The 111,271-nt window shown below is 73.7% G+C and carries 110 protein-coding genes and 3 pseudogenes (1 of these 113 cut by a window edge); 46 read left to right on the forward strand and 67 right to left on the reverse strand.

Going from position 1 to position 111,271, the window contains the following annotated elements; all coding sequences use genetic code 11:
• On the forward strand, positions 1–200 hold a 200-nt coding region (locus Q5694_RS00005), incomplete at its 5' end, for an integrase core domain-containing protein (RefSeq protein ID WP_333929830.1).
• Between the two features lie 49 nt (positions 201–249).
• Here Q5694_RS00005 and Q5694_RS00010 read toward each other — a convergent pair.
• Complete coding sequence (locus Q5694_RS00010; protein ID WP_333929831.1) at positions 250–777, reverse strand: gamma carbonic anhydrase family protein; 528 nt, start codon at positions 775–777, stop codon at positions 250–252.
• Positions 778–888: 111 nt separating this feature from the next.
• On the opposite strand from Q5694_RS00010, the gene Q5694_RS00015 reads away from it, so the two are divergent.
• Positions 889–1,686 carry an acyltransferase gene (locus Q5694_RS00015; protein WP_333929832.1) on the forward strand — a complete coding sequence of 266 codons (798 nt, stop codon included), beginning with the start codon at positions 889–891 and terminating at the stop codon, positions 1,684–1,686.
• 27 nt (positions 1,687–1,713) lie between these two features.
• Here Q5694_RS00015 and Q5694_RS00020 read toward each other — a convergent pair whose 3' ends face one another.
• A complete protein-coding gene (locus Q5694_RS00020) occupies positions 1,714–2,571 on the reverse strand; it encodes a DMT family transporter (protein WP_333929833.1) in 858 nt (285 codons plus the stop codon).
• Between the two features lie 97 nt (positions 2,572–2,668).
• Here Q5694_RS00020 and Q5694_RS00025 point away from each other — a divergent pair, with 97 nt between their 5' ends.
• Both Q5694_RS00025 and Q5694_RS00030 read left to right on the forward strand, forming a co-directional pair.
• Entirely contained in the window at positions 2,669–3,241 is a 573-nt protein-coding gene (locus Q5694_RS00025; RefSeq protein ID WP_333929834.1) for an XRE family transcriptional regulator, read from the forward strand.
• A 43-nt stretch (positions 3,242–3,284) separates the two neighbouring features.
• On the forward strand, positions 3,285–3,842 hold the full coding sequence (locus Q5694_RS00030) for a YbaK/EbsC family protein (RefSeq protein WP_333929835.1): 558 nt from the start codon (positions 3,285–3,287) through the stop codon (positions 3,840–3,842).
• 82 nt (positions 3,843–3,924) lie between these two features.
• On the opposite strand, the gene Q5694_RS00035 is transcribed toward Q5694_RS00030, so the two are convergent.
• Together Q5694_RS00035 and Q5694_RS00040 are read right to left on the reverse strand one after the other, a co-directional pair.
• Positions 3,925–5,148 carry a 4-hydroxybenzoate 3-monooxygenase gene (locus Q5694_RS00035; protein WP_333929836.1) on the reverse strand — a complete coding sequence of 408 codons (1,224 nt, stop codon included), beginning with the start codon at positions 5,146–5,148 and terminating at the stop codon, positions 3,925–3,927.
• A 78-nt stretch (positions 5,149–5,226) separates the two neighbouring features.
• Positions 5,227–5,637: a CoA-binding protein gene (locus Q5694_RS00040; RefSeq protein WP_333929837.1), complete on the reverse strand. Its 411-nt coding sequence runs from the start codon at positions 5,635–5,637 to the stop codon at positions 5,227–5,229.
• A gap of 139 nt (positions 5,638–5,776) precedes the next feature.
• Here Q5694_RS00040 and Q5694_RS00045 point away from each other — a divergent pair.
• From Q5694_RS00045 to Q5694_RS00070, 6 genes and pseudogenes are all read left to right on the forward strand, one after another.
• Positions 5,777–6,270, forward strand: a pseudogene (locus Q5694_RS00045) (ABC transporter ATP-binding protein); the annotation flags it as partial.
• A gap of 59 nt (positions 6,271–6,329) precedes the next feature.
• Positions 6,330–7,043, forward strand: coding sequence for a hypothetical protein (locus tag Q5694_RS00050; protein WP_333929838.1), 714 nt, complete (start codon positions 6,330–6,332; stop codon positions 7,041–7,043).
• Complete coding sequence (locus Q5694_RS00055; RefSeq protein ID WP_333929839.1) at positions 7,040–7,600, forward strand: SixA phosphatase family protein; 561 nt, start codon at positions 7,040–7,042, stop codon at positions 7,598–7,600. Before Q5694_RS00050 ends, Q5694_RS00055 begins: the two co-directional genes overlap by 4 nt.
• A gap of 9 nt (positions 7,601–7,609) precedes the next feature.
• Positions 7,610–8,236: a YigZ family protein gene (locus Q5694_RS00060; protein WP_333929840.1), complete on the forward strand. Its 627-nt coding sequence runs from the start codon at positions 7,610–7,612 to the stop codon at positions 8,234–8,236.
• 109 nt (positions 8,237–8,345) lie between these two features.
• Entirely contained in the window at positions 8,346–9,509 is a 1,164-nt protein-coding gene (locus Q5694_RS00065) for an exonuclease SbcCD subunit D (protein ID WP_333929841.1), read from the forward strand.
• Positions 9,506–12,502: an SMC family ATPase gene (locus tag Q5694_RS00070; RefSeq protein ID WP_333929842.1), complete on the forward strand. Its 2,997-nt coding sequence runs from the start codon at positions 9,506–9,508 to the stop codon at positions 12,500–12,502. Before Q5694_RS00065 ends, Q5694_RS00070 begins: the two co-directional genes overlap by 4 nt.
• Before the next feature lie 2 nt (positions 12,503–12,504).
• On the opposite strand, the gene Q5694_RS00075 is transcribed toward Q5694_RS00070, so the two are convergent.
• A complete protein-coding gene (locus Q5694_RS00075) occupies positions 12,505–12,951 on the reverse strand; it encodes an Lrp/AsnC family transcriptional regulator (RefSeq protein ID WP_333929843.1) in 447 nt (148 codons plus the stop codon).
• Positions 12,952–13,045: 94 nt separating this feature from the next.
• Here Q5694_RS00075 and Q5694_RS00080 point away from each other — a divergent pair, with 94 nt between their 5' ends.
• Positions 13,046–13,519, forward strand: coding sequence for a rhodanese-like domain-containing protein (locus Q5694_RS00080; protein ID WP_333929844.1), 474 nt, complete (start codon positions 13,046–13,048; stop codon positions 13,517–13,519).
• A 45-nt stretch (positions 13,520–13,564) separates the two neighbouring features.
• Positions 13,565–14,083 (forward strand): immunity 21 family protein, encoded by a 519-nt coding sequence (locus Q5694_RS00085; RefSeq protein WP_333929845.1) that lies wholly within the window; start codon positions 13,565–13,567, stop codon positions 14,081–14,083.
• A 69-nt stretch (positions 14,084–14,152) separates the two neighbouring features.
• Here Q5694_RS00085 and Q5694_RS00090 read toward each other — a convergent pair whose 3' ends face one another.
• The gene (locus tag Q5694_RS00090) at positions 14,153–15,844 is read right to left on the reverse strand and encodes a DUF885 domain-containing protein (RefSeq protein WP_333929846.1); all 1,692 of its coding nucleotides are present in this window, start codon (positions 15,842–15,844) and stop codon (positions 14,153–14,155) included.
• Positions 15,845–15,876: 32 nt separating this feature from the next.
• A complete protein-coding gene (locus Q5694_RS00095; protein ID WP_333929847.1) occupies positions 15,877–16,368 on the reverse strand; it encodes an Lrp/AsnC family transcriptional regulator in 492 nt (163 codons plus the stop codon).
• 59 nt (positions 16,369–16,427) lie between these two features.
• On the opposite strand from Q5694_RS00095, the gene Q5694_RS00100 reads away from it, so the two are divergent.
• Complete coding sequence (locus Q5694_RS00100) at positions 16,428–17,651, forward strand: trans-sulfuration enzyme family protein (protein ID WP_333929848.1); 1,224 nt, start codon at positions 16,428–16,430, stop codon at positions 17,649–17,651.
• Positions 17,652–17,660: 9 nt separating this feature from the next.
• On the opposite strand, the gene Q5694_RS00105 is transcribed toward Q5694_RS00100, so the two are convergent.
• The 3 genes from Q5694_RS00105 to pdxR all read right to left on the reverse strand — a co-directional run bounded on the left by Q5694_RS00105 (position 17,661) and on the right by pdxR (position 22,178).
• Positions 17,661–18,917 (reverse strand): GNAT family N-acetyltransferase, encoded by a 1,257-nt coding sequence (locus Q5694_RS00105; RefSeq protein ID WP_333929849.1) that lies wholly within the window; start codon positions 18,915–18,917, stop codon positions 17,661–17,663.
• A gap of 109 nt (positions 18,918–19,026) precedes the next feature.
• Complete coding sequence (locus Q5694_RS00110) at positions 19,027–20,592, reverse strand: alkaline phosphatase D family protein (RefSeq protein ID WP_333929850.1); 1,566 nt, start codon at positions 20,590–20,592, stop codon at positions 19,027–19,029.
• Positions 20,593–20,741: 149 nt separating this feature from the next.
• A complete protein-coding gene (gene pdxR, locus Q5694_RS00115) occupies positions 20,742–22,178 on the reverse strand; it encodes a MocR-like pyridoxine biosynthesis transcription factor PdxR (RefSeq protein WP_333929851.1) in 1,437 nt (478 codons plus the stop codon).
• Between the two features lie 671 nt (positions 22,179–22,849).
• Between pdxR and Q5694_RS00120 the strand changes: the two genes are divergently transcribed.
• Both Q5694_RS00120 and Q5694_RS00125 read left to right on the forward strand, forming a co-directional pair.
• A complete protein-coding gene (locus tag Q5694_RS00120; RefSeq protein WP_333929852.1) occupies positions 22,850–23,734 on the forward strand; it encodes an RNA polymerase sigma-70 factor in 885 nt (294 codons plus the stop codon).
• A gap of 166 nt (positions 23,735–23,900) precedes the next feature.
• Complete coding sequence (locus Q5694_RS00125) at positions 23,901–24,662, forward strand: GntR family transcriptional regulator (RefSeq protein WP_333929853.1); 762 nt, start codon at positions 23,901–23,903, stop codon at positions 24,660–24,662.
• A gap of 39 nt (positions 24,663–24,701) precedes the next feature.
• Here Q5694_RS00125 and Q5694_RS00130 read toward each other — a convergent pair whose 3' ends face one another.
• The 3 genes from Q5694_RS00130 to Q5694_RS00140 all read right to left on the reverse strand — a co-directional run bounded on the left by Q5694_RS00130 (position 24,702) and on the right by Q5694_RS00140 (position 27,790).
• Positions 24,702–25,859, reverse strand: coding sequence for an ROK family transcriptional regulator (locus tag Q5694_RS00130; protein ID WP_333929854.1), 1,158 nt, complete (start codon positions 25,857–25,859; stop codon positions 24,702–24,704).
• 88 nt (positions 25,860–25,947) lie between these two features.
• Positions 25,948–26,607 carry a response regulator transcription factor gene (locus tag Q5694_RS00135; RefSeq protein WP_333929855.1) on the reverse strand — a complete coding sequence of 220 codons (660 nt, stop codon included), beginning with the start codon at positions 26,605–26,607 and terminating at the stop codon, positions 25,948–25,950.
• Between the two features lie 4 nt (positions 26,608–26,611).
• Positions 26,612–27,790 carry a sensor histidine kinase gene (locus Q5694_RS00140; RefSeq protein ID WP_333929856.1) on the reverse strand — a complete coding sequence of 393 codons (1,179 nt, stop codon included), beginning with the start codon at positions 27,788–27,790 and terminating at the stop codon, positions 26,612–26,614.
• Positions 27,791–27,952: 162 nt separating this feature from the next.
• Between Q5694_RS00140 and Q5694_RS00145 the strand changes: the two genes are divergently transcribed.
• Positions 27,953–28,384 carry a hypothetical protein gene (locus Q5694_RS00145; RefSeq protein WP_333929857.1) on the forward strand — a complete coding sequence of 144 codons (432 nt, stop codon included), beginning with the start codon at positions 27,953–27,955 and terminating at the stop codon, positions 28,382–28,384.
• 42 nt (positions 28,385–28,426) lie between these two features.
• Here the strand turns inward: Q5694_RS00145 and mug are convergent, their stop codons facing one another.
• From mug to bioB, 13 genes are all read right to left on the reverse strand, one after another.
• Entirely contained in the window at positions 28,427–28,999 is a 573-nt protein-coding gene (gene mug, locus Q5694_RS00150) for a G/U mismatch-specific DNA glycosylase (protein WP_333929858.1), read from the reverse strand.
• Positions 29,000–29,012: 13 nt separating this feature from the next.
• On the reverse strand, positions 29,013–30,455 hold the full coding sequence (gene purB, locus Q5694_RS00155) for an adenylosuccinate lyase (protein WP_333929859.1): 1,443 nt from the start codon (positions 30,453–30,455) through the stop codon (positions 29,013–29,015).
• 120 nt (positions 30,456–30,575) lie between these two features.
• Entirely contained in the window at positions 30,576–31,355 is a 780-nt protein-coding gene (locus tag Q5694_RS00160) for an SGNH/GDSL hydrolase family protein (protein ID WP_333929860.1), read from the reverse strand.
• Between the two features lie 161 nt (positions 31,356–31,516).
• Positions 31,517–32,530 (reverse strand): hemolysin family protein, encoded by a 1,014-nt coding sequence (locus Q5694_RS00165; protein ID WP_333929861.1) that lies wholly within the window; start codon positions 32,528–32,530, stop codon positions 31,517–31,519.
• On the reverse strand, positions 32,527–33,867 hold the full coding sequence (locus Q5694_RS00170) for a hemolysin family protein (RefSeq protein WP_333929862.1): 1,341 nt from the start codon (positions 33,865–33,867) through the stop codon (positions 32,527–32,529). Before Q5694_RS00170 ends, Q5694_RS00165 begins: the two co-directional genes overlap by 4 nt.
• Before the next feature lie 142 nt (positions 33,868–34,009).
• The gene (locus tag Q5694_RS00175) at positions 34,010–34,444 is read right to left on the reverse strand and encodes a GNAT family N-acetyltransferase (protein WP_333929863.1); all 435 of its coding nucleotides are present in this window, start codon (positions 34,442–34,444) and stop codon (positions 34,010–34,012) included.
• Positions 34,445–34,522: 78 nt separating this feature from the next.
• A complete protein-coding gene (locus tag Q5694_RS00180) occupies positions 34,523–37,090 on the reverse strand; it encodes an ABC transporter permease (protein ID WP_333929864.1) in 2,568 nt (855 codons plus the stop codon).
• Between the two features lie 4 nt (positions 37,091–37,094).
• A complete protein-coding gene (locus tag Q5694_RS00185) occupies positions 37,095–37,910 on the reverse strand; it encodes an ABC transporter ATP-binding protein (RefSeq protein WP_333929865.1) in 816 nt (271 codons plus the stop codon).
• Between the two features lie 257 nt (positions 37,911–38,167).
• Entirely contained in the window at positions 38,168–38,842 is a 675-nt protein-coding gene (locus tag Q5694_RS00190; protein WP_333929866.1) for a class I SAM-dependent methyltransferase, read from the reverse strand.
• Positions 38,843–38,976: 134 nt separating this feature from the next.
• Positions 38,977–39,876: a class A beta-lactamase gene (gene bla, locus Q5694_RS00195; RefSeq protein ID WP_333929867.1), complete on the reverse strand. Its 900-nt coding sequence runs from the start codon at positions 39,874–39,876 to the stop codon at positions 38,977–38,979.
• 135 nt (positions 39,877–40,011) lie between these two features.
• Complete coding sequence (bioD, locus tag Q5694_RS00200) at positions 40,012–40,737, reverse strand: dethiobiotin synthase (RefSeq protein ID WP_333929868.1); 726 nt, start codon at positions 40,735–40,737, stop codon at positions 40,012–40,014.
• 1 nt (position 40,738) lies between these two features.
• The gene (locus Q5694_RS00205) at positions 40,739–42,019 is read right to left on the reverse strand and encodes an adenosylmethionine--8-amino-7-oxononanoate transaminase (RefSeq protein WP_333929869.1); all 1,281 of its coding nucleotides are present in this window, start codon (positions 42,017–42,019) and stop codon (positions 40,739–40,741) included.
• Positions 42,012–43,253, reverse strand: coding sequence for a biotin synthase BioB (gene bioB, locus Q5694_RS00210; protein WP_333929870.1), 1,242 nt, complete (start codon positions 43,251–43,253; stop codon positions 42,012–42,014). Before bioB ends, Q5694_RS00205 begins: the two co-directional genes overlap by 8 nt.
• 150 nt (positions 43,254–43,403) lie before the next feature.
• On the opposite strand from bioB, the gene Q5694_RS00215 reads away from it, so the two are divergent.
• Positions 43,404–44,531 carry an 8-amino-7-oxononanoate synthase gene (locus Q5694_RS00215; RefSeq protein ID WP_333929871.1) on the forward strand — a complete coding sequence of 376 codons (1,128 nt, stop codon included), beginning with the start codon at positions 43,404–43,406 and terminating at the stop codon, positions 44,529–44,531.
• 93 nt (positions 44,532–44,624) lie between these two features.
• On the opposite strand, the gene Q5694_RS00220 is transcribed toward Q5694_RS00215, so the two are convergent.
• Both Q5694_RS00220 and Q5694_RS00225 read right to left on the reverse strand, forming a co-directional pair.
• Positions 44,625–44,855: a DUF397 domain-containing protein gene (locus Q5694_RS00220; RefSeq protein ID WP_333929872.1), complete on the reverse strand. Its 231-nt coding sequence runs from the start codon at positions 44,853–44,855 to the stop codon at positions 44,625–44,627.
• A 9-nt stretch (positions 44,856–44,864) separates the two neighbouring features.
• Complete coding sequence (locus Q5694_RS00225) at positions 44,865–45,725, reverse strand: helix-turn-helix domain-containing protein (RefSeq protein WP_333929873.1); 861 nt, start codon at positions 45,723–45,725, stop codon at positions 44,865–44,867.
• A gap of 213 nt (positions 45,726–45,938) precedes the next feature.
• Here Q5694_RS00225 and Q5694_RS00230 point away from each other — a divergent pair, with 213 nt between their 5' ends.
• Positions 45,939–46,397 (forward strand): ATP-binding protein, encoded by a 459-nt coding sequence (locus tag Q5694_RS00230; protein WP_333929874.1) that lies wholly within the window; start codon positions 45,939–45,941, stop codon positions 46,395–46,397.
• Positions 46,398–46,569: 172 nt separating this feature from the next.
• On the opposite strand, the gene Q5694_RS00235 is transcribed toward Q5694_RS00230, so the two are convergent.
• The 5 genes and pseudogenes from Q5694_RS00235 to Q5694_RS00255 form a co-directional block, all read right to left on the reverse strand.
• Entirely contained in the window at positions 46,570–47,199 is a 630-nt protein-coding gene (locus Q5694_RS00235; protein WP_333929875.1) for a DUF6328 family protein, read from the reverse strand.
• An 80-nt stretch (positions 47,200–47,279) separates the two neighbouring features.
• The gene (locus Q5694_RS00240; RefSeq protein ID WP_333929876.1) at positions 47,280–47,753 is read right to left on the reverse strand and encodes a C40 family peptidase; all 474 of its coding nucleotides are present in this window, start codon (positions 47,751–47,753) and stop codon (positions 47,280–47,282) included.
• Positions 47,754–48,302: 549 nt separating this feature from the next.
• Positions 48,303–48,612: pseudogene (locus tag Q5694_RS00245) on the reverse strand (hypothetical protein).
• Between the two features lie 7 nt (positions 48,613–48,619).
• Entirely contained in the window at positions 48,620–49,018 is a 399-nt protein-coding gene (locus Q5694_RS00250; protein ID WP_333929877.1) for an ATP-dependent Clp protease proteolytic subunit, read from the reverse strand.
• A gap of 243 nt (positions 49,019–49,261) precedes the next feature.
• Positions 49,262–50,254, reverse strand: a complete 993-nt coding sequence (locus Q5694_RS00255) for an ABC transporter permease (RefSeq protein WP_333929878.1) — start codon at positions 50,252–50,254, stop codon at positions 49,262–49,264.
• Between the two features lie 137 nt (positions 50,255–50,391).
• Here Q5694_RS00255 and Q5694_RS00260 point away from each other — a divergent pair, with 137 nt between their 5' ends.
• The 8 genes from Q5694_RS00260 to Q5694_RS00295 all read left to right on the forward strand — a co-directional run bounded on the left by Q5694_RS00260 (position 50,392) and on the right by Q5694_RS00295 (position 57,493).
• Complete coding sequence (locus Q5694_RS00260) at positions 50,392–51,039, forward strand: TetR/AcrR family transcriptional regulator (protein ID WP_333929879.1); 648 nt, start codon at positions 50,392–50,394, stop codon at positions 51,037–51,039.
• A gap of 112 nt (positions 51,040–51,151) precedes the next feature.
• Entirely contained in the window at positions 51,152–51,454 is a 303-nt protein-coding gene (locus tag Q5694_RS00265) for an urease subunit gamma (RefSeq protein WP_333929880.1), read from the forward strand.
• Between the two features lie 12 nt (positions 51,455–51,466).
• A complete protein-coding gene (locus Q5694_RS00270; protein ID WP_333929881.1) occupies positions 51,467–51,778 on the forward strand; it encodes an urease subunit beta in 312 nt (103 codons plus the stop codon).
• The gene (locus tag Q5694_RS00275) at positions 51,771–53,492 is read left to right on the forward strand and encodes an urease subunit alpha (protein WP_333929882.1); all 1,722 of its coding nucleotides are present in this window, start codon (positions 51,771–51,773) and stop codon (positions 53,490–53,492) included. The genes Q5694_RS00270 and Q5694_RS00275 overlap by 8 nt, the downstream gene beginning before the upstream one ends.
• 17 nt (positions 53,493–53,509) lie before the next feature.
• The gene (locus Q5694_RS00280; RefSeq protein WP_333929883.1) at positions 53,510–54,184 is read left to right on the forward strand and encodes an urease accessory protein UreF; all 675 of its coding nucleotides are present in this window, start codon (positions 53,510–53,512) and stop codon (positions 54,182–54,184) included.
• A gap of 131 nt (positions 54,185–54,315) precedes the next feature.
• Positions 54,316–54,993, forward strand: a complete 678-nt coding sequence (gene ureG / locus Q5694_RS00285) for an urease accessory protein UreG (RefSeq protein WP_333929884.1) — start codon at positions 54,316–54,318, stop codon at positions 54,991–54,993.
• Positions 54,990–55,754, forward strand: coding sequence for an urease accessory protein UreD (locus Q5694_RS00290; protein ID WP_333929885.1), 765 nt, complete (start codon positions 54,990–54,992; stop codon positions 55,752–55,754). The genes ureG and Q5694_RS00290 overlap by 4 nt, the downstream gene beginning before the upstream one ends.
• A gap of 146 nt (positions 55,755–55,900) precedes the next feature.
• Positions 55,901–57,493, forward strand: a complete 1,593-nt coding sequence (locus Q5694_RS00295) for an alpha/beta hydrolase (RefSeq protein ID WP_333929886.1) — start codon at positions 55,901–55,903, stop codon at positions 57,491–57,493.
• 99 nt (positions 57,494–57,592) lie between these two features.
• Here Q5694_RS00295 and Q5694_RS00300 read toward each other — a convergent pair whose 3' ends face one another.
• Positions 57,593–58,309: a lysophospholipid acyltransferase family protein gene (locus Q5694_RS00300; RefSeq protein WP_333929887.1), complete on the reverse strand. Its 717-nt coding sequence runs from the start codon at positions 58,307–58,309 to the stop codon at positions 57,593–57,595.
• 312 nt (positions 58,310–58,621) lie between these two features.
• Here Q5694_RS00300 and Q5694_RS00305 point away from each other — a divergent pair, with 312 nt between their 5' ends.
• The gene (locus Q5694_RS00305) at positions 58,622–59,077 is read left to right on the forward strand and encodes an RpiB/LacA/LacB family sugar-phosphate isomerase (protein ID WP_333929888.1); all 456 of its coding nucleotides are present in this window, start codon (positions 58,622–58,624) and stop codon (positions 59,075–59,077) included.
• Here Q5694_RS00305 and Q5694_RS00310 read toward each other — a convergent pair whose 3' ends face one another.
• The 5 genes from Q5694_RS00310 to Q5694_RS00330 all read right to left on the reverse strand — a co-directional run bounded on the left by Q5694_RS00310 (position 59,078) and on the right by Q5694_RS00330 (position 65,982).
• A complete protein-coding gene (locus tag Q5694_RS00310) occupies positions 59,078–60,319 on the reverse strand; it encodes a PP2C family protein-serine/threonine phosphatase (RefSeq protein WP_333929889.1) in 1,242 nt (413 codons plus the stop codon).
• 67 nt (positions 60,320–60,386) lie between these two features.
• Positions 60,387–62,846 carry a SpoIIE family protein phosphatase gene (locus Q5694_RS00315; RefSeq protein WP_333929890.1) on the reverse strand — a complete coding sequence of 820 codons (2,460 nt, stop codon included), beginning with the start codon at positions 62,844–62,846 and terminating at the stop codon, positions 60,387–60,389.
• 439 nt (positions 62,847–63,285) lie between these two features.
• Positions 63,286–64,521 carry an ornithine--oxo-acid transaminase gene (gene rocD / locus Q5694_RS00320; protein ID WP_333929891.1) on the reverse strand — a complete coding sequence of 412 codons (1,236 nt, stop codon included), beginning with the start codon at positions 64,519–64,521 and terminating at the stop codon, positions 63,286–63,288.
• Complete coding sequence (gene ddaH / locus Q5694_RS00325) at positions 64,518–65,339, reverse strand: dimethylargininase (RefSeq protein WP_333929892.1); 822 nt, start codon at positions 65,337–65,339, stop codon at positions 64,518–64,520. The genes rocD and ddaH overlap by 4 nt, the downstream gene beginning before the upstream one ends.
• A gap of 157 nt (positions 65,340–65,496) precedes the next feature.
• The gene (locus tag Q5694_RS00330; RefSeq protein ID WP_333929893.1) at positions 65,497–65,982 is read right to left on the reverse strand and encodes an Lrp/AsnC family transcriptional regulator; all 486 of its coding nucleotides are present in this window, start codon (positions 65,980–65,982) and stop codon (positions 65,497–65,499) included.
• A gap of 98 nt (positions 65,983–66,080) precedes the next feature.
• Between Q5694_RS00330 and Q5694_RS00335 the strand changes: the two genes are divergently transcribed.
• From Q5694_RS00335 to Q5694_RS00350, 4 genes are read left to right on the forward strand one after another with little or no spacing between them, the layout of a single operon-like run.
• Positions 66,081–66,830: a LytR/AlgR family response regulator transcription factor gene (locus Q5694_RS00335; RefSeq protein WP_333929894.1), complete on the forward strand. Its 750-nt coding sequence runs from the start codon at positions 66,081–66,083 to the stop codon at positions 66,828–66,830.
• 2 nt (positions 66,831–66,832) lie between these two features.
• Positions 66,833–67,228, forward strand: a complete 396-nt coding sequence (locus Q5694_RS00340; protein ID WP_333930536.1) for a hypothetical protein — start codon at positions 66,833–66,835, stop codon at positions 67,226–67,228.
• A 9-nt stretch (positions 67,229–67,237) separates the two neighbouring features.
• The gene (locus Q5694_RS00345; RefSeq protein WP_333929895.1) at positions 67,238–68,950 is read left to right on the forward strand and encodes a sodium/solute symporter; all 1,713 of its coding nucleotides are present in this window, start codon (positions 67,238–67,240) and stop codon (positions 68,948–68,950) included.
• A complete protein-coding gene (locus tag Q5694_RS00350; RefSeq protein ID WP_333929896.1) occupies positions 68,947–70,161 on the forward strand; it encodes a sensor histidine kinase in 1,215 nt (404 codons plus the stop codon). Before Q5694_RS00345 ends, Q5694_RS00350 begins: the two co-directional genes overlap by 4 nt.
• Before the next feature lie 22 nt (positions 70,162–70,183).
• Here the strand turns inward: Q5694_RS00350 and Q5694_RS00355 are convergent, their stop codons facing one another.
• The 5 genes from Q5694_RS00355 to Q5694_RS00375 all read right to left on the reverse strand — a co-directional run bounded on the left by Q5694_RS00355 (position 70,184) and on the right by Q5694_RS00375 (position 74,732).
• Positions 70,184–70,363: a hypothetical protein gene (locus Q5694_RS00355; protein ID WP_031137100.1), complete on the reverse strand. Its 180-nt coding sequence runs from the start codon at positions 70,361–70,363 to the stop codon at positions 70,184–70,186.
• 80 nt (positions 70,364–70,443) lie between these two features.
• Positions 70,444–71,394 (reverse strand): cytochrome c oxidase assembly protein, encoded by a 951-nt coding sequence (locus Q5694_RS00360; protein ID WP_333929897.1) that lies wholly within the window; start codon positions 71,392–71,394, stop codon positions 70,444–70,446.
• Positions 71,395–71,512: 118 nt separating this feature from the next.
• Complete coding sequence (locus Q5694_RS00365; protein ID WP_333929898.1) at positions 71,513–72,538, reverse strand: 6-phosphofructokinase; 1,026 nt, start codon at positions 72,536–72,538, stop codon at positions 71,513–71,515.
• A gap of 203 nt (positions 72,539–72,741) precedes the next feature.
• The gene (locus Q5694_RS00370; protein WP_333929899.1) at positions 72,742–73,470 is read right to left on the reverse strand and encodes a type 1 glutamine amidotransferase; all 729 of its coding nucleotides are present in this window, start codon (positions 73,468–73,470) and stop codon (positions 72,742–72,744) included.
• A 23-nt stretch (positions 73,471–73,493) separates the two neighbouring features.
• Positions 73,494–74,732, reverse strand: a complete 1,239-nt coding sequence (locus Q5694_RS00375) for a MurT ligase domain-containing protein (protein WP_333929900.1) — start codon at positions 74,730–74,732, stop codon at positions 73,494–73,496.
• A 158-nt stretch (positions 74,733–74,890) separates the two neighbouring features.
• Here Q5694_RS00375 and def point away from each other — a divergent pair, with 158 nt between their 5' ends.
• The gene (gene def / locus Q5694_RS00380; protein ID WP_333929901.1) at positions 74,891–75,430 is read left to right on the forward strand and encodes a peptide deformylase; all 540 of its coding nucleotides are present in this window, start codon (positions 74,891–74,893) and stop codon (positions 75,428–75,430) included.
• 9 nt (positions 75,431–75,439) lie between these two features.
• Here def and Q5694_RS00385 read toward each other — a convergent pair whose 3' ends face one another.
• Positions 75,440–76,084, reverse strand: a complete 645-nt coding sequence (locus Q5694_RS00385; protein WP_333929902.1) for a TetR family transcriptional regulator — start codon at positions 76,082–76,084, stop codon at positions 75,440–75,442.
• 172 nt (positions 76,085–76,256) lie between these two features.
• Here Q5694_RS00385 and Q5694_RS00390 point away from each other — a divergent pair, with 172 nt between their 5' ends.
• Positions 76,257–77,483 carry an acyl-CoA dehydrogenase family protein gene (locus tag Q5694_RS00390; protein WP_333929903.1) on the forward strand — a complete coding sequence of 409 codons (1,227 nt, stop codon included), beginning with the start codon at positions 76,257–76,259 and terminating at the stop codon, positions 77,481–77,483.
• On the opposite strand, the gene Q5694_RS00395 is transcribed toward Q5694_RS00390, so the two are convergent.
• Positions 77,480–78,055 carry a cupin domain-containing protein gene (locus Q5694_RS00395; RefSeq protein WP_333929904.1) on the reverse strand — a complete coding sequence of 192 codons (576 nt, stop codon included), beginning with the start codon at positions 78,053–78,055 and terminating at the stop codon, positions 77,480–77,482. The genes Q5694_RS00390 and Q5694_RS00395 overlap by 4 nt on opposite strands.
• A complete protein-coding gene (locus Q5694_RS00400) occupies positions 78,052–79,113 on the reverse strand; it encodes a type III polyketide synthase (RefSeq protein ID WP_333929905.1) in 1,062 nt (353 codons plus the stop codon). Before Q5694_RS00400 ends, Q5694_RS00395 begins: the two co-directional genes overlap by 4 nt.
• A 173-nt stretch (positions 79,114–79,286) precedes the next feature.
• Between Q5694_RS00400 and Q5694_RS00405 the strand changes: the two genes are divergently transcribed.
• Positions 79,287–79,967, forward strand: a complete 681-nt coding sequence (locus tag Q5694_RS00405; RefSeq protein ID WP_333929906.1) for a transcriptional regulator — start codon at positions 79,287–79,289, stop codon at positions 79,965–79,967.
• Positions 79,968–80,016: 49 nt separating this feature from the next.
• On the opposite strand, the gene Q5694_RS00410 is transcribed toward Q5694_RS00405, so the two are convergent.
• The 5 genes from Q5694_RS00410 to Q5694_RS00430 form a co-directional block, all read right to left on the reverse strand.
• On the reverse strand, positions 80,017–80,253 hold the full coding sequence (locus Q5694_RS00410; RefSeq protein ID WP_333929907.1) for a DUF6213 family protein: 237 nt from the start codon (positions 80,251–80,253) through the stop codon (positions 80,017–80,019).
• Between the two features lie 25 nt (positions 80,254–80,278).
• A complete protein-coding gene (locus Q5694_RS00415; protein WP_333929908.1) occupies positions 80,279–81,664 on the reverse strand; it encodes an NADP-dependent succinic semialdehyde dehydrogenase in 1,386 nt (461 codons plus the stop codon).
• Between the two features lie 76 nt (positions 81,665–81,740).
• Positions 81,741–82,199, reverse strand: coding sequence for an NUDIX domain-containing protein (locus tag Q5694_RS00420; protein ID WP_333929909.1), 459 nt, complete (start codon positions 82,197–82,199; stop codon positions 81,741–81,743).
• Complete coding sequence (locus Q5694_RS00425) at positions 82,196–83,734, reverse strand: ATP-dependent DNA ligase (RefSeq protein ID WP_333929910.1); 1,539 nt, start codon at positions 83,732–83,734, stop codon at positions 82,196–82,198. Before Q5694_RS00425 ends, Q5694_RS00420 begins: the two co-directional genes overlap by 4 nt.
• Positions 83,735–83,992: 258 nt before the next feature.
• Positions 83,993–84,922, reverse strand: coding sequence for an NAD(P)/FAD-dependent oxidoreductase (locus Q5694_RS00430; RefSeq protein WP_333929911.1), 930 nt, complete (start codon positions 84,920–84,922; stop codon positions 83,993–83,995).
• Positions 84,923–85,000: 78 nt separating this feature from the next.
• On the opposite strand from Q5694_RS00430, the gene Q5694_RS00435 reads away from it, so the two are divergent.
• From Q5694_RS00435 to Q5694_RS00460, 6 genes are all read left to right on the forward strand, one after another.
• Positions 85,001–85,573 carry a helix-turn-helix domain-containing protein gene (locus tag Q5694_RS00435; protein WP_333929912.1) on the forward strand — a complete coding sequence of 191 codons (573 nt, stop codon included), beginning with the start codon at positions 85,001–85,003 and terminating at the stop codon, positions 85,571–85,573.
• Positions 85,574–85,692: 119 nt separating this feature from the next.
• Positions 85,693–86,658 carry an NADPH:quinone oxidoreductase family protein gene (locus tag Q5694_RS00440; protein ID WP_333929913.1) on the forward strand — a complete coding sequence of 322 codons (966 nt, stop codon included), beginning with the start codon at positions 85,693–85,695 and terminating at the stop codon, positions 86,656–86,658.
• On the forward strand, positions 86,655–87,833 hold the full coding sequence (locus Q5694_RS00445) for an acyl-CoA dehydrogenase family protein (protein WP_333929914.1): 1,179 nt from the start codon (positions 86,655–86,657) through the stop codon (positions 87,831–87,833). Before Q5694_RS00440 ends, Q5694_RS00445 begins: the two co-directional genes overlap by 4 nt.
• Positions 87,830–88,903 (forward strand): acyl-CoA dehydrogenase family protein, encoded by a 1,074-nt coding sequence (locus tag Q5694_RS00450; protein ID WP_333929915.1) that lies wholly within the window; start codon positions 87,830–87,832, stop codon positions 88,901–88,903. The genes Q5694_RS00445 and Q5694_RS00450 overlap by 4 nt, the downstream gene beginning before the upstream one ends.
• 204 nt (positions 88,904–89,107) lie before the next feature.
• On the forward strand, positions 89,108–89,971 hold the full coding sequence (locus Q5694_RS00455; protein WP_333929916.1) for a phosphatidylinositol-specific phospholipase C/glycerophosphodiester phosphodiesterase family protein: 864 nt from the start codon (positions 89,108–89,110) through the stop codon (positions 89,969–89,971).
• Positions 89,972–90,100: 129 nt separating this feature from the next.
• The gene (locus tag Q5694_RS00460; RefSeq protein WP_333929917.1) at positions 90,101–90,295 is read left to right on the forward strand and encodes a hypothetical protein; all 195 of its coding nucleotides are present in this window, start codon (positions 90,101–90,103) and stop codon (positions 90,293–90,295) included.
• Between the two features lie 2 nt (positions 90,296–90,297).
• Here Q5694_RS00460 and Q5694_RS00465 read toward each other — a convergent pair whose 3' ends face one another.
• The 6 genes from Q5694_RS00465 to xylB all read right to left on the reverse strand — a co-directional run bounded on the left by Q5694_RS00465 (position 90,298) and on the right by xylB (position 96,877).
• Positions 90,298–91,533: a phosphodiester glycosidase family protein gene (locus Q5694_RS00465; RefSeq protein WP_333929918.1), complete on the reverse strand. Its 1,236-nt coding sequence runs from the start codon at positions 91,531–91,533 to the stop codon at positions 90,298–90,300.
• 128 nt (positions 91,534–91,661) lie between these two features.
• The gene (locus Q5694_RS00470) at positions 91,662–92,759 is read right to left on the reverse strand and encodes a bifunctional class I SAM-dependent methyltransferase/NUDIX hydrolase (protein ID WP_333930537.1); all 1,098 of its coding nucleotides are present in this window, start codon (positions 92,757–92,759) and stop codon (positions 91,662–91,664) included.
• A gap of 105 nt (positions 92,760–92,864) precedes the next feature.
• On the reverse strand, positions 92,865–93,260 hold the full coding sequence (locus Q5694_RS00475) for a luciferase domain-containing protein (protein WP_333929919.1): 396 nt from the start codon (positions 93,258–93,260) through the stop codon (positions 92,865–92,867).
• A gap of 92 nt (positions 93,261–93,352) precedes the next feature.
• Complete coding sequence (locus tag Q5694_RS00480) at positions 93,353–93,955, reverse strand: N-acetylmuramoyl-L-alanine amidase (RefSeq protein ID WP_333929920.1); 603 nt, start codon at positions 93,953–93,955, stop codon at positions 93,353–93,355.
• Between the two features lie 253 nt (positions 93,956–94,208).
• On the reverse strand, positions 94,209–95,417 hold the full coding sequence (locus Q5694_RS00485; RefSeq protein ID WP_333929921.1) for an ROK family transcriptional regulator: 1,209 nt from the start codon (positions 95,415–95,417) through the stop codon (positions 94,209–94,211).
• A 14-nt stretch (positions 95,418–95,431) separates the two neighbouring features.
• Entirely contained in the window at positions 95,432–96,877 is a 1,446-nt protein-coding gene (xylB, locus tag Q5694_RS00490; RefSeq protein ID WP_333929922.1) for a xylulokinase, read from the reverse strand.
• 127 nt (positions 96,878–97,004) lie between these two features.
• On the opposite strand from xylB, the gene xylA reads away from it, so the two are divergent.
• On the forward strand, positions 97,005–98,171 hold the full coding sequence (gene xylA, locus Q5694_RS00495; protein WP_333929923.1) for a xylose isomerase: 1,167 nt from the start codon (positions 97,005–97,007) through the stop codon (positions 98,169–98,171).
• 368 nt (positions 98,172–98,539) lie between these two features.
• On the opposite strand, the gene Q5694_RS00500 is transcribed toward xylA, so the two are convergent.
• Together Q5694_RS00500 and Q5694_RS00505 are read right to left on the reverse strand one after the other, a co-directional pair.
• On the reverse strand, positions 98,540–99,799 hold the full coding sequence (locus Q5694_RS00500) for an SWF or SNF family helicase (protein ID WP_333929924.1): 1,260 nt from the start codon (positions 99,797–99,799) through the stop codon (positions 98,540–98,542).
• Complete coding sequence (locus Q5694_RS00505; protein ID WP_333930538.1) at positions 99,796–102,768, reverse strand: DEAD/DEAH box helicase; 2,973 nt, start codon at positions 102,766–102,768, stop codon at positions 99,796–99,798. Before Q5694_RS00505 ends, Q5694_RS00500 begins: the two co-directional genes overlap by 4 nt.
• A gap of 223 nt (positions 102,769–102,991) precedes the next feature.
• On the opposite strand from Q5694_RS00505, the gene Q5694_RS00510 reads away from it, so the two are divergent.
• Positions 102,992–103,174 (forward strand): hypothetical protein, encoded by a 183-nt coding sequence (locus tag Q5694_RS00510; RefSeq protein ID WP_333929925.1) that lies wholly within the window; start codon positions 102,992–102,994, stop codon positions 103,172–103,174.
• Between the two features lie 70 nt (positions 103,175–103,244).
• Here the strand turns inward: Q5694_RS00510 and Q5694_RS00515 are convergent, their stop codons facing one another.
• The gene (locus Q5694_RS00515; protein ID WP_333929926.1) at positions 103,245–104,111 is read right to left on the reverse strand and encodes a hypothetical protein; all 867 of its coding nucleotides are present in this window, start codon (positions 104,109–104,111) and stop codon (positions 103,245–103,247) included.
• Positions 104,112–104,246: 135 nt separating this feature from the next.
• A complete protein-coding gene (locus Q5694_RS00520; RefSeq protein ID WP_333929927.1) occupies positions 104,247–104,543 on the reverse strand; it encodes a hypothetical protein in 297 nt (98 codons plus the stop codon).
• Positions 104,544–104,641: 98 nt separating this feature from the next.
• Here Q5694_RS00520 and Q5694_RS00525 point away from each other — a divergent pair, with 98 nt between their 5' ends.
• Positions 104,642–105,544, forward strand: a complete 903-nt coding sequence (locus Q5694_RS00525; protein WP_333929928.1) for an oxygenase MpaB family protein — start codon at positions 104,642–104,644, stop codon at positions 105,542–105,544.
• 92 nt (positions 105,545–105,636) lie between these two features.
• Here the strand turns inward: Q5694_RS00525 and Q5694_RS00530 are convergent, their stop codons facing one another.
• Complete coding sequence (locus tag Q5694_RS00530; RefSeq protein ID WP_333929929.1) at positions 105,637–106,239, reverse strand: class I SAM-dependent methyltransferase; 603 nt, start codon at positions 106,237–106,239, stop codon at positions 105,637–105,639.
• A gap of 48 nt (positions 106,240–106,287) precedes the next feature.
• Here Q5694_RS00530 and Q5694_RS00535 point away from each other — a divergent pair.
• Positions 106,288–106,709: pseudogene (locus tag Q5694_RS00535) on the forward strand (MHYT domain-containing protein); the annotation flags it as partial.
• A 158-nt stretch (positions 106,710–106,867) separates the two neighbouring features.
• On the opposite strand, the gene Q5694_RS00540 reads toward Q5694_RS00535, so the two are convergent.
• On the reverse strand, positions 106,868–107,296 hold the full coding sequence (locus Q5694_RS00540; RefSeq protein ID WP_333929930.1) for a PPOX class F420-dependent oxidoreductase: 429 nt from the start codon (positions 107,294–107,296) through the stop codon (positions 106,868–106,870).
• Between the two features lie 104 nt (positions 107,297–107,400).
• On the opposite strand from Q5694_RS00540, the gene Q5694_RS00545 reads away from it, so the two are divergent.
• Together Q5694_RS00545 and Q5694_RS00550 are read left to right on the forward strand one after the other, a co-directional pair.
• Positions 107,401–107,814, forward strand: coding sequence for a roadblock/LC7 domain-containing protein (locus tag Q5694_RS00545; RefSeq protein ID WP_333929931.1), 414 nt, complete (start codon positions 107,401–107,403; stop codon positions 107,812–107,814).
• Positions 107,815–107,940: 126 nt separating this feature from the next.
• Positions 107,941–108,957, forward strand: a complete 1,017-nt coding sequence (locus tag Q5694_RS00550) for a DUF6397 family protein (protein ID WP_333929932.1) — start codon at positions 107,941–107,943, stop codon at positions 108,955–108,957.
• Here Q5694_RS00550 and Q5694_RS00555 read toward each other — a convergent pair.
• The 3 genes from Q5694_RS00555 to Q5694_RS00565 form a co-directional block, all read right to left on the reverse strand.
• Entirely contained in the window at positions 108,902–109,798 is an 897-nt protein-coding gene (locus tag Q5694_RS00555; protein ID WP_333930539.1) for a DMT family transporter, read from the reverse strand. The genes Q5694_RS00550 and Q5694_RS00555 overlap by 56 nt on opposite strands.
• A 127-nt stretch (positions 109,799–109,925) precedes the next feature.
• On the reverse strand, positions 109,926–110,798 hold the full coding sequence (locus tag Q5694_RS00560) for an acyl-CoA thioesterase (protein ID WP_333929933.1): 873 nt from the start codon (positions 110,796–110,798) through the stop codon (positions 109,926–109,928).
• A gap of 38 nt (positions 110,799–110,836) precedes the next feature.
• Positions 110,837–111,271, reverse strand: partial view of a DEAD/DEAH box helicase gene (locus Q5694_RS00565; RefSeq protein ID WP_333929934.1) — the 3' end only. Its footprint extends 2,079 nt past the window's final position; 435 of the gene's 2,514 nt are visible here — the last part of the coding sequence; the start codon falls outside the window, past its right edge; the stop codon is at positions 110,837–110,839.

Raw genomic sequence — 111,271 nt, forward strand, 5'->3', positions numbered from 1 at the left:
AGACCAACGGCAAGGTCGAACGCTTCAACCGCACCCTGCTCGACGAATGGGCCTACCTGCGGCCCTACACCAGCAACACCGAACGCACCGCGGCCCTGGCAGACTTCCTGCACACCTACAACCACCACCGCTGCCACACCGCACTCGGCGGCCAGCCACCGATCAGCCGCGTGAACAACCCTGCGGGTCAATACACCTAGGCTCGGGAAGCGGCGCGATCAGCCCCGGCGCCCGCACCCGCCCGACGGCCTACGCGTGCGCGTCGCGGTGCGCCTTGGCCAGCTCGGCGTACATCGTGCCGTTGAGGGTGACGCCCTGCCGCTCCTCCTCGGACAGCTCCCGCCGGACCTTGGCGGGCACCCCGGCCACGAGCGAGCCGGGCGGCACGACCATCCCCTGCGGCACCAGCGCCTGCGCGGCGACGAGGGAACCCGCCCCGATCACCGCGCCGTTCAGGACCGTCGCCCCCATGCCGATCAGGCAGTCGTCTCCGACGGCAGCGCCGTGCACCACCGCGTTGTGGCCGATGCTCACCCGCTCACCGATCCGCACGGGGAACCCCGGGTCGGCGTGCAGGGTGCAGTTGTCCTGGACGTTGCTGCTCGCCCCGACGGAGATCGCCTCCACGTCGCCGCGCACCACGGCCCCGTACCAGACACTCGCCCCGGCGCCCAGGGTGACACCGCCGACGACGGAAGCCGTCGGCGCCACGAACGCCGTTTCGTCGATCTCCGGCTCCCGGCCGCCGATCCCCGTGATCATCGCCCGCTGTCCCATGCCCGCCTCCACTGACGTCGTTGCCGACCCGCACCGTACGCCACGCCGTGGGGTGAAGATCACAGGCCCTCGCCCTCATGGGCGCTCGCCCGGCTGAGTACGGTGACTTCCGTGCCGAAGCGCAAGAACACGTTCTCATCCTGGCGGCGGGGCCTGACGCAGCGTGCCGTCCACGCGGGCTGGGCCTGGTTGCAGCGGACGGCCTCCGTCACCGCCGAGCACCCCGGCCGGTACCGCTTCGGCGCCATGGGAACAGGTACCAGACTGGCCTTCCCGCTCGGCACCGTCTTCGGCGAGCCGTGGATCCGCCTCGGCTCCCACTGCATCATCGGCGAGCAGGTCACCCTCACCGCGGGCCTCATGCCCGACCTCGACCTCGGCCCCGAGGCGATCCTGCGGATCGGCGACGGGGTGGTCCTGGGCCGCGGCAGTCACGTCATCGCCGACACGACGGTCACCATCGGCAGCGACTGCTACTTCGGCCCGTACGTCTACGTAACCTCGACGAACCACTCCTACGACGACCCGCACCAGCCGATCGGGAAGCAGTGGCCGCGGATGGAGCCGGTGGAGATCGGGCCCGGCTGCTGGATCGGCACCGGCGCGGTGATCCTGCCCGGTGCCCGGATCGGGCGGAACGTGGTGGTGGCGGCGGGCGCGGTCGTCCGGGGCGCGGTGCCGGACCACTCGGTCGTGGCGGGCGCGCCGGCCCGCGTCGTGCGCCGCTGGACGCCCGCCGACGGCTGGCAGCCGCCGCTGCGCACCCCTCCGCCGGTGCCCATCCCGGAGGGGGTCACGCCCGAGCAGTTGCGGGCACTGTCGGAGCTGGACGAGGAGACGGCGGCGCGGCTGTCCCGGCTGGACGAGGAGGCCGCGGCCGGACTGGCGGAGCTGGAACCGGGCTCCTGAGGCCCGGGGCGCCCGCGGGTGCGGTGCTCAGCCCGAGGCCAGCAGGACCGTGCCCACCAGAGCCAGCCCGGCGCCCGCGGCCTGGACCGCCCGCAGCCGCTCACGCAGCACGCCGCGCGCGGCCACCGCCGTCACCACCGGGTAGAGCGAGGCCAGCACGGCCGCCACCGTGACCGGGCCCTGCTGGGCGGCGATCGAGTAGGTGCCGTTCGCGGCCACGTCCGCCAGTCCCACGAAGGCGAGGGCGGGCAGGGAGCGCCAGGGGAAGCCCTCCACGGGGAGTGCGGGGGCGCCGCGCCGCACCGAGACGTACAGGGCCGCCCCGCCCGCGGCCACGTTGGTCACCCGCTGCACGAACAGGGCCAGGAACAGCCCGGTCAGGGTGCTCGACGCCTCGGCGATGAGGGCCATCACCGCGCCGAAGCCGAACGCCGCGAGGAGGGTCAGGACGATCGCCTGCCGCTGCACGGGCGCGCCGCGGAACTGCGGTCCGCCGGCCAGACAGATGCCGGCCACGGCGACGAGGATGCCGACGAACTGCAGCAGGCCGGGACGCTCTCCCAGGACCAGGCCCACGCCCACCGGCACGGCCACGCCGATCGACCCCAGCGGTGAGACCACGCCCATCGGCCCCAGTGCCAGGGCCTTGTAGAAGGCCAGCATCGCCACCGGCCCGACCAGCCCGGCGGCCACGGCGAACCACAGCTGCGGCCCGGCCTCGCTCCAGCCACCCGTCGCGACGACGACCGCGCCGAGGATGGCGACCGCGATCGACTGCGAGACCACGACCACGGTGAGCGCGGGGGTGCGGCGGGTCAGCAGTCCACCGCCGAAGTCGGCCAGGCCCCAGAGCAGGCTGGTGGCCAGGGCGAAGAGCGCTGTCATGGGACGGATGCCTCGCAGTACAGTTCAGTGAACGATCAGGTCAACCACACCATAGTGCAGCTCACTGTACTGTGTCATACAGAATATTGGACGGAATGTGTCGGACCTCGACCTGCTGACCCAGTCCCTGGCGCGCAGCGTCAAGCACTGGCGCGCGGTGCGCGGCTTCACGCTGGACGTGCTCGCCGCCCGCGCGGGAGTCAGCCGCGGCATGCTCATCCAGATCGAGCAGGCCCGCACCAACCCCAGCCTGGGCACCGTCGTGAAGATCGGTGACGCGCTCGGCGTCAGCATCACCACCCTGCTCGACCACGAGCAGGGGCCGAACGTCCGCGTCGTCCCGGCCGAGCAGGCCGTCCGGCTGTGGCACACCGACGCCGGCAGCTACAACCGGCTGCTCGCCGGCACCGAGGCGCCGGGACCGCTGGAGATGTGGGACTGGCGGCTGATGCCCGGAGAGAGCAGCCCCTCCGACCCGCACCCCGCCGGCACGACCGAACTGCTGCACGTCACGGCGGGGGAGCTGACCCTCACCGTCGACGGGGCCGAGCACCGGGTGCCGGCCGGCGCCAGCGTCCACTTCGAGGCCGGCGTCCCGCACACCTACGGCAACACCGGGGACGTGCCGATGGAGATGGTCATGGCCGTCTCGGTGCCGCCCGTCTCCTGAGACGCCCGGGCGGCCAACCGTCCGGCGTTGTTAGCGTGCGGCCATGCGCGCACCCCTCGGACACTTCGACGACGCCCGACCCGCCCCCGCCTGCCTCGACGAGCTGACCACGCCGGTCGCCGACGCCGTCCGCCACTGGCGGGCGGGCGTCCCCGCCGATCAGATCGTCTACGTCGACACCGACCCCGCGTGGGCCGACACGGCCACCTTCGTCGAGCACTACGGGCAGGACCTGCTGGAGCGCTCGGCGAACTGCGTGGTCGTCGCGGGCAAGCGGGGCGGCGACACCACGCTCGCCGCGTGCGTCGTGCTGTCCACCACCCGGGTCGACGTCAACGGCGTGGTGCGCCGCCGGCTGGGTGCCCGCAAGGCGTCGTTCGCCGCGACGGACACGGCGACCGGCGAGACCGGCATGGAGTACGGCGGCATCACCCCGATCGGACTGCCCGAAGGCTGGCCCGTCCTGGTGGACGCGGCCGTGGTCGACCTGCCCTACGTCCTGGTCGGCAGCGGCCGGCGGCGCGGCAAGCTCCTGGTCCCCGGCAAGGCCTTCGCGGAACTGCCGGGCGCCGTGGTCCTGGAGGGCCTCGGCCTGGCCTGACCGGCCGGAACGCGAACCGGGGCCCGGCCCGCGGCGCGGCGGCCGCGCGGCCGCCGCGCCGCGCGGCCAGGGGGAACCGCCGCTAGTAGCGGGCGGCCGTGCCCAGGTACTGCTCGGCGAACGCGGCGGCCGCCGCGGGCGAGGTGAACAGCCGGCGCAGCCGGGCGAGCGTGGTGCCCGCACGGAAGGGGTCGCCCGCCGCCGTGCCGTGGAACACCTCGGACAGCCACTGCGAGAACTCCTGGTAGTCCCACACCCGCCGCGCACTCGCCTCCCCGTAGCCCGCCAGGCCGCCGTCGTCGCCCGTGGTGAGCCGGGCGACCAGTGCGTCGCCGAGCAGGAAGGCGTCGTGCAGGGCGAGGTTCATGCCCTTGGCCGCGATGGGGGCGACGAGGTGGGCGGCGTCCCCGGCCAGGTGGAGCCGTCCGTGCGTCACCGGCTGGACCACGTGGTCGTGCATCTCCAGCACGCGCTTCTCGACCAGCCGCCCCTCGGTGAGCGGCGGGGCGCCGGACGCCGCGAGCCGCTCCCGCAGTTCCGCCCAGACACGCTCGTGCGGCCAGTTCTCCGGGTCGTCGCCGGGCGGGCACTGGAGGTAGTAGCGCGTCATCCGAGGGCTGCGGGGCATCTGCCCGGCGAAGCCGCGCTCATGGCAGCCGAACAGCACGCAGTCGGCGGACGGCGGTGCCTCGGCGAGCAGGGCCAGCCAGCCGATGCCGTAGGAGTGCCGGGCGACACGCACCCGGTCCGGGGGCAGCGCGGCCCGGGTCGCGCCGCGTGCCCCGTCGCACCCGGCGATGAAGTCGCAGTGCACGACCCGCCGTTCACCGGTGCCGGGACAGACGTACGACACCGCGGGGTGGTCGGTGTCGACGTCGTGGAGGCGGACGTCCCGGACGCCGAAGAGGATCCGGCCGGCGCGCACGTCGGCGTACTCGTGCACCAGGTCCCTCACCAGCAACGGCTGCGGGTAGACGAAGTGGTGGGAGCCCGTCAGCTCACCGTAGGCGAACCGGTAGCGCTCCCCGCCGAAGCGGAACTCGCAGGCGGTGTGCAACTCGGCGCGGTCCAGCAGGTTCCGCGCCAGACCCCGCTTCTCCAGGCCCCGCACGGCCCATTCCTCGATGACCCCGGCCCGGGGCCGCTGTTCGATGAACTCGCGGGTCTCCGCCTCCAGCACCAGGCAGTCCACCGAGGCCGCCCGCAGGATGTTCCCGACGGTCAGCCCGGCCGGGCCGGCGCCCACGACGACGACCGGAAAGCGTTGCGGGGAAAGGGAGTCGTAGCCGGGGGAGACGTCGGTCATGCGGCTCATTATGAGGGCCGTCCCCGGCCGCAGGAACGGCCGGAGCACCGGCCGGCCATCGCTTCCGAACGGCCGGGGTCACCGCCCCAGCCGCGGGATCTCGATGGCCGGGCAGCGGTCCATCACCATCTCCAGACCCGCCGCACGGGTCCGGTCGTACGCCGCCTCGTCGACCACGCCGAGCTGGAACCAGACGGCCTTCGCGCCCTCGGCGACGGCCTCGTCCGCGACCGCGCCGGCCAGGGCGCTGTTCACGAAGACGTCCACGACGTCGACCTCGAACGGGATGTCCGCCAGGCTCGCGTACCCCCGCTCGCCGTGTACCGTCTCCGCCTTCGGGTGCACCGGCACGACGCGCTTGCCGAAGCGCTGCAGCGTCGCGGCCACGCCGTACGCCGCGCGCTGCCGGTTCGACGACAGGCCCACCACGGCCCAGGTGTCGCCGAGCCCGGTGAGGATCCTGCGGACCGTTGCCTCGTCGCCGTACACCGGTGACCTCCTCGGGGAGTCGCGGAAGAACTGTGCCCTGGTCAACGACCCCGGCCGCCCGGTGATTCCCCGCCCGCCCCGTGACAGCTCGCCGAAGCCAGTCGAACCCATGTACGTGGGTCAGGGAATCCGGTGGGACGTCCCGCACCGCCGGGCCCGGACGCCCGCCTGGCGGACGACGAGCGAGCCGTACGGGACGCCCTGGAGCACACCGGCCTCGCCGACCGGGCCGGACAGCCCTGGCACACCCTGTCGGGCGGTGAACGGCAGGGTGTGCAGATCGCCCGCGCGCTCGCCCAGGAGCCCCGCGAACTCCTCCTGGACGAGCCGACCAACCACCTGGACATCCACCACCGGCTCGCCCTGCTCGATCTCGTCACCGCCCTGCCGGTCACGACCGTCGTCGCCCTGCACGACCTCGACCTCGCGGCGATGTACTGCGACCGGGTCGTGGTGCTGCGCGGTGGCCGGATGGTGGCGGCCGGCACCCCGGCCGAGGGGCTCACGGCGGACCTGATCGCCGAGGTGCACGGAGTGCGGGCGGACGTCCGCCGCGACGGACCGGGGGGACGGCCCCACGTGCGCTTCCTCGGCACCCTGGAGCCGGCCCGGCGCAGCCCGCCGGGGCGATGACGCCGCCACGCCGACCGGAACACGCCGCGCCGGCCCGCCCACCGGCCTACGCTCGCCCTGTGCTGCGCATCATCGACGCCCGTACCGGGGAACCCGCCGACGCCGCCCCGGCCCGCCGCGGACCGGCCCGTGTCCTGGTGCACGCCGCCGGCTCCGGTCTGACGGGCCTGCGCGTGCTGCTCGTGGCCGATCTGCTCGTCCGGGCCCTGGAGATCGGCGGTACTCCGGTGTGGGCGTCCCTGAGCGGCGGGCAGCCGCAGCCGGAACTGCGGGCGGACGCCTCGGCGCTCGGCGTGCGGCCCTTCGAGGACGGCCCCGTCACGGGCCCCGGTGGAACCCGGGTCGTTCATGTCACCGCCGAGGGCGGCGACGCACCGGACGGGCCCCGCATCGCCGTGGCGCCCGCGAGCGGCCCCGGCCCGTCGGACCTGCCCGACTCCGCCCCCCTGCGCCTGGCCCTGATGGCCCGGCACCACGCGACGCCCGCCCGGCTGGAACCGGCCGGTATCGACGAGGCGGGCACCACCCTCGCGCGCTGGCGCGACGCGGTCGCCCGCTGGGCCCGCAGCCCCTCGCGCCCGGTCCCCGAGGACGTGCGCCGGGCGCTGCGCGACGCCTGGGAGCACGACCTGGACCTCCCGGGCGTGCTGGACGTCCTGCGCCAGGTGGAGACCGGACCCGGGGTGCCGGACGGTGCCCGCTTCGAGACCTACGCCTTCGCCGACCGGCTCCTCGGCCTCGACCTCACCGCCGGCCTGGGATCCGCCGCGTGATCGCCCGTGCGGGAGGAGGCCCGCTGCGCCGCCTGGTCCTGCTGCGGCACGCCAAGTCCGCCTGGCCCCTGGACGTCGCCGACCACGAACGTCCCCTCGCACCCCGCGGCCGCCGGGACGCCCCCGCCGCCGGGCGGGCCCTGGCCGAGGCGGACTGCCTGCCGGACCTCGCGCTGTGCTCCACCGCCGTCCGCGCCCGCGCGACGTGGGACCTGGCCGCCGCCGAGTGGGGCTCACCACCGCCCGTCCGGCACGACAGGCGCCTGTACGCCGCCGGGCCGCAGGGCCTGCTGAACGTGGTGCACGAGGTGCCCGCCGAGGTGGAGACGCTGCTGCTGGTCGGGCACAACCCCGGGCTGGAGGAACTGGTCCTGGCGCTCGCCGGGGACGGGCTGGACGACACCCTGGAGCGGGTGCGCACGAAGTTCCCGACCGCGGCGATCGCCGTCCTGTCCTGGCACGGCACGGCCTGGCACGCCCTCACCCCCGGCAGCGCGCTGCTCACCTCCGTGACCGTGGCCCGGGGCGCGAGGAAACACCACGGGCCCCACGCATAGGCTGGCCGGATGCAGGACGAATACCGCACGGTCGCCCGGGCGGGCGTGCACGAGACCGAGGTCAACCGCTCCCGCTTCCTGTGCGCCCTCGCCCCGGCGGCCACCGAGCAGGAGGCCCAGGAGTTCATCGCCGCGGTCCGCAGGGAGCACGCCGACGCCAACCACAACTGCTGGGCCTACGTCATCGGCGCCGACGCCTCGGTGCAGAAGGCGAGCGACGACGGAGAACCCGGCGGAACCGCCGGCGTCCCCATGCTCCAGATGCTCCTGCGCCGCGACATGCGCTACGTCGTCGCCGTCGTCACCCGCTACTTCGGCGGCGTCAAGCTCGGCGCGGGCGGCCTCATCCGGGCCTACGGCGGAGCGGTCGGCGAGGCCCTGGACGCCGTCGGCACCCGCACCCGCCGCCGGTACCGCCTGGCCACGGTCACCGTCGACCACCAGCGGGCCGGGAAGCTGGAGAACGACCTGCGCACCACCGGACGCGAGGTGCGCGACGTCCGGTACGGGGAGGACGTCGCCCTCGACCTCGCCCTCCCGGACGCCGACCTGGAGACCTTCCGGGCCTGGCTCGCCGACGTGACCTCCGGCACGGCCCGCCTCGACGAGGGCGGTGAGGCGTACGGCGACGCCTGAGGATCCCGGACGAAGCGGGCGTTAACGGGCCGGAACGCGCCGGCTGTCGACGGGCGATACGGGAGTAACCACCCGTGATGTCAGGCCCGGCGGTTAGTCTCGGGGGATCATGAGACTGCTGCACACCTCCGACTGGCACCTGGGCCGCTCCTTCCACCGGGTCAACATGCTCGGCGCCCAGGCCGAGTTCGTCGGGCACCTCGTCGCGACCGTGCGGGAACGGGCCGTGGACGCGGTGGTCGTGTCGGGGGACGTGTACGACCGTGCGGTGCCGCCGCTCGCCGCGGTCGAGCTGTTCGACGACGCCCTGCACAGGCTCGCCGCCCTCGGTGTGCCCACCGTCATGATCTCCGGCAACCACGACTCGGCCCGCCGGCTGGGCGTCGGTGCCGGGCTGATCGACCGGGCCGGCATCCACCTGCGCACCGAGCCGTCGGCGGCCGGCACCCCGGTGGTGCTGGCCGACGCCCACGGGGACGTCGCCTTCTACGGCCTTCCCTACCTCGAACCGGCCCTCGTCAAGGACGAGTTCGGCGTGGAGAAGGCCGGGCACGAGAGCGTGCTCGCCGCCGCCATGGACCGGGTCCGCGCCGACCTGGCCGGCCGCGCACCCGGCACCCGCTCCGTCGTCCTCGCGCACGCCTTCGTCACCGGCGGCGAACCCAGCGACAGCGAGCGCGACATCACCGTCGGCGGAGTGGCCGCCGTGCCCGCCGGGGTCTTCGACGGCGTCGACTACGTGGCCCTCGGGCACCTGCACGGCTGCCAGACCCTCACCGGCCGGATCCGCTACTCCGGCTCCCCGCTGCCGTACTCCTTCTCCGAGGCGGACCACCGCAAGAGCATGTGGCTGATCGACCTGGCCGCCGACGGCACGGTCGGCGCCGAGCGCGTCAACTGCCCCGTCCCGCGCCCCCTGGCCCGCATCCGGGGCACGCTCGACGACCTGCTCGCCGACCCGGGCCTCACCCGCCACGAGGAGGCGTGGGTCGAGGCGACGCTCACCGACCCCGTCCGCCCGGCCGACCCGATGGCCCGGCTCACCGAGCGCTTCCCGCACACCCTCAGCCTCGTCTTCGACCCCGACCGCGACCGCGAGGAGACCGAGGTGTCCTACGCCCGCCGCCTGGCCGGACGCAGCGACCAGCAGATCGCCGAGGACTTCGTCGCCCACGTGCGCGGCACCGGACCCGACCCGCACGAACAGCGCGTGCTGCGCGACGCGTTCGACGCGGTGCGCGCCGACGACACCGTGCGGGAGGTGGCCCGGTGAGGCTGCACCGGCTTACGGTCACCGCGTTCGGGCCGTTCGGCGGCACCCAGACCGTCGACTTCGACGACCTGTCGGCCGCCGGGCTGTTCCTGCTGCACGGACCGACCGGCGCCGGCAAGACCTCCGTCCTGGACGCGGTCTGCTACGCCCTGTACGGCTCGGTCCCCGGCGCCCGGCAGGCGAGCGGACAGGGCACCGGCCTGCGCAGCGACCACGCCGCCCCCGCGATCCGCACCGAGGTGGGCCTGGAACTCACCGTGGCCGGACGCCGCCTGGAGGTCACCCGCCAGCCGCCCTGGGAACGCCCCAAGAAACGGGGCACCGGCACCACCGTCGACAAGGCCCAGACCTGGCTGCGCGAGTACGACACGCCCGCCGGGGCCTGGAAGGACCTCAGCCGCTCCCACCAGGAGATCGGCGAGGAGATCACCCAGCTGCTCGGCATGAGCCGGGAGCAGTTCTGCCAGGTCGTCCTGTTGCCGCAGGGCGACTTCGCGCGGTTCCTGCGCGCCGACGCCGAGGCCCGCGGGAAACTGCTGGGCCGCCTCTTCGACACCCGCCGCTTCGCCGACGTCGAAAAGCGCCTGTCCGAGCGCCGCCGCGTCACCGAGACACAGGTGCGCGAGGGCGACGCCGAGCTGCTGGCCGACGCCCACCGGATGCAGCAGGCCGCCGGCGGCGCCATGCAACTGCCGGAGCTGGCCCCCGGTGATCCCGGTCTCGCCGAAGCCGTGCTGGGCGCCGCCGCCGTGGCCCGCAGCACCGCCCGCGAACAGCTCACCGCCGCCGAGTGCACCCTCGCCGCCGCGGAGTCCGCGCAGCGGGCCGCAGCCCACGCCCTGGAGACCGTACGCGAACTCGCCCGGCTGCAGCGCAGGTTCACCGAGGCCCGGGAGCGGGCGGCGCGGCTGGAGGAGGGCGCCGGGGCCTTCCGGGAGGCACAGTCGCTCATGGAGCGGGCCCGCAAGGCCGAAGCGGTCGCCCCCGCCCTGGACCTGCGGGAGACCGCCGAGGCCGAGCACCGCCGGTCGGCCGCCGCCGAAGCGCGCGCCCGTGCCCTGCTGCCCGACGGCTTCGCCGACGCGGGAGCGGCCGGACTCGCCACCGCGGCCCGCCGCGCAGCCGAGGAACTGGGCGGACTGGACGCGGCCCGCCGGGCGGAGCGCCGGCTGGCCGAACTCCTCGACGAACGCGGCGTCCTGGACCGCCAGGAGCGCGCCGACGCCGACCTCCTCCAGGAGGCCGAAGCCTGGCTCGCCGGCTGGGAGGAGGCCCGCACGGCCCTCGAGACCCGCGTGGACCGTGCCCGGCAGGCCGCGGCCCTCGCCGAGCAGCTCGCCGTACGGCGTGATCCCGCCCGGCAGCGGCTGGCTGCCGCCCGGCTGCGCGACCAGCTCGCCGGAGACACGGAGGCAGCCGCCGAGCAGGTCCGCACCGCACAGCAGGAGGCGCTGCGGGCCAAGCAGCACTGGCTCGAGCTGAAGGAACAACGGCTGGCCGGCATCGCCGCCGAACTCGCCGCGAACCTCGCCGACGGCGATCCCTGCGCGGTGTGCGGCGCCACCGAGCACCCCGCGCCCGCCCGCAGGGTCGCCGGGCACGTCGGCCGCGAGGCCGAGGAACGCGCCCTCGCCGCCCACCAGCGCGCCGACGAACAGCGCGCCGAGCACGAACGCCGCCTCGGTGCCGTCCGGGAGGCCCTGGCCGCCGCCACCGCCGAGGCCGGTGACACGCCCACCGCCCGGCTGGCCGCCGAAGCGGAGGAACTCGAGGAGCAGTACGCGCACGCCCGCGCTGCCGCCGCCGAACTCCACTCCGCCCAGGAGCGGCTGCGGCAGGCCGGGCTCGAGCACGAGCGGCGCGTAGCCGCGCGGCAGGACGCCGCCGTACGGGCCGCCTCGCGGGTGGGCCACCGGGAGCGCCTCGACCGCGAACGCACAGCACTCCAGGAGGAGCTGGACCGGGCGCGGGGCGACCTGGACAGCGTCGCGGCGCGTGCGGCCCAGCTGGAGCGGCGCACCGCCCTGCTCCAGGACGCCGCCGACGCCGCCCGCGCCGCCGAGGACAGCGCCCAGCGCCTCAAGGAGGCCGACGCCCGGCTCGCGGACGCCGCCTTCCGCGCCGGTTTCGAGACCCCGCAGGCCGCGGCAGCCGCCCTCCTCGACGACGCCTCCCACCGCGAGCTTCAACGCCGGCTGGACGCCTGGCAGCACGAGGAGGCCGCCGTCCGGGCCGTCCTCGCCGAGGCGGACACCGCGGACGCCGCCGCCCGGCCGCCCGCCGACGTGACCGCGGCCCAGCAGGCCGCCGACGAGGCGGCCCGCCGACTGCGTGCCGCCGCCTCCGCCCACGACGCCGCCCGGCGGCGCTGCGCCGAACTCGACCGGCTGTCCGCCCGCGCCGAGGCCGCGGTGCGCCGGCTGGCGCCGCTGCGCGAGCAGTACGACCGGGTCGCCCGCATGGCGGGACTCGCCGCGGGGACCTCCGCGGACAACGAACGCCGGATGCGCCTGGAGTCGTACGTGCTGGCCGCCCGGCTGGAGCAGGTCGCCGCCGCCGCGACCGTGCGGCTGCGCCGCATGTCCTCCGGCCGCTACACCCTCGTCCACTCGGACGACCGCACCGGGCGCGGCCGCAGCGGCCTCGGACTGCACGTGGTCGACGCCTGGACCGGCCGCGAACGCGACACGGCGACGCTGTCGGGCGGCGAGACCTTCTTCGCCTCCCTCGCCCTGGCCCTCGGCCTCGCGGACGTCGTCACGGACGAGGCGGGCGGGGTGCGGCTCGACACCCTCTTCATCGACGAGGGCTTCGGCAGCCTCGACGACCAGACCCTCGACGAGGTGCTCGACGTCCTCGATTCCCTGCGTGAGCGCGACCGCAGCGTCGGCATCGTCAGCCACGTCGCCGACCTGCGACGGCGGATCCACGCCCAGCTGGAGGTCGTCAAGGGCCGCTCGGGATCGACCCTGAGGCAACGGGGCGCCGTCTGAGGTCAGCGGCCCAGGGGGCGCCGGGGCAGCGGTGAGGAGTAGACGACGCTCGTGGTCACCGAGCCCAGCGCCCCGATCCTCCCGGACACCTCCTCCAGGTGGCGCATGGAGCGCGCCGCGACCTTGATGACGAAGCAGTCGTCGCCCGTGACGTGGTGCGCCTCCAGGATCTCGGGCGTGACGGCGACCAGGTCGTGGAAGGGCTTGTAGTTGCCGGTCGGATACCTGAGCCGGACGAACGCCAGGATCGGCAGGCCCAGCCGCTCCGGCTCGACGACCGCCGCGTAGCCGCGGATGACCCCGGCCTCCTCCATGCGCCGTACGCGTTCGGTGACCGCGCTCGCGGACATCGACACGGCACGGGCCAGCTCGGCGAAACTGGCCCGGCCGTCCCGCTGGAGGACGTCGAGGATGCGCCAGTCGGTACCGTCCGGGGAATACGCGGTCATCACCGAGGAATAGCAGGGCGATCCCCGGCAGATCAAGGCCGAGGCCGGGGATCGCCGCTTCAGCCGGCGCTTCGACGCCCGTAGCTTCTTGTCCATGACCACCACCGTGAACCCCGTCCTGAGGATCGCGCCCGCCACACCGGCCGAGGCCGCCGCGCACTTCAGGGCCGCTCTGGCCTTCCACACCGACGTGTCCGACGTCGCCGCCGCGCTGGCGGCCGGCGGCGACCCGGGCTTCGTCCTCGTCGACTCCCGTTCCCCGGAGGCATGGGAGCAGGGACACGTCCCCGGCGCCCTCCACCTGCCGACCGCGCTCGTCCCCGAGCAGGCCGCACGGCTCCTCGACCCGTCGGTTCCGGTCGTGACGTACTGCTGGGGTCCGGGCTGCGACGGCGCGGCCCGCGCCGCGCTCGCCCTGGCCGAACGCGGCTACCGGGTCAAGGAGATGCTCGGCGGGTTCGAGTACTGGGTGCGCGAGGGCCTGCCGTTCGCGACCCGGCGGGGCGGCGGGCGCCGGGACCCGGACCCGCTGACGGCACCCGTGGACGCGGCCGACTGCGGCTGCTGAACCCCCCGTCGGCCGAACCGAGTTGGCCCTGTAGGTTCTTGCGCCATGGTGCGATACGCGGAACCGGGCGTCGTGGAGTGGGTGGAGTCGGGCGGCGGGCCGCTGATCGCGGTCCCGGAGACCGTCCTGCCGTTCTGGGCGGGCGCCGACGGCGAGGAGACGGCCTCGGACTACGACCGGGCCTGTGAGGTCGACGGACAGGCCGGGCTCCTCCCGGTCGGTGACGGCACCGCCCTCGTCCTGGGCGACGAACCGGCCGCGACCGCGTACCTCCCCGGCCCGGGTCTGTTCGTCCGCTGGTGCGCGGCCGACTCCGAGGAGGAACTCCTCGCGAGCGTCCCCTCGGCGAGCGCCACGGCCGAGTGGGGCCCGGAACTGGCCTGGAAGGTGCCCGGCCCCGTCCGTCTCTTCGACGCGGCCTGGCCCGGCACCGCCATCGCGGACACCGGACAGGTCCGCATCGCCCTGGAACCCGGCACGTACGGGGTCCGCGCCGCACGGGTCCGGCCGGGCCCGGAGACCTGGCTCGACCTCGTCCGGCTCCACCCGCGCGCGCCCAAGTAGTCCCGCGGGGGTGCCGCGCGGCCGGGTACGGCGCACCCGGCCGGTGACGCGGCGACCCCGGCGGGGGGCCTACAGCCGCGACAGTTCGTCCACCAGGTCGTCCAGCCCCAGCGAACCCTGCGACAGCGCCGCCATGTGCCACGCCTTCGGGTCGAAGGCGTCCCCGTGCCGCTTGCGGGCGTTCTCCCGGCCCAGCAGCCAGGCCCGTTCGCCGAGCTTGTAGCCGATCGCCTGGCCCGGCATGGACAGGTAGCGGGTCAGCTCGCTCTCCACGAAGTCGGCCGGCCGGCTGCTGTGGGAGCCGAAGAACTCCTGCGCCAGCTCCGGCGTCCAGCGCTCGCCGGGGTGGAACGGCGAGTCGTCGGGGATCGTCAGCTCCAGGTGCATGCCGATGTCGATGATGACGCGCACCGCCCGCATCATCTGCGCGTCCAGGTAGCCGAGCCGGCGCTCCGGGTCCGTCAGGAAGCCCAGTTCGTCCATCAGCCGCTCCGCGTACAGCGCCCAGCCCTCGGCGTTGGCGCTGACCATGCCGACGCTCGCCTGGTAGCGGGAGAGGTCCTGCGCCACGTGCTTCCACTGGGCCAGCTGCAGGTGGTGGCCGGGTACGCCCTCGTGGTACCAGGTCGACACCAGGTCGTACACCGGGAAGCGCGTCGCCCCCATGGTCGGCAGCCAGGTGCAGCCCGGGCGGGAGAAGTCGTCCGACGGAGGCGTGTAGTAGGGGGCCGCGGCGCTGCCCGCGGGGGCGATGCGCGACTCCACCCTGCGCACCCGCTCGGCGAGGTCGAAGTGGGTGCCGTCGAGGGCGTCCATCGCCTCGTCCATCAGGCCCTGCAGCCAGTCGCGGACCTCCTCGACGCCCTCGATGTGGGTGCCGTGCTCGTCGAGGTGGGCCAGTGCCTCCCACGGGGTGGCGGCGCCGGGGAGGATCTTCTCGGCCTCGGTCCTCATCTCGCCCAGCAGGCGGTGGTACTCGGACCAGCCGTAGGCGTACGCCTCGTCCAGGTCGAGGTCCGTGCCGTTGTAGTGGCGCACCCAGCGCGCGTACCGCTCACGGCCCACCACGTCCGGCGCGCCCTCGGCGGCCGGGGCGTACACGTCCCGCATCCAGTCGCGCAGCCGTGCGACCGCCTCGGTGGCGGCCCGGGCGGCCGTGTCCAGTTCGGCCCGCAGCGACTCGGGGCCCGCGGCCGCGTAGGCCTCGAACCAGCCGCGGCCCGAACCGTCCGCGTCGGCCCACTCGCCGAGCTGCCCGACGAACGTCGCGGTCGCGCGGGGCCCGCCGAACAGCTTGCGGTCCAGGCCGAGCGCCAGGGACTCGCGGTAGCCCTCCAGCGCGGCCGGGACCCCGCGCAGCCGCTCGGCGATGGCCGCCCAGTCCTCCTCCGTCTGCGCCGGCGTCACGGTGAAGACCTGCCGCACCGCGTGCGCCACGGAGCTCAGGTTGCTGACGGAGCGCAGGCTCTCGTCGGCCTCGTGCACGGCGAGTTCGGCGGTGAGCCGCTCGCGCAGCAGCCGTCCGCAGCGGCGTTCGATGTCGCTGTCCGCGCCGGGCCGCCGTTCCGCCTCGTCCAGCCGGGCCAGCGTCCGGCGGGCCAGCTCCGCCAGCGCCTCCTGGCCGGCGGGCGAGGTGTCGGGCAGCCGGTTCGAACTCGCCTTGTCGCCGAGGAACGTACCGGTGATCGGATCGAGGGCGACGAGCTCGTCGACGTAGGCGTCGGCGACCTCGCGGGGAAGCGCGCTGGTGATCTCAGACATGCGGTCCATCCTGGTACGGCGGACCGCGTGCGTCACCCGGATTGAGCCGTGGGCGAAGGCGGCAGCAGCGGACCGCACTCCCACTGCTGGAAGATCAGCCGGGTCTCCACCCGTGCCACCTCCCGCCGCGCGGTGAACTCGTCCAGCACGAGCCGCTGCAGGTCCGCCATGTCGGCCACGGCGACATGGACCAGGTAGTCGTCCGGGCCGGTCAGATGGAAGACGGTCCGGGACTCGGGCAGGGCGCGGATCCGCTCCACGAACGGGCCGACCAGCTCCCGGCGGTGCGGTCTGACCTGCACCGACAGCAGCGCCTGGAGTCCCCGCCCGAGCTTGGCCGGATCCAGTTCCAGCCGGTGCCCGAGGATCACCCCCGAGCGCCGCAACCGGGTCACCCGGTCCAGACACGTGGACGGCGCCACCCCGACCTGCGCGGCGAGATCCCGGTACGTCGCCCGGGCGTCGTTCTGCAGCAACCGCAGAAGATGAAGATCAACCGGGTCCAGTACGACAGATGCGGCCATCGGCCGAACGTAGCACGGGGTTCGCCGCCGCGGACCCGGTCGGTGTTCACCCTTCCGTCATGGACACAGCGAGCATGGGCGCCTACGACGACGTACGCACCGCACCGCGAGCACTCGCCACCGAGGCCGTGCACGCCGGCCGGGACGATCTCGCCCGGCAGGGGCTGCACGCCCCGCCGATCGACCTGTCCACCACCTACCCCTCCTACGACAGCCGCGCCGAGGCGGCACGGATCGACGCGTTCGCCGCCACCGGCGCGGAACCGGACGGGCCGCCGGTGTACGGGCGGCTCGGCAACCCGACCGTGGCCCGCTTCGAGACCGCCCTGGCCCGCCTGGAGGGCACCGAGACGGCGGTCGCCTTCGCCAGCGGCATGGCCGCGCTGAGCGCCGTCCTCCTCGCCCGCGGCGCGGCGGACCTGCGCCACGTCGTCGCCGTGCGCCCCCTGTACGGCTGCAGCGACCACCTGCTGACCGCCGGGGTGCTGGGCTCGGAGGTCACCTGGACGGACCCGGCCGGAGTCGCCGACGCGCTGCGCCCGGACACCGGGCTGGTCATGGTCGAGTCCCCGGCCAACCCCACGCTCGCCGAGGTCGACCTGCGGGCCGTCGCCCACGCCTGCGGCTCGGTCCCGCTGCTCGTGGACAACACCTTCGCCACGCCGGTGCTCCAGCGCCCCGCCGAGCAGGGGGCCCGGCTGGTGCTGCACAGCGCCACCAAGTACCTCGGCGGGCACGGCGACGTCCTGGCCGGTGTGGTCGCCTGCGACGAGGAGTTCGCGGGGAGGCTGCGCCAGGTGCGCTTCGCCACGGGCGGTGTCCTGCACCCCCTGGCCGGCTACCTGCTGCTGCGCGGCCTGTCCACGCTGCCGGTCCGGGTGCGGGCCGCCTCCGCCACGGCCGCCGAACTGGCCCGCCGCCTGGCCGCCGACCCGCGGGTGGCCCGGGTGCACTACCCGCGCATCGGCGGCGGCATGGTCGCCTTCGAGATCCACGGCGACCCGCACGAGGTCATCGCCGGAGTCCGCCTGATCACCCCGGCGGTGAGCCTGGGCAGCGTGGACACCCTCATCCAGCACCCGGCGTCCATCAGCCACCGCATCGTCGACGCCGACGACCGGCGGGGCGCCGGGGTCGGTGACCGGCTGCTGCGCATGTCCGTCGGGCTGGAGGACGTGGAGGACCTCTGGTCGGACCTGGACCGGGCGTTGCCCGGCCCGGCCGGGGACGCGGTGAACCGCGCGAACGGCGCGCACGCCCCCGCCCCCGCCCCCGCCCACTGACCGGCGCCCCTACGGTGCGGAGGTGCTGCCCAGTTCCTCCGCACCCGCCGGCACGGCCTCACCCAGCCGTGCCGTGATCACCAGCGTGCCCTCCTCGACCTGGTAGTCCAGGGGAAGTCCCAGACCCCGCATGGCCGCGACCATCGCGGTGTTGGACGCCTGTGTCACCGCGTACACGCCGGCGCAGCCGGCCTCGACGGCCATGCCCACCAACCGGGCGAGCAACTGGGCGCCCACGCCCCGGCGTTGCCAGGCGTCCTCGACGATCAGGGCGACCTCCGTCTCGTCCCCGTCCCACAGCAGGTGACCGAGCCCGACGATCCGGCCGGAGGCGCTCTGCACGGCGAGCGTGCGCCCGTGCCGCGGGCTGAGCAGGTGGTTGAGGTACCGGTCGGCGTCACCGACGGGCCCGTGGTAGCGCAGCCTCAGCGTCCGCGGCGAGCACCGCTCGTGCATCGCCCGGGCCGCGGGCAGGTCCCGCGGGTCGGCCCGCCGCACGGTGATGCCGCTGCCCTCGGCGAGGGTGAGCACGTCGGAGCCCTGCGGCACCCGCGGGCCGAGGCGGGCGTCCAGTTCCACCAGGGCCCTGGCCCGGGCGAACTCGGTCGGGGTGAAGGGCAGGTACGGCCGCTCGACGGTGATCGTCCCGCCCTCGGGTGCGCGCAGCCGCATCACCGTGTCGTCGAGCGCCCCTTCCACCGGCGCGCCGTCCGGCGCCCGGCCGCCGCCGGCCGGAGCGGGCCGGGAGCGGATGGTGCACCGCCCCAGCAACTGCCGCAGCGCCAGCGGCAGTTCCGCCGCGTCGAGCGCGGTGCGCGCGGCGAGCCCGAGGACCCGGGTCGGTGCGTCGACCAGATCGTGCGCGTCGGCCCGTTCGAGCCAGGTGTCGGTGCCGCCGGCCGACCCCACGGCCGCGGCGAGATCCGGGGCGAGCAGCCCGGCCGGGGCCCGCAGCAGGAACTCGTCCACGGTGCCCTCGGCCAGTGGATGCGTCTGCAGGCTGAGGATGTCCACCCGCTGCACGGCGAGGACCGTGCACAGGGCGGCGAGCGAGCCCGGCTCGTCCTTCACCGTGGTCCGCATCCGCCACAGGGTGTCCGCCCCCGGCACCTGCTGCGGTGCCGGGGACCCGGTATCGCTCGTCGGCGGCGCGTGTTCGTGGCGCCGACCGAAGCACCCGTTGAAGGCGGCCCTGGCCCGCTGCCAGGCCGTCGGGGTGCGGCGGTCGTCGTTGCGGTCGGCCGGTTCGCTCACATCACGCGTCATGCACCCACTGTGACGGAACGGTGTTGCGCGATCGAGAACGGATTGTGACCGGCGGGTAAAGGAGGCGGTTTCCCCCTTCTGTCCATGTTTCAAAGGTTGCGCTGCGTACTCACTGGCCGACCCGCCCCGGCTGGAGCACCTTCGTGAACAGCACCGTCCCGTCCTGCTCCCGCAGACGCACCGTCAGCTCACCGCTGTGCCCGTCGATGTCGACCTCGCCGAAGAACTGGTAGCCGCCGGCCGGGGAGACGTTGCCCGTGGCCGGTGCCTTCACGAACACCCGGTCCGGGCCGAAGGTGCCGTCGAGCGCGCTCGCCGGGAAGGCACCGGCGTTCAGCGGGCCCGAGACGAACTCCCAGAACGGCGCGAAGTCGGTGAACGCGGCCCGCGAGGGCAGGTAGTGCTGGGCCGAGGTGTGGTGCACGTCGGCCGTCAGCCACACCGTGCCGGTGATCCGCCGGTGCTTGATGTGCCGGAGCAGCTCGGCGATCTGCAGCTCGCGGCCGAGCGGCTTGCCCGGGTCGCCCTGGGCGACGGCCTCGACGTCCGTCGTCCCGTCCGGCACGACCAGGCCGATCGGCATGTCGGAGGCGATCACCTTCCACACCGCACGGGACCGGGACAGCTCGCGCTTGAGCCACTCCAGCTGCTCGCGGCCGAGGATGCCCTGCTCGTCGGCGGGCTGGTCGCCGGGCGAGTTGGCGTTGCGGTAGGTGCGCATGTCCAGGACGAACACGTCCAGCAGCGGGCCGTGGTGCTGCACGCGGTGGACCCGCCCGCCGGGCCGGCGCAGCGTGGAGATCGGGAAGTACTCGGAGAACGCCCGGCGGGCGCGGGCGGCCAGCACGTCGACGCGCTTCTCGGTGTAGCGGCCGTCGGTGAGGATCTCGCCCGGGTACCAGTTGTTGGTGACCTCGTGGTCGTCCCACTGGACGATGGACGGCACACGGGCGTTGAAGGCCCGCAGGTTCTCGTCCAGCAGGTTGTAGCGGAAGTTGCCGCGGAACTCGGCGAGCGTCTCGGCGACCTTGGACTTCTCCTCGGTGGTGACGTTCCGCCAGGTGCGGCCGTCGGGCAGGGTCACGGTCTCGCTGATGGGGCCGTCGGCGTAGACGTTGTCGCCGCTGCACAGGAAGAAGTCGGGGTCGAGGGCGGCCATGGCGTTGTAGATCGTGTAGCCGCCGAACTCCGGATTGATGCCCCAGCCCTGACCGGCGAGGTCACCGGACCAGACGAACCGCACGCCGTCGCGGCGCCGGGCGGAGGCGGTGCGGAAGGTGCCGGTGACGGGTTCGCCCGTACGGCGCGGGTCGTCCGGGTCGGCCAGCAGGACGCGGTAGTGGATCTGCTCGCCGGAGGGCAGGCCGCGCAGCCGGGTCGTGCCGGTGAAGTCCGTGCCCGGACCGAGCAGCGGGCCGTGCCACCGCCGGGTGTTGCGGAACGACTCGGTGGCCGAGGTCTCCACGACCATTCGGGCCGGCCGGTCGGACCGCACCCACACCAGCCCCGAGTCGCAGGTCACGTCGCCCGTCTGTACACCCCAGGCGGCGTTCGGGCGCCCGGACCGCGCGAAGGCCGGAGCGGCGCCGAGCGCGGTGGGCAGGGACAGGGCCGCCGACGCGGCGAGGGTGCCGCGCAGCACGCTGCGGCGCCGGGGGAGAGGACGGTGGGACATGAATGCGCCTCCAGGGACGGTATCCGGCCGGTGTGCACAGCCACACCTACTGGCACGCCGCAGCGCCCGCACGAACCCCAAGTGAACAACCGGCCGCAGGATGAGGGAACAGGGCGTCGCCGCCCGTCGGCGGTCCGGCCGGGCCGCCGTCAGTCGGCCACCGCCTTTGCCATCAGCCGTACGCCTTCGAGGATCCGGGCGGGCGGCACGTGGGCGTAGCCCAGGACCAGCCGTACGTCCTGCGCCCCGTCACCGGCGGCGGGCGCGTGCGAGTACGCCGACAACGGGCGCACCGCCACCCCGGCCCGCGCCACGCGCGCGAGGAACCGCTCCTCGGGCCCGTAGCGCTGCGGCAGCGCGGCGATCACGTGCAGCCCGGCCGCGATGCCCGAGACGGCCGAGCCGGGGAAGTGCGCGTCCAGCGCGGCGACCAGGGCGTCCCGCCGCTCGCGGTAGGCGCGCTGGCAGCGGCGCAACTGCCGGTCGTAGTCGCCGCGTTCCAGGAAACGGGCGAACAGGGCCTGGTCCAGGGCCGGGTGGCCCAGGTCCATGGTGCGCTTGCGCTCGACGACCTCCTCCGTCCAGGACTCCGGCACCAGCAGCCAGCCCAGCCGCAGTCCCGGTGCGAGGGACTTGCTGACCGAGCCGGTGTAGGCCACGCGGTCGGGGTCGAGGCCCTGGAGCGCGCCGACCGGGGCGCGGTCGTAGCGGAAGTCGCCGTCGTAGTCGTCCTCCAGGATCAGGCCGTCCACCGACCGGGCCCACTCGAGCAGTTCGGCGCGGCGGCGGGCCGAGCAGGCGATGCCCGTGGGGAACTGGTGCGCGGGTGTCGTCACCAGCGACCGGACCCCCGAGGCGCGCAGCGGCTCCGGCGCGACGCCTTCGGCGTCCAGGGGCAGGGGCACCGCGGCGACCCCGGCCGAGCCGTACAGGGCGTCGTGCTGCGGGCTGCCGGGGTCCTCCACGCCGACGGTCCGGATGCCGCGTGCGTGCAGGACGTGTCCGAGCAGGGTCGTCGCCTGGGCCACCCCGGAGACGACGACGATCCGCTCGGGGTCGGCCACCACGCCCCGCCGCCGGGAGAGCAGTTCGGCCAGCGCGGTCCGCAGCCGGGGCAGGCCGCGCGGATCCGGATAGCCCAGCTCGCGGTGGGGCAGCTCCGCCAGCACCGCTCGCTGGGCGGCGGCCCAGGCCGAGCGGGGGAACAGTGCGAGGTCCGGCGTGCCGGGCACGAAGTCCGCCCGGGTACCGGGGGAGCGCGGCGCGAGATCACGCGCCCCGGGCCGGGCGGACCGCACGGCGTCGCCCACCCAGGTCCCGGCGCCCCGGCCGCTGCGCAGATAGCCCTCGGCCGTGAGCTGCTCGTACGCCTCCGTGACCAGACCCCGTGAGACGCCCAGGTCCACGGCGAGGTCCCGGCTCGACGGCAGTCGCGTGCCCGCGGGGAGCCGTCCGGAGCGGACCGCCTCGCGCAGGGCCGCCTGCAGCGAGCGCCCCCGGGTGCGCGCGGGCGCCGACGCGGCGGGGAGCAGCAGCTCCCAGGCGGCCGACGCGCCCTCGCCCGGATGACCGTGCCCCGACCTCATGAGGGAAGACCTTAGAGGCTGCGCCGCCCACCCGGCGGGCCGCGGTGCCACACGTCCACCCGCGAGGGCAGGGGCGACCCGCTGCTCCTGCTGCATGGCGTCGGCCACCACCGGCAGGCCGGGTCCCCGGCCCGGTACGACAGGGCCACGGCCCGCTCGCCGCGCGCGGTGGCGACGTCGCAGGAGGCGGTGGCGGACCCGGGGTGCTCCTCGGCTGCTCGCTGACGAACGTTCTCGCTGACGAACGTCATGGACGGCCGTCAGCGACTGCCGCCGACGGGCAGCCCCGGGAGGCAGATGCATCTCGGCCGAACGACGCACCGCCCTGCCCGGCCGGTTCGGCCGGCCGCCGGACCGGGTGCTCGGACCCGGCGGCCTCGCGGCCGGGCCACCGGCGAGCGCGGAGCGGCTGGGGCCACGGCTGAGCCCAGAATGACCGGCCACCACCGAGCGCGGACTCCCGTCACCGTTCGTCCGCGTGCACCTCGCCCCACGGACGAAGGCGTGGTGCCCATCCGGACACCCGGCCCGGTTCCACGCTCACCCCCGGTCGACGGCGGTGAGCTCCTGAAGGAGCCGTCCCGCCGGCCACCTGCCTCCTGTCGGCCAACGTGTCCGGGAAGATCCGGTTCCGTCTGGACAGGGCAGCGGCGGTGGGCTGGGATGGAACCGTGACGACCGAGACCGCCACCGACGTCTTCGAAGCGCACCGACCCGTCCTGCTGGGTGTCGCCTACCGCATGCTGGGGCGCGTGGCCGACGCCGAGGACGTGGTGCAGGAGGCCTGGCTGCGCTGGTCGGGCGCCGACCGCGGCGACGTGCGCGATCCGCGCGGTTACCTCGTGCGCATCACCACCCGCCTCGCCGTCGACCGGCTGCGCCGGATCAAGTCCCGCGGCGAGACCTACATCGGCCCCTGGCTGCCCGAGCCGTACGTCACCGACTTCGGCGACACCGTCCCGGACACCGCCGAGCGGGCCGTGCTCGCCGACTCCGTCTCCCTCGCCGTCCTCGTCGTACTGGAGTCGCTCTCCCCCCTGGAGCGCGCGGTGTTCGTGCTCCGCGAGGCCTTCGGCTTCCCCTACGCCGACATCGCCGCCATGCTCGACCGGGGCGAAGCGGCCGTGCGCCAGCTGGCCGGGCGGGCCCGCAAGCACGTGGAGGAGCGGCGGCCCCGCTACGAGGTGGACCCCGCCCAGCGCCGTGACCTCACCGAGCGGTTCCTCGCCGCCGCGGCCGACGGGGACCTGGAAGGGCTGATGGCCCTGCTCGCGCCGGACGTCCGGCTCGTCGGGGACAGCGGCGGCAAGTCGCGGGCACCGCTGCGGGTACTGCACACCGCGGACAAGGTCGGCCGGTTCCTCGTCGGTGCCGCGCGCAAGGGCGTCGAGGACTTCTCGGTCCGCCACCTGGAACTCAACGGCGGCCCGGCGGTGCTCGTCCTGTCCGGCGGCAAGCCCGACGCGGTCTTCCAGCTCGAGGTGGCCGACGGCCGCGTCCAGGCCGTGTACGTGGTCCGCAATCCGGACAAGTTGCGGACACTGCCCGCCGCCTAGGGGGCGCCCGGTGGCCCCGGCGCGGCGTGTGTCAACGCGCCGTGAACGCTCCCGCATTGGTCTTGACCAAGCATCAGGGCCGCCCTATGGTCGCAGATAAGTGCAACAACCTTTAATAAACAAGGGCGCTAAAACGAAGCCGACCACGGCGATTGCGGAGGACAGGGTGGGGACCACGCAGTTGGAACCGGTGCCGGAGCCGAAGTACTGGCACCTCAAGACCGTGCTCAGCCAAGCGCTCGACTCCGATTTCGCGGTGGGGGAGATCCTGCCCAACGAGCGCGACCTCGCGGCCCGTTTCGGCGTCGCCCGCGCCACGCTCCGCCAGGCCCTGGAGCAGCTCGAACTGGAAGGCAGGCTGCAGCGCCGCCGCGGCGTCGGCACGACGGTCGCACCGCCCCGCATGGGCGTCTCCCTCGGCACCGGCCCGCACACCTGGCCCGGCGGCCCGGAGGACGCCTGGCAGCCCGTCGACTGCACGGACGCGGTACCCCCCGCCCCCGTCGCCGAGGCACTGGAGACCCGCGACGACGAGCCCGTGCACGTCGTGCGCCGCTTCCGTGTCTCCCACGGCCGCCCGGTCGCGGCCGAACTGCTCTACATCCCCGAGACCTCGGTGCCCGAGCTCTCCGGCATCGACGCCCCCTCCGGGGCCGCCCGCGCGCGTGCGGTCCTGCGCGAGCTGCAGCGCCTGGAACTGGACCGGCAGGAGAACGCGGTGGAGCTGGGATCGGCCGGGGCGGACGACGCCCGCGAGCTGGACCGGCTTCCCGGTGCGCCCGTGCTGGTCGTGACGACGAGGTTCGTCACGGCGGGGCGCACGGCCGCGCTGTCCGTCGCGACCTACCGGGCCGACACCTGCCGGCTGACCTTCGGCGACGCGGGGCGCGTGGAGATCCACGACGGCCCGCAGCGCCAGGCCTCCTGAAGCCGCCGCTCCCGGACCGCCCCCTCCCCTCCCGTCCCGTCAGCGGCGCGGCGTGGTCGTGCCCTCCACGCTGAACAACTGCTCCTCCACGTGGTCCAGCGCGAGCCGCAGCGCTCCGGTCGCCACCGCCGCGTCTCCCAGACGGGACAGGGCCACCTGCGGCGGGCGCAGGCAGTAGCGGGCCAGTTCCCGGCGCAGGGGGTCCAGGACACCGTCCAGGCCCGCGGCCCAGCCGCCGATGACGACCAGCTCGGGATCGAGGGCGAGGACGAGGGCCGCCACGTCGTGGACCAGGCGCTGCAGGAACCGGTCGACGGCAGCCCGGGCCCGCTGGTCGCCCCGACGGGCCTGGGCGAAGACCCCGGCGACCGCCTGCTCGTCCAGCGGCGGCAGCGGCTCGTCGGTGGTCGACAGCAGCGTCTCGGGGGTGACCTCCCGGCCCAGCAGGTGCAGCGCGCCGATCTCCCCGGCGGCCCCGCCGTAGCCGCGGTGCAGCCGTCCCCCGATCAGCGAACCGGCGCCCGGACTCAGACCGGCCAGCACGAAGACCACGTCGTCCGTCTCGACCGCCGCGCCCTTCCAGTGCTCGGCGACGACCGCCGCGTTGGCGTCGTTCTCGACCAGCACCGGGCACTTGAAGGACCGGCTCAGCCGTTCGCCCAGCCGCAACCCCGTCCAGCCGGGCAGCGCGGTGCCCAGCCGCACGGTGCCGTCCGCGTCCACGATCCCGGGCGTCGCCACTCCCACCGCCCGCAGCGAGCCGCGGGCCACACCCGCCCGGCGCAGCAGCTCGGCGACGGCCCCGCGCAGCCGCTCCAGTCGCTCGTCGGCCTCCGCGGTCTCCGGGACGTCCCGGGCCTGGGAGCCGATCACCCGGCCGTCCAGGTCCGCCAGCAGCGCCGCCACCCGGCGCGCCCCGATCTCCAGCCCGAGCAGGTGTCCGGCCTCCGCCCGGAACCGGAACCGCCGCGCGGGCCGCCCCTGCCGCCGCGCGGCACCCTCCTCCGCGGCCTTCTCCACGACCAGCCCGGCCTCGATCAGCCCCTCCACGACACCCTCGACGGTCGGCCGGGACAGCCCCGTCACCCGGGTGATCTCGGTCAGCGTCGCGCAGTCCGTGGCACGCAACGCGTGCAGCACCACCGCGGAGTTGATCCTGCGCAGCAGCGAGGGGTCCCCGCCGGTCAGCCGCCCCACCGTCCGTCCTCCCAGGTCGTGCGCGTGTTGGCCGGATCGTACTTGGCCCGGCCCTCCCCGGCGAGGGGCGGGCACCAGGATGCGGTGGTCAGCCCGGCGCGACGAACCCCGACTCGTAGGCGGCGATCACGGCCTGCGTGCGGTCCCGCGCCCCCAGCTTCGCCAGCACGCCGCTGACGTGCGTCTTGACGGTCTCCGTCCCGACCGCGAGCCGGGCGGCGATCTCCGCGTTCGACAGCCCGCGCGCCATCAGCCGCAGCACCTGCGCCTCACGCTGGGTGAGCCGGGCCCGTTCCAGCGCGGCCCGCGCGGCCCGGTTCCCGCCGTCGCCGTGCGCGGCGGCCAACTGCCGCACCGAGGCCGGGAACAGCAGTGACTCGCCCTCGGCGATCAGCCGCACCGCGTGAACGATCTCCGCCGGCCGGGCGCGCTTCAGCAGGAACCCGTCGGCTCCGGCGCGCAGCGCCTCGTAGACGTACTCGTCGTTCTCGAAGGTCGTCACCACGAGGATGCGCGGGGGCTCGTCGAGCAGCCGCAGCAGGGTCCGGGTGGCCTCGATGCCGTCCAGCAGCGGCATCCGCACGTCCATGGCGACCACGTCCGGCCGCCTCCGCCGCACCAGCGGGAGCACCGCCGCCCCGTCCGCGGCCTCCCCGACGACCTCGATGTCCGGCTGCGCCTCCAGCACGGCCCGCAGGCCCGCGCGCACGAGGGGCTCGTCGTCGACGAGGAGGACGGTGACCGGCACCGGATCAGCGTAGATCACCCGACGGAAGCTCCACACGCACCTGCCAGTCGCCGCGGTCGGGCCCCGTGGTGGCCCGGCCGCCCAGCAGGGCCGCACGCTCGCGTATGCCGCGCAGGCCGCTGCCGCGCCCGGGCGGAGGCGCCGCGACCGGCAGGGGGTTGCGCACCGCGAGGACCAGCGTGCCGCCGGCGACGACCACCCGTACGCGCACCGGGACCGCGCCCGCGTGCCGCAGCACGTTGGTCAGCGACTCCTGGAGGATCCGGTAGCCCTCCCGGGACACCGGCCCGGGCAGTGCGTCCACCGGTCCGGTCACCTGGGCGTCCACCTTCGCGCCCGAGGCGCGCGCGGACTCCAGCAGCCGCTCCGCGTCCGCCAGGGTCGGCCTGCCGCCGCCCGCCTTCTCCGGTTCACGCAGCACGCCCAGCACCCGCTCCAGATCCTCCAGGGCGGCCCGGCCGGTCTCCTCGACGGCGCGCAGCGCCCGTTCGGTATACGCGGGATCGCCCGCCGCCCGAGCGGCCCCCGCCTGCAGCACGGCGACGGTGAGGGCATGCCCGATGGAGTCGTGCAGCTCACGGGCGATCCTGGTGCGCTCCAGCAGCTGCTCGGTCCGCTCCTCCAGTGCGGCGATCCGCTCGGCGGGGGAGGGGCCGAGCAGACGCACGGCGAGCGCGGTGGCCAGGTGCCCCGACTGCACCACGGTCACCGCCAGCAGCACCACGGGCACGGGCGCGAGCAGGGCATGCCACCAGTGCGGGTTCCCGACGGGCAGCCAGGCACCGCCCGCGCGTCCACCGTCCAGTGCGGCCGACACCAGATCCGCCGTCAGGAGGAGGAGCTGGACCGAGAGATGCGACACCGAGACACCGAGCAGCAGCCGCGTCTCCAGCCACACCGCCGTCCGTCCGCGGTCCGCCCAGGTGGCCGACGGCGTGGCCGCGATCCGGACGTCTTCGGGGCCCTGCCGGTGGCCGGTGAGCAGGAGCCGGGCCTGGAAGCCTTCCACGAGGCGTGCCGCGGGCACCAGACCCGCGAGCCCGAGCAGCACCGCCGCCGTGGCCACGGTCCACCACGCCTCGTCGACGAACAGCCACAGGGCGGGCCACACGATCGCCATGCACAGGTGCAGCCAACGCGTGTAGGTCACCGCCCGCGTGAACGGACGCAGCATGCGGATCATGCCCGCCATGGTCCCAGCCGGTCCCGAACGGGCCGAAGGACCCGGTCGTCGTCCTGCCCGGCGGTGAAGTCGCCGGTCTCGCCGAGGAGTTCGCCACCCCGGGTGGCCGACCGGCCGGATGACGCCCCGCCAACTGTCAGTGGCGGCGGGTTTACTGGACTCATGGACATCGCACAGCACATCGCCCTCATCGACGAGCTGTGCCACCGCCCCTTCCCGGCGGAGCACGGCCCGTCGGACGTCGGCGTCTCCGGGCCCGGACACCACGCCGCGGTGCTGGCGACCGCGGGGGACGGCGACCCGGCGCTGCGCGCGGTGACGGTCGGGCAGTTCGAGAAGGACCGCGACGCCGTCCACGAGGTCCTCGCCTCCCGCTGGGGCGACGCGGACCCGTACAACCTGCTCACGGTCCTGCTGCGCACCGAGCGGGAGGAGATACCCCGGCCGTGGGCCGAGTTGAGTCAGCGGGCGAGCGTGGCCCTCCTGTGGGAGGTGAAGGGCACCGGCCGCTGGGTCGCCGTGGCGGTCGCCGACCGCGACCCGTCGGACGCGGTCCGGCTGCTCGCGCTGGTCACGCAGACGGATCCTCCGTAGCGGACGGGGCCGGAAAGACGGATCCCCGGTCGGGGCCCGGGATCACAGGGACGGATCCTCCGCCGGGGCGGCAACCTCGGCGGCCTCCCGCAGCCGGGCGAACTCCTGCGCCATCGTCTCCAGCGTCCAGTGCGCGTTCAGCCCGCTCGGATTGGGCAGCACCCACACGCGCGTGTCCCCGATCGTGCGCTCCTGGGGCCCCACCCGGGCCTTGCGGTCGTCGAACGCCGCGCGGTACGCGGTCACGCCCACCACCGCCAGCCAGCGCGGACGCAGCCGCTCCACCTTGTGGGCCAGCAGCCGCCCGCCCTCCCGGTACTCCTCGGCGCTCAGTTCGTCCGCCCGGGCGGACGCCCGCGCCACGACGTTGGTGATGCCGAGCCCGTACGACAGCAACTCCTCCTGCTCGGCGGGCTTCAGCAGCCTCGGCGTGAAGCCGGACCGGTGCAGCGCGGGCCAGAAGCGGTTGCCCGGGCGGGCGAAGTGGTGGCCCGTCGCGGCGGTCATGAGCCCCGGGTTGATCCCGCAGAACAGCACGTGCAGGCCCTCCGCGACCACGTCGGGCACGACGCGGTCGCGGGCGGCCTCCAGCTCCTCGGGGGTGAAGCGCGGCATCAGCGGCGACGCGTCACAGGATCGCGCCGGGCGTGTAGCCGGCGGCCCGGGGGTGCTGCTTCACGATCTCCTCGACCCGGGCGACGACGGTGGCCACCTGGTCGCCCGCGGCGCCGGTGAAGGACAGCTTGTCCGCCATCAGGGCGTCCAGCTGACCGCGGTCCAGTGGGATGCGCTCGTCGGCGGCCAGCTTGTCGAGCAGCTCGTTGCGCTCGGCGCCCTGCTCGCGCATCGCCAGCGCGGAGGCCACGGCGTTCTCCTTGATCGCCTCGTGGGCGAGTTCCCGGCCGACACCCGCGCGCACGGCGCCCATGAGCACCTTGGTCGTGGCGAGGAAGGGCAGGTAGCGGTCCAGCTCCCGGGCGACGACCGCCGGGAACGCGCCGAACTCGTCCAGCACCGTCAGGAACGTCTCCAGCAGACCGTCCAGCGCGAAGAAGGCGTCCGGCAGGGCGACGCGGCGCACCACCGAGCAGGACACGTCGCCCTCGTTCCACTGGTCGCCCGCCAGCTCGCCCGTCATCGAGGCGTAGCCGCGCAGGATGACCATGAGGCCGTTGACGCGCTCGCAGGAGCGGGTGTTCATCTTGTGCGGCATGGCCGAGGAGCCGACCTGACCCGGCTTGAAGCCCTCGGTGACCAGCTCGTGCCCGGCCATCAGCCGGATCGTCTTCGCCAGCGAGGAGGGAGCCGCCGCCAGCTGCACCAGCGCGGTGACGACCTCGTAGTCCAGCGAGCGCGGGTAGACCTGGCCGACGGAGGTGAACGCCTGGGAGAAGCCCAGGTGCGCGGCGATGCGCTGCTCCAGGTCGGCGAGCTTCGCGGCGTCCCCGCCCAGCAGGTCCAGCATGTCCTGCGCGGTGCCGACCGGGCCCTTGATGCCGCGCAGCGGGTACCGCCCGAGGAGTTCCTCGACCCGGCCGTACGCCACGAGCAGCTCGTCGGCCGCGGTGGCGAAGCGCTTGCCGAGGGTGGTGGCCTGCGCGGCCACGTTGTGCGAGCGGCCGGCCATGACCAGCTCGCCGTACTCGCCGGCCAGCCTGCCGAGGCGGGCCAGGACCGCCACCGTGCGGTCGCGCATCAGCTCCAGCGAGAGCCGGATCTGCAGCTGCTCGACGTTCTCGGTGAGGTCGCGGGAGGTCATGCCCTTGTGCACGTGCTCGTGCCCGGCGAGGTCGTTGAACTCCTCGATCCGCGCCTTCACGTCGTGGCGCGTGACCTTCTCGCGCTCGGCGACGGAGGCCAGGTCGACGGTGTCGAGCACCCGCTCGTAGTCGGCGAGCGCCGCGTCCGGCACCTCGATGCCGAGGTCCTTCTGGGCGCGCAGCACGGCGAGCCAGAGCTGCCGCTCCAGCCTCACCTTCTGCTCGGGCGACCAGAGCGTGGCGAGCTCGGCGGAGGCGTAGCGTCCGGCGAGGACGTTCGGGATGCGGGGCTTGGCGGGAGCGGAAGTCACGTGGACGGATTCTACTGGCGATTCGTGCAGGCCGGCCGCACGGGTGCCTTCGTCGGAAGCGACGAGACGCGCGCCACAGCGCGGGGACGCGCGGCGGCCGTCACCACGTCGACGGGGTGCTCATGCCAGGTCCTCGAAGGGCAGCAGGTCCGGCCGCTTCGGGGGCAGGCCGTCACCCGAGGAGCGGCCCGTGAGACGGCGGCCGATCCACGGGAGCAGGTGCTGCCGCGCGAAGCGCACGTCCGCGACCCGGCGCCTGACCCAGCCCGGCGGCAGCGTGGCCGGCATCGGAGCGTGCCAGTCGGCGTCCTCCGGCTCGTAGCCGAGCGCCTGCCACACGGCCTCCGCGACCCGGCGGTGGCCCTCGGCCGTCAGGTGCAGCCGGTCCACGTCCCACAACCGCGGATCGCTCAGCGAGCGTGCGCCGTACAGGTCGACGACGAGCGCGCCGTGCCGGGCGGCCAGGTCGTCGACGCAGGCGAACAGCTCCTCCATGCGCGGGCGGAACCGCTCCAGCACGGGCCCCTGGCGGCCCGGGCTGCGCATCAGCACGAGCTGCTTGCAGGAGGGGGCCAGCTTCTCCACGGCCTCCTCCAGCAGCGCGCGCACCCGCCCCATGTCGCACTTGGGCCGCAGGGTGTCGTTGAGGCCCCCGACCAGTGTGACGACGTCGGGCTGCATGGCGGCCGCCACGTCCACCTGCTCCTCGACGATCTGCCGGATCAGCTTGCCGCGCACCGCCAGGTTGGCGTAGCGGAAGCCGGGCGTACAGGTCGCCATCCGGCCGGCGAGCAGGTCGGCCCAGCCCCGGTAGGTGCCGTCGGGCATCAGGTCCGACATGCCCTCGGTGAAGGAGTCGCCGAGTGCGACCAGGCTGGTGTAGGTGGGGTTCGTCTGCATGGCGACGGAAATGGTATCCCGTGCACATACCCAGCAGTCGGTCGCCCTCGGGACCGGACAGCGGACCGGCCGTCACCGGTGCCGGAACGGCCACTGCCGGCCTCGGACCGGCCACTGCCGGCCTGCCACCGGTCTCCGCCGCGGCAGGTGCGGCCGCCGCCTCACGCCCGCTGACCGAACAGCTCCCGCAGCACGTCCTCCATCGTCACCAGCCCCGCCAGCCGGCCGTCCGCACCGAGGACGGCCGCGAGGTGCGTACGGCTGCCCCGCATCGCCGTGAGGACGTCGTCCAGCGGGGTCGCCTCCCGCACCCGCGCGATGGACCGCATGTCCCGCAGCCGGAACGGGACGTCCCGCCCGGCCGCCTCCAGGGCGTCCTTGACGTGCAGGTAGCCGACGATCCGCCGTCCCTCGTCCACCACCGGGAAGCGGGAGAACCCGGACTCGGCCGACAGCCGCTCCAGCCCCTCGGGCGTGATGCCCACGCTGGCGTACACCACGCGCTCCAGCGGCATCACCACGTCGCGCACCGGGCGCCGGCCCAGCTCCAGGGCGTCGTGCAGCCGCTCCCGGGCGCGGTCGTCGATGAGCCCGGCCTCGCCCGAGTCCTTCACGATCTGGGCGATCTCCGCGTCCGAGTAGGAGGCCGCGACCTCCTCCCGGGCCTCCACCCGCAACAGCTTCAGCAGCGCGTTCGCGAAGGCGTTCACCGTGAAGATCACCGGCCGCAGCGCCCGGGACAGCGCCACCAGGGGCGGGCCGAGCGCCAGCGCGCTGCGCACCGGCTCGGCGAGCGCGATGTTCTTCGGGACCATCTCGCCGAGCAGCATGTGCAGATACGTCGCCACGGTCAGGGCGATCACGAAGGACACCGCGTGCCCCGCCCCCTCGGGGACGCCGACCGCGTGGAACGCCGGCTCCAGCAGGTGCGCGATCGCGGGCTCGGCCACCACGCCCAGCACCAGGGTGCACAGCGTGATGCCGAGCTGCGCGGCCGCCATCAGCGCGGACACGTGCTCCAGGCCCCACAGCACGCTCCTGGCGCGCCGGTCGCCCCGGTCGGCGTAGGGCTCGATCTGGCTGCGGCGGACCGAGATCAGCGCGAACTCGGCCCCGACGAAGAACGCGTTGACGACGAGCGTCGCCAGGCCGATCAGCAACTGGACGGCGGTCACAGCTCCGCCCCCTTCTCCTCGGGCCTGACGTCGTCGAGGGGCGCGCGCAGCATGACCCGGGCCGCCCGGCGGCCCGTCGCGTCCAGGACCTCCATCCGCCAGCCCGAGACCTCGAGCAGATCGCCGGGCGCCGGTATCCGGCCCAGGGTGGCGGCCACCAGGCCGGCCAGCGTCTCGTACGGCCCCTCCGGGGCGCGCAGGCCGACGCGCTCCAGATGGTCCACGCGGGCGGCGCCGTCGGCCGCGTACAGCGCGTGCCCGCTCTCGTCCGTCCCGGCGGGGGCGAGGTCGGGCGTCTCGTGCGGGTCGTGCTCGTCGCGCACCTCGCCGACGACCTCCTCGACGATGTCCTCCAGCGTGGCCACGCCCGCGGTGCCGCCGTACTCGTCGATCACCACGGCCATCGTGCGCCTGCCGGAGAGCCGGTCCAGCAGCCGGTCGACGGTGAGGCTCTCCGGCACCAGCAGCGGCTCGCGCATCATCTCGGAGACGTGGATCCGGGGGCGGCGCTCGGCGGGCACCGTCAGCACGTCCTTGACGTGGGCCGTCCCGACGACCGAGTCGAGGGTGCCGCGGTAGACGGGGAAGCGGGACAACCCCGTGGCCCGGGTCGCGTTCGCCACGTCCTCCAGGGTGGCCTGCACCTCCAGGGCGACCACCTGGACCCGCGGCGTCATCACGTTCTCGGCGGTCAGGTCGGCGAGGTTCAGGGTCCGCACGAACAGCTCGGCGGTGTCCGGCTCCAAGGCGCCCTCCTTCGCGGAGTGCCGGGCCAGCGCCGCCAGCTCCTGCGGTCCGCGCGCCGAGGCCAGCTCCTCGGCGGGCTCCACGCCGATGCGCCGCACGACCCGGTTCGCGGTGTTGTTCAGGTGGGTGATGAACGGCCGGAACACGGCGCTGAACCCGCGCTGGGCGTTGCCGACCGTCTTGGCCACCGCCAGCGGCGAGGAGATCGCCCAGTTCTTGGGCACCAGCTCGCCGACCACCATCAGGAACACCGTCGACAGGGCCGTGCCGATCACCAGCGCCACGCTGCGCGAGGCCGACCGCGAGATGCCGAGGTCCTCCAGGGGCCCGGAGATCAGCGCGGCGATCGACGGTTCGGCGAGCATGCCGACCACCAGGTTGGTGACGGTGATGCCCAGCTGCGCCCCGGACAGCTGGAACGTCAGGTTCCGTACGGCCTTCAACGCGCCCTGCGCACCGCGCTCGCCGCGCTCCGCGGCACGTTCGAGTTCGCCGCGCTCGACCGTGGTCAGGGAGAACTCGGCGGCCACGAAGGCGCCGCAGGCCAGCGACAGCGCGATCGCCGCCAGGAGCAGAAGCACTTCGGTCATCGGCTCACCCCCGTTCCATGGTTCTCCAGGACGGCGGTGTACGCGCGGGGAGGCTCGCCCATGGGCGGACGCTCACAACCTTTCATGCAGAACCGAGTGGCCCGACACGAGCAAAGGATGTGCGAAGTCCCTCGGCCGCCGCTCAGACGGCCCCGTCGGCGAGGGGTTTCACCCACCGCCGCCACTGCTCCTCGGCCGCGTAGCCGGCGGCCTCCCACGCGCGATGAGCGGTTCGGTTCCGGGTCAGCACCATCGCGTCCGACCGGCGCCCGCCGAGTGCCGCGAACCGCTCCTCGGCGGCGGCGAGCAAGGCCGTCGCCACGCCCCGGCGGCGATGGCCGGGGTGCACGGCCAGCCGGTACAGGTGGCAGCGCCAGCCGTCGAAGCCCGCGATCACGGTGCCCGCCGTGCCGCCTCCGGTCTCGGCCAGGAGCAGCGCCCCGGGATCACGCGCCAGGAGCCGCTCCACGCCGCCGCGGTCGTCACTGATGCTCGTGCCCTCGGCGGCGACCTTCCAGAAGGCCAGCACGGCGTCGAGGTCGTCCGGGGTCGCCGCCCTGATGCGCAAGTCGTCCATGCGGACGATCACAGCAGGAACGGCGGGCACGGACAGGTCGTTTCACGATGCGGACGCCTGCGCCGCCCCCACGCGGGTTCAGTCGTGCGCGACGGCCGCCAGGATGTTCATGCGCGAGGCCCGCAGCGCCGGCAGCAGCGCCGCCACCACGCCGATCACCGCCGAACCGGCCACCACCGCGACGATCGTGAACCACGGGATCGCGAGAGCCGTCATGCCCTGCAGGGCCAGCACCTCGTGCGTGCACACGCCCCACACCAGCCCCAACGCCAGGCCCAGCACGGCACCGAACACCGCGATCACCACCGACTCCAGCCGGATCATGCGCCGCAGCTGGCGCCTGGCCAGCCCGATCGCCCGCAGCAGCCCGATCTCCCGGGTGCGCTCGACGACCGACAGGGCCAGCGTGTTGACCACGCCGAGCACCGCGATGACGATCGCCAGGCCCAGCAGCGCGTACACGAGGTACAGCAGCACCGCGATCTGATCGCGGACCAGTCGCTTGTAGTCGGCCAGGTCGCGCACCTGCACCTGGGGGTAGGGATCGAGGGCTTTGTCCAGGTCCGCGCGCAGGCGGTCGTCGCCGGTGCCCGGGGCGGCGTTGACGTACAGGGCGGAGTCCTGACCGCCCGGCGCGTACCGCTCCAGGGTGCCGAGGCCGAAGTAGAGCCCGCCCTGCGTGCCGAAGCCCTCGGCGGCGTCCTGGTCGGTGAGGGCACCGACCGTCAGTTCGGCCCGGCGCCCACCCTGGAACTCGACCGGCAGGGTGCTGCCGACCCGCACACCGTGATCGCGGGCGAAGTCGCGGTCCATGGCCAGGTGCCCGGGGGCGAGGGCGGCGGCCGAGTCGCCGCGTGTGTAGGTGATGTCGGCGACGTCGTCCAGCCGGGGGTCGTAACCCGCCGCCGTGGTCTCCACGCGATCGCCGTCCGGCAGGCGCACCGCGACCGGGGTGAACCGGCCGCGCACCACCAGGCCGACACCCTCGGTGCCGCGTACGGCGTCGGTGACCTCCGCCGGGAACGGCAGGAAGTTGGTGTTCTGCACCACGAAGTCGGCCCCCAGCGTCCTGTCGATCTGCCGGTCGAACGAGGCCGTCATCGACTCGCTGGCCACCGACATCCCGCCGACCAGGGCCAGACCCACCATCAGGGCGGCCGCGGTCGCGCCGGTGCGCCGGGGGTTGCGCAGGGCGTTGCGCTGGCTCATCCGGCCGACCGGACCGAACAGGGCGGGGAACGCGCCGCCGAGCACGCGGATCACCGGGCGGACCAGCAGTGGACCGGCGATCACGGTCGCGACCAGGCTCAGCACCACCCCGAGGCCCAGCAGGGACGCCGCCGACGCCGTGCGGTCCGCCACCGCGCAGCCCACGAGCGCCGCCGCCCCGGCCGCCCCGGCCACCGCGCCCGCCACCGCCCGCACCCGCAGCGGCCGGCCCACCCCGGCGACCTCGGCGTCCGACAGCGCCGCCATCGGCGAGACGTTCGCGGCCCGGCGCGCCGGCAGGTACGCGGCGACGAACGTGACCCCGAGACCGACGGCGTAGGCCGACACCGGCGTCACCCAGCCGATCTGCATCTCGCCGGCGTCGATGTTCGTGCCCAGCAGCCCCAGCAGTGCGATCAGCCCGGCCGCGAGCCCGATGCCCGCGGCCAGCCCCAGCGTGGAGCCGGCCAGGCCGAGCAGCAGGGCCTCGGTGAGCACGGACCGGCGGACCTGACGCCGGTCCGCCCCCAGGGCCCGCAGCAGCCCCAGCTCCCGGGTGCGCTGTGCGATGAGCATGCTGAAGGTGTTGACGATCAGGAACACGCCCACCAGGACGGCGACCCCGGCGAAGCCCAGCATCACGTACTTGATGACGTCGAGGAAGCCGCCCAGTTTCTCGACGTCGGACTTCGCCTGCTCACCGGCCGTCCTGATGTCGTAGGCGCCCGGGCCGAGCGCGGCCACGACCCGCCGTTCGAGCTGCTCGTCACCGACTCCGGCCGCCGCGTCGACGGAGATGCTCGTCGCGAGTCCCGGCCGTCCCAGCAGTCTGGTCTGGGCGGTCGGGGTGTCGAAGTAGAAGAGGGCGGCACCGGCGTTGGTCGTGGTGAAGCCGGCGATCCCGACCACCCGGGCCGCGAACGAGCCCGAGGGTGCGATCACCGTGAGGGTGTCGCCGATGCGCACGTTCCTGCGGCTCGCGGTCTCCTCGTCGACCAGCACCTGGCCGGGGCCGCGCGGGGCGTGGCCGGTGGCCAGTTCCACCGGGCTGCGCTCGTTGGGGTTCCAGGCGTTGCCCAGGGCGGGCGCGCCGGTGGTCGGGCTCACCGGCTCCTTGTCGCGGTCGACGACCGTGAGGCCCGAGACCTCGACGTCGGCCCGGGCCGCGGCGACCCCGTCGATCCGGCGCACGCGCTCGGCCAGCGACGCCGGGAGGGTGGCCGTCCGCCCCGAGGGCACCGCCTCGTCGAGGTCCTTCCGGGGGCTGACCGTGACATCGGCCGCCGTGGAGGCGAACAGCCGGTCGAAGGTGTGACCGACGGTGTCCGAGAAGATGAGGCTGCCCACCACGAACGCGACGGACAGCACGACGGCGAGCGCCGAGAGCAGCAGCCGTCCCTTGTGGGCCAGGAAGCTCCTCAGGGTCGCCCGGAGCACGGCGTCAGCTCTCCGGGCCCGCCGCCGGGGCGTCCCCGGACCGGGAGCGCACCACGTCGAACCGCTTCATCCGCTCCAGCACGGCGTCCGCGGTGGGCCGCGGCATCTCGTCCACGATCCGGCCGTCCCCGAGGAAGAGCACGAGGTCCGCGTGGGCGGCGGCGCCCGGGTCGTGGGTCACCATGACGACGGTCTGCCCCAGCCGGTCCACCGCCTCCCGCAGGAACCCCAGCACCTCGAGGCCGGCCCGGGAGTCGAGGTTGCCCGTCGGCTCGTCCGCGAAGATCAGCTCCGGCCGGGACGCCAGTGCCCGCGCGCACGCCACGCGCTGCTGCTGCCCGCCCGACAACTGCGACGGGCGGTGCCGCAGCCGGTCGCGCAGGCCCAGGGCGTCGATGACCCGGGCCAGCCACTCCTCGTCGGGCCTCCTGCCCGCGATGTCCATGGGCAGGGTGATGTTCTCGAGCGCGTTCAGCGTGGGGATCAGGTTGAACGACTGGAACATGAAGCCGATCCGGTCCCGGCGCAGCCGGGTGAGGTCGCGCTCCTTCAGCCCCGTGATCTCCGTGTCGCCGAGCCGGACATGACCGGCCGAGACCGTGTCGAGCCCGGCCAGGCAGTGCATCAGCGTGGACTTGCCGGAACCGGACGGGCCCATGACCGCGGTGAACCGGCCGCGGACGATGTCCACGTCCACGGAGTCCAGCGCGAGCACGGCCGTCTCGCCCGAGCCGTACGCCTTGGTCAGGCCGCGGGCCCGGGCCGCGAACCCGTCGGCCGGCGCGAGGCCGGGAGCGTGCTCCGCGGCAGGTGTGGACACAACGCCTCCTCGCGTCACACGGGCACGCCCCACCGCACCCGCCCGGGGGTGCGACCCCCGGCCCTACGTCGTCCCTGCCGAGACTAATGTGACCCACCCCACACCCGAAATCCTCACGGGCGGCGGAGTCTCCCTTTCGCCGCGCCGGACAGTGCTGCCTTCCTCATGCCGGCTGCCACGGCAGGGCGGACTCGTGCACGGTCCCGGCCGCCGATGCGTCCCCTCGGAGCTTCGGATCAGGCCGGTGCCGCCGGGCGTCAGGTGTCCGTCGGGCGCCAGGCCGTGCCCAGGGCGCAGTACGACGTGGGCAGCACCGGGCCCTGTTCCGGCATCAGCAGGCGTCGGTAGGGGCCCAGTTCGAAGCCCGCCTCCCGCAGCGCCCGTACCGGGTCCCGCGACACGTGGCAGCCGCCGCTCACCAGCGGCCACACCGTCCGGTCCAGGACGTGCTGCGTGCCGGCCATGGCCCGGCCGCCGCCCCGGCCGTGCTCGAAGAACCGCAGCTCACCGCCCGGCCGCAGCACCCGCCGCAGCTCCCCGAGCGCCCGGGGCACGTCCCGCACGCTGCACAGCACCAGCGACACCACGGCCGCGTCGAAGCCCTCGCTCTTCACCGGCAGCGCCTCCGCAACCCCCGGCGCCACGTCCACGGGGACGTCCGCGCGCAGTGCCGCCTCGACCGCCAGCTGCCGCAGCCGGCGCTCCGGCTCGATCGCCACGACCTCCGCGACCGTACCCGGGTAGTGTGCGAAGTTCAGGCCGTTGCCCGCCCCGATCTCGATCACCCGCCCGGACAGCCCGCCGAGCAGCCGCTCGCGGACACGGCCCAGCCCCATCCTGGTCTCGGCGGTGACGCTGACCCGGGCGTAGCAGCGGGCGAACAGCGGGTGGCGCACGGCGTCCCGCGGCACCTTGCCGGAGCGGAGCGGCATGGGGGACCTCCCTCACGAGGTGGGCCTCACCGGAATTCTCCCCCGGACGGACGCGGCACATCCCTGCCGCCGGGCCGGAGTACCTGATCCGGCAGGCGTCCGCCCTCACGGCCGAGGGAGCGGCCCCACGGCCCTCAGACGAGTTCCGCCGCCACCAGTGCGGCCGCCCGGGCCACCAGCGGATTGTCCGCGGGGGCGTCCTCCTCCGGCTGGGTGGTGAGGACCGACAGCACGATCGGCGGACCGTCCGGCGGCCACACGACGCCCACGTCGTTGTTGCCGCCGTAGCGCCCGCCGCCGGTCTTGTCGGCGATCAGCCAGTCGGCGGGCAGGGCCTTGCGGAACTTCTCGTTGCTGGTGGTGTTGCGGAGCATCCAGTCCGTCAGCCGTGCCCGGTCCCGTCGGTTCAGCGCGTCGCCGAGCACCAGACGCGCGTAGGTGAGGCCGATGGCCCGCGGGGAGGTCGTGTCGGTCTCGCGCCACGGTTCGGCCGAGTTCAGCTCGGGCTCCCAGCGGTCCAGCCGCGTGACGCGGTCACCGACCGAGCGGGCGAAGCGCGTGACGGCCGTCGGCCCGCCCAGCTCCTCCAGCAGCAGGTTGCCGGCCGTGTTGTCGCTGAACCGGATGGTGGCGTCGCACAGTTCACCGACCGTCATCCCGGTGGCGACGTTCTTCCCGGTGATCGGGGAGTAGCCGGACCGTGTCACGTAGTCCTGGGTGTAGTGGATCCGCCGGGCCAGGAACGTGCCGTCGCGGTCGAGGTCGCGCAGGACGGCCGCGGCGGCCAGTGTCTTGAACAGCGAGGCCATCGGGAAGCGTTCGCCGGCCCGGTACACCACCGTCCGGCCCGTGCGCAGGTTCCGCGCGTACACCCCCAGCCGTGCGGTGTGCTCCTGCTCCAGCTCTCTCAGCCGGGCGGTGACGCCGCCGGCGCCGGTCGCGGCCCGAGCCGTGCCGCCGCCCAGGGTGAGGGCGGCGGCCGCGCCCACGACGAGGGCGGTACGGCGGGAGGGGAGTGAGGGCTTCGCGTGCACGGTGGTCCTTCCGGACGATCGACAGGTCGGAGGATGCGGCGGATCGGACAACGATCGCCCGCGTAGTCCAACACGCGATCACACCGGGGAGCGGTTTCACCGCCGTGCCACCGGGACGCTCACGCCCCTGCCGGGTCACGCCCGCCGAGGCGCCTCCCGCGTGCGGAACGCCTCCGCGTCCCACGTGCCGTCCAGACGCGGTCCCAGCCACTGGGGCGCCGACGCCCGGAACGCGGCGGGGGACAGGTTCCCCGACCCGGCGGGGACCGACCCGAGCAGGGGCGCCCCGGCGACCTCCGGAAGGTCCTCCAGATTGCAGCGCGCGGCCAGGTCCGGCTCGGCGGGCCAGCTCCCGATCACGATCCCGGCCAGGTCCAGGTGCCGTCGCCGCAGCTCACGGGCGGTCAGCTCCGTGGTGTTGAGCGTGCCGAGCCCGGCCTGCACCACGACGAGCACCGGCGCCGACAGCAGCCCGGCCGCGTCCGCCAGCGTGCCGCCGGCCGCGTCGAACCGTACGAGCAGCCCGCCGGCGCCCTCCACCAGCACCAGGTCGTGCTCGGTGGCCAGCTCGGCGGCCGCCTCCGCGACCCGGTGCGGCCGCACCGGGTCCCGGCCGGCCCGGCGGGCGGCGGTGGCCGGAGCCAACGGCTCCGGATACCGCGCCAGTTCGGCCGTCGTCACCGGGCCCGCCAGGCGGGCGACCTCCGCAGCGTCCCCGGCCTCGTCCGGCAGCACACCCGTCTGCGCGGCCTTCAGCACGGCGACCGTACGGCCGGCCGCCAGCGCGGTGGCGGCGACGGCGGCGGTCACGACGGTCTTGCCGACCTCCGTGCCCGTGCCCGTGATCACCAGTACCGGCATGTCACCCCTCCCGAGCCGCCGCGCACACCGCCCGCGCGATCCGCGCCAGGTCCGCGTCGCCCGTGACGTACGGCGGCATGGTGTAGATCAGATCGCGGAACGGCCGCAGCCACACGCCCTCGCGCACGGCCGCCTCCGTCGCCGCCTTCATGTCCACGGCGTGGTCCAGCTGCACCACGCCGATGGCGCCGAGGACCCGTACGTCCCTCACGCCCGGAAGCGCGGAGGCCGCCGCGAGCCCGTCGCGCAGTCCGGTCTCGATCCGCTTGACCTCCGCGAGCCAGTCCTGCCCGAGCAGCAGCTCGATCGAGGCGCAGGCCACCGAGGCGGCGAGCGGGTTGCCCATGAAGGTCGGGCCGTGCGCGAGCACCGGGACCTCGCCGCGCGAGATGCCGTCGGCCACCCGCCCGGTGCACAGCGTGGCGGCCATGGTCAGATAGCCGCCGGTCAGCGCCTTGCCCACGCACATCACATCGGGCGTGACCGCCGCGTGCTCCGCCGCGAACAACGCGCCCGTACGGCCGAAGCCGGTCGCGATCTCGTCGAAGACCAGCAGCACGTCGTGCGCGTCGCACACCTCGCGCAGCACCCGCAGATACGCGGGGGAGTGGAACCGCATACCGCCCGCGCCCTGCACCACCGGCTCGACGATCACCGCGGCCAGCTCGTCGGCGTGCCCGGCGATCAGCGTGCGCAGGTGCTCGGCGTAGGTCTCCTCGAACTCCGCGGGGGGCGGGCCGGCGAAGACCTGGCGCTGGAGCACCCCGCTCCACAGCCCGTGCATCCCGCCCTCGGGGTCGCACACCGACATGGGCTGCCAGGTGTCCCCGTGGTAGCCGCCGCGCCAGGTCAGCAGCCGCTGCTTGCCGGGACGGCCCAGCGAACGCCAGTACTGCAGGCACATCTTGACCGCCACCTCGACCGACACCGACCCGGAGTCGGCGAGGAAGACGTGCTCCAGCCCTTCGGGCGACATGTCGACAAGGAGCTTGGCCAGACGGACGGCGGGCTCGTGGGTGAGTCCGCCGAACATCACGTGGCTCATCCGCCCGAGCTGCTCGCGCGCGGCCTCGTTCAGCACCGGGTGGTTGTAGCCGTGGATCGCCGACCACCAGGAGGACATCCCGTCGACCAGCTCTCCCGAACCGTCGGCCAGACGCAGCCGCACCCCGCTCGCCGACTCCACGGCGAGGGGCTCCTGCCGCCCGGGCATCGGACCGTAGGGGTGCCAGACGTGCCGCCGGTCCAGCTCCAGCAGTTCGGGGACCGTCAGCTCAGGCATTGGGCGCGAGGTCCGTCCCGGCACCCCGGCGGCGCACGGCGACCAGATCCGTACGGGGACCACCGGCCACGGCAGCGGGCCCGGCGGCGTCGGCGGCGGTCGCGGAACCGCACACGCCCGCCCCCTCGGAACCGCACGGGTCCGCCCCATCGGCCGTCCCGTGACCGCAGACGCCCCCGCCCTCGGCCCCCTCACAACCGCAGCCGCCACCGCTTCCGCAGCCGCCGCCGGCCCGGTGCCGGGGCAGCGTCACCTGGTCCGCGCCCTCCACCTCGAACCCGGCGTCCGCGATCATCTCCAGGTCGGCCTTGCCCGCCTGGCCCTCACTGGTGAGGTAGTCGCCGAGGAAGATGGAGTTGGCCAGGTGCAGGGCGAGCGGCTGCATGGTGCGCAGGTGCACCTCGCGCCCGCCCGCGATACGCACCTCCACGTCCGGGCAGACGAACCGCGTCATCGCGAGGATCCTGAGACACCGCTGCGGGGTCAGGTTCCACTCCTTGCCGAGCGGTGTGCCCTCGAAGGGGATCAGGAAGTTGACCGGCACCGAGTCCGGGTCCAGTTCGCGCAGCGAGAAGACGACGTCGACCAGGTCCTCGTCGGTCTCGCCCATGCCGGCGATCAGGCCGGAGCAGGCGGACAGCCCCGCGGCGTGCGCCTTGTTCACCGTGTCGACGCGGTCGGCGTAGGTGTGCGTGCTGGTGATGTCCCCGTACGTCGCCTCGGACGTGTTCAGGTTGTGGTTGTAGGCGTCCGCCCCCGCCTCACGCAGTCGCTCCGCCTGGCCGTCGGAGAGCAGTCCGAGACAGGCGCACACCTCGACGCCCTCGTTGTTCTCCTTGATCGTCCTGATCGTCTCGGAGACCCGGTCCACGTCGCGGTCGGTCGGGCCCCGCCCGCTGGCCACCAGGCACACCCGCTTGGCGCCCCCGGCCACCCCGGCCGCCGCCGCGTCGGACGCCTGGTCCGGCTTCAGCCAGGTGTACTTCAGGATCCCGGCGGTCGAGCCGAGCCGCTGCGAACAGTACGAACAGTCCTCCGGGCACAGGCCCGACTTCAGGTTGACGAGATAGTTGAGTTTCACCCGTCGGCCGAACCAGTGCCGGCGCACCTTCCCGGCCGCGGCCACCACATCGAGCAGGTCGTCGTCGGACGTCCGAAGGACGGCAAGTGCCTCGTCACGGGTCGGCGTCTCGCGCCGAAGCCCTTTGTCCACCAGCGTGTTCAGCAGGTCCATGAGAGCCGATCCTGTCCTACGCACCCGCTCCCGGCCAAGGAGACTTCACACAAGCAATCGGGTTCGACGTGTGGGTATTGCCACACAGTGACCCGCTGGTCGTCCCGCTAGTGTCTGTGCACTGCCTACAAATTCCGCGGAGGACCACCCATGGCGTTCGGCTGGCTCGACGAGCAGGCGGAGCGGCGCCGCAGCGCCGGACTCGTCCGGACACTGCGTCCTCGTCCGGCCGACTCGCCCCTGCTGGATCTGGCGAGCAACGACTACCTCGGACTGGCCCACCACCCCGAGGTGGTCGAGGGCGCGGCCCGCGCCGCCCGGGTCTGGGGCGGGGGTGCCACCGGTTCCCGGCTCGTCACCGGCACCACCGAACTGCACACGGAACTGGAACGCGAACTGGCCGACTTCTGCGGTTCCCAGGCGGCCCTGGTCTTCTCCTCCGGCTACGCCGCCAACCTCGCCGCGGTCACCGCGCTGGCCCCGCACGGCTCCCTGATCGTCTCCGACGCCGGCAACCACGCCTCCCTGATCGACGGCTGCCGGCTGGCCCGCGGCACCACCCAGGTCGCCGCCCACGCCGAACCGGACGCGGTGCGCAAGGCACTCAGGACACACGAGGGTCCCGCGATCGCGGTCTCCGACACCGTCTTCTCGGTCGACGGCGACGCCGCCCCGCTCACGGAGCTGGCCCGTGCCTGCCGGGAGCACGGCGCCGGACTCGTCGTCGACGACGCCCACGGCCTGGGTGTCCTGGGGGAGGGCGGCCGGGGCGCGCCCCATGCCGCGGGCCTCGCGGGCGCCGACGACGTCGTCACGACGGTCACCCTGTCCAAGTCGCTCGGCAGCCAGGGCGGAGCCGTCCTGGGCCCCGCGCGGGTCGTCGACCATCTGGTCAACGCGGCGCGGACGTTCATCTTCGACACGGGACTCGCCCCCGCTGCGGCCGGGGCGGCCCTGTCGGCGCTGCGGCTGCTGCGCCGCGAGCCGGAGCGGGCCGCCCGGGCCCGTGCGGTGGCCGGTGACCTGCACGCACGCCTGACCGCCGCGGGTCTGGAGGCGGTGCGTCCCGATGCCGCGGTGGTCTCGGTGCGGGCGCCCTCTGCCGAGGACGCGGTGCGCTGGGCGGCCGAATGCCGCGCGGCGGGCCTGGCCGTGGGGTGTTTCCGTCCTCCTTCCGTTCCCGACGGCATCTCCCGGCTCAGGCTGACCGCCCGCGCGGACTTGACGGGTGAACAGATCGAACGCGCTGTACGACTGATCGGCGAGACGCGGCCATGAGTCGGCGTGACACGGCCGTGCGTCGCACGATGACGGACTGATCGGATGGGTGACTGACCTCTTCAGCGGGTGAAGCGGCTGATCACAGGGGTGTCACAGACGGTCCAGGGCGGCCGTGAACCCCGCCCAGCTCTGCGGTGAGAAGAGCAACGCGGGCCCGTCCGCGGCCTTGGAGTCGCGCACGGCGAGCAGCCCGGCCCAGGGCGGGCTGTCCGGACGCGCGGTCTCGACGCAGTTGTTCGCGCCGGTGCTGTAGCTGCTGCGCAGCCACCGCACACCGTGCAGTTCGCGGCTCGAGGGGACATGACGAGGCAGTGCACGCATGGTGCCTCCTTACGCGCCGGTGGCTGTCCCGGCGATGAAATCCAACGAATCCTCAGGCGAAAGGGCGTGGATCAGAAGGGAGTTGAAGGCCTCCGTGTAGGCCCGGAGGTCTTCTTTCCGTTCGAGGTAGAGGCTACTCGTCAAGTGGTCGAGAACAACCACATCCAGATCAGAAGTGCTCAAAAATGAAAGGATGACGAAAGGGCCGGTGACCCCGATATGCGCCCCGGCGGCGAACGGCAGCACCTGCAGCCGTACGTGGGGCAGCCGCGCCGCCTCCACCAGCCGCTCCAGTTGCCGGGCCATGACCCCCGGGCCGCCCACCTCCCGCCGCAGCACCGCCTCGTCCAGGACGGCGCTGAGCTCCAGCGGCGGATCCGCGCGCAGCACGTCCTGCCGGGCCAGCCGCACCTCGACGAGGGTGTCGAGCCGGTCCTCCGGCAGGTTCCCCACCGCCGCCCGAGTCACCGCGCGGGCGTACTCGGGCGTCTGGAGCAGGCCCGGGACGACCGTGGTCTCCAGCGTGCGCATCGCGGCGGCCTGGGATTCCAGGCTGATGAAGTCGCGGTAGGTCGGGGGCAGCACACCGCGGTAGGCGTGCCACCAGTGGTGCCGCCCGCCACCGTCGTCCGAGCCCGCCAGCACCAGCAGCAGCTCGCGGAGCTGGGAGTCGGCGACACCGTAGGCGTCGAGCAGTAACCGCACGTCGGCCGGCTTGACCCCGCTGGTGCCGGTCTCGATACGGCTGACCTTGGACTGGTGCCAGCCCACCAGCCGGGCCGCCTCACCGCTGGTCAGCCCCGCCGACGCGCGCAGGGCACGCAGCTCTGCACCCAGTTTCCGCCGGCGCACCGCGGGACCGTGCTGCATGGGCTTCTCCTTACTCCTTCCGTGCCACCCATATACGGTCTCCCGTCGCAGAGTTCACCGCTTTGAGCGACAGATATATGCATATCTTGGTGGATCGCCGTCCTTCGGGGGTGTTTCGGTGGCACCCTGGCGACGAAGCACCAGTCCGGGACCGTACTCGAACCATCCGCGTTGTGTCGGACTGCGGTCCCGTGGGAAAGGGACGACGTCGCCATGGCAGACCATCTGGAAGCATCCGTCACTCTGCCGAGCGATCCCGCCTCGGTCTCCGCGGCGCGCGCCTACGTGGTGGACACGCTGGCGGAGTGGGGCCTGCCGGCGGACACGGAAGTGTCCGACACCGTCCGGCTGATCATCTCCGAACTGGCCACCAACGCCGTCCAGCACACCTTCGGCCAGTCGCCCACGTTCACGGTGGACGTCGAGCTCGACCGGGACGAGCACCTGCGCATCGGCGTCACGGACAGCCACCCGCGCTTCCCCAGGCGCCTGCCCGCCGCCGTCCAGCAGGACAACGGCCGGGGCCTGGTCATCATCCGGTGGCTGACCGCGGAGTGCGGCGGCAAACTTCGCATCCGCCCGACCCGTGAGGGCGGGAAGACGATCTCGATCGAGCTGCCCTGGGCCATCCCGGCCCAGCCGCTACCGTCCGCAGGCCCACCGGAACGGTAGAACCCCGGCTCCGGTCTCCTGCGCACCGCCCTCCTCGCGTCACCCGAGGCACACCTCCGGGCCGACTGTCAAGAAGCCGCTTGTACGCCCCCCGCGCCGCCGTGCCGCCTCTTCGGCTCTCCCCTCCAGCCCTGTCCGCCGGCCCCGTCCTTCAGCCCCGCAGCCCGGCCGCTCAGCGGCGCCTGGCCGGGACCTCCCGGCGTTGGGGCCCGACGCGCCGCGGCGGCCGCGTCACCGTGCGCCGCTCGGGTGCGGGGGCAGCGGGGGCGGTCCGGGCCGGATCCCGGGCATCCTCGCGCGCAGCGGCGGCGCCGGCCTCCGCCCGCAGCCCGGCGCGCCGCACCAGCCGTGGCAGCAGCCCCCACAGGCCGGCGCAGACCAGGAACGTGGCCACGCCGGCCGCGACGCCGCCCCGCCGACCGGTCGTCACGTCCACCACCAGCAGGACCGAGCCGCTGAAGGCGAACACCAGCACGGCCAGGCCGACGGTCGCCAGGCGCGAGGAGACCTGGACGATGCGGGGCTTGGCGCCCTGCTGGAAAAGGGAGCGGTGCAGTGCGGCCGGCGCCGTGAAGAGGGCCGCAGCCAGGACGGCCAGCAGCAGCGTGATCACGTAGGTCACGCGCTGGACCGAGTCGAGGTCTTCGAAACGCGCGGTGAAGGCCAGCGACAGCAGGAAGGCGAACAGGATCTGCACGCCCGTCTGGGTGACACGCAGTTCCTGGAGCAGCTCGACGAAGTTGCGGTCCGCGCGTTGCAGCGGGGTCTCGTTGCGAGCGGTGCAGGGGCGGTGCTCGGCCATACCCGGACGGGTAACCAACCGAGCCCGCTTCACGCCCCGGCGTGCGGCGGCGCGTCAGGACGCCGCCGCACGCGGGCGGATCACTTCACGCGCCCGTACCAGACGCTCTTGGTCCAGATCTTCTGCAGTCGCACCACGTCCCCGGTCTTCGGGGAGTGCCAGAGCTTGTTCTTACCCGCGTAGATACCGACGTGGTACACGTTCTTGCCCGAGTGGAAGAACACCAGGTCCCCGGCCTTGCGGCTCTTGGCGGAGATGTGGCGCGTCTTGTTGTACTGCTGGGCGGCCGTGCGCGGCAGCTTCTTGCCCGCCTTCTTGAACGAGTACAGCGTCAGCCCGGAGCAGTCGAACCGGTGCGGACCGGTGGCCCCGTACTTGTACGGCGATCCCTTCTTCGAGGCCGCGATCTGGAGTGCCTTGGTCGCCGGGGTGGCTGCCGCGGCCTCGGACGAGAAGCCGGGCGCCACTATCGAGCCGCCGACGGCGGCGATGGTGAGAGCCGAGGCCGTACCGGCACGGGCCATGAGCGACGGGACACGATTGAGCGCAGTCATGCGCAACCCTTCGTCAGCCGCCTGTGAAGGATGACCTGTCGGATTCGGGCTGGCGAAGTTGCCCGGCCGCTGACGCGGCTTCACCCCAAGGGCTGCTCGGACCCGGTCATGGCGTGACCGTCCCGGCGACCCGTCGTGCTTGGGTCCTCCACTCCTGCCGATCCACTCCTGTCGACCGGTCATCCGGGCGGCGGCAGGACTCGGCGTCCGCCCGGATCGCCCCGCCGCTGCGGCGGGGGCTTGTCGTCAGTCAGGGATCTTGACTCATCGCTGTCCCGAAATCCCAACGGAACCGAGGATTTGTGTTGTTACTCACCACTCACCCGTTCGGGTGGACACGTCTGTGTTCGAGACGCCGTCCACCCCTCCGTGGACGGTCCGACCAGCGATGGAATGTCCGATTCCGCCCACCGTCCAGGCCCCTTGCGCAACTTCAGCCACCCGAAATCCGCAGGCGCGTCTACTCCGAACAGGGGTACGTCGTTTGGTCGGTTTCGACTCGGAGCCGGACGCTCCGCCGACCGTGCTCCTCCGGGCGGTGCACCCGCCTCAACTGGCGGACTGCGGCGGAAGGGTGACGCGGTCGGTGCGCCGCTCGCCGTCCGGCACCCGCAGAGCGCGGGCCCGGCGTCGCGGCGCGCGGTTCCGTCTCGCCCCGTTGGTGCGTCGGAGTGAGCGTGTCGCGCTGCGCGGCCGCCTCGGCCACCAGGGCCTGTGCCGCGCGCAGTCCGCGGTAGGTGTCGCCGGGCTGCGCCGGGTCGAGCCGTCCCGGCAGGTCGACGACGTCGAGGCAACGGTCGGTCAACTCCGCCTCGGTGCGGGTGAGCGCGGGCAGCGGCGGCAGCGCGGGAGGCGGCAGCGGGGGCTCACTCCCGGCCGGCGCGGCCGGCCCGGCCTGACGGTGGGGCACGAACCGGTCCACCAGGCCGTACTCCACCGCTTCCTCGGTGCTGAGGACGATTTCCCGCTCGAGGGTCCGCGCCGACCTGCTCACGGCTGCGGCCGGTGTGGCGTGCCGGCATCTCCTCCCCGCAGGCCCGGGCCCGGGACAACTCCTCGGCGCGGACCGCCGGATCCCCGGCCCGTCCGCTCACCGGCTCGGTCGGGGCGGACCGGCGGAGCACCACGCGCGCACCGGGCGGCACGGCCCGCTTGCCGGGCGTGTCCGCCTCCAGCAGCACCGACGCGAGGGCGCCGGTCCGGCCCGGGCGGACCGTCACCACGTCGCAGAAGACGCGGCGCGTCGTGTCGTAGATCGCCGTCATCGCGTGGAGCGTGCCCCCGGGAGAGTGGCGCAGAGCGAGATGCCGAGGTCCGCGGCCCGGTGCTCCAGGTGGGCGAGCCGGGCCGTCTCGCCGTTCGCCACCCGTCGTCCACCCGGGCCCCGGACGGTCGTCCCGCAACGCGGTCGGCGTGCGGCCCGCCCGGAACGACGGACCGCACGCCCCCGTCCGTCACGGCGGGGGTGCGCGGTCGTTGTCAGGCCGTCGCCCGGGCGGAGGCCGCGGTCAGCCGGCCGTCGCGAGGTCCCGCCGGCCGGTGGCGGGGGCGCTGTCCTTCTTCCGGGTCCGCAGCGCGTCGCCGAGCAGTACGGCTCCCAGCCCGAGCGCCGCCCACCAGGCCAGGGTGAGAGCCGGTCCGGCCGCGGCGGCGCCGTCGAAGTAGGACACCGAGCGCAGCAGGGACGTCCCCGCACCGGGTGGCAGCCACCGGCCGATCGCCCCGGCCGGCTCCGGGAGCATCTGCGGGGCCGACGTGGCGCCGGAGAAGGGGTTGCCGACCAGCATCACCAGGGCCGCCCCGATGCCCGTGCCGGCCGGGCCGACCAGGGCGGCCGGACCCGCGACGGCCGCGCCGACGGCCAGGGTGGACAGGCCGAGCGCCGAGGCCTCCACCCACCAGTCGCCCGCGAGGGCGCCGAGCCAGCTGTGCGCGATCCCGGCGGCGACCGCGCCCACCAGGGCGGACGCCGCCAGCAACGCCGTGACGGCACGCATGCCGCGCAGCCCCAGCAGGGTGACCACCGCACCCGCCGCGATACCGGCCAGGGCGAGCGGGAGCACGGCGGCGTTCAGCACCGCGCCGCGGGGATCACTCGCCGGGGTGGGCACGACGTCGACCGTCGTCACCTGGGTGCCCTCGGCGGAGGCCTGCCGGTTCACGGCCTGCTGCAGGAACTGGGCGACGGCCGGCCCGGCCGCGGACGCCGTGAGCAGCTCGGGTCCCCGGGGCGTCACCACGACCGCGCCGTACACGCTGCGGTCCTCCACCGCGTCCCGGGCGGCGGCCTCGTCGGCGTAGCGGTGGATCTCGAAGGCGCCCTCGTGCTTCTCGAGCTGCCGTTCGACCTGGGCCGCCGCGGCGGCGGGGCCGGCGACGCCCAGGGGCAGGTCGCGGGGGGCGATGCGGGAGGCCGGCCACGCGAAGGCCCACAGGGCCAGGGCGGCGAGGACGGGCACGAGGACGACGACCGCGATCAGCGGGCGTGTGCGGGAGGACATGGGTGACTCCTCAGGGAGAGGTCTGCGGGAGCGGAGTGCCACCGGGTAAAAAGAAGGATCGTTCGTTTTGCTGCCTCCACCGTCCTCCGCGGCTCCCGGTGTTGTCAAGAATGAATATTCGTTTTAGTTTGTGGGGCATGGCCCGCGTGTCCCAGGAACATCTCGACGCCCGCCGCCGTCAGATCCTCGACGGCGCCGCACTCTGCTTCGCCCGCAACGGCTTCCACGCCACCTCCATGCAGGACGTGCTGAAGGAGGTCGACCTGTCGGCCGGCGCCGTCTACCGCTACTTCAGCGGCAAGGAGGAGCTGATCGGGGCGATCGTGGCCGAGGTCCTCGGCTCCGTCCGGGAGGCCTTCGAGGAGGCGGCCCGCCTGAGCCCGCCCCCGCCGCCCGACGAACTCGTCGCCTCCGTGCTCGGCAGGACGCTCGGCGCCCGCGAGTCCCTGGTCGTCGACGGCCGGCCGGCCTTCCCCCGGCTCGTCATCCAGGTCTGGACGGAGACCCTGCGCAACGAGGAGCTGGCCGCCCTGCTCCGGGAGGGCTACGGGTCGGTCCGCGCCTCCTGGGGCAGGATCGTCGAGGCCTACCAGAAGGCCGGGATGATGCGGGCGGACGTCGAACCCGACCACGTGGCCCGCACGATGATCGCCTCGGTGCTCGGCTTCATCGCCCAGCAGTCCCTCTTCGGCCCGGCCCCGGTGGAGATCCTCCGGGACGGGCTGCGGGCGCTGATGAGCATGCCGGACCGCTCCTGCGCCCCGGACGGAGCACACCTCGGTTAACGCTCCCGAAACGCGGTCCGACTAGCCTGCCGCGCACGCCACCCGGCTCGTCGCCCCGTGGCGGCGGCAACCGGACCCCGCTCGGTCCGGAGCGAGGACTGTGAGGTGGGACGTGCAGCTGACCCCCCACGAGCAGGAGCGACTGCTCATCCATGTGGCGGCCGACGTGGCGCACAAGCGCCGGGACCGCGGCCTGCGGCTCAACCACCCCGAGGCGGTCGCCCTCATCACGTCGCACATCCTCGAAGGAGCCCGCGACGGCCGGACCGTCGCGGAGTTGATGTCCTCCGGGCGTCAACTGCTGACCAGGGACGACGTCATGGAGGGGATCGCGGAGATGATCCGCGACGTCCAGGTCGAGGCGACGTTCCCGGACGGCACCAAGCTCGTCACCGTCCACGACCCGATCGTCTGACGGGGCGCGGCAGTGATCCCCGGGGAAATCCTGTTCGCCGACGGGCCGATCGCCTGCAACCGGGGCCGTGAGGTCACCCGGCTCACCGTCCTCAACGCCGCCGACCGGCCCGTCCAGGTCGGCTCCCACTACCACTTCGCGGAGGCCAACCCCGGGCTGGAGTTCGACCGTGCCGCGGCGCGCGGCAAGCGGCTGAACGTCGCCGCCGGCACGGCCGTGCGCTTCGAGCCCGGCATCCCCGTCGAGGTCGAACTCGTCCCGCTCGCCGGCGCCCGGATCGTGCCCGGTCTGCGCGGGCGGACCGGAGGTGCCCTCGATGCCTGAGATCTCGCGTGCCGCCTACGCCGACCTGTTCGGCCCGACCACCGGAGACCGGATCCGCCTCGCGGACACCGACCTGCTGGTGGAGATCGAGGAGGACCGCTCCGGCGGGCCCGGACTCGCCGGCGACGAGGCCGTGTTCGGCGGGGGAAAGGTCATCCGCGAATCCATGGGGCAGTCCCGCGCCACCCGCGCCGAGGGCACCCCCGACACCGTCGTCACCGGCGCCGTGATCGTCGACCACTGGGGGATCGTCAAGGCCGACGTCGGCATCCGTGACGGGCGGATCACCGGCATCGGCAAGGCGGGCAACCCCGACACCATGGACGGGGTCCACCCCGACCTGGTCATCGGCCCGGAGACCGAGATCATCGCCGGGAACGGGCGGATCCTCACCGCCGGGGCCATCGACGCCCACGTCCACTTCATCTGCCCGCAGATCGCCGACGAAGCCCTCGCGTCCGGCATCACGACCCTCGTCGGCGGCGGCACCGGACCGGCCGAGGGCTCGAAGGCCACCACCGTCACACCGGGCCCCTGGCACCTGGCACGGATGATGGAGGCGATGGAGGCCTACCCTCTCAACATCGGCCTGCTCGGCAAGGGCAACACCGTCTCCCACGAGGCGATGCTGTCGCAGATCCGGGGCGGCGCGCTCGGCCTGAAGCTGCACGAGGACTGGGGCTCCACCCCGGCCGTCATCGACGCCGCGCTGACCGTCGCCGAGCGGACCGGCATCCAGGTCGCCATCCACACGGACACCCTCAACGAGGCCGGCTTCGTCGGCGACACGCTCGCCGCCGTCGCCGGGCGCGGCATCCACGCCTATCACACCGAGGGCGCCGGGGGCGGACACGCGCCGGACATCATGACCGTCGTCTCCGAGCCGCACGTGCTGCCCAGTTCCACCAACCCGACCCGGCCGTTCACCGTCAACACCGTCGAGGAGCACCTCGACATGCTGATGGTGTGCCACCACCTCAACCCCGCCGTCCCGGAGGACCTCGCCTTCGCCGAGTCGCGCATCCGGCCGTCCACCATCGGGGCCGAGGACGTGCTCCACGACCTGGGTGCCATCTCGATCATCTCCTCCGACTCCCAGGCCATGGGACGCGTCGGCGAGGTCGTGCTGCGCACCTGGCAGACGGCCCATGCGATGAAGCGCCGCCGGGGCGCGCTGCCCGGGGACGGGCGGGCCGACAACCACCGCGTGCGCCGCTACATCGCCAAGTACACGATCAACCCCGCCCTCGCCCAGGGCCTCGCCCGGGAGATCGGGTCGGTCCGGACCGGCAAGCTGGCCGATCTGGTGCTGTGGGAACCGGCGTTCTTCGGCGTCAAGCCGCATCTCGTGCTCAAGGGCGGGCAGATCGCGTACGCGCAGATGGGCGACGCGAACGCCTCGATCCCCACACCGCAGCCGGTCCTGCCGCGTCCGATGTTCGGGGCGATCGGCCGGGCGCCCGCCGCCAACTCGGTGAACTTCGTCGCGCCCCTGGCCCTCGACGACGGCCTGCCCGAACGGCTGGGGCTCGGCAAGCCGTTCGTGCCGATCGAGTCCACACGCGGCGTCACCAAGGCCGACATGCGGCGCAACGACGCCCGGCCCGACGTACGGATCGATCCCGACAGCTTCGCCGTGCACATCGACGGCGAACTGGTCGAGGCGCAGCCCGCGGCGGAACTGCCCATGGCGCAGCGCTACTTCCTCTTCTGACGGCCCGGGGTGAACCGATGTCGCGTGCGACGCTGCTGATCCTGGCCGACGGGCGTTTCCCCGCCGGCGGCCACGCCCATTCGGGCGGGGCCGAGGCGGCCGTCGGAGCCGGGCGTATCAAGGGGGCGGCGAGCCTCGGGGAGTTCTGCCGGGGGCGGTTGCACACGGCGGGCCTGACGGCGGCCGGACTCGCGGCGGCCGCCGCGCTCGGGCTCGACCCGGTCGCACTGGACGCCGCGGTGGACGCCCGCACGCCCTCACCCGCCCTGCGGACCGCCGCGCGCAAGCTGGGGCGGCAGCTGCTGCGGGCCGCCCGGGCCACCTGGCCCTCCGCCGGACTCGACGCGCTCGCCCGGGAGTTCCCCAAGGGCGCCCACCAGCCGGTGGTCCTGGGCCTGGCCGCCCGGGCGGCGGGGCTGGGACCGGCCGACGCGGCGTACTGCGCCGCGTACGAGAGCGTCAGCGGTCCCGCGGCCGCGTCCGTGCGGCTGCTGAGCCTGGACCCCTTCGACGCGACGGGTGTCCTGGCCCGGCTCGCGCCGGAGATGGACCTGGTCGTCGACCGGGCGGTGGAGGCGGCGCGCCGAGCCGTCGACGAAGGGGCCGACGCGCTGCCGGCGGCGTCGGCGCCCCTGCTGGAGACGGGGGCGCAAGCGCACGCGGCGCAGGCGATGCGGCTGTTCGCCTCCTAGCCGGCCGCGCCCCATCGACCGGCCCCATCGGCCACCTCCACCGACCGCCCCGATCGGCCACCCCCACCGGCCGAACCACTAACCCCGCCGGGCACGTCGCGCCCCGCGGACGACCACGCAGGAGCCGTTCCATGCACCTCGACCACCTCCACGACGGCCCGGCCGCGGTGGGCGCCGACGCCCTGCGCCCCGACGGCCGCCGCCGTGCCCTGCGCATCGGGCTCGGCGGGCCCGTCGGATCGGGCAAGACCGCCACCGTGGCCGCGCTGTGCCGGGTGCTGCGCGACGAACTGTCCCTGGCCGTCGTCACCAACGACATCTACACGCGTGAGGACGCCGAGTTCCTGCTGCGGGAGGCCGTGCTGCCGCCCGAGCGGATCGCCGCGGTGGAGACGGGCGCCTGCCCGCACACCGCGATCCGGGACGACATCTCCGCCAACCTGGAAGCCGTGGAGGACCTGGAGGACGAGGTCGGTCCCCTGGACCTGGTGCTCGTCGAGTCCGGCGGGGACAACCTCACCGCCACCTTCTCCAGGGGCCTGGTCGACGCGCAGGTCTTCGTCATCGACGTGGCCGGCGGCGACGACATCCCGCGCAAGGGCGGCCCGGGTGTCACCACCGCCGACCTGCTCGTCGTCAACAAGACCGATCTCGCCCCGTACGTGGGCTCCGACCTGGCCCGGATGGCCGCCGACGCCAAGGCGCAGCGGGGCGAACTCCCCGTCGTCCTGCAGTCGTTGCGGAGCGAGGCCGGAGTGGCGGACGTGGCGGCGTGGGTGCGGGACCGACTCGCCGCGTGGGCGGCATGACCGCGTACGGCACCGGGGTGCGGTCCGTCGCCCGCCTCGTCGCCCGCGACGACGGACGGGGCGGGACCGCGCTGCCCGTCCTGCAGAGCGACGGTCCCCTGGCCCTGCGCCGCACCCGGTCGCCCGGGCCCGGGGCGCGGGTCGTGCTCGTGGGGGCGATGAGCGGGCCGCTGGGCGGGGACCACTTCACCGTGGAGGGCCGGGTGGACGAGGGGGCCCGGCTGACCGTGGGGTCGGCGGCCGCCACCCTCGCACTGCCGGGGCAGACGAAGGACGAGGCCCGCTACGACGTCCGGCTCACCGTCGGCGAGCGGGCCGAACTGCACTGGCTGCCCGAGCAGTTGATCTCCGTCAGCGGCAGTGACCTGCGGATCGCCACCCGCGCCGACCTCGCCCCCACCGCGCGGCTCGTGCTGCGCGAGGAGCAGGTGCTGGGACGGGCCGGCGAGCGGCCCGGGCGGCTGACGAGCCGGCTGACCGTCCGGGTCGCCGAACGGACCGTGCTGGACCAGGAACTGGGCTGCGGGCCCGGCACCCCCGGTGGCTGGGACGGCCCCGCCGTGCTCGCGGGCCATCGCGCGGTCGGCCAGCTCGTCGTCGTCCGGCCGGAGTTCGCCACGCGGCCGGCGGCGGTCCGGATGCTGGGCGAGACGGCCTGTGTGATGCCGCTCGCCGGACCCGCCGCGCTGGTCAGCGCCCTCGCACCGGACGCCCTGCGCCTGCGGCGGGTGCTCGACGAGGCGCTGCTTCTCCTCTCCTAGACCGGGTCCGTCCGTAGAGCAGCACCCCTTCTCCGTTTATCGGATTGGCAAAGAAGGGCGGCCGCCCCTGTTCTCGGGCACCTCGCAACCGCGAGGATCCCCCGTACTGATCGCAACGATGTGCGGGGAGGTCCCCCTTGAGGGGTATGAGACCGACAAGGCGTATGACGGCGCTCGGTTCGGCCGGTGCGCTCGTCACGGCCACGCTGATAGCCGGCGCCGTCGCGGCGCCCACGGCCAACGCCAGCGCGGGCAGCGGCTACGGCCAGGACCGTGAGGCCCGCGGGGCCGCCGTCGCCGCCGCCCGGGCCGCGAAGACCGGCATCGACTGGCAGGACTGCCCCGCCGACTGGAACCTGGCCAAGCCGATCCAGTGCGGGTACGTCACCGTGCCGCTCGACTACGCCAAGCCGTACGGCAAGCAGATCGAGCTCGCCGTGGACCGCATCGCCAACACCGGCACGAAGGCCGAGCGGCAGGGCGCGCTCATCTACAACCCCGGCGGCCCCGGCGGCTCCGGACTGCGCTTCCCGGCCCGCGTCACGAGCAAGAACCCGATCTGGGCCAACGCGGCGAAGGCCTACGACTTCGTGGGCTTCGACCCGCGCGGCGTCGGCCGGTCCACGCCCATCTCCTGTGTCGACCCGCAGGAGTTCGTCAAGGCACCCAAGGCCGACCCGGTGCCCGACTCCGAGGCCGACAAGCGCGCCCAGCGCAAGCTGGCCCGCGAGTACGCCGAGGGCTGCCACGAGCGCAGCGGCTGGATGCTGCCGCACATGACGACGCCGAACACCGCGCGCGACCTCGACGTCATCCGCGCCGCCCTCGGCGAGAAGAAGCTCAACTTCCTCGGCGTCTCCTACGGCACCTACCTCGGCGCCGTCTACGGCACGCTCTTCCCGGGCCACGTGCGCCGCATGGTCGTCGACAGCGTCGTCAACCCCTCCCGCGAGAAGATTTGGTACCAGGCCAACCTGGACCAGGACGTCGCCTTCGAGGGCCGCTGGAAGGACTGGCAGGACTGGGTCGCGAAGAACGACGCCACCTACCACCTCGGCGACACCCGCGCCGAGGTCCAGCAGCAGTGGCTGAAGCTGCGGGCCACCGCGAAGAAGAACCCGATCGGCGGGGTCGTCGGCCCGGCCGAGCTGATCTCCTTCTTCCAGAGCGCCCCGTACTACGACTCCTCCTGGGCGCCGGTCGCCTCGGTGTTCAGCAAGTACGTCGCCGGGGACACCCAGGCGCTCGTCGACGCCGCCGCCCCCGATCTGTCGGACACGGTCGGCAACGCCTCCGCGGAGAACGGCAACGCCGTCTACACGGCCGTGGAGTGCGCCGACGCCAAGTGGCCCACCAGCTGGCAGAGGTGGGACCGCGACAACACGCGGCTGCACAAGGACCACCCGTTCATGACGTGGGCCAACGCCTGGATGAACCTGCCGTGCGCCACCTGGCCGGTCAAGCAGCAGACGCCGCTGAACGTCAAGACCGGCAAGGGCCTGCCCGGCGTGCTCATCGTCCAGTCCGAGCGTGACGCCGCCACCCCGTACGAGGGCGCCGTCGAACTGCACAAGCGGTTCAAGGGCTCGCGCCTGATCACCGAGAAGGACGCCGGCTCCCACGGCGTCACCGGGCTGACCAACCCGTGCATCAACACCCGGGTCGACGCCTACCTGCTCACCGGCGAGCTGGACCGCGCGGACGTGACGTGCGCGCCGCACGCCACGCCGAAGCCGTAGCAGGACCCCGCAGGGACGACGTGGGGCGGCCGGATCCCGGCCGCCCCACGCTCATGCCGCGAACCGGGCGGCCCCCGGCCGCTCGTGCCGACGGCAGGGTCAGCTCTGCGGCGTCCGCCGGAACCTGCGCTGCCGGGCGGCGGCCTCCTCGGCCTTCACGTCGGCCGCGTACCGGTCGACGTACTCCTGCTCGGACAGGGCGAGGATCGCGTACATGATCTCGTCGGTGACGGCCCGCAGGACGGCCTTCTCGCTCTCCATGCCCTGGTAGCGGGAGAAGTCCAAGGGCTCGCCGAAGCGGATCGAGACGGGGTGCAGGCGGGGGACGACCTTGCCGGGCGGCTGGGCCTCGAAGGTGCCGATCATCGCGCAGGGCACGACCGGCACACCGGCCTTGAGCGCCATCACCGCGACGCCGACCTTGCCCTTGTACAGCCGTCCGTCGTGCGAGCGGGTGCCCTCGGGGTAGATGCCGAGCAACTCGCCCTTGCTCAGCACGCCGAGCCCCTCGCGGATCGCGGCCTGGCCCGCGTCCTTGCCGGAGCGGTCGACGGGGATCTGCCCGGCGCTGCGGAAGAAGAACGCCGTCAGACGGCCCTTGACGCCCGGGCCGGTGAAGTACTCGGCCTTGGCGAGGAAGGTGATGCGCCGCTTGAGGATCGCGGGCATCAGGAAGTGGTCCGAGAACGACAGGTGGTTGCCGGCGACGATGGCCGCGCCCTCCGCGGGAACGTGCTCCAGGCCCTCGATCCGGGGCCGGAAGACCAGTCTCAGCAGCGGGCCCAGCAGTACGTATTTCAGCAGGTAGTAGAACAAAGCGGGCGCTCCTCGACTCTCGCGGGGGACTCGACCACCGCGTTCCAGCAGGTCAACCGGCATGTCGTGGGGTGCCAGTGTAGGTGCAGGCGCAGCCGCCGGACACCTGGTGCGGCGGGTCGTCACCGATCCTCCGCCGATTGACTGACGGTCAGTCATGAACAGGTGCCCGGTGGTGCGGATGCGGCCCGGGAGGACCGCGTGACCAGCGTGCTTCGCCACCTGGGTGCCGGGCAACCGGTCCGGTCGGGATCCCGCCGTCCCGCCTCGTGCCCGGTGCCGTGCGGGGGAGGGGCGGGTAACCTGCCGGACATGCGCATCTCTGTTTCCTCGGACATGGACGAGCCCGTCGCCCGGGCCCTCGTGCACGCGCTGCGCGAGCGGGGCCACGAGGTGCGGACGCACGGCGCGCTGCGGCCCGGCGACGATCCGCAGTGGGCGGTGTGCTCCGAGTCCGCGGCCCGGGAGGTCGCCGAGGGCACGGCGGACCAGGCGGTGGTGTGCTGCTGGACCGGCACGGGGGCCTCGATCGCCGCCAACAAGGTGCCCGGTGTGCGGGCCGCCCTGTGCACGGACGCCTACTCCGCCGACGGCGCCCGCCGCTGGAACGACGCCAACGTGCTCGCGCTCAGTCTGCGCCTGACGTCCGAGCCGCTGCTCGGGGAGATCCTGGACGCCTGGTTCGCCGGCGAGCCCAGCGCGGACCCCGAGGACCGGCAGAACGTGGACCGCGTGCGGCTGCTCGATCACGGCAAGGCCCGGCTGTAGTCACAGCCGCACGATGATGAGGGCGGTGTCGTCCGTGGCACCGCCGGGCGGCAGCAGCTCCAGCAGAACGGTGTCGGCGAGCAGCTCGGGGTCCAGGTCGCGGTGGCGGCGCAGGGAGTCGGCGAGCCGCTCCAGGCCGGTGTCGATGTCCTCGCGCCGGCGTTCGATCAGCCCGTCCGTGTACAGCACGAGCGTCGCGCCCGCCGTGAACGTCGTCGCGGCCTGGGGCCGGGGGATCGGGTCGGGGCGGGCGTCGAGCGGCGTGTCCGTGGCCTGGTCGAGGAACTCCGTGCGGCCGTCGGGGTGTACCAGCACGGGCGGCGGATGACCGGCACTGCTGTAGGTGACGGTCTGCCGGTCGAAGTCCATGAAGGTCGTCACCGCCGTCGCCGACTCGGCCCCGTCGACGACGTGGGCGTACCGCCCCAGCACGTCCAGGGCCTGCGCCGGTCCCTCCGCGACCCGGGACGCCGCGCTCAGCGCGCTGCGCAGCTGGCCCATCACCCCGGCGGCCCCGAGCCCGTGCCCGACCACGTCTCCCACGGACACCCCGGTGCGGTGGCCGCCGACCAGGTCCACCAGGTCGTACCAGTCCCCGCACACGTTGAGCGCCCCGACGGCGGGCCGGTAACGGACGGCGGCCCGGTGGTGGTGCCGGGTCTGCGGCCCGGCGGGCAGCATGGCCTCCTGCAGGGCCAGCGCCACCTCCCGTTCCCGCGAGTGCGCCAGCCTCAGCCGCTCGTTCAGTTCCTGCAGCTCCCGGGCGCGTGTGTACAGCTCGGCCTCCAGCACCCGGGCCCGGCCGACGCGGTGACCGTCGAAGCGGCCCCGGGCCCGGATCAGCTCCGTGACCTCCTCGACGCGGTGCACGACCAGCACCACCGACCCGTCGGCGTCCAGCACCGGTGTGTTCACCGGGCTCCAGTAGCGCTCCTCCCACCGGCCGGGGTGCCGCGGGTCCTCCACGTCGTAGCGCTGCAGGGCCATGGCGTCCCGCTCGCCGGTCGCCAGGACCCGGTACAGCGACGCCTGCAGGTTGCGCACGCCCGTCGCACCGGGGTCGCCGGGGTTGTCGGGGAAGACGTCGAAGACGTAGCGGCCGACGAGCTGCTCGCGGGAGCGGCCGGAGACCCGGACGAACTCCGCGTTGACGTCGGCGTACACCAGCTCGGGCGTCAGCAGCGCCACCATGCCGGGCAGGGACTGGAACACCGCGGAGAAGTCGATCGCCGTTTCCGTCATGGCCGCCGCCTCACTGCTGCCGGGACCACCCCAGTTTCGCACGGCATGGACAGACCTCGCCCGAACGTCAGTCCGCGAGATCCGTGAGGGACTGCTCGGCCCAGATGATCTTCCCGTCGGCGACGAAGCGCGTGCCCCACCGCTGCGTGAGCTGGGAGACCAGCAGCAGGCCGCGCCCGCCCTCGTCCGTCGTCCGCGGGTGCCGCAGGTGGGGCGCGGTGGCGCCGCCGTCGAACACCTCGCACACCAGGGCACGCTCGCGGATCAGCCGGAGCCGGATGGCGCCGGTGGCGTACCGGATGGCGTTGGTGACCAGTTCGCTCACCACGAGCTCCGTCGTGAAGGCCAGCTCGTCCAGGCCCCACCGGGCCAGCTGCCGGGTGGCCGTGCGGCGGGCCTCGGCGACCACGGCCGGGTCCGAGGGCAGCTCCCAGGCGGCGACCTGACCACTGCCGAGACGTTTCGTCCGGGCCATCAGCAGGGCCACGTCGTCGTAGGGGCGGGCCGGCACCAGCGCGTCCACCACGGTCCTGCAGTACGCGTCGAGCGGCCCGCCGTGCTCCAGCGCCCGGCGCAGCCGCTCCCGCCCGGCGTCGACCGCCCAGGTCTCGCCCCGGGCCAGCAGTCCGTCGGTGTGCAGGGCGAGCGTGCTGCCCTCGTCCAGGGACATCCCGACCGCCTGGAAGGGCGGCCCTCCCACCCCGAGCGAGGGCCCTTGCGGGAGGTCGACGAACACGACCGAGCCGTCCGGCCGGACCACGGCCGGCGCGGGATGCCCCGCCGCGGCCATCGCGCAGCCGCCGTCGACCGGGTCGTAGACGACGTAGAGGCACCCGGCGCCCACGCACTGCGAGCCCGCCGAACCCACTGTGCCCGGCTCGGCCCCGTCCTCCCGCGCCGTGCGGGCCACCAGGTCGTCGAGGTGCGCCAGCACCTCCTCGGGCGGCAGGTCCAGGGCCGCCAGGGTCCGCACCGCGGTCCGCAGCTGCCCCATGGCCGCCGCGGCGTCGATGCCGTGCCCCGGCACCTCGCCCACGACGAGCGCCACCCGGGCCCCGGACAGGGGGATCAGGTCGTACCAGTCGCCCCCGAGGCCGGTCAGCTCGTCGGCCGGCCGGTAGCAGGCGGCCACGTCGACCGCGTCCTGCTCGGGCAGGCGGTGGGGGAGCAGGCTGCGCTGCAGCACGAGCGCGGCGTCCCGCTCCCGGGTGTAGCGGCGGGCGTTGTCGACGCAGACGGCCGCCCGGGTCACGAGGTCCTCCGCCAGCCGCAGGTCCCCCTCGTCGAAGGGCTCGCGGCGGTCGCGGCGGAAGAAGGTGGTGACGCCGAGCGTGATGCCGCGCGAGCGGAGCGGCACGGTGAGCACGCTGTGCAGGCCGAGTTCCCGGAACGTGGCGGGCCGGCCGCTCGGGACGTCCGTGGTCCAGTCCCGGGCCCGCGGGTCGATCCGCTCCCCGAGCCAGGAGCGCCCGGTGGCCAGGCACCGGACCGGAGGCGTCCCGGCCCGGAACTCCACCACCTCGCCGATCGCGATGACGGCCTCCACGAGGTCCTCCTGCGCGGACCGGAAGCCCGCGCGGCGCAGCACCACCGGCTCCCCGGTGTCCGCCGGCGGCCCGGGAGCCGGCTCGGCACCCCCGAGCACCGACTCCAGCAGGTCCACCGAGACGAAGTCGGCCAGGCCCGGCACGGCCACGTCGGCCAGTTCCTGCGCGGTGCGGTTGAGGTCGAGGGTCCGGCCGATGCTCTCCCCGGCCCGGTCGAGCAGCGCCAGGCGCTGTCGGGCGCGGTGCCGCTCGGTCATGTCGACGACCGTGTAGTAGACGCCTATCGGCCTGCCCCGCTCGTCCTCGAGCCGGCTGAAGGACAGCATGTGCGCCGTCTCGCGCAGCGGTGCCGACCGCACACGGCCGACGTGCTCGTACCCGACGACCGCCTCGCCCGTCTCCAGCACGTGCCGCATCTGCGCCTCGACGGCCTGGGCGTCCATGCCGGGCTGGACGTCCGCGAAACGCAGGCCGAGCCGGCTCGCCGCCGGCCCGCCGCCGAACTGCTCCAGGGCGGTGTTCGACCACACGAAGCGCAGGTCCGTGTCCACGATCGCGATGCCGACCGGTGCGTCGGCCACCATCTGCTCCAGCACCGTGCGGCTCATGTCCCAGCCGGTCCCCCCGGCCAGCTCCGACAGCAGCACCAGCCAGCGCGAGGCGCCGTGGGCCTCCTCGGCCGAGGCGATCCGGGCCGCGACCCTCACCCGCCGCCCGTCCTTGCGGCGCGCCGTCAGCAGCCCGGCCCAGCCGCCGTCCCTGCGGCACCGCTCGACCAGGTCCGGTACGCGCTGCGCGTCCTCGGCGGCCAGGAGATCGGCCAGCTTCCTGCCGACCGCCTCCGACGCCGGGTACGCCAGCAGCCGGCGGGCGTCGCCGGTCCAGCCCGTCACCACGCCCCGGGAATCGAGCAACAGGGGCGCGGCGTCGGCCACGTCGAACCGATGCCGGGCAACCCCGGACTCCTCGTGTGCGCCCACGGCCGACCTCTCTGTCGCTGAGAGTGGTCTACCACCTCTTGCCCCAATCTTCACCCTTCCGGCGCCAGGGGGCGGCCCGGGCAGGTCCGGTCGGGGCGCCGGGCCCGCCTGCCGGCCGGGACCGGCGGCCGTCCCGCAAGGGCGCCCTCCGGGCTGCGGCCGTCCCACCGGGGCGGCCGGGGGCCTCCGGCCGTCCCGCCGAGGCGGCCCGGGGCCTCCGGCCGTCCCGCCGAGGCGGCTCCCGGGCCGGCGGCCGTCCCGCCAGATGATCTGCGGACCGGCGACCGGCTCACCGGGGCACGGCGCTGCCGGCCGCGGTCGGGGCCTCGCGGGGAACGGCCGGGGCCTCGCCGGGAAGGACCGGGGCCTCGCCGGGAACGGCTGGGGCCTGGCCGGGAACGGCCGGGGAGGGGACAGGCCGTCCCTCCCCGGCCGGACCTCAGCCCAGTGCCTTCTCCAGTGCTGCGAGGGCGTCCCCGAGCTCCTCCGCCGTGACGGTCAGCGGAGGGGCCAGGCGGATCGTCGAGCCGTGGGTGTCCTTGGCCAGGACCCCCTCGCGCATGAGGCGCTCACTGATCTCGCGGCCGGTGCCGAGCGCCGGATCCACGTCGACGCCCGCCCACAGGCCCCGGGAGCGGAAACCGACCACGCCCCTGCCGACCAGGCCGGTCAGACCGTCGCGCAGGACCTCGCCCAGCTCGGCGGCCCGGCGCTGGAACTCGCCCGTCTCCAGCAGTTCGACCACTGCCGTGCCGACCGCGGCCGCCAGCGGGTTGCCGCCGAAGGTCGAGCCGTGCTCGCCCGGGTGCAGCACCCCGAGCACCTCCCGGCGCCCGACCACCGCCGACACCGGCACGATCCCGCCGCCCAGCGCCTTGCCCAGGAGCAGCACGTCCGGCACCACCGCCTCGTGCTCGACCGCCAGCGTGCTGCCCGTCCGGCCCAGCCCCGACTGGATCTCGTCGGCGATGAACAGGCACCCCTTGCGCCGGGTCAGCTCGCGCACGCCGGCCAGGTAGCCGTCGTCCGGGATGATGACGCCCGCCTCGCCCTGGATCGGCTCGATCAGCACCGCGGCCGTCGTCTCGTCGACGGCCTCCTCCATCGCCGCCAGGTCGTTGTACGGCACGACCCGGAACCCGGGCGTGAAGGGCCCGAACCCGGCCCGGGCCGTCTCGTCCGTGGAGAAGCTGACGATCGTCGTCGTACGGCCGTGGAAGTTGTCCGCCGCCACCACGATCGTCGCCCGGCCCTCCGGGACTCCCTTGACGTCGTAGGCCCACTTGCGGGCCACCTTCACGCCGCTCTCCACCGCCTCCGCGCCGGTGTTCATCGGCAGCACCATGTCCATGCCGGTGAGCGCGGCCAGCCGCTCGGCGAAGCCGGCGAGACGGTCGTTGTGGAAGGCGCGCGAGGTGAGGGTCAGCCGGTCGAGCTGGCGGTGCGCCGCCTCGATCAGCGCCGGGTGCCGGTGGCCGAAGTTGAGAGCCGAGTAACCGGCCAGCATGTCGAGGTAGCGCCGGCCCTCGACGTCCTCCACCCAGGTGCCCTCGGCCCGGGCCACGACGACGGGCAGCGGATGGTAGTTGTGCGCCAGGACCGGCTCCTCGGCGCGGATCAGCTCCTCGGAGCCACGGGTCGCCGGCGGGTCCTGTGGCCGGACGGGTGCGGTCATGAGCGGATCTCCCGGATCTCCTGGGTGCAGCACTTGATGCCGCCACCGGCCTTCTGGAACTCGGACAGGTCGACGGGGACCGGGACGTAGCCGCGGGCGGCCAGCTGCGCGGCCAGCCCGCTCGCCCCGGGCGAGATGAACACGTGACGTCCGTCGGAGACGGAGTTGAGCCCGAACGCCATCGCGTCCTCACGGGTGGCGATCACCGCGTCCGGGTACATCCGGGCCAGCACCTCACGGCTGCCCGGCGAGAACGCCTCGGGGTAGTAGACGACGTTCTCGTCGTCGAGGACGAACAGGGCCGTGTCCAGGTGGTAGAAGTACGGGTCCACCAGCGTCAGACTCACCACCGGCACGCCGAAGTACTCCTGCGCCTCGCTGTGGGCCTCCCGCGTGGTGCGAAAGCCCGTCCCGGCCAGGATCCACCGGCCGGCCGGCACCAGGTCGCCCTCGCCCTCGCACACCGCTTCGGGGTGGTAGACCTCGTAGCCCTCCGTCTTGAACCACGCCTCGTAGGGCACGGACTCGGGACGGCGCTCCGGGGCGTGGAACAGCGAACCGAAGACACGGCCGTCGACGACGACCGCGGCGTTCGCGGCGAAGACCATGTCGGGCAGACCGGGCACGGGTTTCACGATGTCCACGGTATGGCCGTGGGCGCGGTAGGTGTCGACCAGCGCCTGCCACTGGTCCAGGGCGCGGATGACGTCGACCGGTTCGTCGGGGTGCATCCACGGGTTGATCGCGTACTGCACGGCGAAGTGTCTGGGTTCGCAGACGAGGTAGCGCCGCCGGCGCGGCACACGGGAGTCGGGCACGAAGGGGTCCCTCCGCTTCCTCACGTTCCGTAATGGGTGGTTGACACAACGGTAGGAACTGAGGGCGGCGGCCGACAAGAAACGAAGATTGCGCGTCGACGCAGGAATGCTGCGTCTTCGTCCTGGTCAGCGCACGCCTGCTGCGCGGCCGGGCGGCCTACTGCGGTGCCGGCTGGCTGGCTCCCGCCTCCGGGCTCTCCGGCAGCAGATGCGACAGCACCATCACGCTGATCGTCTTCCGGATGAACGGCTCCTGACGGATGCGCTCCAGCACCTCCTCGAAGTGCTCCACGTCCCGCGCCCGCACGTGCAGCAGGGCGTCCGCACCACCGGTGACGGTCATCGCCGCGGCGATCTCCGGATAGTCCCGCACGACCTCCGCCAGCCGTCGCGGCGGCGCCGCCCCCTCGCAGTACACCTCGACGTAGGCCTCGGTCCGCCAGCCCAGGGCCGACGGCTTTACCGTGGCCGAGAACCCGGTGATCACACCCGTCTCACGCAACCGGTCGACCCGGCGCTTGACCGCGGTGGCCGACAGCCCGATCGCCGTACCGATCTCGGCGAACGACGTCCTCGCGTTCGCCATCAACGCGGTGATGATCTTCCGGTCGAGTTCGTCGAACGGCGTGGACCTGCTGTTCATGCGGGCACTGTATCCACCGCCGCCCGGGCCCGCCCCGGCCCGGCACGTCCGCCCCGGCCCGTGTCCGCACGCGGGAATCGCCCCTACACTCCGGGTTCATGCTGCGCGCCCTGGCTGTCGACGACGAACGCCCCTCGCTGGAGGAACTGCTCTACCTGCTGCGGGCCGACCCCCGCATCGGCAGCGCGGAGGGCGCCGGAGACGCGACCGAGGCGCTGCGCCGCATCAACCGCGCCCTGGAGTCCGGCCCCGGCGGGCCCGAGGCGATCGACGTCGTCTTCCTCGACATCCAGATGCCCGGCCTCGACGGCCTCGACCTCGCCCGGCTGCTGGGCGGCTTCGCCCGGCCCCCGCTCGTCGTCTTCGTCACCGCCCACGAGGACTTCGCCGTCCGGGCCTTCGACCTCAAGGCCGTCGACTACGTCCTCAAACCCGTGCGCAGGGAACGGCTGGCCGAGGCCGTCCGCCGGGCCGCCGACCTGCGCGGCACCGCCCCGCGCATCCCGGTGCACGACTCCGATCCGGACCACATACCCGTCGAACTCGGCGGTGTGACGCGCTTCGTCGCCGTCGACGACATCACCCACGTCGAGGCCCAGGGCGACTACGCCCGCCTGCACACCGACCGCGGCAGCCACCTGGTGCGCATCCCGCTGTCCACCCTGGAGGAGCGCTGGCGCTCCCGCGGCTTCGTCCGCATCCACCGCCGCCACCTCGTCGCCCTGCGCCACATCGGCGAACTCCGCCTCGACGCCGGTACCGTCAGCGTCCTCGTCGGCTCCGAGGAACTCCAGGTCAGCCGCCGGCACGCACGGGAACTGCGCGACCTGCTGATGAGGAGGCCGTGACGGTGCCCCAGGACCACACCGAGCGCCGCGTCGTCGTCACCGGCCCGCCCCGCCAGAGCCTCCCGCACCCCCGGCTGCGCTCCCGCGGGCGCCACCCCCAGACCTCCGCCTACTACCGGCCGCGCACCGAGATCGACGAGCAGACCACCCTCGGCGACACCTACGTGCGCTCCCTGATGCGCACCCAGCTGCGCGCCGCCCTGACCGTCCTGGCCGTCCTCGGCCTGCTCGTCGGCCCGCTCCCGCTGCTGTTCGCGGCACTGCCGGCCGCCCGCCGCCTGGAATGGGCCGTCCTGGGCTTCGGTCTCTACCTGCCCCTGGTCCTGCTCGCCCGCTGGTACGTCCGCCGCGCCGAACGCAACGAACGCGATTTCGTGCGCCTCGTCGAAGACCGCTGAGCCCGCCCGATGAACTCCGGCTACGCCGTCCCCGCTGTCGCCCTGGTCGTCGTCTCGACGGTCCTGGTCGGCGCGTTCGGCCTGCGCATCTCCCGCACCACCTCCGACTTCTACGTCGCCTCCCGCACGGTCGGCCCGCGGCTGAACGCGGCGGCGATCAGCGGCGAGTACCTGTCCGCCGCCTCCTTCCTGGGCATCGCCGGGCTCGTCCTGGTCCAGGGCCCCGACATGCTCTGGTACCCGGTCGGCTACACCGCCGGCTACCTCGTGCTGCTGCTGTTCGTCGCCGCCCCGCTGCGCCGCTCCGGGGCCTACACACTGCCCGACTTCGCCGAGGCCCGCCTCGCCTCCCAGGCCGTGCGGCGGCTCGCCGGGGCCTTCGTGGTGGGGGTCGGCTGGCTGTACCTGCTGCCCCAGCTGCAGGGCGCGGGCCTCACCCTGACCGTGCTGACCGGGGCGCCCGACTGGCTGGGCGGAGTGACCGTCGCCGTCGTCGTCACCGCCACCGTCGCCGCGGGCGGCATGCGCAGCATCACCTTCGTCCAGGCCTTCCAGTACTGGCTCAAGCTCACCGCCCTGCTGGTCCCCGCCCTCTTCCTGGTGCTGGCCTGGCAGGGCGACGGCGCCCCGCGCAACGCCTTCGCCGAACCCGCCGCCTTCCGCGAACAGCGCGTCGTCCGCGTCGACGGCGACGTCCACCTGAAGCTGGAGCGCCCGCTGACCGTCACGGTCACCGGCACCGTCGACGGCCGCCCCCACACCGGCAACCGTCTCGACCTGCCCGCCGGCACCCACCACATCGCGGGCGGCACCCGTCTGGAGTTCCCGGCGGGCGCCCCCGTCCCCGAGGCCCAGCGAGGCGGCGGCGGCGACCTGTCACCGTCCCAGGCCGAGAGCCGCGAGGAACGCCCCCTGTACGCCACGTACGGCCTGATCCTCGCCACGTTCCTCGGCACGATGGGCCTGCCGCACGTCGTGGTCCGCTTCTACACCAGCCCGCACGGCGTCGCCGCCCGCCGCACCACCGTCGCGGTCCTCGCCCTGATCGGCGCCTTCTACCTCCTGCCCCCCGTCTACGGCGCCCTCGGCCGCCTCTACGCCCCGGAACTGACCCTCACCGGAGATCCCGACGCGGCCGTCCTGCTGCTGCCCGGCCGCATGATCGGGGGAGTGGGCGGCGACCTGCTGGGCGCGCTGGTCGCCGGGGGCGCCTTCGCCGCGTTCCTGTCCACGGCCTCGGGGCTGACCATGGCGGTCGCCGGCGTCCTCACCCAGGACGTGCTGCCCTCCCGGGGCGTACGGCACTTCCGGCTGGGGACCGTGCTGGCGATGGCCGTGCCGCTGGCGGCGAGCGTCCTGGTCGGCGGGCTCCCGGTCGCCGACGCCGTGGGCCTGGCCTTCGCGGTGTCGGCGTCGTCGTTCTGCCCGCTGCTCGTCCTGGGCATCTGGTGGCGGCGGCTGACCCCGCCCGGAGCGGCCGCCGGGATGCTGGTCGGGGGCGGCTCCGCCCTCCTCGCGGTCGCCGCGACCATGACGGGCTACCCGGGCCCGGGCGCCCTGCACGCCCTGCTGGCCTGGCCGGCCCTGTGGTCGGTGCCGCTCGGCTTCCTCACCATGGTCCTGGTCTCCCTGGCCACCCCCGGCCGGGTGCCGCCGGGCACGAACGCGGTGCTGGCCCGGTTCCACCTGCCCGAGGAACTGCGCAGCGAGGTGACGCCGTGAGCGACTTCCTGGCGGGTCTGTGCGTCGCCGTGCTGCCGGTCCTGGCCCTCGGGGTCTGGATCGGCCGGCGCACCGCCCGGGCCGGCAGCCTCGCCGGACTCGGCACGCCCGTCGAGCACGCCACCTTCGAGACCCTGCACACCGCCTCCCTGGCCGCGCCGCCGCTGCGGGCCGGCCTGACCGAGGAGACCGCCCGCAAGTCCGCCCGCAAGCTGCGCTCCCTGCTCGGCACGGACGCCCTGTGCCTCACCGACCGCGAACAGGTCCTGGTCTGGGACGGCGACGGCGCCCACCACCGCGGCGAGATCATGGAACGCCTCGGCGGGCCACTGGCCACCGGCCGCGGTGAGGCGTTCCGGCTGACCTGCGACAACCTGGACTGCTCGGTGCGCTGGGCGGTCGTCGCCCCGCTCACCGTCGACGACCGCGTGCACGGCGTCCTGGTCGCCTGCGCGCCTCGAGAGTCCGCCGTGCTGGTCCGGGCCGCCGGCGAGGTCGCCCGCTGGGTCTCGGTGCAGCTCGAACTGGCGGACCTCGACCGCTCCCGCACCCGTCTCATCGAGGCGGAGATCAAGGCGCTGCGGGCGCAGATCTCCCCGCACTTCATCTTCAACTCGCTCGCCGTGATCGCCTCGTTCGTGCGCACCGATCCCGAGCGCGCCCGCGAGCTGCTCCTGGAGTTCGCCGACTTCACCCGCTACTCGTTCCGCCGGCACGGCGACTTCACCACCCTCGCCGACGAGCTGCACGCCATCGACCACTACCTGGCCCTGGTCAGGGCGCGCTTCGGCGACCGGCTCTCCGTCACGCTGCAGATAGCCCCGGAGGTGCTGCCGGTCACCCTGCCCTTCCTGTGCCTGCAGCCGCTCGTCGAGAACGCCGTCAAGCACGGCCTGGAGGGCAAGGCCGTCCCCGCGGGCAAGTGCCACATCCGGATCACCGCCCAGGACGCGGGCGCCGAGGCACTGGTCGTGATCGAGGACGACGGCGCCGGCATGGACCCCGACCTGCTGCGCCGCATCCTCGCCCGCGAGGCCAGCCCGTCCGGCGGCATCGGCCTGTCCAACGTCGACGACCGGCTCCGCCAGGTCTACGGCGACGCCCACGGCCTGGTCATCGAGACCGCGCAGGGAGCCGGCATGAAGATCACCGTCCGGCTCCCGAAGTACCAACCGGGCGTCCACTCGACGGGCAGGCTGACGGAGGAGTGAGCCCTCGGTGCTGCGCGAGCCCCTAGGTGCTGCGCGTGGTGACCACCATGCCGAGGGTGATCAAACCCAGGACGACCCAGCCGAACCACAGCCAGCCGTTGCTGCCGAGCGCCACCGTGTAGGCCGTCACGACGACGAGACCGCCGACGGTGAGCACGCCCATGGTCTTCGTCGAGTTGGAACCGTTCGTGGAACCGGGCATCGCGACACCCTCCTCGTGGTCCGGTCCCTCCATGGTGCCTGCCGCACGCCCGGCGCGCACGGGCCTTGCGCGAGCCGCCTTCAGCGCCCCTGTGCGTTCAACGAGGCGAGATAGGCGTTGTACGCCTCGAGTTCCTTGTCGCCGTCGCGCTCCGCGGCCCGGTCCGTGCGCCGGGCCTGGCGCTGCTCGGAGGCGTACCACTGGAACAGCAGGGCGATCAGGACCAGCACCGACGGGATCTCGCTGAACGCCCAGGCGATGCCGCCGGCCGCGTTCTGGTCGGACAGCGCCTCGACGCCGAGGGAGGCGGGCGGATTCTTGAACGTCTCGGCCATCGGCTCGGTCGCCATCATCAGGGCGATGCCGAAGAAGGCGTGGAACGGCATGCCCGCGAACAGCTCCAGCATCCGCATCAGGTAGCCGGGCCGGTGGGGGCCCGGGTCCACGCCCATGATCGGCCAGAAGAACACCAGGCCCACGGCGAGGAAGTGCACCATCATCGCGATGTGCCCCGCCTTGGAGCCCATCAGCGTGTCGAAGAGCGGCGTGAAGTACAGCCCGTACAGGCTCGCGATGAACAGCGGGATCGTGAACGCGGGGTGGGTGACGATCCGCATGTACCGGCTGTGCAGGAACATCAGCAGCACCTCACGCGGCCCCCTGCGTCCCCGCCCCGCCGTGGGCAGCGCGCGCAGCGCCAGGGTGATCGGCGCCCCGAGCAGGATGAGGATCGGCGAGACCATGCTGATGACCATGTGCTGCACCATGTGCACGCTGAACATGACCATGCCGTAGTCGTTGAGCTGCGTGCACATCATCAGCATGATGCTCAGCACGCCCAGCGTGTAGGCGACGGTCCGGCCCACGGGCCACTTGTCCCCGCGCCGGACCAGCCGGGCGACCCCCCACCCGTACAGCGCGAGGCCGGCGAGGCAGGCGACGAGGAAGAACGGGTCCGCCGACCACTCCAGCCCTCGCCCCAGCGTGAACGGCGGCAGATCCATGGTCATGCCGTGCCCGCTGTGATCCATCCGCCGGCTCCTGTTTCGTGGGGGTGTGCAACAAGTTGTCCGCCCCAAGAGTAGAACCGCCCCCGGTCACCACTGCGACCGGGGGCGGTTCGGTGTGCTTCAGCAGGACGGTCGAGGCTCAGAGCACGCACTCCGCCTCGTCGTACCGGTCCTCCGGCACGGTCTTCAGTGTCTCCACGGCCTCGGCCAGCGGCACCATCACGATGTCGGTCCCGCGCAGGGCGGTCATGTGCCCGAACTCGCCCCGGTGCACGGCCTCCACCGCATGCCAGCCGAACCGCGTGGCGAGCACCCGGTCGTACGCCGTCGGCGTCCCGCCGCGCTGCACGTGCCCGAGGATGACCGGCCGGGCTTCCTTGCCCAGCCGCTCCTCCAGCTCGACCGACAGCTGCCGGGCGATGCCGGCGAAGCGCTCGTGCCCGTAGATGTCCTTGCCGCCCTCGTCGAAGTCCATGGTCCCGGCCCGCGGCTTGGCGCCCTCGGCCGCCACGACGATGGCGAAGCGCTTGCCCGCCTCGAACCGCTCGCCGACCCGCCGGGTCAGCTCCTCTATGTCGAAGGGCCGCTCGGGGACGACGATGGCGTGCGCGCCGGCCGCCATGCCGGAGTGCAGCGCGATCCAGCCGGTGTGCCGGCCCATGACCTCCACGACCAGCACCCGCTGGTGGGACTCGGCGGTGGTCTTCAGCCGGTCGAGCGCCTCGGTCGCCACACCCACGGCCGTGTCGAAGCCGAACGTGACGTCCGTGACGGCGATGTCGTTGTCGATGGTCTTCGGCACGCCCACGACGGGCAGCCCGCTGTCCGACATCAGCCGGGCGGCCTTCAGCGTGCCCTCACCGCCGATGGGGATGATCGCGTCGAGACCCAGTTCCTCGACGTGGCCCCTGGCCCGTTCCACGCCGTCCCGCAGGTGGGAGGGCTGGACCCGGGAGGAGCCGAGGATCGTGCCGCCGCGGGCGAGGATGCCGCCCACCGCGTCGAGGTCGAGCTTGAGGTAGTCGCACTCCAGGAGGCCCTTCCAGCCGTCCCGGAAGCCGATGACCTCGTCGCCGTGGTCCACGACGGCGCGGTGCACGACGGACCGGATGACGGCGTTCAGGCCGGGGCAGTCGCCGCCGGACGTGAGGACACCAATGCGCATAGCCCGAAATACCTTCTCCACGTGGGCCGGGGACCGGACCACGTCGTCCGGCGGGAATCCCCGCCACCCTAGCGGCATCGGGGGGCCGGACCGAAGCACGCGTCCGCCTGCTGGACGACCCCGCTCACCTGTGCGGATGGGCCGTCAGACGGGCTGTTGACCCGCAGGTTGACGCGTGCCTCGGACGAGCTGCGGCGTCGCGCTCAGGCGGGCTGCTGAGCTGCCGCGATGCGCTCGTTGCGCAGGGCCTCGTACCAGCGGTCGTCCGTCGGCGGCAGCGCGTTGACGTCCAGGGCCAGCTTCAGCAGCAGGTCCGCGATCAGCGGGTTGCGCGCCAGCACCGGGCCGTGCATGTACGTGCCGAAGACGGTGTCGTTGAACGCGCCCTCGGTGCCGTCGCCCGTGCCGTTGCCGTTGCCGAACCGGACCCGGGCGAGGGGGCGGGCGGTGGGGCCGAGGTGGGTGACGCCCTGGTGGTTCTCGAAACCGGTCAGCGGCGGCAGCCCGAGGCGCTCGTCGACGTCGCCCAGCACGTCACCGACGCACCGCGCGCCCTCGCCGCGCACCGACACCACGTCCAGCAGTCCGAGGCCGGGCTCGCGCTGGCCGAGGTCGTTGATGAACTCGTGGCCGAGGATCTGGTAGCCGGCGCACACCGAGAACACGATGGCGCCGTTCTCCACGGCCCGGGTCAGTCCGCCGTCGCGGCGCAGCCGCTCGGCGGCGAGCCGCTGCGGCCGGTCCTCGCCGCCGCCGATCAGGTAGATGTCGCCGGAGGTCGGGATCGGCTGGTCGCTGCGCACGTCCAGCCGGGCCACGTCCAGGCCGCGCTGCCGGGCGCGGCGCTCCACGACGAGGACGTTGCCCTGGTCGCCGTAGGTGCTGAGCAGGTCGGGATAGATCCAGACGACCCGCAGTTGGTTGTCGCTCACAAAAGTCCCCTGACGTCTCGTGCTCAGTTGCCGACGCGGCGGCGCAGGTCCTGGAACGCCGTGTAGTTGGCGATGACCTCGATCCGGCCCGGCGGGCAGGCGGCCACGGCCTGGTCGAGGTTGTCGTGGACCTGGAAGTTCTGGTCGGCGACCTCCAGGCGCACCGCCAGGTCCAGCCGCCGGTCGCCGATCACGCAGATCGGGTGGCCGGTCAGGCGCGTGTAGTCGACGTCCCACAGCCAGGAGGTGTCGGTGCCGTCGGCGCCGCGCGCGTTCACGGACAGGATGACCGGCGTGGGCGGCGGGTCGATCAGGGAGAACGTCTCCAGCCAGCCGGCCGGGTTCTTGGCGAGCAGGAGCCTCAGGTCACGGCCCTGGAACTGGACGACGTCGTACCGTCCGGCGACCGCCTGGACCTGGTACATGCGCTCCAGCGCGACCTGCGGCGGCACGCCGAACACGGCGGCGACCGCGGCCGAGGAGGCGGCGTTGGCCTTGTTGGCGCGGCCGGGCAGCTGCAGGTGGATCGGCCAGGCCGAGCCGTGCGGGTCGAGAACGTGGTCGCCGGACAGCGCCCAGCTCGGCGTCGGGCGGCGGAAGCCGCACTCGCCGCAGAACCAGTCGTCACCCGGGCGCTGCATCACACCGCCGCAGGACGGGCACGACCAGGCGTCGTCCTTCCACATCTGTCCCGCGGCGACCCAGACGACGTTGGGGGAGGAGGAGGCGGCCCACACGACCAGCGGGTCGTCGCAGTTGGCCACGACCACGGCCTTGGAGCCCGCGAGTCCTTCGCGCCAGTTCTCGGCGAGCATGCGGGTCTCGGCGGCCCGGTCGAGCTGGTCGCGGGAGAGGTTGAGCAGCGCGATGCACTTGGGCGCGGTGTCCCGGGCGACTCCGGCGAGGTACTTCTCGTCGACCTCGATCACGCCGTACCGGGCGTCCGAACCGCCGGCGAGCGCCGAGGTGATGCCGGCCGGCATGTTGGCGCCGAGCGCGTTCGACACGACGGGTCCCGCCGCGCGCAGGGCCTCGGCGATGAGCCGGGTGGTGGTGGTCTTGCCGTTGGTCGCCGAGACCAGTGTCACGTCCAGGTTCTGCGCCAGCCGGGCCAGAAGGTCGGGGTCGAGCTTGAGCGCCACCCGGCCGCCGATCACCGATCCGCTGCCGCGTCCCGCGGCGCGGGACGCCGCCGCGACCGCCTTGCCCGCGGTCACGGCCAGCTTGGCCCGCGGCGAGAGCGGGTCCGAGTTGCCTGCCATCAGTTCTCGATCCTCCTTGCGTACGCGCCGCGCCCTGAAGCCTGACGGCCACGTGGTGTGGACCTCAGCCTATCGAGATCCCTTCGCACTCCCGAACCGCGGCACTGTGGCGAACTCGTGCGGAAGACGCGGACCGACAGGACCTTACTCTTGCCGCCATGCGACACAGCCCCATCCCCGGCGCCCGCGGCCGCGTGAGACCCCTCACGCTGCACGGCGATCCCGTCCTGCACACACCCTGCGCGGAGGTCACCGACTTCGGCCCCGAACTGGCCCTGCTCGTCGAGGACTTGTTCGCCACGATGTACGCCGCGCGGGGCGTCGGACTCGCCGCCAACCAGGTCGGCGAGCCGCTGCGGGTCTTCGTCTACGACTGCCCGGACGACGAGGACGTCCGCCACCTGGGGCACGTCGTGAACCCGCGCCTGGTCCGGGCGGACGGGGTGGTGGTCCGCGGCCCGGAGGGCTGTCTGTCCCTGCCGGGCCTGGAGGCGGGCACCGAGCGCCACGACCACGCCGTGGTCGAGGGCTTCACCGCGACCGGCGAGCCCGTCACGGTCCACGGCACGGGCTTCTTCGCCCGCTGCCTGCAGCACGAGTGCGACCACCTGGACGGCCGGATCTACGCCGACCGCCTCAGCGGCCGGCGCCACCGCAGACTGATGCGGCAGGTGGCCAGGGCTTCCTGGAACACCTGAGCGCCGCGGTCAGAACCCCGGGCCCCCGAGCCGGTCTCCCACGGTCGCCAGACGCCCCCACAACAGGTCCGCCAGGCTGCGCACCAACTCGGCACGGGAACAGGGCCGTTCGCCCAGCCACCAGTCCCCGGCCGCGTGCATCATGCCGACGATCCCGTGTCCCCACACGCGCGCGAGCTGCTGGCCGCCCGGCCCGAGGTCCAGCCGCTCCTCGATGACCTGGGCCAGCTCCTCGCCCATCCGCCGCAGCAGCGGGGCGCTGTGCTTGCCGACATCGAACCCGGCGTCCCCCGGCTGGCCGCCCTCGGCGGGGTGCATCAGGAACCGGTACACCTGGGGCCGTGCCTCGATCGCGGCGAGGTAGGTGTCGAGCGTCGCCTCCACGCGCTCACGCCGGTCCGCCGGAGCGTCCAGCGCGGCCCGCAGGGAGTCCAGCAGGGCGTCGGTGTGCCGTTTGGCGAGGGCGGCGTAGAGTCCGCCCTTGTCGCCGAAGTGGCGGTAGAGGATCGGCTTGGTGATCCCGGCCTCCGCCGCGATCGCGTTCATCGAGGCCTGGGGTCCGTCGCGCAGCACCACTCGGTCGGCGGCCTCGAGCAGCTCACGCCGCCGGCGGTCGGCGGACCGTTGCTGATCGGTCCGCTGTGTGGTGTCCATGTGCTCTCCCCACCCGTGGTGTTTCGATGACGCCTGCGCAAACTAGCACTCGGGCGTGTTCCGGACACGGAAAGGGTGCCGACCGGTCGGTAGGAGTTGACGCGGACTACCCGCCGGTAACAGACTGCCGTTACCGCAAGTAACATGCATGTGCGCCGCTGGAGGGGACGACATGGCCGAGTTCACCATGGAGCTCAACGACGAACAGAAGGAGGTCCGCGACTGGCTCCACGGCTTCGCCGCCGACGTGATCCGGCCCGCGGCCGCCGAATGGGACGAGCGTGAGGAGACTCCCTGGCCGGTCATCCAGGAGGCCGCCAAGGTCGGCATCTACTCCCTCGACTTCTACGCCCAGCAGTACTTCGACCCCACCGGCCTCGGCATCCCCATGGCGATGGAGGAGCTGTTCTGGGGCGACGCGGGCATCGCCCTGTCCATCGTCGGCACCGGCCTCGCCGCCGTCGGCGTCCTCGCCAACGGCACCGAGGAACAGATCGGCACCTGGATCCCCCAGATGTACGGCGACGCGAACGACGTGAAGGTCGCCGCCTTCTGCTCCTCCGAGCCCGACGCCGGATCCGACGTCGCCTCCATGCGCACCCGGGCCGTCTACGACGAGGCCAAGGACGAATGGGTGCTCGACGGCACCAAGACCTGGGCGACCAACGGCGGCATCGCCAACGTGCACGTCGTCGTCGCGGTCGTCGACCCCGAGCTGGGCTCCAAGGGCCACGCCTCGTTCATCGTCCCGCCGGGCACCGAGGGACTGTCCCAGGGCCAGAAGTTCAAGAAGCACGGCATCCGCGCCTCCCACACCGCCGAGGTCGTCCTCGACAACGTGCGCGTCCCCGGCTCCTGCCTGCTCGGCGGCAAGGAGAAGCTGGACGAGCGGCTCGCCCGCGCCCGGGAGAAGGCCAGGCAGGGCGGGGAGCGCGTGAAGAACGCCGCCATGGCCACCTTCGAGGCCTCCCGCCCGGCCGTCGGCGCCATGGCGGTCGGCACCGCCCGCGCCGCCTACGAGGTCGCCCTCGACTACGCCACGACCCGGCAGCAGTTCGGCCGGCCGATCGTCGACAACCAGGGCGTGGCGTTCCAGCTCGCCGACATGCGCACCGCGATCGACGCGGCCCGGCTGCTGGTCTGGCGCGCCTCCTGGATGGCCGTCAACGGCAAGCCGTTCACCGCGGCCGAGGGCTCGATGTCCAAGCTGTTCGCCAGCGAGACCGCCAAGAAGGTCACGGCCCAGGCCATCCAGATCCTCGGCGGCAACGGCTACACCCGCGAGTACCCGGTCGAGCGGATGCACCGGGATGCCGCCATCTACACGATCTTCGAGGGCACCAGCGAGATCCAGCGCCTGGTCATCGCCCGCACCCTCGCCGGTGTGCCCATCCGCTAGCCGTGCCTGAGCGGCGTCAGCTGCTCGATGTCGTACCGCGCCCGGAGCTCCTCGATCGCCGTGTGGTCCGGCGGGCCCCCGGCGCCGAGGATCTCCAGCAGTTCCTCGAAGTACCGCTCGTGGTCCGGCGGCGGGCTGGCCTGGAAGAACATCTTCGCGGGCTCGTCCGTCGGGTTGGCGAACGCGTGCGGGCACCCCGGGGGCACGACGATCACCGTGCCCGGGGTCGCCCGCACCACCCGGTTGCCGGCGGCGGACTCCCACCCCTGCCAGTGGTCCGGGGTGCGGATCCGCGGCTCGAAGGCGAGCACGTCCAGCTCGCCCTCCAGCACGTAGAACAGCTCCTCGCTGCGCGTGTGCACGTGGGCGCCGACGTCGAAGCCCGGCGGCACCACCACCTCGAAGGAGGAGGCCGCGCGGGAGTGCGCACCGGTCACCTTGAACGTCACGTGCTGGGCCGGGGCCCGGACGACCCGGCCCTGCCCCGGCGGGACGAGCAACCCTTGCGGCGGCGCCGTCGTCCCCGCCTCACCACCCCCGGTTCCGGGGATGACGGCGTGTGGGACGCTCATCCCGCACCGCCCCCGTCCCGCCAGCGGCCCAGCGCCATCTCCGCGGTGATGCCGGGCCCGAACCCGGCGACCAGCCCACGCGCCCCGGCCCCGGGCCCGCCCTCGTCGAACAGCCGGCGCAGCGCGTCCAGGACGACGGCACTGGCGATGTTGCCGTACTCGGTGAGCGTGGCCCGGCTGAACCGGAAGGCGTGCGGGTCGACGCGCAGGAACGTGCTCAGGTCGTCCAGGATGCGCGGCCCGCCCGCGTGAACGATGTAGAAGTCCAGGTCGGACGCGTCCCACCCGTGGTCGCCCGCCAGGTCCGTGATGACCGGTGCGAGCGGCTCCATGGTGCCCGGGACCCGCTTGTCCAGCAGGAAGTGGAAGCCGGTGGCCCGCACGTCGTACGTGATCCAGTCCTCGGTCTTCGGGATCAGGAACGAGCCGTTGCGCTCCAGTGCGATGCCTTCGCCGCCCCGGCCGCGCACCACGGCGGCGGCGATGCCGTCGCCGAACAGCCCGTTCGACAACAGGGAGCCGACGCCGGTGTCGGTGGGCTGGTAGCACAGCGAGCAGAACTCGCAGGCCACGATCAGCGCGTTGGCCTCCGGGTAGGCGGAGCAGAAGTCGTGGGCCCGGTTGATCGCCGCCCCGCCCGCCGCGCAGCCGAGCTGGGCGATCGGCAGCTGACGGGTGGTCGGCTCGAAGCCCATCTCGTTGATCAGCCAGGCCGTCAGCGAGGGCATCATGAAGCCGGTGCACGACACGTAGACGATCAGGTCCACCTCGGTCGTCAGCAGCTCCGCCTCGTCGAGGGCCCGCTGGACCACCGCCGGCACCCGCGCCTTGGCCTCGGCCTCGTAGAGCTTGTTGCGCTCCTCGAAGCCCGGGTGCCGCAGGGTCTCCTCGATGGGCTGCACGATGCGCCGCGTGCGCACCCCGGTGTTCTCGATCAGCCGGAGGGCGAGCGGCAGTTGGGGATGGCCGGCGTGGCGCTGCCGCGCCAGCTCCAGCGTCTCCTCCATCGTGATCACGTACTCCGGGACGGACACCGAGGGTCTGCACAAAGTCGCCATGAACCATGCCTGCTTTCGCCTTCCGGGAGGCCTTCGCCCCCCGGCCAGAAGGTGGTTCACCACTGGGGTGGTCACCCCACGATCACCCGCGGCCACGGTGACTTCGCGCCGGGCTACTCCGTACCGGGGAAGACGTGCAAGGCTCGTTGCGGCACACGGATGACGGAGGACGGATGACGGAGGACGCCATGACGCACCCGGCACGGGACCTGCTGACGAGGACCACCGCACGGCTCGCCCCCGATCCGCGCTCCAACCCCCTCGTCCCCCGCATCGCCGACGGCACGGCACCCCGCTCCGTCCTCGCCGCCCTGGCCCTGGAGCAGAGTTGGGTGATCCCCGCGGACCGCCGTGCGTTCGAGCATCTGGCGCACCGCTGCGCGGCGACGGACCCGCGGTCCGCGGCCTTCTTCACGGCCCTGGCCCAGGGCGAGGTGCTGGCGGGGGAGCGGCTGACCGCCTTCGCCCGGGCCTGCGGCGTGGACGAGGAGCGGCAGGCGTCGTACGCCCCGCTCCCCGGCTGCCAGGCCTACCCGGCGTACGTGTCCTGGCTGGCCCTGGGCGCCTCACCGCCGGACGCGGTCCTGGCCCTGACGGCCAACTTCTCGGCCTGGGGAGGCTGTTGCGCGCAGATCGCCGAGGCCCTGCGAAGCCACTACGGCTTCACGGACGACGCCTGTGCCTTCTTCGACTTCTTCGCGCAGCCGTCCCCCGACCTGGACCGCCTGGCGACGGAGGCGGTGCAGGCGGCCCTGGACGAGGAGCGGCTGGACGAAGGCACGGCACACCGGTACGGCCGTCTGCTCCAGCGCTACGAGGCGATGTTCTGGAGCACCCTCAGTGCGGTTCCCTAGGAGTGCGGGGAACCGCGCGACGAGCCCCGCGGTCCCGCACACGCCGCCCCTACGTCGCGGTCCCGCTGCTGTGCGCGATACAGGCCACATCGATCCGGTCGGCCAGTTTCGCCAGCTCGATGGTCAGAGCCGCCACCGTGTCCTCGTCCAGCCCGGACTCCCCGTCCTCCACCAGCCGCACCCACCGTCCCCCCACCGTCCGCAGCAGCTTGCTGACATCCGCCGCAGCCACCTGCAGGGTCCCGCGGTTGTCGACGATCAGAGGCAGAGTCACTTCGCGGTTCACAGACGGGATCGTAGCCCCGCATCACTCACGCACCGTGCCAAACCGTGGTGATGTTGCAGAACTCGCGGATTCCGTGCCCGGACAGCTCACGCCCGTAGCCGGAGCGCTTCACACCGCCGAACGGGAAGGCCGGGTGCGAAGCCGTCATCCCGTTGAAGAACACGCCGCCGGCCTCCAGGTCCCGGACGAAGCGGTCCACCTCGGCCTCGTCGCGCGTCCACACGTTGGAACTCAGCCCGAACGGCGAGTCGTTCGCGATCAGCACCGCCTCGTCCAGGTCCGCAGCCCGGTACAGCGTGGCGACCGGCCCGAACGCCTCCTCCCGGTGGATGCGCATCTCGCGGTCGATGCCGGCGAGGATCGTCGGCGCGTAGTACCAGCCGGGCCCCTCCGGCCGTTCGCCACCGCACAGCACCCGGGCCCCGCTGCGCACCGCGTCGTCGACCAGCTCCTCCAGGTCGCGCAGTCCCTGTTCGCTGGAGAGCGGCCCGACCTCGGTGTCCTCGGACATCGGGTCGCCGACCTTCAGGGCCCTCATGCCCTCGGTGAAGCGTTCGGCGAAGGCGTCGTAGACGTCCGTGTGCACGATGAACCGCTTGGCGGCGATGCAGGACTGCCCGGTGTTCTGCACCCTCGCCGTCACCGCGACCTGCGCCGCCCGGTCGATGTCGGCGGAGGGCATGACCACGAACGGGTCGCTGCCGCCCAGCTCCAGCACCGTCTTCTTGATCATCTCCCCGGCGGTGGAGGCGACCGCGCGGCCGGCCGGCTCGCTGCCGGTGAGGGTGGCGGCCTTGACCCGCTCGTCGCGCAGGATGTCGTCGATCGCGGCCGAACCGATCAGCAGGGTCTGGAAACAGCCCTCGGTGAAGCCCGCCCGGTGGAAGAGGTCCTCGATGTAGAGGGCAGTCTGCGGGACGTTCGAAGCGTGCTTGAGCAGGCCCACGTTCCCCGCCATCAGCGCGGGCGCCGCGAAGCGGATCACCTGCCACAGCGGGAAGTTCCACGGCATGACGGCGAGCACCGGGCCGACCGGCCGGTAGCGCACCAGGACGCGGGAGGCGCCCGAGTCCTTGACGTCGGCGTCGGAGGGCTGCTCGTCCGCGAGCAGTTCCCCGGCGTGATCGGCGTACCAGCGCATCGCCTTGGCGCACTTGGCGGCCTCGGCCCGGGCCTGCTGGATCGGCTTGCCCATCTCGGTGGTCATCACCCGGGCGATGTCCTGCTGGTCCTCCTCCAGGAGGTCGGCCGCCCGGTGCATCAGCCGGGCGCGCTCCTCGAAGGTCGTCGTCCGGTACGTGCGGAACGTGGCCTCCGCGAGCCGGAGCCGGCGCTCGATCTCCTCCTCGCCCATGGCCTCGTACGTCTTGAGCGTCTCGCCGTTCGCGGGGTTCACCGTCGCGATGGGCATGGCCGACCTCCCTCGGTGCGGGCTGTGTCTCGACCTTCCCGCGCGGCGGAGGGGACCGCAACGCGGGAGTGTCTCCTCAGGGCGAGTGCTCCGCCAGCCGGTCGAGAAACGCGGCCTGGGCCGTGACGATCACCGCACGGGCGTGCTCGACGCCGAACCACGCGACCCGGTCCAGCTCGGGGAACTCCTGGAGCCGTCCGGAGCGCGGCGGCCACTCCATGCGGAACGTGCCGGGGGCGATCGTCGCCGGGTCGAGGTCGGCCTCGATCGCCCAGGCGGTGACGATCTTGCCGTTGGTCTGACGCACCTCGCCCAGGGCGACGGCCTCCCCGTCGGGCGGGGGCAGCCCCAGTTCCTCCTCGAACTCGCGGCGGGCGGCGGCCCAGGGGGACTCGTCGGGTTCGTACTCGCCCTTGGGGATGGTCCAGGCGCCGGCGTCGCGCCGGGCGTAGAAGGGGCCGCCCATGTGGCCGAGGAGAACCTCGCGGCCCTGGGCGGACGGGCGGTGGAGCAGCAGGCCGGCGCTGCGCTTCACGGCCTCACCTCCGGGTGCGCGGCGAGGAGCGTCTCGACGGTGTCGGCGTCCTCGGGGCGCTTGTCCTCGCGGTAGCGGATCACGCGGGCGAAGCGGAGGGTGACGCCGGCCGGGTAGCGGGTGGAGCGCTGCAGACCGTCGTAGGCGATCTCGACCACGAGTTCCGGGCGGACCTTGACCACGTAGTCGTTCGTTTCGACGGCGAGCTGCTGCAACCGTTCGGTCTGCCAGGTGAGCATCGCGTCGGTCATGCCCTTGAAGGTCTTGCCGAGCATGGCGAGACCCCCGTCGGCCGTACGGGCGCCCAGGTGGAGGTTGGAGAGCTTGCCGCTGCGGCGCCCGTGGCCCCACTCGGCGGCCAGAACGACCAGGTCCAGGGTGTGGACGGGCTTGACCTTCAGCCAGGACGCACCGCGCCGGCCCGCGCTGTAGGGGGCGTCCAGTGCCTTGGCGACGACCCCCTCGTGGCCGCGCTGCAGGGTCGCGGCCAGGAACTCCTCCGCCGCGGGCGTGTCCTCGGGACCGGAGACCAGCGTGCGCCGCACCCGCATCGGCTCGGGGACCAGCCGGGCCAGTTCCGCGTGCCGTTCGGTGAACGGCAGGTCGAGCAGGTCCCGGCCGTCGACGGACAGCGCGTCGAAGAAGACGGGGGAGACGGGCACCGCGCGGGCGGCCGTGGCCACGTCCGTGCGCGAGCCGACGCGGCCCGCGGTCTCCTGGAAGGAGCGCGGGCGTCCGTCCTCGCCGAACGAGATCACCTCGCCGTCCAGGATGAACCGCTCGCCCCGCAACTCCAGCACGGCGGCGGTCACTTCCGGCAGCCGGCCGGTGATGTCGTCGAGCGTGCGGGTGTAGAGCCGCACCGTGCCGCCGTCCCGGTGCACCTGCACCCGGATGCCGTCCAGCTTCTCCTCCACCGCGCAGGCGCCGAGCTTGTCCACTGCCTCGGCGACCGACGAGGCGCTGTGCGCCAGCATGGGCAGCACCGGGCGCCCGACGGTGAGCCGGAACCGCTCCAGGGAGGCCGGCCCGTCCGACAGCAGCGCCTCGGCGACCGCCTGCAGCGAGCCCGCCAGCATCACGGCCCGGCGCACGTCCGCCGAGGGCGCCCCGGTCGCCTGGGCCAGGCCCTCCACCGCCACCGCGTCCAGGGCGCCCTGGCGCACCTCGCCGGTGAGCAGCCCGAGCAGGAACCGCTGTTCGACCTCGGTGGCCGCGCCCATCAGCTCTCCGACCAGCCGGGTGCGCTCCGCCTGCGACCCGGGGCCGGAGACCTCGGCGAGTTCGGACAGCCGGGCGTCGACGTCCCGCACGGTCAGGCCGGGTTCGGCTGCCGGGGCGACCGGCCGGCCGAGCACTTTCCAGCCGACGCCGATCCGGCCCTGTGGCAGCCGTCCGGCCAGGTAGGGGATGACGACGGGCACGTCGTCCGCCTCCGCGTCCCGGAAGAGCTCCGCGAGCAGGGCCGTCTTCCTCGACCGCGCGGAGGTGGCGGCGACCTCCTGGGACACTCGGGCGAGCCGATGCAGAAGCATGCAGTCATGGTGCACCGAGGGGGCCGGCTCTACACCCGGACGACCGGGCCGGGGGCGGCGGAGGGCGGGGAGCCGCCGCGGGTGCGGGGTGCCGTGCCCGCGCGGCGGGGCCCCGGCGGGAGGGCCCCGCCTTCCTGCCCCGGTGGCATCCGGTGACCGCCGGCCCGGCGCGTGACCGCCTCCGCGGCGTTCGCGCGCAGCGCCTGCGCCGGCTTGTGCGCGTGACGCCCTCCCGGTCTCACGCCTGACGCCTCCGCCCTAGCCCTGGACGGCCGCGTCGAGGTCCGCCATCAGCAGGTCCCCGACGATCGCGGACGCGGCCCGGTAGCCGCCGCTCGCCGCGTGCACGACCTGCTCGGCGAAGCCGATCGCGTTACCCGCCGCCCACACGCCCGGCACGGTCGTCAGGCCGGTCGGGTCGACCACCGGGTAGGCGCCGAAGGGCGTCTCGTGCAGCTGAGCGCCCAGCCGCTCCAGCAGACCGGTCTGCGGCACCGGCCGGGGCGCGGCGAACAGCACCGAACGGGCGTGGACCGTGCCGTCGGCCTGCCGGACACCGGTGAGCCGGTCGTCCTCGACCACCAGGCCCGCCACCTCGCCGGGCACCACCTCCACCCCGGCTGCGGCCAGCCGTCGCAGGTCGACGTCGGTCAGCTCCTCCTCGGCGACGCGGTGCAGGAAGAACCGCACGTCCTTGGACCACTGCGACACCATCAGTGCCTGGTGCACACCCGCCGGGCTCGACGCCAGCACCCCGAACGGCTGGTCCCGCACCTCCCAGCCGTGGCAGAAGGGGCAGTGCAGCACGTCCCGGCCGAACCGTTCGGCGACTCCCGGGACGTCCGGCAGCTCGTCCTTCAGGCCGGTGGCGACGACCAGGCGCCGGGCCCGCACGGTCCGGCCGCCGGCCGCCACCACGGTGAAGTCCCCGTCCCGGTGCACCTCCACCACCCGGTCCCGCACCAGCTCCACGCCGTAGCGGGCGATCTCCTCCCGGCCGGCGGCCAGGAACTCGGCGGGCGGCACGCCGTCGCGCGACAGGTAGCCCTGCATGTGCGCGGCAGGCGCGTTGCGCGGCTCGCCGGCGTCGACGACCAGCGTGCGGACCCGGGCCCGGCCCAGCACCAGCGCGGCGGACAGACCCGCCGCGCCTCCGCCGACGACGACCACTGCGTACTTCTCGGTCATGGTGACCACCTCCGCCGCCGAGCGTCCTCGCAGACCCCCGGGATTGACAAACGTCCTTGCCGAATCTGCAATACGCACATGACCACGGACGAGGTACTCGCGGGCGTCGGCCCGAGGCTGCGGCAGATGCGCAAGGAGCGGGAGGTGACCCTGGCGGCGCTGTCGGAGTCCACCGGCATCTCCGTCAGCACCCTGTCGCGGCTGGAGTCCGGCCTGCGCAAACCCAGCCTGGAACTGCTCCTGCCGATCGCGCGCGCCCACCAGGTGGCCCTGGACGAACTGGTCGGGGCCCCGCCCGCCGGTGACCCGCGGGTGCGATCCGAGCCGATCGTGATGGGTGGGCGCACCCACTGGCCCCTCACCCGGCAGCCCGGCGGTCTCCAGGCCTACAAGGTGCTGGAACCGCAGCGGAGACTGGAGCCGGACCCGCGCACGCACGAGGGCTACGAGTGGCTGTACGTGCTGTCCGGGAGGCTGCGCCTGGTGCTGGGGGAGCACGACGTGGTGCTCACGGCGGGGGAGGCCGCCGAGTTCGACACGCGGGTGCCGCACTGGTTCGGCTCGACGGGGGAGGGGCCCGTGGAGTTCCTCAGCCTGTTCGGGCCGCAAGGGGAGCGGATGCACGTGCGGGCACGGCCGAAGAGGTCGTGACGCACGCGACAGGCCAGGGCGGGACCTTTCCGTGGAAGGCTGTTCCCTGACCGGCAAGCGACCGCTTAGTATGCGAACCGACCCCGGTCAGACGAAGCAGTCCCCCGTGGAGGCACCGCATGCAGGCATGGCACGTGCACGAGAACGGCGAGCCGGGCGAGGTGATGCGCCTCGAGGACACCAAGCCGCCCACCCCCGGTGACGGCCAGGTCCTGGTGAAGGTGCGGGCGGCCAACGTCAACTTCCCGGATGCCCTGCTGTGCCGCGGCCAGTACCAGGTCCGGCCGCCGCTGCCGTTCACCCCCGGCGTGGAGATCTGCGGCGAGACCGAGGACGGCCGCCGGGTGATCGCCAACCCGGTGCTGCCCCACGGAGGCTTCGCCGAGTACGCCCTCGCGGACTCCGCGGCCCTGCTGCCCGCGCCCGACGCCCTGGACGACGCCGAGGCCGCCGCCCTGCACATCGGCTACCAGACCGGCTGGTTCGGTCTGCACCGCCGGGCCGGTCTCCAGGCCGGCGAGACCCTGCTCGTCCACGCTGCCGCGGGAGGGGTCGGCAGTGCGGCCGTGCAGCTCGGGAAGGCCGCCGGCGCCACCGTCATCGGTGTCGTCGGCGGATCCGGTAAGGCGGCCGTCGCCCGCGAGCTGGGCTGCGACGTCGTGATCGACCGGCGCTCCGAGGACGTCGTCGCCGCCGTCAAGGAGGCCACCGGCGGCCGCGGCGCCGACGTGGTCTACGACCCGGTCGGCGGCGAGGCCTACACCCAGTCCGCCAAGACCGTCGCCTTCGAGGGGCGGATCGTCGTCGTCGGCTTCGCCAGCGGCACCATCCCCAGCCCGGCCCTCAACCACGCCCTGGTGAAGAACTACTCGATCCTGGGCCTGCACTGGGGCCTGTACAACACCAAGGACCCCGAACTCGTCCGGCACTGCCACGAGCAGCTCACCGACCTGGCCGCCCGGGGCGCGATCAAGCCGCTGATCAGCGAGCGCGTGCCGCTCGCCGGGGCGGCCGGCGCCGTGCAGAAGGTGGCCGACGGTCGGACCACCGGCCGTGTGGCCGTCGTCATGGAGGAGTCGGCATGAGCCCTGAGGAACTGCGCGACAGGACACGGGAGTTCCTGGCCGCACACCCGCCGGCCTCGACCGGCCGCCTGGACTTCCTGCAGGCCCGCTTCGACGCCGGACTGGCCTGGGTGCACTTCCCGCAGGGTCTCGGCGGACTCGGCGCCTCCCGCTCCCTCCAGGCCGTCGTCGACGCCGAACTGGCCGCCGCAGGGGCGCCCGACAACGACCCGCGCCGCATCGGCATCGGCCTCGGCATGGCCGCACCGACGATCCTCCAGTACGGCACCGAGGAGCAGAAGCGGCGCTACCTGCGGCCGCTGTGGACCGGGGAGGAGGTCTGGTGCCAGCTGTTCAGCGAACCCGGCGCCGGATCCGACCTCGCCGCCCTCGGCACCCGCGCCGTGCGTGAGGGCGACGAGTGGGTCGTCGACGGGCAGAAGGTCTGGACGTCCAGCGCCCACGTGGCCCGCTGGGCCATCCTCATCGCCCGCACCGACCCGGACGTGCCCAAGCACCGCGGCATCACCTACTTCGTCTGCGACATGACCGACCCGGGCGTCGAGGTGCGGCCGTTGCGGCAGATCACCGGCGAGGCCGAGTTCAACGAGGTGTTCCTCACCGGCGTCCGCATCCCCGACGCGCGGCGCCTCGGCGAGGTCGGCGACGGCTGGAAGGTCGCGCAGACCACGCTGAACAACGAGCGCGTGGCCATCGGCGGCATGCGGCTGCCGCGCGAGGGAGGAATGATCGGCCCCGTCTCGAAGACCTGGCGCGAGCGGCCCGAGCTGCGCACCCACGACCTGCACCAGCGGCTGCTGAAGCTCTGGGTGGAGGCCGAGGTCTCCCGCCTCACCGCCGAACGGCTGCGCCAGCAGCTCGTCGCGGGCCAGCCCGGCCCCGAGGGCGCCGGCATGAAACTGGCCTTCGCCCGCCTCAACCAGGAGATCAGCGGCCTGGAGGTGGAACTCCTCGGCGAGGAGGGCCTGTTGTACGACGACTGGACCATGCGCCGCCCGGAACTGGTCGACTTCACCGGCCGTGAGGCGGGCTACCGCTACCTGCGCTCCAAGGGCAACAGCATCGAGGGCGGGACCAGCGAGGTCCTGCTGAACATCGTCGCCGAGCGCGTCCTCGGGCTGCCCCCCGAGCCGCGCACCGACAAGGACGTCGCCTGGAAGGACCTGGCCCGATGAGCGATCTGCTGTACTCGGAGGAGGAAGAGGCGCTCCGCGCGGCCGTCCGCGGTCTGCTCACCGACCACTGCGACGCGCCCGGCGTCATCGCCCGCACGGAGTCGGACGTCCCGCACCACCTGGCCGTGTGGAAGTCCCTCACCGACGGCATGGGGCTGGCCGGACTGCTGGTGCCCGAGGAACTCGACGGCCAGGGCGCCACCCACCGGGAAGCCGCCGTCGTGCTGGAGGAACTCGGCCGCGCGGTCGCGCCCGTGCCGTATCTGACGAGCGCGGTCGTCGCCACCGAGGCACTGCTCGCCTGCGGCGCGGACGACCTGCTGCGCGACCTCGCCACCGGCACGGCGATCGGCGCCCTCGCGGTCGCCCTGCACACCGCCCCGGGCGCCGCCCACCGGACCGTCCGGCATGACAACGGCCTGCTGCACGGCGAACTGACCGGCGTCGCCGACGCCGCCGTCGCGGACGTCCTGCTCGTGCCCGCCGACGACGGCGGCCTGTACGCGGTCGACGCCACCGCCGCGACGATCACCCCGCAGGTCTCCCTCGACCTGACCCGGCCCCTCGCCACCGTCGAACTGGACGGGGCGCCCGGCAGGTCGCTCGGTGACGCCGAGGTGGCCGTGCGCCGCGCGCTGCGCGCCGGGGCCGGGCTGCTCGCCTCCGAGCAGCTCGGGCTCGCCGAATGGACGCTGACCGAAACCGTCCGCTACCTGAAGGAACGCAAGCAGTTCAACCGGCCCGTCGGTGGCTTCCAGGCGCTCAAGCACCGCCTCGCCCAACTGTGGCTCGAGGTCGTCAACCTCCGCGCGGCCGCCCGCAACGCCGCCGATGCCCTGGCGACCGGCCGGGACACCGACATCGCCGTCGCGGTCGCCCAGGCCTACGCGGCACCCGTGGCCGTCCACGCCGCCGAGGAGGCGGTGCAACTGCACGGCGGCATCGGCATGACGTGGGAGCACCCGGCGCACCTGTACCTGAAGCGCGCCAAGGCCGACTCGATCGTCTACGGCACGGCCGGCGCCCACCGGCAGGCCCTGGCCGCACTCGTCGACCTCCAGGCCCCCTGAGGTCCGTCCGCCGGCACCCGGCGACAACCGGGGCCACCGCGGTGAAGCCCGCCCCACCTGGGGCGGGCTTCTCGGTGCGCCTCCTCCCGGCGAGGTGAACGCACGGCGGCGGTCCGGCCAACTCCGCGCCCGCCCCTGCTGGTTGTGCCGCCCGGGACCCCATACTCACAGGGTTCCCGTACGGCACTTCCAGGGAGGCAGAGCATGGCCCTCACCACCCGACGCAGAGCCCTCACCACCTTCGGCGCCGCCCTCGCGGGCGCGGTCGCCCTCCCCGGCACCGACGCCCTGGCCGGCGAACACCGGCACCGGCCCCGCCCGTTGTGGCGCGCCCACGCCCACAACGACTACGAGCACCCCCGCCCCCTGTTCGACGCCCTCGACCACCGCTTCGGCAGCGTCGAGGCCGACATCCACCTCGTCGGCGACCGGCTCCTCGTCGCCCACGACGCGGAGGACCTCGACCCGTCCCGCACGCTGGAGTCGCTCTACCTCGACCCGCTCGCCGCCCGGGTGCGGTCCCACCACGGCTCGGTGTACCGCGGTCAGCGCGGCTCGCTGCAACTGCTCGTCGACATCAAGACCGAGGGTTCCTCGACCTACCTCGAGCTCGACCGTCATCTCCGGCGCTACCGGCACCTGTTCACCACCTACGCCCACGGACGGGTCCTTCCCGGCCCGGTCACCGTAGTGGTCTCCGGCGACCGCGCGGCACGCGCTCCCCTGGCGGCCCAGCCGATCCGGCGCGCCTTCTACGACGGCCGTCTCGCCGACCTCGGCAGCCAGGCGCCGGCCTCGCTCATCCCGCTCGTCAGCGACAACTGGACGCTCAACTTCACCTGGCAGGGCGTCGGCGCCTTCCCCGACGCCGAGCGGCACAAGCTGCGCGGCATCGTCACGGCCGCCCACCGGCGCGGGCAGAGGGTGCGGTTCTGGGCGACCCCGGACCTGCCGGGGCCCGCCCGAGACGCCGTGTGGAGCGAACTGCTCGCCGCAGACGTCGACCACCTCAACACCGACGACCTCGCCGGACTCGAGGCGTTCCTGGACACCCGGCGCAAGCCGTAGAGCCGCTGCGGTCGCCGGGACACCACACGTTCGGCGGACAGGCCAGCCGCACGGACGAACCCTCCGCTACGCCACACTTGCGGCCGAACGCCGTGAACCGGACAAGGCGGCGTGGCGGAGGAGTCGACGATGGCCATTTCCATCTCTGTGGTGCTGCTGCTCTCCATCCTGGCGGTGATCTTCCTGCGCAACGGCGGCCTGAAGGTCTCCCATGCGCTGGTCTGCCTGCTGCTCGGGTTCTCCCTGGCCAGCACCAGCATCGCCCCGACCATCCACAGCGGCCTCACCGCGACGGCGGACATCGTCAGCGGCCTGCGGCCCTGACGTCACCCGGAGAACACGCCGATGCCGTTGGCCACGGCCCGTTCGGCACCGCCGCTGGGGTGGTTGCGCACGGAGACGGCGCTCGCGCCCGCCTTCCGGGCGACGAGCGTCGACGACCCGCCCCCGTCCAGGCTGAAGGCGTCGTCCGAGCCCAGCTTCCGCATGGTCCCGGCGACCTCGGCGATCGTCAGCCCGGTGCGGTAGGCGGCGGCCCCGTCCAGGGCGAGCAGCAGCAGGCGCCGCCCGCCCTCCGCGATCCCCACGGCGGTGCGCACGGCCGACGTGGTGTCGTCCAGGCCCGGCAGCGGACTGCCGCCGCTGAGCACCGGATAGCCGCCCAGCGCGAGGCGGTAGGCGGCGCCCTCCGCGGCCGCCACCAGCCGGTGCTCGATCTGGACCTCCTCTCCGGTGGCGAACTTCCGCAGGTGCTGGGCACCCGCCTCCCGCCCCACCAGCACGGTGGTTCCCTCGGCGATGGGGCCGCTGCCCGGGGTGTCGGCGGCCGACACCACGGCGCCGTCGCGGACCGTCACCTCATAGGTGTCGGTGCTGCACGGGGCCGCCCGGTCCGTGTCCGTGCCGCAGGTGGCGCGCTTGCGCGAGACGCTGCCCCACTCGGCGGTGAAGGCGCCGACGGAACCGACCGGCAGCGCGTACTGGTTGAGCCCGCCGAGCGGAAGCTGCGCATCGGCCGTGCGGACCGAGCCGTCCAGGGCCAGCCGGTCCAGGCGTGCCCGCCCGTCGGTGTCCACGGCGAACACGTCCTCGGTGGTCGTGCCCGGTGGCAGCGCGGGCCCGAAGCGCTGTCCCTTCGGCACCGCCGCCTTCAGGGTCCGCCCGGCCGCGATCGCCGGCCCCACACTGGCCCCCGTCACCTCGACACCCGGGTGCTGCGCCTCGCTGATGTTGAAGAAGTCGCCGTTGACACCGGCGACCGCACCCTGGGTGTCGGCCATCCGGGAGACCTGCGCCCGTGAGGCCACCGCCCCGGGGTAGAGCAGGTCGACCCGCACCTGTGGGTGGGCGAGATCCACCCTGAGCACGTGCGCGTGCGCCACCCCCTTGGCCGCGTCGATGTCGAACTCCTCGTAGGTGACGCCCGGCGCCACCCGTGCACGCTTGTGGACGGCGTCGGCCGGGGCTGCCCCCGCCAGGCCCGCACCGGCCAGCGCACCGAACGCCGTGAGAAACGCCAGGACCGATCTGCCTGCTCCGTGCCGCTTGTGACGACCTGTCACCGTGCCCCCTGATGCCTCGTCGACCGTCGGGACCTTCCGGGGCAGTGCACCAGACCGGGGGGCCGGGCGGGGCCGGCTCGGCGGCGGCCACGCGGGAACGGCTGAAAAATCGCACCCCTCCGGGTGCTTCAGCTGTCGTCCGTTCCGGTGGCGTACGGCGTGTAGTGCGCCGGGGTGTGGTCGACGGGCAGGCCGGGCCGCCACGCGGTCAGGGCCTGCGCGCTGCACACGAACAACTGTTCCGGCAGCCGGTCCAGGGCGAACCAGCGCCAGCGGCCCACGCTCTCCCCGGGCTGCTCCGCCGGCTCACCCCGCCAGGCGGTGACCTCGGCCGCCACGGTCATCCGGACGACACCGCCCGCCTCGTCCAGCAGTGTCCCCAGCAGCCGCACGTCCTCCGGCCGGGCCTCGACCCCGGTCTCCTCGCGGAGTTCGCGCACGACCGTCTCCCGCAGCGATTCGCCCGGCTCCACCGTCCCGCCGGGCAACTCCCACGTCCCGCGCCGGTGCCGGCCCAGCAGCAGGCCGCGCGGTCCGTGCAGCACGGCACCGACCCCGAGCGCCGCGTGGGCGGGTGGAGGCTTGCCCACGCGTGGCCGGGAGGACACGCGGACGGCCCGGGTCACCTGGAACAGCAGGTAGGACGCCCGGTTGTCGTCCTGCGGCGTGTCGAGGACGTCGACCCGCTCCACCCGCAGCCCGTACTCGGTGAGCAGTTCCGTCCACAGGTCCGGTGTGAGCACCCACATGTGGACGGTGACGTCATCGCCCCCGGCCGGTCTCAGGGTCTCCGGCCGCGCGCGTACTCGATCCGACGGTCCGTCACCGGCCGAGTTGGTGTGCAGCACGGTGAAGCAGAGCCTGCCACCGGGTCTCAGCGCGCCGGCCAGGGCGGGCAGCAGCCGGTGCGGATCGACGTACGGCACGGCGTTGACCGAATAGATCACGTCGTACGGCTCCGCCGAGCGAAGGTGATCCACCGCGTCGGCCAGGACCAGCCGCAACCCGGGCAGCGAGGCGTACCGGGCGCGCGCCCGCTCGTACTGCCCCCTCGCGCGGTCGACCGCGTCCACCTGTGCGCCGTGGGCCCTGACCAGGTGAGCCGCGTGCCGCGCCGGGCCGCATCCGAGGTCCAGCACCCGACGTCCCGTCAGTTCCCCGAGGATCGCCGTGCCCGGTCCGCCGCCCTCGAAGCCCCAGTCGATCCGCTCCGTCTCCGGCAGCACCGTGCCCCGCCGCAGATGGTGTGTCCCGTACGCGTCCCACGCACGCGCGTTGACGTCCTCCGCGTGGACGGTGTCCGTCACGGCCTCCCCCTTCTCCGCCAAGGCTCAGCCGCCCGCGACGGCGTCCCGCGGAAGCACCCGCACCCGTTGGTGGTTGCACCCTCCGAGCCGCGGCTCCCGGTCGGCAGGCGGGGTCTGGTGGGCCTTGAGGGCGATGCTCAGCAGGCTGAGCAGCAGGTCGACGTCCGCCTCGCAGTCGAGGTGGACCGTCACCCAGTCCGATCCGGGGACCAGGTGGATCGCGCTCGACCCGGAGAGGTTGTGGTGGAACCGCCGGATGGCCCTGTCCGTGAGGTGGAGGTCGACGTCCCGGGCCGAGTGGAAGTGGACGATGTCGTCGTGGACGGAGCGGAGCGCCCGTCCGGTACCGCAACTCGCCGGGCCCGCCATGAGGTCGGGCCAGGCCTGCAGGCGCTCCATGGCGCGCTGGGCCAGACTCATGGTCCTATCGTCGCTCGATCACCGCGCCGCAACCAGGGGTTGAGCGATTCGTAACCGGGACGTGAGGTGGTCCGGGGCGTGGGGGCGCGCGTTCAGGAGAGGGTGCGGACGAGTCTGAGGTAGCGCTTCCAGTCCCAGTGCCGGCCGGGGTCCGTGTGGTCACTGCCCGGTACCTCGTGATGGCCGATGATGTGCGCGCGGTCGCGGGGGATGCCGTACCGCGCGCAGATCGCCGCGGTGAGCCGGGCCGACCGCTCGTACATGACGTCCGTGAAGTACCCGGGCCGGTCCACCCAGCCCTCGTGCTCGATGCCGATGCTGCGGGTGTTGTAGTGCCAGTTCCCCGCGTGCCAGGCGATGTCGGACTCGCGCACGCACTGGGCCACACGCCCGTCCGACGACCGCACGACGTAGTGGGCGGATACCTTCTCACGCGGGTCGCGGAAGACGGAGAGGGTACCGGCGTAGGTCGTCTGCGCGACATGGATGACCACGTAGTCCAGCGGATGGGCCCGGGGGCGGTTCGACGGCGTGTAGTTGGACCGGCTCGCCGGACGCCATGCGGATCCCGGGTGGTCCACGGCCCGTGGCCGTGCCGCGGCGGCCCGGTCCGGGAACAGGGCGAGGGGGACGGCCGTCAGGGTGGCGCCCATGAGGATGCCTCGCCTGCTGGGGAAGTCGGTCGTGCGGTTCATGCGGGTTCCTTCCGGGTCCGACGGCCGGGTGCCGTGCGATCGACGGGGATGGCGGCGGCCGTGCCGGCCGCGGCTCTCGCGAGCTGCCGCCGGGGCGGAACGCGGCTCGCGTCGATCAAATTACGGTGCCTGCCGGCCGGTCGGAGGGAAGCGTCACGGATCCGTGGACGGGGCCGGTGTTGTGGACAACTCCCTCACCCGTACGGGGTATTGCGGGCCCGGGGTTACGGTGTACGCGGGGCGAGCGCCGCCCTCACGGCTGCGCCGCGAACGCCGCAGGGTCGTCCAGGACCGCCCGCACCACCGAGTGCGCGGCCCCCATCAGCGGGCCCTCGGGACCGAGCCGCGACACGGACACCGGGCAGGCGGGACCCGCCGTGCGCCGGGCCAGCTCGTCCCTCAGCGAGGGCAGGAGCCACGGCGCCAGCCCGGACAGTTCTCCGCCGAGCACGACGCTCTCCGGATCAAGCAGGTTGACCGCCCCGGTCAGCGCGATGCCGAGTGCGGACCCGGCGTCCCGCAGGGCGCGGCGCACGTCCTCGTCGCCTTCCGCGGCGCGCCCCGCGAGCAGCCCCACCCGGTCCCGGTCCGGCTCCAGGCCGGCCGCCCGCAGCACGGCCTCCTCACCGGCGTACTGCTCCAGGCAGCCGCGGCCGCCGCACACGCAGGCCGGCCCGTCGGGGCGGACCGGCACATGGCCCAGCTCGCCCGCGAAACCGCGCGTTCCGCGCAGCAGTCCGCCGTCCACGACCAGGGCGGCACCGATGCCGATCTCCGCCGACACGTGCAGGAAGTCGCGCGGTGTGCCCTCACCGAGCCAGAGTTCGGCCAGCGCCCCGAAGTTGGCCTCGTTGTCCACGGTCGGCGGCAGCTCCGCCGGCAGCAACGCACCGAGGTCGGCGTCGTGCCAGTCGAGGTTCGGCGCACGGACCACGGTCCGGGCGTCGCGCGCCACCAGCCCCGGCACGGCCACCGCCAGGCCCGCCGGCCACAGGCCTTCCCCCTCCGCCTCCGACACGACCCGGCGGATCAGTTCGGTCAGTTCCGCGATCACCGGTTCGGGGGAGCGGCCGCGGTTCGCCCCCTGCCGTATCGCCCGCGCACGGGTCGCCCCGGTGAGGTCGACGGCGCAGACGGCGAGGTGGTCCACGCCGATCTCTGCTCCGATTCCCGCGGGGCCGCGTCCGCTCACGGCGAGCGCGGAACCGGGCCGGCCCACCCGGCCCGGCCGTTCCGGTCCCAGTTCCTCCAGCAGTCCCGCGCGGACGAGTTCGTCGACGAGCGTCGAGACCGCGGCCCGGGTCAGGCCGATCCGTGAGGCGACGGCGGCCCGCGACAGCGGCCCCTCGGCCCGGACGGTGTGCATGACGCGGGCGAGATTGCGGCGGCGCATGCCCTGCTGCGTGTCGGGCAGCGCGCGTCGCCGGCCGGTGGAGCGGGCCTCGTGCAGCGGTGCGGTCATGCCTGAGCCAGTCCTCAGTCGGTGCGGGTGGGACGCTCCAGCAGCGGAGCCGCGTCGGAGAGTACCCCGGCGATCCTGGCCAGCGTCTCCTCGTCCCGGTCGACGGCGTCGAGCACCGGGCCGGCGGCGGTGCCCCAGCGCCGTGCCACGGCCGCCGGGTCCTCGCCGGTCAGCAGCCCGGCCGCCTGGGCGGCCGCGCCCAGCGCCACCAGTTCCTTCGCCTCGGGCACCTGCACCGGACGCCCCGACAGGCGGCGCACGGTCTGCTGCCAGGCCGTGCCCCGGGCGCCCCCGCCGATCAGCAGCAAGGGCGCCGAGGGGTCCGCGTCCTCGTCGAGCACTAGGTCGAGAGCACCGAGAAGTGAGTGCACAGCACCGTCGTAGGCGGCCTGGAGGAGCTGGCCGGCCGTGGTGTCGTGGCGCAGGCCGTGCAGCAGCCCGGAGGCGTTCGGCAGGTTCGGGGTGCGCTCGCCGTCCAGGAACGGCAGCAGCGTGACAGCCGTGCCGGGCTCGACGGCCTCGCGATCCAGACCCAGCAGCGTGGCGACGCGGTCCACGGCGAGCGTGCAGTTCAGGGTGCAGGCCAGCGGCAGCCAGTCGCCGCGGGCATCGGCGAAGCCCGCCACCGTGCCCGTCGGGTCGGCGGGCCGCCGCCGCGACACCGCGTACACCGTGCCCGAGGTGCCGAGGCTCATCACCGCGACACCGGGGGGAACCCCGAGGCCCAGCGCCGCGGCGGCGTTGTCGCCCGTGCCGGGAGCGACCAGCGTGCCCCTGGAGAACGGCAGGTCGTGGCTGTCGCGGACCGTGCCGGCGATCTCGCCGGGCCGGACGACGCGCGGCAGCAGCACCGGGTCGAGCCCCACGCGCGCCAGGATCTCCTCGTCGTACGCCTCGGTACCGGAGGACCACCAGCCCGTCCCCGAGGCGTCGCCGCGGTCGGTGGTGCCCTGTCCGGTGAGCCGTTCGGTCAGGTAGTCGTGGGGGAGGCGCACGGCTTTCGTGGCGCGGACCGCCTCCGGCTCGTGTTCGGCCAGCCACGCCCACTTGGTGACCGTGAAGGAGGCCGCGGGGACGCTGCCGGTGCGTTCGGCCCAGCTCTTCGCCCCGCCCAGCTCCTGCGTGAGCCGGCGCGCCTGGGGCGCCGAGCGCACGTCGTTCCACAGCAGGGCGGGCCGTACCGGCTCACCCCTGCCGTCCAGCGTGACCAGGCCGTGCTGCTGGCCCCCGACCGAGACCGCGGCGGCCTCGTGTGCCGGCTCGCCGCACTGGTGCAGCGCCTCGCACAGTGCGTCCCACCACTCGCGCGGATCGCTTTCGCGCCCGGCTCCCGAGGTGACCGTGTGGGGCGCCTGGCCGCTCGCGACGACCCGGCCGGTGGCCGCGTCGACGACCAGCGCCTTGGTGGACTGGGTGGACGAATCCACGCCGACGACGAGTGGACCCTCGGCTGCTGACATCGGGTTTCTCCCTACTGCGCGGCACGTGCCTGGGTTCGGAGGCACCTTGTCCCTTCCCAGGAAGGTGCTCGCATACTAATTTGTAAACCGGCATGACGAATAGCCCCAGCGAGCAAGGAGCCGCGGCATGAGCTACCAGCCCACCCCCGAGGACAGGTTCACCTTCGGCCTGTGGACCGTCGGCTGGCAGGGACGGGACCCCTTCGGCGACGCCACGCGCCGCGCCCTGGACCCGGCCGAGACGGTGCAGCGCCTGGCCGAGCTCGGCGCCCACGGCGTCACCTTCCACGACGACGACCTGATCCCGTTCGGCTCGAGCGACACCGAGCGCGAGAACCACGTCAAGCGCTTCCGGCAGGCGCTGGACGCCACGGGCATGAAGGTCCCGATGGCCACCACCAACCTCTTCACGCACCCGGTCTTCAAGGACGGCGCCTTCACCGCCAACGACCGTGACGTGCGCCGTTACGCCCTGCGCAAGACCATCCGCAACATCGATCTCGCGGTCGAACTCGGCGCCGAGGTGTACGTGGCCTGGGGCGGCCGCGAGGGCGCCGAGTCCGGTGGCGCCAAGGACGTCCGCGCCGCCCTCGACCGGATGAAGGAGGCCTTCGACCTGCTCGGCGAGTACGTCACCTCCCAGGGCTACGACCTGCGCTTCGCCATCGAGCCGAAGCCGAACGAGCCGCGCGGCGACATCCTGCTGCCGACGGTCGGCCACGCCCTGGCGTTCATCGAGCGCCTGGAGCGCCCGGAACTGTACGGCGTGAACCCCGAGGTCGGGCACGAGCAGATGGCCGGGCTCAACTTCCCGCACGGCATCGCCCAGGCCCTGTGGGCGGGCAAGCTGTTCCACATCGACCTCAACGGCCAGTCCGGCATCAAGTACGACCAGGACCTGCGCTTCGGTGCCGGTGACCTGCGCGCCGCGTTCTGGCTGGTCGACCTCCTGGAGTCGGCCGGTTACGCCGGCCCGCGCCACTTCGACTTCAAGCCGCCGCGGACCGAGGACCTCGACGGCGTGTGGGCCTCGGCCGCCGGCTGCATGCGCAACTACCTGATCCTCAAGGAGCGCGCCGCCGCCTTCCGCGCCGACCCGGAGGTCCAGGAGGCGCTGCGCGCGGCCCGGCTGGACGAGCTGGCGCAGCCGACCGCGGCGGACGGCCTCGATGCCCTGCTCGCCGACCGGACGGCCTTCGAGACGTTCGACGTCGAGGCCGCCGCCGCGCGTGGCATGGCCTTCGAGCGCCTGGACCAGCTGGCCATGGACCACCTGCTGGCGGCGCGGGGCTGAGCCCCACGCGCGCGTGGACCGGCTGTCGCCGGGCGCCGCCCGGTCTGTCACGCGCGCGTGGACGGCTCGTGCTCACGCGCGCGTGGACCGGACATGCGTCACGCGCGGTGGGCCGGGAGGTGCATCATGCGCGCGTTCACCCGCCGGCCGGTCCTCGCGGCCGGCGGGCCGGGCGGCTCCCGCACCGGTCGTGCACCGGAATCGTGCGGTCCCCGCCATGAGCCGGTATCAACCTCCGTGCCTCCCCGCCGCCATGAGGCGCGAGCCGTGAGCCGTGCGCGGGGACGCTGTGGCGTCTCCCGGCGCGGAGGGGCCGGGGTTCTTGCACCGGCTTCAGATCACCTCCGGGTCCGTCAGGGGCGTGATCATCACCGCGCGTCCGCTTCTCCTGCTGTGGGTTCCGCGGTGGCCAGGGCCGTGGCCGGGTCCTGGCTGGGTGCTCCGGCAGGCTGCCAGCGGCCCCGTTCCTCGCGGTAGGGCCACCAGCGGCCGTCACGGCCGAGGCGCAGCTGCGCGGCCGAACCGGCGGTTGTCCACCGGTTGCCCCGCACGCGCAGCCGCGGCCGTTCGTCCGCGTCCCAGGCCGCCTCCAGCGCGGCACGCGCGCGTGCGAGCACCTCGCCCTCGACCTGCCACTCCTCGTCGAGGACGGACAGTGCGTCGGGGCCGCCCAGGCGCCAGGCACGGACGGCCGTCGCCAGTCCCTCGCGGCCGCGTCCCGACCCGTCGGCGAGCCGGTCGGCCACCTCCGGCGGCGGGTCGCCGGCGGCCAGCCGCACCGCGTCCTGCCCAGGTGTGAACTCCGGCCCGAGGTCACCTGCGAGCGCCTGTGCGAGCAGCCGGTGGGCGTGGACGGCGGTGCGCGCGGCCAGGTACTCCAGGGCCGGCGGGTCGATGCCGGGGGCGGGAGGTGTCCCGGTGTCGAGTGAGGGGGGCGTACCCGGCTCGGCGGGCAGGCCGGGCGGGGCCGGCAGCGGCGGCAGGATGTCGCCGGCCGCGTACGCCTCGGCCGCGTCCACGCCCTCCGGCCCGGCCGAGCCCGGGACCGCGGACGCCCCGCTGCGCGCCTGGAGGTCCTCCAGCAGGGCCGGTTCGGTGCGTCCCCGCATCAGCAGCAGGACGAACGGGTCCTGGTCCAATAGCCGGGCCACCTCGTAGCAGAGCGCCGCCGTGTGCCCGCAGTGGTCCCAGGCCTCGCACCCGCACTCCGGCTCCAGGTCGCCGATCCCGGGCAGCAGTTCGACGCCCGCGCCCGCCGCGTCCTCGACCAGGTGGGGCGGCATCTCCCGGTCCAGCAGCGCGGCCACGTGACCGGCCCGTTCCACCGCCATGTCCAGGAAGCGGTCCCACTGCTCGGGCGAGAGCTCGGACAGCAGCACATCGGCCCGGTGGGCCGTGCCGTCGCGGTCCTGGACGACGGCCGTGAGGCGCCCGGGACGCACCGACACGGCGCCGACCGCTCCCGCGCGGGCGAGCCGCCGGCCCGCCTTGAGCTGCGCCAGGTCGAGCGCGGAGTCCTCCAGCGCCTGCAGCCAGGCCCGGCCCCACCAGTTCTGGGCGAAGGCCTTCCCGCGCGCGGGAGGCAGTGCGGCGAAGGTGCGCTCGGGGGCGTCCTCGTACCGGTTCATCGCAGATCCCCTCGCAGCTCGACCAGGTCGGCCAGTTCGGCGTCCGTCAGTTCCGTCAGTGCGGACTCGCCGGCACCCAGGACCGCGTCCGCGAGCTTCCGTTTGCGGGCCAGCAGTGCGGCGATGCGGTCCTCCACGGTCCCCTCGGCGATGATCCGGTGCACCTGCACCGGCCGCGTCTGGCCGATCCGGTACGCACGGTCGGTCGCCTGCGCCTCCACGGCCGGGTTCCACCAGCGGTCGTAGTGCACGACGTGCTCGGCCCGGGTCAGGTTCAACCCGGTGCCCGCCGCCTTCAGAGACAGCAGGAACACCGGCACCTCACCGTCCTGGAAGCGCCGCACCATGGCCTCGCGCTCGGCCACGGACGTCCCGCCGTGCAGGAACTGAGAAGGCGTGCCCCGCGCGGCCAGATGCCGTTCCAGCAGGCGGGCCATCTGCACGTACTGCGTGAAGACCAGCACGCCCGCCCCCTCGGCGAGGATGGTGGCCAGCAGTTCGTCCAGCAGCTCCAGCTTCCCGGAACGCCCGGGGATCACCGGTCGCTCCTCCTTGAGGTACTGGGCCGGATGGTTGCAGATCTGCTTGAGACCGGTGAGCAGCTTCACGATCATGCCCCGACGGGCCATGCTGCCGGCGCCGGAGATCTCGGCCAGCGCCTCGCGCACCACGGCCTCGTACAGCGCGGTCTGCTCCGGGGTGAGCGACACGGCGTGGTCGGTCTCGGTCTTGGGCGGCAGCTCCGGCGCGATCCCGGGGTCGGACTTGCGGCGGCGCAGCAGGAACGGCCGTACCAGCCGGGCCAGCCGGTCGGCGGCCGCGGGGTCCCGGCCGCCCTCGACCGCCTCCGCGTACCGCCGCCGGAAGGCGCCGAGCCGGCCCAGCAGTCCCGGAGTCGCCCAGTCGAGGATCGCCCACAGCTCCGACAGGTTGTTCTCCACCGGGGTGCCGGTGAGGGCCACACGCGCGCGTGCGCCGATGGAACGCAGCTCGCGCGCGGTCGAGGAGTACGGGTTCTTCACGTGCTGGGCCTCGTCCGCCACGAGCATGCCCCAAGGAACCTCACCGAGCCGGCCCGCGTCCAGGCGCATGGTGCCGTACGTGGTGAGGACGAACTCGCCCTCCGCCAGGTCCTCCAGGGAGCGCCGCTGGCCGTGGAACCGCCGGACCGGGACGCCCGGGGCGAACCGTTCGATCTCGCGTTGCCAGTTGCCCATCAGGGACGTCGGACAGACCACGAGGGTGGGCCCGGCGGACCGCGCCTCGGTCTGCCGGTGCAGATGCAGGGAGATCAGGGTGACGGTCTTGCCCAGTCCCATGTCGTCGGCGAGACAGCAGCCCAGTCCCAGCGAGGTCATGCTCGCCAGCCAGTTGAGTCCCCGCCGCTGGTAGTCGCGCAGGGTGGCCGCGAGGGCGGCCGGCTGTTCGACGGGCTGCTGTGCCTCCGGGTCGGCCAGCCGTTCCTTGAGCGCCGCGAGCCACCCCGTGGGCCGGACCTCCACCCGGTGTCCCTCGACCTCGGTCCAGCCCGTCAGGGCCGCGCCGAGCGCGTCCACCGGAGTGACCTTGTGGTCCTGCCGCGAGCGGGCCAGGCGCACCTCGTCCGGGTCGACCAGGACCCACTGGTCCCGCAGCCGCACGACAGGGCGCTTGGCCTCGGCGAGCCGGTCCAGCTCCGCACGGCTCAGCTGCCGGTCGCCCAGTGCGAACGACCAGGTGAAGGCGAGCAGCGCGTCGGCGGAGAGGAACGACGGTGTCGCCCCGGGGCGTCGTCCGGGCTGCTGCGCCGCAGTCTGCTCCCTCTCGACGTCGGACGGACCCACCTGCGCGCGCGTGGTGAGCCGGGGGGTCAGTCCCTTGGGCCAGTGGACCTCCACCCCGGCCGCGGACAGGAGCCGAGCCCCGGTGCCCAGGAGGTCGACCACCTCCTCGTCGCCGAGGACCACCGCGTCCGGTACGGCCGCCGACAGCAGGGGCGCGAGCGGCGCCCAGGCCCGGGCCGCCCGCCGCAGGGCGAGCAGGGCGTCCATCCGCGCACGGGGGCCGAAGGCCTCCCCACCGGCCCAGACGTCCGCGGCGTCCGCCACCAGCGCCGGGTCGCTGACGCTGTGAACCTGCAGCACGGCCCGGAAGGCCACGTCCGCGTCGAGGTCTTCCCCGTCGAGGTCTTCCGCGTCCAGCGGTGCGTCCGTCTCGAGATTCGTCGGCCCGTCCGCCTCGATCCGCAGCGACAGCCGTACGCCCGCGTCGTGGCCCGCGGCGATGTCGGCGGCCCAGAGGCGCTGTTCGGGCAGGTGCACGGGGCTGTGCGACGCGTACGCGGCGCCACCGGTCACCGAAGGGGCGGCGGGGGAGCGGGGCAGGGTGTCGGCCACCGCGTCGAGGAAGGCCCGCAGGAGCGTGTCGGGCTCGGGCAACCGCAACGGCCCCTGCCCGTCCAGCGGCACGGCGTGTGCCTCCGGCGGCATCGCGGCGGCGAGGCGGCGTACGCCCTCGGCGTCCTCGCCGTGCAGTGGACCGGCGCGCCAGGCGTCGTGGTCGTCCGGCGACAGGCCGGGGAGCAGCAGACCGCGCGACAGGAGATGCAGCGCGTGCAGGGCGGCCGCGCCCCAGAACACCGCGGACCGGTGTCCTCGGGCGTCGGCACGCGCGCGTGCCAGGAGGACCGGCAGGGCAGCGCGTACCGGCAGGAGGGCGGCGGGCACCGTCGTTCTCTCCACCCCTTCGGGCCCGGGCACGACGACGTCCAGATCGACGACAGTCGCGTCAGCGAGAGAGAAGGCGGCGGGAGACCGGGCGGGAGACGGGTCCGCGACGGACGACGGCCCCGGTGCCGGTGGAGGCGTGCCGCCGGGCCGCCAGAAGGCGATGCGGCCGGTACGCGGTGGGTCGCCGGGCAGGAACACGGCGTGACATCGGGTCAGCTCGAGGAGGGTGGAGGAAGGTTCCCGGGGTGTCGGCTGCTCGATGATGACTGGGTCCTCAAATTTGACTAGTGGAGCGGAGTCGCCGAGAGTACAGCACTTGCGCTCCGGATGGGTGGGGTAGTTCAGTGAGCTGGGTCACTATGGACGCCTCAGGGGCGCCTCAGGGTCCGCTCAGGGATGTCTCAGGGTCGCGGATCGGAACCGGCGCGGGCGCGGGTCCGTTTCCCGGACAGAGAGCGGCAACAGCCGCGAAGGAGGCGACGACATGTCCAACAACGCCAAGATCGCCGTGGGAGGTGTGGCGGTCGGACTCCTGCTGCTGATCTGGCTGCCCTGGTGGGCGGCGCTCCTGATCGTCCTGGGAGTCCCGGCCGCGGCGTACCTCACCCTGGACCCGTCACAGCGGCGCAGGCTGCGCCGCGCCACACGCAAGGAACTCGGCCGGTGACGCGCTGAGGACCGGGGCGGGCAGCCACGCGCCGACGCGATGGCCGGGGCGCTCCGTTGCGCGGCCCGGGTCAGTTGGGCCGTACGGCCATCCTGTCCAGCGCTTCGAGCAGACCCGGCAGCTCCGGCCCCCTGCCCACGGGCAGCACCTCGCCCGGCTCGTCGTCCAGCAGCACGAACGCGATGTCGTCGGTCCGGGCGACCAGGGACCAGCCCGGGCCGTCGGCCCGCAGGATCCGTGCGTCACCCGGCGCGAAGGACGAACGGACCCGGCCCAGCGGTGGTGGCGTGTCGATGTAGGTACGGGCTTCGGTGAGGGCCCGCCGGATGCCGCTGTAGCTCACCTTCCGCCCGTTTCCGCCGCGGGCGCCTCCGTCCCGGGGTCCCGCGTCCCGGGGAGCGCCGTCCTCGCTCGCGGACGCGGCGGGCTCGGGGAAGGCCACGTCGTCGACCTGCTCCCGCCACATCGCCCACTGCAAGGCGATCTCATCCGCTCCGAGACGCCGCTGGGCCGGGCCCCAGACGGTGGTGTCGGGCGGAGACAGCGGGGGACGGTCGTCGACGTCCGGGCCGGGGTCGTGCGGCGCGGGCACGCCGGGGGCCGCGACGGCGACCGCGAGCGGCCAGCCGGGCAGCGCGGACACGACCGTGCGCTCGTCCGGGGACAGCTCGTACTCCATGCCGCAGTCCCATGAGGCGATCGCGACGGCCACCAGGGAGACGTCGTCGGTGACCACGGTCCACCGGGCGCCCTCGCCGTCCTGGCCGAGCACCAGCCCGTACCCGTCCGCGAGCGGGGCGAGACCGAGCGCCGCGCAGGCCTCGGGGTAGTCGTCGCCGAGCACACTCGGGAACTTCGCCGGCGTCAGCAGCACCGCCGTGAGCACGTAGAGCGCGTCGTCCTCGGCGGTGGCGGCGACCTCGTCCGTCCCGGCCATCCCAGCCTCCCCATCGGTTCGTCCAACCGCGCGCACCCTAGTGCGTGCGGAAGCCGCTTGTCACGACCTGGTCCGGGCGTGCGAGCTGCAGTTTTCCGGCGGACGGGGGCGAAACGGCCGTCGCGGGGAGGTCCGTCACGCCGCCGGAAGCCCCAGCAGTTCCCGGGCCACCGCCTCTGGTGAGCGACCGCGCTCCCGCGCGATGGCGACCACGGCCCGGCAGGCCAGTTCGTTCACGCCGAACGACAGGGCCTCCGGCGAGACCCAGCCGGCCGCCTCGTCGGCCCGTTCCTGATCGTCCTCGGCGCAGGCCGTGACGTAGGACGCCGCGGCCTCGAACAGGTTGTGCGGGCGCCTGCCCCCGCCGGCCTTCGGTTCCGTGCGCAAGGCGTGCGCGACCCTGTCCCCGGCCTTGCGGACCCTGCCCCACATGCGGACCACCTTTCCCGGGTGTGCGTGAACTGTCTGCCCGTCATCTCCTCCCGTCCAACGTAGAGTTGCGGAAGTCGTGGCAGAAGGGGGACGGCAGGGTGAAGCGATTCGCGCGACTGGAACAGATCCGGCGGATGGACCCGTACCGGCAGGCCACGGACATCTACCGGCTGAGCGTGGCCTACGAATTCCCCTGGGACCACACCCGCGCCCTGGAACTGGCGCTGTACCGCACGTACGCCGTCCCGAGCATCGGCCGGCTGCTCGCCCGGACTGCGGAACTCACCGAACGCGCCCAGAAGCGCTACGACGACACCTCCCTGCTCCTGGACGCCGTCGTGGAGCACGGGTTCGGCAGCGACCTGGGCAGGACCGCCATCCGCCGTATCAACGGCATGCACCGCAGCTACGACATCAGCGACGACGACATGCGCTACGTCCTGTGCACGTTCGTCGTCATGCCGAAGCGGTGGATCGACGCCTACGGCTGGCGGCGGCTGTCCCGCCACGAGGTCGTCGCCTCCGTCGTCCACCACCGCACGCTGGGCCGCCACATGGGCATCAAGGACATCCCCGAGAGCTACGAGGAGTTCGAGACCCTGCTCGACGCCTATGAGGCGGCCCACTTCGCCTGGGACGAGGACGCCCGGCGCGTCTCCGACGCCACGCTCGACCTGATGGCCTCCTGGTACCCGGCTCCGCTCGCGCCCCTGCTGCGCGCCACGACCCTCTCGCTGCTCGACGACTCGCTCCTGCGCGCCTTCCGCTACACCCCGCCGAGCGCCGCCACGCGCGCGTGGGTGCGCCGCGCGGTCCGGCTGCGGGGCCGCGCGGTCCGGCTGCTGCCGCCGCGCCGCGCCCCGCACTTCGCTCGCCAGAACCGGGAGATCAAGGGCTACCCGCACGGCTACCGGATCGCCGACCTCGGCACCCGTCCGGTCCCTGGCCTGCGCGGTTGCCCGGTACGGGGCGAGGAGGCGCCGGGCACCTCGACCGGGTGACGCGCGGCCCGGGGGCGGCCTCGAGACATGCGTGCCCGGACGTCATCGCGCCGGTGGCTTCGCCCACTCGCTCCGCCCGAGCGCCGGGACGTTCACGTGCCCGACCGCACCGCCAGCGCGAGAAAGCGGTGCTCCTCGTCCACGTACGACCTCAGGTGCCATCCCGAACCGGCCAGCAGGGGGCGGAGGTTGGGCTCGGCACGCAGGTCGTCCGGGGTGAGCACGCGGCCGTGCCGGGCCGCGAGGGCGGCCCTGCCGATCGGGTGGAACAGGGCCAGCAGCCCGCCGGGGCGCACCACGCGTGCCAGCTCGCGCAGGTTCTCGGGCGGATCCGGCAGGTGGGAGACGAGACCCGCGCCGAACACGGCGTCGAGTGATCCCGACCGCAGGGGCAGCGCGGCGACGTCCGCGAGCAGCAGCGCCCCCTCCCGGTCCCGCCGGGCCCGGACGGCCTCGCGCAGCATCGCCGGTGTCAGATCGGCCCCGAGCACGACTCCCGAGGGCCCGACGGCGGCACGCAGCGGCGGCAGGGCGCGGCCCGTGCCGCACCCGGCGTCCAGCACCCGGCCGCCCGGGCGCAGTCCGAGTTCCGCGACCGCGGCCGCGTAGGCCGGGCCGTCGTCGGGGAACCGGCTGTCCCAGTCGGCGGCGCGGGCTGTGAAGAACTCCTGGACACGCGTCTGGTCGTCGCTCATGTACGGCATGATTCCTCACCGGCAGGGGTGAGGGCTCGGTGCACACGTATGAGCGTGACCCGATCGATCCGAAGCACCTTGCGTCACCTTGCAACGACTTCCGGAACGCTCCCCCTGTTGATGGCCTGCACCGGCGCGCCTTGGAACTGCGCTGCACCGTCCGCGCGCTCGCCGCCACCGGGCGCTCGCGCCACAACTGGTTCCTCACCGCCGCCTCGGCGATCGGCACCGGCATCTGGATCATGCACTTCGTGGCCATGCTCGGTTTCAGCGTCACCGGCACCGGCACCCGCTACGACGTGCCGCTCACGCTGCTGAGTCTGATGGTCGCCATGATCGTCGTCTGCGCCGGCGCCTTCGCCGTCGGTCAGGGCCCCGACCGAGGCCGGGCCCTCGCCGGACTCACCACCGGTATCGGCGTCGCGAGCATGCACTCTCTGGGCATGGCGGCCGTGCGTCTGCACGGTGACGCGCGCGCCCTCGACCTCGACCGGGGCACCCCGGTGGTGCTGTGCGACGCCCACGAGCGCGACTCGGGCAAGGAGGTGCTGATCCGGCTCGTCGAGCAGCCGGACGGATGCACACCGCCCGGCTGCTCGACTCCGTCGGCTGAACCGCCGCGCCACCCTCAGTCGGCGACGTCCGCCTCCGCCAGTACCTTGTCGACGGTCACGCGCACGAGGAGTTCACCCGGGACGCCGTTGCGGGCACCGAACTCCTCGGCACGCTCGGCGCCCATGTAGCGGGCGCCGATGCGCGTGGCCCAGCGCCGCACCTCGTCCAGGTCCTCCGAGACGCGAGCGCGGCCCTGCACCACGACGAACGAGAACGGCGGCCGGTCGTCGTCGACGCAGAGGGCGACCCGGCCGTCGCGGACGATGTTGCGCCCCTTCACGGTGCTCTTGCCGGTGCTGAACACCAGCTCGTCGCCGTCCATCACGAACCAGATCGGCGCCACGTGCGGGCTGCCGTCGGCCCGGACGGTCGAGAGCTTCGCGGTGCGGGTGCCGTGGGAGACGAACTCCCGCCATTGCGCGTCGGTCATCTTCTGTGCCATGGCTTCCATCCTCCTTGCCCCGGCCCCGGTCGTGGGGAAGGCTGGCATGGAGATCCTCCGAAAAGGAGGGGAATCGTACGGGGAGAAAACGGGGAGAACGGAAGATGTCGCAGAACCAGGGACTGGGCTGGCTGCTCGACGATCTGACCGAACGCGTCCACGACGTGCGGCACGCACTGGTCCTGTCCAACGACGGCCTGGTGACCGGGTCGAGCACCGGTCTGCGCCGCGAGGACGCCGAGCACCTCGCGGCCGTGTCGTCCGGGCTGCACAGTCTGGCCAAGGGCTCGGGGCGGCACTTCGGGGCGGGCGGCGTACGCCAGACGATGATCGAGTTCGACGACGCGGTCCTCTTCGTCACCGCGGCCGGAGCGGGCAGCTGCCTGTGCGTCCTGAGCGGTGCGGAGGCCGACATCGGCCAGATCGCCTACGAGATGACCCTTCTGGTCAACCGCGTCGGCGAGCACCTCGACGTGGACGCGCGCCGGCCCGAGCAGAAGCCGATCACGGACCTCTGACCTGCGGTGTCGTGACCCTCGTGAAGTTGTCCACAGGCTTGCCACGCAAAGTCGCGGACCGGATACGGTCTGTGTCACGGCGATCGCGTCCGGCGTCAGCCGCCCACTCCACGGGGGAGACCGACCATGTCACGCACCAGCAGCACATCCGACCGCACGTACTGTGCCCCGAGCCGGGCCGCCCGCGAACTGGACCTGAAGCGGGGGGAGTTCGACCTGGCGGTGAACCTGGGCCTCATTCGTACCGTGCCGGACGAGGGCGGCGGAGGACGACGCGTGGCCCGGGCCGAGATCGACCGGCTGCGCGCCGGGGACGGCTTCCCCGGGATACTGCGCCGGCGCGTGGCGACGGTCGGCACCCGCGAGGGCGCCGAGCTGATGGCGGTGGCGCCGAGCAGGTTCACGGCCCTGGCGCGTTTCGGCCTCCTGGTGCCGGTCCGCTTCTACCTCAACCGCTACCGGACCGTCGTCTGGCTCTACCTGTCCGAGGAACTGAGCCGCTTCGCGGCGGAGGCGGGCAACGCCCGGCTGCTGACCGGCCGCCGCACATCCGCGGAGATGCGGGAAGCGCAGAAGGCGGGAACGGACCGGCGGCCCCGCAACTGGCGGGGAAGGCACATCGGATTCCTGACGCGGCAGGCCGGGGACGACCCGTGGGCGCGGGCCGCAGCCGTCGCCTCTCTGCTCGATCCGGCCGATGTCGCGGACGTCGTGCCGGACCCGGAGGAGCGCGCGCGGCTGGACCGGTTCCGCCCGCGCCCTCCGTCACACGGCGCTCCGGGTTCGCCCGCCGCCGAGCTGGCCGCGACGCTCGTGACGGCGAGCGAACCGGATGAAGTGGCCTGGTTCCGTGCGGACCTCGCGCACACGCTGGAGACGGCACGCGAACGACTTCCGGCTTCCTCTTCCGCCGTGCGGCACACGCCGCTTACCGCCCTGCGGCCGGTCCCGGTCCTTGCCCGCCAGGCACCGGGCTCCGACACCTCGCCCGCAGGTGTCCACCGCCCGGGGACCGGCCCCGGAGCCCGCCGCGGTGGCCTGCTGAGCCGCCTCCGCGGCAGAGGCCGACGCCAGGATCCTGCCGTGGTCAGGGCGCTGCCACCGGCTCCTGCTCCCCGTCCGGGGCGATCAGCGACTGGGTGAGGGGAATGCGGGACAGGGCCAGGACCCCGGCGGCGATCAGGGCGACCCCGAACAGCTGGGGCACCAGCCACCACCCCGATCGGATGGTCTCCTCGTACAGGAGGATGCCTAGGATGAGGCTCACCAGCGCGTCGCCGAGGGTGAGCGCCGGCTGGGAGGCGACCAGCGGCCCGGCCTGCAGGGAGTTCTCCAGCAGGAACAGCGCGCACACGCCGGTCACGGCGAAGGCGTAGGTCTGCCAGGTGGTGAGGAAGCCCACGAGTCCCTGTTCGTCGAGGATGTGGGTGGCCGACTTCATCAGGGCGGCGGTCACCGCGTAGCTGATCGCCGTGGCGGTTCCCAGGCAGGCGGCACGGGCACGGCCCTCCGGGCGTCCGAGGGCGGTCAGGGAGAGGACGACGACCAGCCCCGCGCACACGGCCAGTGCGGGAATCCAGCGGTCCAGCGGCACATGCGTGCGGTCCCCGGACGGGGAGGCCGCGGCCAGGGCGACGGCGAGCCCGGCCACCACCCCCGCGACGGCCAGCCAGCCCGCACCGGGCAGGTGCCGGTGCATCAGCACGGAGGCGACGACCAGAGTGAGCGGAAGTTCCAGCACGAACAGCGGCTGCACGATCGTCAACGGCCCCGTTGCCAGGGCCAGTGCCTGGCAGACGGCGGCGCCGATCACCGCGACGATGCCGGCCAGCCAGACCGGCCGCCGCAGCAGGTCGAGCATCAGCCCGGCTCTGAAGCCCTGCGCACGCGGCACGGTGAGGGCCGCCTTGCGCTGCAGGACCGTCGCCGCGGCGTTGCTGAAGGCCGCGCAGATGGCGAACAGGACGGGGAGCACGGAGTGCAGCGTGGTCACCTCCCGGTCACGGCGGGCGCGTGACGCCGGCTGGGCCTTTCCCTGCCATGGTCACCGGACCGGGTGCCGGGCGCGATCCGGGGCCCGCCCTCGTGGAGCCGTACCGGTGAAGGGCGGCTCAGCCCAGCTTCCGGAAGAGACCCTCCTGGACGACGGAGACGACCAGCCGCCCCTCCAGGTCGTAGATGCGGCCCCGGGCCAGACCACGGCCGCCGACCGCGATGGGCGACTCCTGGTCGTAGAGCAGCCAGTCGTCCGCCCGGAAGGGGCGGTGGAACCACATGGCGTGGTCCAGCGACGCCATGTCGAAGCCGCGCGGTCCCCACAGCGGCTCGACCGGGATGCGCACGGCGTCCAGCAAGGTCATGTCGCTGGCGTAGGTGAGGGCACAGGTGTGCACGAGCGGGTCGTCGCCCAGCGGTCCGACCGCGCGCATCCACACGGCGCTGCGCGGTTCGGCGTCCCGGACCTCCTCGGTGGTCCAGCGCAGCCGGTCCACGTAACGGATGTCGAAGGGCTGGCGGCGGGCCATCCGCTCCAGCTGCTCCGGCAGGGCGCCCAGGTGCTCGCGGATCTCCTCGGTGACCGTCGGCAGGGACTCGGGGTCGGGGACCTTGCGGGCCGGCGGCAGCTGGTGCTCGAAGCCGCCCTCCTCCGGCTTGTGGAAGGAAGCGGTGAGGTTGAAGATCGTGCGGCCCTGCTGCACGGCCGTGACCCGCCGCGTGGTGAAGGAGCGCCCGTCGCGCACGTGCTCCACCTGGTAGACGATCGGCACTCCCGGCCGGCCCGGCCGCAGGAAGTAGGCGTGCAGCGAGTGCACGGGCCGGTCGCCCTCCGTGGTGCGGCCCGCGGCGACCAGCGCCTGGCCCGCCACCTGCCCGCCGAAGACCCGCTGCAGGGACTCCTCGGGGCTGCGGCCGCGGAAGATGTCGACCTCGATCTGCTCCAGGTCGAGCAGGTCGACGAGACTCTCGGCGGGGTTGGTCGTCATGTGATGGCTTTCTCCTGTGTTCGCTGCTGCCGGGCCGGTCAGAGCTGGCCGACGTCGGTGACGCGGACGACCGCGCGGCCCTCGGCGTCCGAGGCGGTGAGGTCGATCTCCGCGCTGATGCCCCAGTCGTGGTCGCCGTTCGGATCGTGGAAGATCTGCCGGACCCGCCACAGGGCGTTCTCCGGCTCCTCCTCGATGATGAGCAGCTTCGGTCCGCGGGCGTCGGGGCCGGTGCCGAGGTCGTCGTACTCGTCCCAGTACGTGTCCATCGCCTCGCCCCACGCCTCGGCGTCCCAGCCGGACTCGGCGTCCATCTCGCCCAGTTCGCCGACCTGGTCGAGGGCGGCCAGTTCGACCCGGCGGAACATGGCGTTGCGGACCAGGACCCGGAAGGCCCGCGCGTTGGCGGTGACGGGCTTGACCTCGTCGGCCTTCTCCTGGGCCTCCTCGGCGGTCATCTCCTCCGGGTTGGC

The sequence above is a fragment of the Streptomyces sp. AHA2 genome, from assembly GCF_036857595.1.
GTDB lineage: Bacteria > Actinomycetota > Actinomycetes > Streptomycetales > Streptomycetaceae > Streptomyces.

Bases quoted from the DNA above. Each gene is read 5' to 3' on its own strand.
- Q5694_RS00010 (WP_333929831.1), bottom strand. From the start codon at position 777: ATGGGACAGCGGGCGATGATCACGGGGATCGGCGGCCGGGAGCCGGAG.
- Q5694_RS00020 (WP_333929833.1), bottom strand. From the start codon at position 2,571: ATGACAGCGCTCTTCGCCCTGGCCACCAGCCTGCTCTGGGGCCTGGCC.
- Q5694_RS00030 (WP_333929835.1), top strand. From the start codon at position 3,285: ATGCGCGCACCCCTCGGACACTTCGACGACGCCCGACCCGCCCCCGCC.
- Q5694_RS00035 (WP_333929836.1), bottom strand. From the start codon at position 5,148: ATGACCGACGTCTCCCCCGGCTACGACTCCCTTTCCCCGCAACGCTTT.
- Q5694_RS00060 (WP_333929840.1), top strand. From the start codon at position 7,610: ATGCAGGACGAATACCGCACGGTCGCCCGGGCGGGCGTGCACGAGACC.
- Q5694_RS00065 (WP_333929841.1), top strand. From the start codon at position 8,346: ATGAGACTGCTGCACACCTCCGACTGGCACCTGGGCCGCTCCTTCCAC.
- Q5694_RS00075 (WP_333929843.1), bottom strand. From the start codon at position 12,951: ATGACCGCGTATTCCCCGGACGGTACCGACTGGCGCATCCTCGACGTC.
- Q5694_RS00080 (WP_333929844.1), top strand. From the start codon at position 13,046: ATGACCACCACCGTGAACCCCGTCCTGAGGATCGCGCCCGCCACACCG.
- Q5694_RS00085 (WP_333929845.1), top strand. From the start codon at position 13,565: ATGGTGCGATACGCGGAACCGGGCGTCGTGGAGTGGGTGGAGTCGGGC.
- Q5694_RS00090 (WP_333929846.1), bottom strand. From the start codon at position 15,844: ATGTCTGAGATCACCAGCGCGCTTCCCCGCGAGGTCGCCGACGCCTAC.
- Q5694_RS00095 (WP_333929847.1), bottom strand. From the start codon at position 16,368: ATGGCCGCATCTGTCGTACTGGACCCGGTTGATCTTCATCTTCTGCGG.
- Q5694_RS00100 (WP_333929848.1), top strand. From the start codon at position 16,428: ATGGACACAGCGAGCATGGGCGCCTACGACGACGTACGCACCGCACCG.
- Q5694_RS00105 (WP_333929849.1), bottom strand. From the start codon at position 18,917: ATGACGCGTGATGTGAGCGAACCGGCCGACCGCAACGACGACCGCCGC.
- Q5694_RS00110 (WP_333929850.1), bottom strand. From the start codon at position 20,592: ATGTCCCACCGTCCTCTCCCCCGGCGCCGCAGCGTGCTGCGCGGCACC.
- pdxR (WP_333929851.1), bottom strand. From the start codon at position 22,178: ATGAGGTCGGGGCACGGTCATCCGGGCGAGGGCGCGTCGGCCGCCTGG.
- Q5694_RS00140 (WP_333929856.1), bottom strand. From the start codon at position 27,790: ATGATCCGCATGCTGCGTCCGTTCACGCGGGCGGTGACCTACACGCGT.
- Q5694_RS00145 (WP_333929857.1), top strand. From the start codon at position 27,953: ATGGACATCGCACAGCACATCGCCCTCATCGACGAGCTGTGCCACCGC.
- mug (WP_333929858.1), bottom strand. From the start codon at position 28,999: ATGCCGCGCTTCACCCCCGAGGAGCTGGAGGCCGCCCGCGACCGCGTC.
- Q5694_RS00160 (WP_333929860.1), bottom strand. From the start codon at position 31,355: ATGCAGACGAACCCCACCTACACCAGCCTGGTCGCACTCGGCGACTCC.
- Q5694_RS00170 (WP_333929862.1), bottom strand. From the start codon at position 33,867: ATGACCGAAGTGCTTCTGCTCCTGGCGGCGATCGCGCTGTCGCTGGCC.
- Q5694_RS00175 (WP_333929863.1), bottom strand. From the start codon at position 34,444: ATGGACGACTTGCGCATCAGGGCGGCGACCCCGGACGACCTCGACGCC.
- Q5694_RS00190 (WP_333929866.1), bottom strand. From the start codon at position 38,842: ATGCCGCTCCGCTCCGGCAAGGTGCCGCGGGACGCCGTGCGCCACCCG.
- bioD (WP_333929868.1), bottom strand. From the start codon at position 40,737: ATGCCGGTACTGGTGATCACGGGCACGGGCACGGAGGTCGGCAAGACC.
- Q5694_RS00205 (WP_333929869.1), bottom strand. From the start codon at position 42,019: ATGCCTGAGCTGACGGTCCCCGAACTGCTGGAGCTGGACCGGCGGCAC.
- bioB (WP_333929870.1), bottom strand. From the start codon at position 43,253: ATGGACCTGCTGAACACGCTGGTGGACAAAGGGCTTCGGCGCGAGACG.
- Q5694_RS00215 (WP_333929871.1), top strand. From the start codon at position 43,404: ATGGCGTTCGGCTGGCTCGACGAGCAGGCGGAGCGGCGCCGCAGCGCC.
- Q5694_RS00220 (WP_333929872.1), bottom strand. From the start codon at position 44,855: ATGCGTGCACTGCCTCGTCATGTCCCCTCGAGCCGCGAACTGCACGGT.
- Q5694_RS00225 (WP_333929873.1), bottom strand. From the start codon at position 45,725: ATGCAGCACGGTCCCGCGGTGCGCCGGCGGAAACTGGGTGCAGAGCTG.
- Q5694_RS00230 (WP_333929874.1), top strand. From the start codon at position 45,939: ATGGCAGACCATCTGGAAGCATCCGTCACTCTGCCGAGCGATCCCGCC.
- Q5694_RS00235 (WP_333929875.1), bottom strand. From the start codon at position 47,199: ATGGCCGAGCACCGCCCCTGCACCGCTCGCAACGAGACCCCGCTGCAA.
- Q5694_RS00240 (WP_333929876.1), bottom strand. From the start codon at position 47,753: ATGACTGCGCTCAATCGTGTCCCGTCGCTCATGGCCCGTGCCGGTACG.
- Q5694_RS00250 (WP_333929877.1), bottom strand. From the start codon at position 49,018: ATGACGGCGATCTACGACACGACGCGCCGCGTCTTCTGCGACGTGGTG.
- Q5694_RS00255 (WP_333929878.1), bottom strand. From the start codon at position 50,254: ATGTCCTCCCGCACACGCCCGCTGATCGCGGTCGTCGTCCTCGTGCCC.
- Q5694_RS00260 (WP_333929879.1), top strand. From the start codon at position 50,392: ATGGCCCGCGTGTCCCAGGAACATCTCGACGCCCGCCGCCGTCAGATC.
- Q5694_RS00275 (WP_333929882.1), top strand. From the start codon at position 51,771: ATGCCTGAGATCTCGCGTGCCGCCTACGCCGACCTGTTCGGCCCGACC.
- Q5694_RS00280 (WP_333929883.1), top strand. From the start codon at position 53,510: ATGTCGCGTGCGACGCTGCTGATCCTGGCCGACGGGCGTTTCCCCGCC.
- ureG (WP_333929884.1), top strand. From the start codon at position 54,316: ATGCACCTCGACCACCTCCACGACGGCCCGGCCGCGGTGGGCGCCGAC.
- Q5694_RS00290 (WP_333929885.1), top strand. From the start codon at position 54,990: ATGACCGCGTACGGCACCGGGGTGCGGTCCGTCGCCCGCCTCGTCGCC.
- Q5694_RS00295 (WP_333929886.1), top strand. From the start codon at position 55,901: ATGAGACCGACAAGGCGTATGACGGCGCTCGGTTCGGCCGGTGCGCTC.
- Q5694_RS00305 (WP_333929888.1), top strand. From the start codon at position 58,622: ATGCGCATCTCTGTTTCCTCGGACATGGACGAGCCCGTCGCCCGGGCC.
- Q5694_RS00310 (WP_333929889.1), bottom strand. From the start codon at position 60,319: ATGACGGAAACGGCGATCGACTTCTCCGCGGTGTTCCAGTCCCTGCCC.
- rocD (WP_333929891.1), bottom strand. From the start codon at position 64,521: ATGACCGCACCCGTCCGGCCACAGGACCCGCCGGCGACCCGTGGCTCC.
- Q5694_RS00330 (WP_333929893.1), bottom strand. From the start codon at position 65,982: ATGAACAGCAGGTCCACGCCGTTCGACGAACTCGACCGGAAGATCATC.
- Q5694_RS00335 (WP_333929894.1), top strand. From the start codon at position 66,081: ATGCTGCGCGCCCTGGCTGTCGACGACGAACGCCCCTCGCTGGAGGAA.
- Q5694_RS00345 (WP_333929895.1), top strand. From the start codon at position 67,238: ATGAACTCCGGCTACGCCGTCCCCGCTGTCGCCCTGGTCGTCGTCTCG.
- Q5694_RS00355 (WP_031137100.1), bottom strand. From the start codon at position 70,363: ATGCCCGGTTCCACGAACGGTTCCAACTCGACGAAGACCATGGGCGTG.
- Q5694_RS00360 (WP_333929897.1), bottom strand. From the start codon at position 71,394: ATGGATCACAGCGGGCACGGCATGACCATGGATCTGCCGCCGTTCACG.
- Q5694_RS00365 (WP_333929898.1), bottom strand. From the start codon at position 72,538: ATGCGCATTGGTGTCCTCACGTCCGGCGGCGACTGCCCCGGCCTGAAC.
- Q5694_RS00375 (WP_333929900.1), bottom strand. From the start codon at position 74,732: ATGGCAGGCAACTCGGACCCGCTCTCGCCGCGGGCCAAGCTGGCCGTG.
- def (WP_333929901.1), top strand. From the start codon at position 74,891: ATGCGACACAGCCCCATCCCCGGCGCCCGCGGCCGCGTGAGACCCCTC.
- Q5694_RS00385 (WP_333929902.1), bottom strand. From the start codon at position 76,084: ATGGACACCACACAGCGGACCGATCAGCAACGGTCCGCCGACCGCCGG.
- Q5694_RS00390 (WP_333929903.1), top strand. From the start codon at position 76,257: ATGGCCGAGTTCACCATGGAGCTCAACGACGAACAGAAGGAGGTCCGC.
- Q5694_RS00395 (WP_333929904.1), bottom strand. From the start codon at position 78,055: ATGAGCGTCCCACACGCCGTCATCCCCGGAACCGGGGGTGGTGAGGCG.
- Q5694_RS00400 (WP_333929905.1), bottom strand. From the start codon at position 79,113: ATGGCGACTTTGTGCAGACCCTCGGTGTCCGTCCCGGAGTACGTGATC.
- Q5694_RS00405 (WP_333929906.1), top strand. From the start codon at position 79,287: ATGACGGAGGACGCCATGACGCACCCGGCACGGGACCTGCTGACGAGG.
- Q5694_RS00415 (WP_333929908.1), bottom strand. From the start codon at position 81,664: ATGCCCATCGCGACGGTGAACCCCGCGAACGGCGAGACGCTCAAGACG.
- Q5694_RS00425 (WP_333929910.1), bottom strand. From the start codon at position 83,734: ATGCTTCTGCATCGGCTCGCCCGAGTGTCCCAGGAGGTCGCCGCCACC.
- Q5694_RS00430 (WP_333929911.1), bottom strand. From the start codon at position 84,922: ATGACCGAGAAGTACGCAGTGGTCGTCGTCGGCGGAGGCGCGGCGGGT.
- Q5694_RS00435 (WP_333929912.1), top strand. From the start codon at position 85,001: ATGACCACGGACGAGGTACTCGCGGGCGTCGGCCCGAGGCTGCGGCAG.
- Q5694_RS00440 (WP_333929913.1), top strand. From the start codon at position 85,693: ATGCAGGCATGGCACGTGCACGAGAACGGCGAGCCGGGCGAGGTGATG.
- Q5694_RS00445 (WP_333929914.1), top strand. From the start codon at position 86,655: ATGAGCCCTGAGGAACTGCGCGACAGGACACGGGAGTTCCTGGCCGCA.
- Q5694_RS00450 (WP_333929915.1), top strand. From the start codon at position 87,830: ATGAGCGATCTGCTGTACTCGGAGGAGGAAGAGGCGCTCCGCGCGGCC.
- Q5694_RS00455 (WP_333929916.1), top strand. From the start codon at position 89,108: ATGGCCCTCACCACCCGACGCAGAGCCCTCACCACCTTCGGCGCCGCC.
- Q5694_RS00460 (WP_333929917.1), top strand. From the start codon at position 90,101: ATGGCCATTTCCATCTCTGTGGTGCTGCTGCTCTCCATCCTGGCGGTG.
- Q5694_RS00475 (WP_333929919.1), bottom strand. From the start codon at position 93,260: ATGAGTCTGGCCCAGCGCGCCATGGAGCGCCTGCAGGCCTGGCCCGAC.
- Q5694_RS00480 (WP_333929920.1), bottom strand. From the start codon at position 93,955: ATGAACCGCACGACCGACTTCCCCAGCAGGCGAGGCATCCTCATGGGC.
- Q5694_RS00485 (WP_333929921.1), bottom strand. From the start codon at position 95,417: ATGACCGCACCGCTGCACGAGGCCCGCTCCACCGGCCGGCGACGCGCG.
- xylB (WP_333929922.1), bottom strand. From the start codon at position 96,877: ATGTCAGCAGCCGAGGGTCCACTCGTCGTCGGCGTGGATTCGTCCACC.
- xylA (WP_333929923.1), top strand. From the start codon at position 97,005: ATGAGCTACCAGCCCACCCCCGAGGACAGGTTCACCTTCGGCCTGTGG.
- Q5694_RS00500 (WP_333929924.1), bottom strand. From the start codon at position 99,799: ATGAACCGGTACGAGGACGCCCCCGAGCGCACCTTCGCCGCACTGCCT.
- Q5694_RS00510 (WP_333929925.1), top strand. From the start codon at position 102,992: ATGTCCAACAACGCCAAGATCGCCGTGGGAGGTGTGGCGGTCGGACTC.
- Q5694_RS00515 (WP_333929926.1), bottom strand. From the start codon at position 104,111: ATGGCCGGGACGGACGAGGTCGCCGCCACCGCCGAGGACGACGCGCTC.
- Q5694_RS00520 (WP_333929927.1), bottom strand. From the start codon at position 104,543: ATGTGGGGCAGGGTCCGCAAGGCCGGGGACAGGGTCGCGCACGCCTTG.
- Q5694_RS00530 (WP_333929929.1), bottom strand. From the start codon at position 106,239: ATGAGCGACGACCAGACGCGTGTCCAGGAGTTCTTCACAGCCCGCGCC.
- Q5694_RS00540 (WP_333929930.1), bottom strand. From the start codon at position 107,296: ATGGCACAGAAGATGACCGACGCGCAATGGCGGGAGTTCGTCTCCCAC.
- Q5694_RS00545 (WP_333929931.1), top strand. From the start codon at position 107,401: ATGTCGCAGAACCAGGGACTGGGCTGGCTGCTCGACGATCTGACCGAA.
- Q5694_RS00550 (WP_333929932.1), top strand. From the start codon at position 107,941: ATGTCACGCACCAGCAGCACATCCGACCGCACGTACTGTGCCCCGAGC.
- Q5694_RS00560 (WP_333929933.1), bottom strand. From the start codon at position 110,798: ATGACGACCAACCCCGCCGAGAGTCTCGTCGACCTGCTCGACCTGGAG.